This is a genomic window from Streptomyces tubbatahanensis, assembly GCF_022699385.1.
Taxonomy (GTDB): domain Bacteria; phylum Actinomycetota; class Actinomycetes; order Streptomycetales; family Streptomycetaceae; genus Streptomyces; species Streptomyces diacarni.
On sequence record NZ_CP093846.1, the window covers coordinates 3,432,716 to 3,546,536 of the forward strand.

At 73.5% G+C, this 113,821-nt stretch carries 100 protein-coding genes, 2 tRNA genes, 1 pseudogene and 1 riboswitch (2 of these 104 cut by a window edge); of the genes and pseudogenes, 54 read left to right on the plus strand and 49 right to left on the minus strand.

Going from position 1 to position 113,821, the window contains the following annotated elements:
- Together MMF93_RS33355 and MMF93_RS14635 are read left to right on the plus strand one after the other, a co-directional pair.
- Positions 1-81, plus strand: the final stretch of a protein-coding gene (locus tag MMF93_RS33355) for a helix-turn-helix transcriptional regulator (protein WP_274709464.1). It extends 864 nt beyond the left edge of the window; only the last 81 of its 945 coding nucleotides appear in the window; its start codon lies off the left edge, out of view; the stop codon is at positions 79-81.
- A gap of 118 nt (positions 82-199) precedes the next feature.
- Positions 200-859 (plus strand): dioxygenase family protein, encoded by a 660-nt coding sequence (locus MMF93_RS14635; protein WP_423835427.1) that lies wholly within the window; start codon positions 200-202, stop codon positions 857-859.
- 66 nt (positions 860-925) lie between these two features.
- Here MMF93_RS14635 and MMF93_RS14640 read toward each other — a convergent pair whose 3' ends face one another.
- Both MMF93_RS14640 and MMF93_RS14645 read right to left on the minus strand, forming a co-directional pair.
- The gene (locus MMF93_RS14640; protein WP_242751718.1) at positions 926-3,814 is read right to left on the minus strand and encodes an FAD-binding and (Fe-S)-binding domain-containing protein; all 2,889 of its coding nucleotides are present in this window, start codon (positions 3,812-3,814) and stop codon (positions 926-928) included.
- 145 nt (positions 3,815-3,959) lie between these two features.
- The gene (locus MMF93_RS14645) at positions 3,960-4,337 is read right to left on the minus strand and encodes an MmcQ/YjbR family DNA-binding protein (protein ID WP_242751719.1); all 378 of its coding nucleotides are present in this window, start codon (positions 4,335-4,337) and stop codon (positions 3,960-3,962) included.
- 126 nt (positions 4,338-4,463) lie between these two features.
- Here MMF93_RS14645 and serC point away from each other — a divergent pair, with 126 nt between their 5' ends.
- Complete coding sequence (serC, locus tag MMF93_RS14650; RefSeq protein WP_242751720.1) at positions 4,464-5,582, plus strand: phosphoserine transaminase; 1,119 nt, start codon at positions 4,464-4,466, stop codon at positions 5,580-5,582.
- Between the two features lie 99 nt (positions 5,583-5,681).
- On the opposite strand, the gene MMF93_RS14655 is transcribed toward serC, so the two are convergent.
- Complete coding sequence (locus MMF93_RS14655; RefSeq protein WP_242757572.1) at positions 5,682-6,464, minus strand: ABC transporter permease; 783 nt, start codon at positions 6,462-6,464, stop codon at positions 5,682-5,684.
- A gap of 146 nt (positions 6,465-6,610) precedes the next feature.
- On the minus strand, positions 6,611-7,648 hold the full coding sequence (locus tag MMF93_RS14660) for an ATP-binding cassette domain-containing protein (protein WP_242751721.1): 1,038 nt from the start codon (positions 7,646-7,648) through the stop codon (positions 6,611-6,613).
- Positions 7,649-7,816: 168 nt separating this feature from the next.
- On the opposite strand from MMF93_RS14660, the gene MMF93_RS14665 reads away from it, so the two are divergent.
- A complete protein-coding gene (locus MMF93_RS14665) occupies positions 7,817-8,614 on the plus strand; it encodes a TetR/AcrR family transcriptional regulator (protein WP_242751722.1) in 798 nt (265 codons plus the stop codon).
- Between the two features lie 87 nt (positions 8,615-8,701).
- Here the strand turns inward: MMF93_RS14665 and MMF93_RS14670 are convergent, their stop codons facing one another.
- Complete coding sequence (locus MMF93_RS14670) at positions 8,702-9,742, minus strand: esterase-like activity of phytase family protein (protein WP_242751723.1); 1,041 nt, start codon at positions 9,740-9,742, stop codon at positions 8,702-8,704.
- A gap of 58 nt (positions 9,743-9,800) precedes the next feature.
- On the opposite strand from MMF93_RS14670, the gene MMF93_RS14675 reads away from it, so the two are divergent.
- From MMF93_RS14675 to MMF93_RS14690, 4 genes are all read left to right on the plus strand, one after another.
- Complete coding sequence (locus tag MMF93_RS14675) at positions 9,801-10,478, plus strand: GDSL-type esterase/lipase family protein (protein ID WP_242751724.1); 678 nt, start codon at positions 9,801-9,803, stop codon at positions 10,476-10,478.
- Between the two features lie 100 nt (positions 10,479-10,578).
- Positions 10,579-11,619, plus strand: a complete 1,041-nt coding sequence (locus MMF93_RS14680; RefSeq protein WP_242751725.1) for a hypothetical protein — start codon at positions 10,579-10,581, stop codon at positions 11,617-11,619.
- Between the two features lie 336 nt (positions 11,620-11,955).
- Positions 11,956-12,675, plus strand: coding sequence for a TetR-like C-terminal domain-containing protein (locus MMF93_RS14685; protein ID WP_242751726.1), 720 nt, complete (start codon positions 11,956-11,958; stop codon positions 12,673-12,675).
- Between the two features lie 328 nt (positions 12,676-13,003).
- Positions 13,004-14,002: an aldo/keto reductase gene (locus MMF93_RS14690; RefSeq protein ID WP_242751727.1), complete on the plus strand. Its 999-nt coding sequence runs from the start codon at positions 13,004-13,006 to the stop codon at positions 14,000-14,002.
- A gap of 150 nt (positions 14,003-14,152) precedes the next feature.
- Here the strand turns inward: MMF93_RS14690 and thpR are convergent, their stop codons facing one another.
- The 3 genes from thpR to MMF93_RS14705 all read right to left on the minus strand — a co-directional run bounded on the left by thpR (position 14,153) and on the right by MMF93_RS14705 (position 16,918).
- Positions 14,153-14,734, minus strand: coding sequence for an RNA 2',3'-cyclic phosphodiesterase (thpR, locus tag MMF93_RS14695; protein ID WP_242751728.1), 582 nt, complete (start codon positions 14,732-14,734; stop codon positions 14,153-14,155).
- 231 nt (positions 14,735-14,965) lie between these two features.
- Positions 14,966-16,507, minus strand: coding sequence for an MFS transporter (locus tag MMF93_RS14700; RefSeq protein WP_242751729.1), 1,542 nt, complete (start codon positions 16,505-16,507; stop codon positions 14,966-14,968).
- Positions 16,508-16,540: 33 nt separating this feature from the next.
- Positions 16,541-16,918, minus strand: coding sequence for a MarR family winged helix-turn-helix transcriptional regulator (locus MMF93_RS14705; RefSeq protein ID WP_242757573.1), 378 nt, complete (start codon positions 16,916-16,918; stop codon positions 16,541-16,543).
- A 355-nt stretch (positions 16,919-17,273) separates the two neighbouring features.
- Here MMF93_RS14705 and MMF93_RS14710 point away from each other — a divergent pair, with 355 nt between their 5' ends.
- Positions 17,274-17,504 (plus strand): hypothetical protein, encoded by a 231-nt coding sequence (locus tag MMF93_RS14710; RefSeq protein ID WP_114020266.1) that lies wholly within the window; start codon positions 17,274-17,276, stop codon positions 17,502-17,504.
- Positions 17,505-17,642: 138 nt separating this feature from the next.
- On the opposite strand, the gene MMF93_RS14715 is transcribed toward MMF93_RS14710, so the two are convergent.
- A complete protein-coding gene (locus tag MMF93_RS14715; RefSeq protein WP_242751730.1) occupies positions 17,643-19,118 on the minus strand; it encodes an NCS2 family permease in 1,476 nt (491 codons plus the stop codon).
- A 206-nt stretch (positions 19,119-19,324) separates the two neighbouring features.
- On the opposite strand from MMF93_RS14715, the gene MMF93_RS14720 reads away from it, so the two are divergent.
- The 3 genes from MMF93_RS14720 to MMF93_RS14730 all read left to right on the plus strand — a co-directional run bounded on the left by MMF93_RS14720 (position 19,325) and on the right by MMF93_RS14730 (position 22,413).
- Positions 19,325-19,585, plus strand: a complete 261-nt coding sequence (locus MMF93_RS14720; protein WP_242757574.1) for a DUF2530 domain-containing protein — start codon at positions 19,325-19,327, stop codon at positions 19,583-19,585.
- A gap of 57 nt (positions 19,586-19,642) precedes the next feature.
- Complete coding sequence (locus MMF93_RS14725; RefSeq protein WP_242751731.1) at positions 19,643-22,057, plus strand: HAD-IC family P-type ATPase; 2,415 nt, start codon at positions 19,643-19,645, stop codon at positions 22,055-22,057.
- Between the two features lie 119 nt (positions 22,058-22,176).
- Positions 22,177-22,413, plus strand: a complete 237-nt coding sequence (locus MMF93_RS14730; protein WP_242751732.1) for a hypothetical protein — start codon at positions 22,177-22,179, stop codon at positions 22,411-22,413.
- Between the two features lie 33 nt (positions 22,414-22,446).
- Here the strand turns inward: MMF93_RS14730 and MMF93_RS14735 are convergent, their stop codons facing one another.
- Together MMF93_RS14735 and MMF93_RS14740 are read right to left on the minus strand one after the other, a co-directional pair.
- Positions 22,447-25,680, minus strand: a complete 3,234-nt coding sequence (locus MMF93_RS14735; protein WP_242751733.1) for a sacsin N-terminal ATP-binding-like domain-containing protein — start codon at positions 25,678-25,680, stop codon at positions 22,447-22,449.
- 218 nt (positions 25,681-25,898) lie between these two features.
- The gene (locus tag MMF93_RS14740) at positions 25,899-26,798 is read right to left on the minus strand and encodes a DUF3027 domain-containing protein (protein WP_242751734.1); all 900 of its coding nucleotides are present in this window, start codon (positions 26,796-26,798) and stop codon (positions 25,899-25,901) included.
- 274 nt (positions 26,799-27,072) lie between these two features.
- On the opposite strand from MMF93_RS14740, the gene MMF93_RS14745 reads away from it, so the two are divergent.
- The 4 genes from MMF93_RS14745 to MMF93_RS14760 all read left to right on the plus strand — a co-directional run bounded on the left by MMF93_RS14745 (position 27,073) and on the right by MMF93_RS14760 (position 30,639).
- Positions 27,073-28,443 (plus strand): MFS transporter, encoded by a 1,371-nt coding sequence (locus tag MMF93_RS14745; RefSeq protein ID WP_242751735.1) that lies wholly within the window; start codon positions 27,073-27,075, stop codon positions 28,441-28,443.
- A gap of 87 nt (positions 28,444-28,530) precedes the next feature.
- Complete coding sequence (locus MMF93_RS14750; protein WP_114020274.1) at positions 28,531-29,049, plus strand: DUF2771 domain-containing protein; 519 nt, start codon at positions 28,531-28,533, stop codon at positions 29,047-29,049.
- A gap of 32 nt (positions 29,050-29,081) precedes the next feature.
- The gene (locus MMF93_RS14755) at positions 29,082-29,759 is read left to right on the plus strand and encodes a futalosine hydrolase (protein ID WP_242751736.1); all 678 of its coding nucleotides are present in this window, start codon (positions 29,082-29,084) and stop codon (positions 29,757-29,759) included.
- 22 nt (positions 29,760-29,781) lie between these two features.
- Positions 29,782-30,639, plus strand: a complete 858-nt coding sequence (locus MMF93_RS14760; protein WP_242751737.1) for a 1,4-dihydroxy-6-naphtoate synthase — start codon at positions 29,782-29,784, stop codon at positions 30,637-30,639.
- Positions 30,640-30,706: 67 nt separating this feature from the next.
- Here MMF93_RS14760 and MMF93_RS33360 read toward each other — a convergent pair whose 3' ends face one another.
- Complete coding sequence (locus MMF93_RS33360) at positions 30,707-31,090, minus strand: cold-shock protein (RefSeq protein ID WP_114016134.1); 384 nt, start codon at positions 31,088-31,090, stop codon at positions 30,707-30,709.
- Between the two features lie 261 nt (positions 31,091-31,351).
- Between MMF93_RS33360 and MMF93_RS14770 the strand changes: the two genes are divergently transcribed.
- Positions 31,352-31,591 (plus strand): hypothetical protein, encoded by a 240-nt coding sequence (locus tag MMF93_RS14770; protein ID WP_423835428.1) that lies wholly within the window; start codon positions 31,352-31,354, stop codon positions 31,589-31,591.
- Positions 31,592-31,750: 159 nt separating this feature from the next.
- Here the strand turns inward: MMF93_RS14770 and MMF93_RS14775 are convergent, their stop codons facing one another.
- On the minus strand, positions 31,751-32,410 hold the full coding sequence (locus MMF93_RS14775) for an HAD family hydrolase (protein WP_423835429.1): 660 nt from the start codon (positions 32,408-32,410) through the stop codon (positions 31,751-31,753).
- A gap of 105 nt (positions 32,411-32,515) precedes the next feature.
- On the opposite strand from MMF93_RS14775, the gene MMF93_RS14780 reads away from it, so the two are divergent.
- The 4 genes from MMF93_RS14780 to MMF93_RS14795 all read left to right on the plus strand — a co-directional run bounded on the left by MMF93_RS14780 (position 32,516) and on the right by MMF93_RS14795 (position 36,814).
- Entirely contained in the window at positions 32,516-33,709 is a 1,194-nt protein-coding gene (locus MMF93_RS14780) for a FecCD family ABC transporter permease (protein WP_242751740.1), read from the plus strand.
- A complete protein-coding gene (locus MMF93_RS14785; protein WP_242751741.1) occupies positions 33,706-34,842 on the plus strand; it encodes a FecCD family ABC transporter permease in 1,137 nt (378 codons plus the stop codon). Before MMF93_RS14780 ends, MMF93_RS14785 begins: the two co-directional genes overlap by 4 nt.
- Positions 34,839-35,777: an ABC transporter ATP-binding protein gene (locus MMF93_RS14790; RefSeq protein ID WP_242751742.1), complete on the plus strand. Its 939-nt coding sequence runs from the start codon at positions 34,839-34,841 to the stop codon at positions 35,775-35,777. Before MMF93_RS14785 ends, MMF93_RS14790 begins: the two co-directional genes overlap by 4 nt.
- Positions 35,778-35,884: 107 nt before the next feature.
- Complete coding sequence (locus MMF93_RS14795; protein ID WP_423835603.1) at positions 35,885-36,814, plus strand: ABC transporter substrate-binding protein; 930 nt, start codon at positions 35,885-35,887, stop codon at positions 36,812-36,814.
- A gap of 25 nt (positions 36,815-36,839) precedes the next feature.
- Here the strand turns inward: MMF93_RS14795 and MMF93_RS14800 are convergent, their stop codons facing one another.
- Positions 36,840-37,949, minus strand: a complete 1,110-nt coding sequence (locus MMF93_RS14800) for a hypothetical protein (RefSeq protein ID WP_242751743.1) — start codon at positions 37,947-37,949, stop codon at positions 36,840-36,842.
- Positions 37,950-38,100: 151 nt separating this feature from the next.
- On the opposite strand from MMF93_RS14800, the gene MMF93_RS14805 reads away from it, so the two are divergent.
- The 4 genes from MMF93_RS14805 (at position 38,101) to MMF93_RS14825 (ending at position 46,330) form a co-directional block, all read left to right on the plus strand.
- Positions 38,101-40,683 carry a helicase-associated domain-containing protein gene (locus tag MMF93_RS14805; RefSeq protein ID WP_242751744.1) on the plus strand — a complete coding sequence of 861 codons (2,583 nt, stop codon included), beginning with the start codon at positions 38,101-38,103 and terminating at the stop codon, positions 40,681-40,683.
- A gap of 114 nt (positions 40,684-40,797) precedes the next feature.
- Positions 40,798-41,394, plus strand: a complete 597-nt coding sequence (locus MMF93_RS14810) for a Uma2 family endonuclease (RefSeq protein ID WP_242751745.1) — start codon at positions 40,798-40,800, stop codon at positions 41,392-41,394.
- A 2,404-nt stretch (positions 41,395-43,798) separates the two neighbouring features.
- Positions 43,799-44,002, plus strand: coding sequence for a hypothetical protein (locus tag MMF93_RS14820; protein WP_242757893.1), 204 nt, complete (start codon positions 43,799-43,801; stop codon positions 44,000-44,002).
- 615 nt (positions 44,003-44,617) lie between these two features.
- Positions 44,618-46,330, plus strand: a complete 1,713-nt coding sequence (locus MMF93_RS14825) for a DNA repair helicase XPB (RefSeq protein WP_242751746.1) — start codon at positions 44,618-44,620, stop codon at positions 46,328-46,330.
- 95 nt (positions 46,331-46,425) lie between these two features.
- Here MMF93_RS14825 and MMF93_RS14830 read toward each other — a convergent pair whose 3' ends face one another.
- The gene (locus MMF93_RS14830) at positions 46,426-47,760 is read right to left on the minus strand and encodes an AMP-binding protein (RefSeq protein ID WP_242751747.1); all 1,335 of its coding nucleotides are present in this window, start codon (positions 47,758-47,760) and stop codon (positions 46,426-46,428) included.
- A complete protein-coding gene (locus MMF93_RS14835; RefSeq protein WP_423835604.1) occupies positions 47,645-49,237 on the minus strand; it encodes a glycosyltransferase 87 family protein in 1,593 nt (530 codons plus the stop codon). Before MMF93_RS14835 ends, MMF93_RS14830 begins: the two co-directional genes overlap by 116 nt.
- Before the next feature lie 848 nt (positions 49,238-50,085).
- Between MMF93_RS14835 and MMF93_RS14840 the strand changes: the two genes are divergently transcribed.
- Positions 50,086-52,293, plus strand: a complete 2,208-nt coding sequence (locus MMF93_RS14840; RefSeq protein WP_423835605.1) for a HelD family protein — start codon at positions 50,086-50,088, stop codon at positions 52,291-52,293.
- A 46-nt stretch (positions 52,294-52,339) separates the two neighbouring features.
- Positions 52,340-53,440, plus strand: coding sequence for a serine/threonine dehydratase (locus tag MMF93_RS14845; RefSeq protein WP_242751749.1), 1,101 nt, complete (start codon positions 52,340-52,342; stop codon positions 53,438-53,440).
- 16 nt (positions 53,441-53,456) lie between these two features.
- On the opposite strand, the gene MMF93_RS14850 is transcribed toward MMF93_RS14845, so the two are convergent.
- Both MMF93_RS14850 and MMF93_RS14855 read right to left on the minus strand, forming a co-directional pair.
- Positions 53,457-53,612 carry a hypothetical protein gene (locus tag MMF93_RS14850; RefSeq protein WP_242751750.1) on the minus strand — a complete coding sequence of 52 codons (156 nt, stop codon included), beginning with the start codon at positions 53,610-53,612 and terminating at the stop codon, positions 53,457-53,459.
- A gap of 16 nt (positions 53,613-53,628) precedes the next feature.
- Positions 53,629-54,873 carry a helix-turn-helix domain-containing protein gene (locus tag MMF93_RS14855; RefSeq protein ID WP_242751751.1) on the minus strand — a complete coding sequence of 415 codons (1,245 nt, stop codon included), beginning with the start codon at positions 54,871-54,873 and terminating at the stop codon, positions 53,629-53,631.
- A gap of 211 nt (positions 54,874-55,084) precedes the next feature.
- Here MMF93_RS14855 and MMF93_RS14860 point away from each other — a divergent pair, with 211 nt between their 5' ends.
- Complete coding sequence (locus tag MMF93_RS14860) at positions 55,085-55,825, plus strand: FG-GAP-like repeat-containing protein (protein ID WP_242751752.1); 741 nt, start codon at positions 55,085-55,087, stop codon at positions 55,823-55,825.
- A gap of 196 nt (positions 55,826-56,021) precedes the next feature.
- Here MMF93_RS14860 and MMF93_RS14865 read toward each other — a convergent pair whose 3' ends face one another.
- Positions 56,022-56,402: an ArsR/SmtB family transcription factor gene (locus MMF93_RS14865; RefSeq protein ID WP_242751753.1), complete on the minus strand. Its 381-nt coding sequence runs from the start codon at positions 56,400-56,402 to the stop codon at positions 56,022-56,024.
- 312 nt (positions 56,403-56,714) lie between these two features.
- Here MMF93_RS14865 and MMF93_RS14870 point away from each other — a divergent pair, with 312 nt between their 5' ends.
- Positions 56,715-58,085, plus strand: coding sequence for an MFS transporter (locus MMF93_RS14870; protein ID WP_423835606.1), 1,371 nt, complete (start codon positions 56,715-56,717; stop codon positions 58,083-58,085).
- Between the two features lie 112 nt (positions 58,086-58,197).
- On the opposite strand, the gene MMF93_RS14875 is transcribed toward MMF93_RS14870, so the two are convergent.
- Positions 58,198-58,902 carry a copper homeostasis protein CutC gene (locus MMF93_RS14875; RefSeq protein ID WP_242751755.1) on the minus strand — a complete coding sequence of 235 codons (705 nt, stop codon included), beginning with the start codon at positions 58,900-58,902 and terminating at the stop codon, positions 58,198-58,200.
- A 135-nt stretch (positions 58,903-59,037) separates the two neighbouring features.
- Between MMF93_RS14875 and MMF93_RS14880 the strand changes: the two genes are divergently transcribed.
- Positions 59,038-59,811 carry an HD domain-containing protein gene (locus tag MMF93_RS14880; RefSeq protein ID WP_423835607.1) on the plus strand — a complete coding sequence of 258 codons (774 nt, stop codon included), beginning with the start codon at positions 59,038-59,040 and terminating at the stop codon, positions 59,809-59,811.
- An 89-nt stretch (positions 59,812-59,900) separates the two neighbouring features.
- Positions 59,901-61,145: a Cmx/CmrA family chloramphenicol efflux MFS transporter gene (locus tag MMF93_RS14885; RefSeq protein WP_242751757.1), complete on the plus strand. Its 1,245-nt coding sequence runs from the start codon at positions 59,901-59,903 to the stop codon at positions 61,143-61,145.
- Positions 61,146-61,188: 43 nt separating this feature from the next.
- On the opposite strand, the gene MMF93_RS14890 is transcribed toward MMF93_RS14885, so the two are convergent.
- Both MMF93_RS14890 and MMF93_RS14895 read right to left on the minus strand, forming a co-directional pair.
- Positions 61,189-61,446 (minus strand): DUF4031 domain-containing protein, encoded by a 258-nt coding sequence (locus MMF93_RS14890; protein ID WP_242751758.1) that lies wholly within the window; start codon positions 61,444-61,446, stop codon positions 61,189-61,191.
- Positions 61,443-61,871 (minus strand): hypothetical protein, encoded by a 429-nt coding sequence (locus MMF93_RS14895; RefSeq protein WP_242751759.1) that lies wholly within the window; start codon positions 61,869-61,871, stop codon positions 61,443-61,445. The genes MMF93_RS14890 and MMF93_RS14895 overlap by 4 nt, the downstream gene beginning before the upstream one ends.
- 414 nt (positions 61,872-62,285) lie before the next feature.
- Here MMF93_RS14895 and MMF93_RS14900 point away from each other — a divergent pair, with 414 nt between their 5' ends.
- The 3 genes from MMF93_RS14900 to MMF93_RS14910 all read left to right on the plus strand — a co-directional run bounded on the left by MMF93_RS14900 (position 62,286) and on the right by MMF93_RS14910 (position 66,138).
- Positions 62,286-63,131, plus strand: a complete 846-nt coding sequence (locus MMF93_RS14900; RefSeq protein ID WP_242757577.1) for a MurR/RpiR family transcriptional regulator — start codon at positions 62,286-62,288, stop codon at positions 63,129-63,131.
- Between the two features lie 124 nt (positions 63,132-63,255).
- Positions 63,256-64,329, plus strand: coding sequence for an N-acetylmuramic acid 6-phosphate etherase (murQ, locus tag MMF93_RS14905; protein ID WP_242751760.1), 1,074 nt, complete (start codon positions 63,256-63,258; stop codon positions 64,327-64,329).
- Positions 64,330-64,449: 120 nt separating this feature from the next.
- Complete coding sequence (locus MMF93_RS14910) at positions 64,450-66,138, plus strand: PTS transporter subunit EIIC (RefSeq protein WP_242751761.1); 1,689 nt, start codon at positions 64,450-64,452, stop codon at positions 66,136-66,138.
- Here the strand turns inward: MMF93_RS14910 and MMF93_RS14915 are convergent.
- From MMF93_RS14915 to MMF93_RS33495, 7 genes are all read right to left on the minus strand, one after another.
- Positions 66,112-67,356 (minus strand): MFS transporter, encoded by a 1,245-nt coding sequence (locus MMF93_RS14915; protein ID WP_242751762.1) that lies wholly within the window; start codon positions 67,354-67,356, stop codon positions 66,112-66,114. The two genes, MMF93_RS14910 and MMF93_RS14915, sit on opposite strands and share 27 nt — an antisense overlap.
- 158 nt (positions 67,357-67,514) lie before the next feature.
- A complete protein-coding gene (locus MMF93_RS14920) occupies positions 67,515-68,111 on the minus strand; it encodes a TetR/AcrR family transcriptional regulator (RefSeq protein ID WP_242751763.1) in 597 nt (198 codons plus the stop codon).
- 99 nt (positions 68,112-68,210) lie between these two features.
- Positions 68,211-69,008, minus strand: a complete 798-nt coding sequence (locus tag MMF93_RS14925) for a VOC family protein (RefSeq protein ID WP_242751764.1) — start codon at positions 69,006-69,008, stop codon at positions 68,211-68,213.
- Positions 69,009-69,287: 279 nt separating this feature from the next.
- Positions 69,288-69,950 (minus strand): sensor domain-containing protein, encoded by a 663-nt coding sequence (locus tag MMF93_RS14930; protein WP_242751765.1) that lies wholly within the window; start codon positions 69,948-69,950, stop codon positions 69,288-69,290.
- A 188-nt stretch (positions 69,951-70,138) separates the two neighbouring features.
- Positions 70,139-70,609: a hypothetical protein gene (locus MMF93_RS14935; protein WP_242751766.1), complete on the minus strand. Its 471-nt coding sequence runs from the start codon at positions 70,607-70,609 to the stop codon at positions 70,139-70,141.
- Positions 70,610-70,794: 185 nt separating this feature from the next.
- Entirely contained in the window at positions 70,795-71,700 is a 906-nt protein-coding gene (locus tag MMF93_RS14940; RefSeq protein WP_341483264.1) for an FAD-dependent monooxygenase, read from the minus strand.
- Positions 71,649-71,912 (minus strand): FAD-dependent monooxygenase, encoded by a 264-nt coding sequence (locus MMF93_RS33495; protein WP_341483265.1) that lies wholly within the window; start codon positions 71,910-71,912, stop codon positions 71,649-71,651. The genes MMF93_RS14940 and MMF93_RS33495 overlap by 52 nt, the downstream gene beginning before the upstream one ends.
- A 185-nt stretch (positions 71,913-72,097) precedes the next feature.
- Between MMF93_RS33495 and MMF93_RS14945 the strand changes: the two genes are divergently transcribed.
- The 3 genes from MMF93_RS14945 to MMF93_RS14955 all read left to right on the plus strand — a co-directional run bounded on the left by MMF93_RS14945 (position 72,098) and on the right by MMF93_RS14955 (position 74,414).
- Entirely contained in the window at positions 72,098-73,069 is a 972-nt protein-coding gene (locus MMF93_RS14945) for a TetR/AcrR family transcriptional regulator C-terminal domain-containing protein (protein ID WP_242751767.1), read from the plus strand.
- 245 nt (positions 73,070-73,314) lie between these two features.
- Positions 73,315-73,995 carry a GNAT family N-acetyltransferase gene (locus MMF93_RS14950; protein WP_242751768.1) on the plus strand — a complete coding sequence of 227 codons (681 nt, stop codon included), beginning with the start codon at positions 73,315-73,317 and terminating at the stop codon, positions 73,993-73,995.
- A gap of 86 nt (positions 73,996-74,081) precedes the next feature.
- Complete coding sequence (locus MMF93_RS14955; RefSeq protein WP_242751769.1) at positions 74,082-74,414, plus strand: DUF427 domain-containing protein; 333 nt, start codon at positions 74,082-74,084, stop codon at positions 74,412-74,414.
- 108 nt (positions 74,415-74,522) lie between these two features.
- Here the strand turns inward: MMF93_RS14955 and groL are convergent, their stop codons facing one another.
- The 4 genes from groL to thrC all read right to left on the minus strand — a co-directional run bounded on the left by groL (position 74,523) and on the right by thrC (position 78,877).
- On the minus strand, positions 74,523-76,151 hold the full coding sequence (gene groL, locus MMF93_RS14960; protein WP_114019938.1) for a chaperonin GroEL: 1,629 nt from the start codon (positions 76,149-76,151) through the stop codon (positions 74,523-74,525).
- Between the two features lie 413 nt (positions 76,152-76,564).
- Positions 76,565-76,768, minus strand: coding sequence for a cold-shock protein (locus MMF93_RS14965; protein ID WP_016472377.1), 204 nt, complete (start codon positions 76,766-76,768; stop codon positions 76,565-76,567).
- Between the two features lie 466 nt (positions 76,769-77,234).
- Complete coding sequence (locus MMF93_RS14970) at positions 77,235-77,510, minus strand: MoaD/ThiS family protein (RefSeq protein WP_114016164.1); 276 nt, start codon at positions 77,508-77,510, stop codon at positions 77,235-77,237.
- A gap of 59 nt (positions 77,511-77,569) precedes the next feature.
- The gene (thrC, locus tag MMF93_RS14975; protein ID WP_242751770.1) at positions 77,570-78,877 is read right to left on the minus strand and encodes a threonine synthase; all 1,308 of its coding nucleotides are present in this window, start codon (positions 78,875-78,877) and stop codon (positions 77,570-77,572) included.
- Positions 78,878-78,895: 18 nt separating this feature from the next.
- A riboswitch (SAM riboswitch) is annotated at positions 78,896-79,046 on the minus strand.
- A 186-nt stretch (positions 79,047-79,232) separates the two neighbouring features.
- Here thrC and MMF93_RS14980 point away from each other — a divergent pair.
- Entirely contained in the window at positions 79,233-80,255 is a 1,023-nt protein-coding gene (locus tag MMF93_RS14980) for a glucosyl-3-phosphoglycerate synthase (protein WP_242751771.1), read from the plus strand.
- Between the two features lie 158 nt (positions 80,256-80,413).
- Positions 80,414-81,925 (plus strand): alpha,alpha-trehalose-phosphate synthase (UDP-forming), encoded by a 1,512-nt coding sequence (locus MMF93_RS14985; RefSeq protein ID WP_242751772.1) that lies wholly within the window; start codon positions 80,414-80,416, stop codon positions 81,923-81,925.
- On the opposite strand, the gene otsB is transcribed toward MMF93_RS14985, so the two are convergent.
- From otsB to MMF93_RS15000, 3 genes are all read right to left on the minus strand, one after another.
- On the minus strand, positions 81,917-82,777 hold the full coding sequence (otsB, locus tag MMF93_RS14990) for a trehalose-phosphatase (protein ID WP_242751773.1): 861 nt from the start codon (positions 82,775-82,777) through the stop codon (positions 81,917-81,919). The two genes, MMF93_RS14985 and otsB, sit on opposite strands and share 9 nt — an antisense overlap.
- An 83-nt stretch (positions 82,778-82,860) precedes the next feature.
- Positions 82,861-83,175 (minus strand): DUF3263 domain-containing protein, encoded by a 315-nt coding sequence (locus MMF93_RS14995; protein ID WP_242751774.1) that lies wholly within the window; start codon positions 83,173-83,175, stop codon positions 82,861-82,863.
- A gap of 73 nt (positions 83,176-83,248) precedes the next feature.
- Complete coding sequence (locus MMF93_RS15000) at positions 83,249-84,475, minus strand: extracellular solute-binding protein (RefSeq protein ID WP_479685626.1); 1,227 nt, start codon at positions 84,473-84,475, stop codon at positions 83,249-83,251.
- Between the two features lie 536 nt (positions 84,476-85,011).
- On the opposite strand from MMF93_RS15000, the gene MMF93_RS15005 reads away from it, so the two are divergent.
- The 3 genes from MMF93_RS15005 to MMF93_RS15015 all read left to right on the plus strand — a co-directional run bounded on the left by MMF93_RS15005 (position 85,012) and on the right by MMF93_RS15015 (position 88,194).
- Complete coding sequence (locus tag MMF93_RS15005; RefSeq protein WP_274709540.1) at positions 85,012-85,959, plus strand: ROK family protein; 948 nt, start codon at positions 85,012-85,014, stop codon at positions 85,957-85,959.
- Positions 85,956-87,104: an N-acetylglucosamine-6-phosphate deacetylase gene (gene nagA, locus MMF93_RS15010; protein WP_242751776.1), complete on the plus strand. Its 1,149-nt coding sequence runs from the start codon at positions 85,956-85,958 to the stop codon at positions 87,102-87,104. The genes MMF93_RS15005 and nagA overlap by 4 nt, the downstream gene beginning before the upstream one ends.
- A gap of 133 nt (positions 87,105-87,237) precedes the next feature.
- A complete protein-coding gene (locus MMF93_RS15015) occupies positions 87,238-88,194 on the plus strand; it encodes a 1-phosphofructokinase family hexose kinase (protein WP_242751777.1) in 957 nt (318 codons plus the stop codon).
- A gap of 196 nt (positions 88,195-88,390) precedes the next feature.
- Here MMF93_RS15015 and MMF93_RS15020 read toward each other — a convergent pair whose 3' ends face one another.
- Positions 88,391-89,431, minus strand: coding sequence for a carbohydrate-binding protein (locus MMF93_RS15020; RefSeq protein WP_242751778.1), 1,041 nt, complete (start codon positions 89,429-89,431; stop codon positions 88,391-88,393).
- A 93-nt stretch (positions 89,432-89,524) separates the two neighbouring features.
- On the minus strand, positions 89,525-91,396 hold the full coding sequence (locus MMF93_RS15025; RefSeq protein WP_242751779.1) for a GGDEF domain-containing protein: 1,872 nt from the start codon (positions 91,394-91,396) through the stop codon (positions 89,525-89,527).
- 597 nt (positions 91,397-91,993) lie between these two features.
- On the opposite strand from MMF93_RS15025, the gene MMF93_RS15030 reads away from it, so the two are divergent.
- Positions 91,994-92,512: a flavin reductase family protein gene (locus MMF93_RS15030; protein ID WP_242757579.1), complete on the plus strand. Its 519-nt coding sequence runs from the start codon at positions 91,994-91,996 to the stop codon at positions 92,510-92,512.
- 119 nt (positions 92,513-92,631) lie between these two features.
- On the opposite strand, the gene arfB is transcribed toward MMF93_RS15030, so the two are convergent.
- The gene (gene arfB, locus MMF93_RS15035) at positions 92,632-93,063 is read right to left on the minus strand and encodes an alternative ribosome rescue aminoacyl-tRNA hydrolase ArfB (protein WP_114016176.1); all 432 of its coding nucleotides are present in this window, start codon (positions 93,061-93,063) and stop codon (positions 92,632-92,634) included.
- A gap of 206 nt (positions 93,064-93,269) precedes the next feature.
- Here arfB and MMF93_RS15040 point away from each other — a divergent pair, with 206 nt between their 5' ends.
- Together MMF93_RS15040 and MMF93_RS15045 are read left to right on the plus strand one after the other, a co-directional pair.
- On the plus strand, positions 93,270-93,845 hold the full coding sequence (locus MMF93_RS15040; protein WP_114016177.1) for a TerD family protein: 576 nt from the start codon (positions 93,270-93,272) through the stop codon (positions 93,843-93,845).
- 334 nt (positions 93,846-94,179) lie between these two features.
- Entirely contained in the window at positions 94,180-94,713 is a 534-nt protein-coding gene (locus MMF93_RS15045; protein WP_242751781.1) for a hypothetical protein, read from the plus strand.
- Between the two features lie 181 nt (positions 94,714-94,894).
- On the opposite strand, the gene MMF93_RS15050 is transcribed toward MMF93_RS15045, so the two are convergent.
- Positions 94,895-95,557 carry a pentapeptide repeat-containing protein gene (locus MMF93_RS15050; RefSeq protein WP_242751783.1) on the minus strand — a complete coding sequence of 221 codons (663 nt, stop codon included), beginning with the start codon at positions 95,555-95,557 and terminating at the stop codon, positions 94,895-94,897.
- A 220-nt stretch (positions 95,558-95,777) separates the two neighbouring features.
- On the opposite strand from MMF93_RS15050, the gene MMF93_RS15055 reads away from it, so the two are divergent.
- The 4 genes from MMF93_RS15055 to MMF93_RS15070 all read left to right on the plus strand — a co-directional run bounded on the left by MMF93_RS15055 (position 95,778) and on the right by MMF93_RS15070 (position 98,223).
- Positions 95,778-96,863 (plus strand): zinc-binding dehydrogenase, encoded by a 1,086-nt coding sequence (locus MMF93_RS15055; RefSeq protein ID WP_242751785.1) that lies wholly within the window; start codon positions 95,778-95,780, stop codon positions 96,861-96,863.
- Positions 96,864-96,912: 49 nt separating this feature from the next.
- The gene (mltG, locus tag MMF93_RS15060; protein WP_242751787.1) at positions 96,913-97,701 is read left to right on the plus strand and encodes an endolytic transglycosylase MltG; all 789 of its coding nucleotides are present in this window, start codon (positions 96,913-96,915) and stop codon (positions 97,699-97,701) included.
- Positions 97,702-97,825: 124 nt separating this feature from the next.
- Complete coding sequence (locus MMF93_RS15065) at positions 97,826-97,969, plus strand: hypothetical protein (protein ID WP_242751789.1); 144 nt, start codon at positions 97,826-97,828, stop codon at positions 97,967-97,969.
- Positions 97,970-98,016: 47 nt separating this feature from the next.
- Positions 98,017-98,223, plus strand: a complete 207-nt coding sequence (locus MMF93_RS15070) for a hypothetical protein (RefSeq protein WP_242751791.1) — start codon at positions 98,017-98,019, stop codon at positions 98,221-98,223.
- Between the two features lie 165 nt (positions 98,224-98,388).
- Here MMF93_RS15070 and MMF93_RS15075 read toward each other — a convergent pair whose 3' ends face one another.
- Positions 98,389-99,105 (minus strand): DNA alkylation repair protein, encoded by a 717-nt coding sequence (locus MMF93_RS15075; protein ID WP_242751793.1) that lies wholly within the window; start codon positions 99,103-99,105, stop codon positions 98,389-98,391.
- A gap of 401 nt (positions 99,106-99,506) precedes the next feature.
- Positions 99,507-99,606, minus strand: a tRNA-OTHER gene (locus MMF93_RS15080).
- A gap of 1,030 nt (positions 99,607-100,636) precedes the next feature.
- Here MMF93_RS15080 and MMF93_RS15090 point away from each other — a divergent pair.
- Positions 100,637-100,924 (plus strand): annotated as a pseudogene (locus MMF93_RS15090) (site-specific integrase); the annotation flags it as partial.
- Positions 100,925-101,299: 375 nt separating this feature from the next.
- Positions 101,300-101,452 (plus strand): hypothetical protein, encoded by a 153-nt coding sequence (locus tag MMF93_RS15095; RefSeq protein WP_242751797.1) that lies wholly within the window; start codon positions 101,300-101,302, stop codon positions 101,450-101,452.
- A 218-nt stretch (positions 101,453-101,670) separates the two neighbouring features.
- On the opposite strand, the gene MMF93_RS15100 is transcribed toward MMF93_RS15095, so the two are convergent.
- Positions 101,671-101,747 (minus strand) — tRNA-Thr (locus MMF93_RS15100).
- A gap of 171 nt (positions 101,748-101,918) precedes the next feature.
- Between MMF93_RS15100 and MMF93_RS15105 the strand changes: the two genes are divergently transcribed.
- The 3 genes from MMF93_RS15105 to MMF93_RS15115 all read left to right on the plus strand — a co-directional run bounded on the left by MMF93_RS15105 (position 101,919) and on the right by MMF93_RS15115 (position 104,657).
- Positions 101,919-103,052 (plus strand): ABC transporter ATP-binding protein, encoded by a 1,134-nt coding sequence (locus tag MMF93_RS15105; RefSeq protein ID WP_242751800.1) that lies wholly within the window; start codon positions 101,919-101,921, stop codon positions 103,050-103,052.
- Positions 103,053-103,388: 336 nt separating this feature from the next.
- Positions 103,389-103,835, plus strand: coding sequence for a flagellar hook assembly protein FlgD (locus MMF93_RS15110; protein WP_242751802.1), 447 nt, complete (start codon positions 103,389-103,391; stop codon positions 103,833-103,835).
- Between the two features lie 102 nt (positions 103,836-103,937).
- Positions 103,938-104,657 (plus strand): nucleotidyltransferase family protein, encoded by a 720-nt coding sequence (locus MMF93_RS15115; protein WP_114016199.1) that lies wholly within the window; start codon positions 103,938-103,940, stop codon positions 104,655-104,657.
- Between the two features lie 232 nt (positions 104,658-104,889).
- On the opposite strand, the gene MMF93_RS15120 is transcribed toward MMF93_RS15115, so the two are convergent.
- From MMF93_RS15120 to MMF93_RS15145, 6 genes are all read right to left on the minus strand, one after another.
- Positions 104,890-107,055, minus strand: coding sequence for a DoxX family protein (locus tag MMF93_RS15120; RefSeq protein WP_242751804.1), 2,166 nt, complete (start codon positions 107,053-107,055; stop codon positions 104,890-104,892).
- A gap of 144 nt (positions 107,056-107,199) precedes the next feature.
- A complete protein-coding gene (gene rlmB / locus MMF93_RS15125) occupies positions 107,200-108,126 on the minus strand; it encodes a 23S rRNA (guanosine(2251)-2'-O)-methyltransferase RlmB (protein WP_242751806.1) in 927 nt (308 codons plus the stop codon).
- 251 nt (positions 108,127-108,377) lie between these two features.
- Entirely contained in the window at positions 108,378-109,778 is a 1,401-nt protein-coding gene (gene cysS, locus MMF93_RS15130) for a cysteine--tRNA ligase (protein WP_242751808.1), read from the minus strand.
- 78 nt (positions 109,779-109,856) lie between these two features.
- A complete protein-coding gene (locus MMF93_RS15135; RefSeq protein WP_423835433.1) occupies positions 109,857-111,203 on the minus strand; it encodes an MFS transporter in 1,347 nt (448 codons plus the stop codon).
- On the minus strand, positions 111,200-112,978 hold the full coding sequence (locus MMF93_RS15140; RefSeq protein ID WP_423835608.1) for an ABC transporter permease subunit: 1,779 nt from the start codon (positions 112,976-112,978) through the stop codon (positions 111,200-111,202). The genes MMF93_RS15135 and MMF93_RS15140 overlap by 4 nt, the downstream gene beginning before the upstream one ends.
- A 154-nt stretch (positions 112,979-113,132) precedes the next feature.
- On the minus strand, positions 113,133-113,821 hold the 3' portion of the coding sequence (locus tag MMF93_RS15145) for an ABC transporter substrate-binding protein (protein ID WP_242751810.1). Its footprint extends 916 nt past the window's final position; only the last 689 of its 1,605 coding nucleotides appear in the window; its start codon lies off the right edge, out of view — the gene reads right to left on this strand; its stop codon occupies positions 113,133-113,135.

Here is a 113,821-nt window from a genome sequence, read left to right on the forward strand (position 1 = left end):
GGCGCGAGCCCCGGCCAGTTCCGCCGCGAGGCCCACGAGGGGCCGGCGACGGAAAGCACGGAAAGCACCACGCTTTGGTAACTCCGTCCATCGACCCTGCCCCGGCCCCGCCGTAGCGTCGTCCCCACTCGGCCGAACCCGGCCGGACGCGTCCGTCCCCCGCACTTCCCCCACCGTCGAAAGAGCGAGGAACGAACCAGTGGATGACGACAAGCGCCCCCAGGCGAGAAGGCCCCGCGGGATCAGCCGCAAGAGCGTGCTGCGCGCCGCGGTGGCCGCCGCGCCGGCCGCCGTGCTGATCGGCACCGGAGCGGGCGGAGCGGCCCCCGCGCTGGCCCGCGACCAACGCGGCGCCGGCCGGCGTCTGGAACCGACCCCCACCTGCGACGACGGCGACGACCCCACACCGCCGCAGATCGAGGGCCCCTACTTCAAGCCCAACTCCCCCGAGCGCGACGCGATCGTCCCGCCCGGCACCCAGGGAACCGAGCTGACCGTCAGCGGGTTCGTCTTCGGCACCGGATGCGAGCCGCTGGCGGACGTGCTGCTCGACTGGTGGCAGGCCGACCCGAACGGCGCCTACGACAACGCCGGCTACGGCTTCCGCGGCCACCAGTACACCGGCGCCGACGGCTCCTTCCGGCTGGCCACGCTGCACCCGGGCCTGTATCCGGGCCGCACCCGGCACCTGCACGTCAAGGTGCAGGCCCCGCACCAGTCCATCCTGACCACCCAGCTCTACTTCCCGGGCGAACCGCGCAACCAGACCGACCCCCTCTTCGACGCCCGGCTGCTGATGAACGTCCAGCAGAACGGCGACGGGCTGGTGGGCACGTTCGACTTCGTGGTCAACGCGTAGGGCCGTAAGGCCGCCGTCCGCCCCCTCGCCCGGCACCGTCACCGGTCGAGGGGGTGACGCGCGGACTCACGTGCCGGAGCCGGACGCCGCTCGCCGGTGCAGGTGGGCGGCCAGCACCTCCGCCAGGTGCCTGCTGCGGTGGCCGCCCAGTTGGTCCATCTGAGTGCGGCACGAGTAGCCGTCCGCGAGAATCTCCGTGCCCGGCGCGGCCTCCCGCAGGGAGGGCAGGAGCTGGTCCTCGGCGCACGCCGCTGAGACGGCGTAGTGGCCCTTCTCGAAGCCGAAGTTGCCGGCCAGACCGCAGCAGCCGCCCGACAGGTCCCCGGTGAGACCGGCGCGCTCGCGCAGGCGGCGGTCGGCGGCGTCGCCGATGACCGCGTGCTGGTGGCAGTGGGTCTGGCCGGCCACGGGCCGGTCGACGCGCGGCGGTTCCCAGTCGGGGGCCTGCTCCTGAAGGGTCTGCGCGAAGGTGCGCACCGCCCGTGCCAGGCGCGCGGCGCGCGGATCGTCGCTCAGCAGTTCGGGGACGTCCGAGCGCAGGGCGGCCGCGCACGGAGGCTCCAGCACGGCGATGGGCAGGCCCGCGTCCAGGGCGGGCTCGATGTGGTCGAGGGTGCGGCGCATGACCGTGCGGGCGCGGTCGAGCTGGCCCGTGGAGACGTACGTCAGGCCGCAGCACACCTGCTTGGGCGGCACGACGGGGCGCAGTCCCGCGTCCTGGAAGACCCGCACCGCCGCCGTACCCGCCTCGGGCGAGAGATAGTTGGTGAAGGTGTCGGGCCACAGGACCACGGGGGGGCCGCTCGCCCGCTGTCTGCCCGGCTGCTTGCGCCACCAGCGGGTGAAAGAGGTGCGGGGCAGTGCGGGGATGTCCCGCTCGGGGGCGAGACCGCCCAGCCGTTTGGCGAGCGCCGCGAGCGGAGGGACCGCGGCTCCGGCGTTCAGCAGCGGCACCGTGCGCGTGGCGTCGGCCAGGCGCAGCCAGCGCGGCAGCCACCCCATCGAGTAGTGCGCCATGGGGCGCGCCTTGCCCGGGTTGCGCGCGTCGCCCTCGTGGTAGTGGTGCAGGAACTCGGCCTTGTAGGTGGCCATGTCGACGCCGACAGGGCAGTCGCTCTTGCAGCCCTTGCACGACAGGCACAGGTCGAGCGCGTCGTGCACCTCCTCCGACTGCCATCCCTGGGTGACGACCTCGCCCGCGAGCATCTCGTGCAGCATCCTGGCCCGGCCGCGGGTGGAGTGCTTCTCCTCGCCGGTGGCCCTGAAGGACGGGCACATCACGCTCGCGCCCGACGCCGTCTCGTTGCGGCACTTGGCGACGCCCACGCAGCGGCGCACGGCGGCCGAGAAGTCTCCCCCGTCGTGCGGGTAGCCGAACTCGACGTCCACGGGGGTGCGCGGCAGCGGGGCGAAGCGCAGGTTGGCGTCGATCGGCTCGGGCCGCACGAGCATGCCGGGGTTGAGTCCGCCCGCCGGGTCCCACAGGTCCTTGAAGCGGTTGAACAGGCCGATCATCTCGGGCCCGTACATACGGGGCAGCAGTTCGGCGCGCGCCTGCCCGTCGCCGTGCTCGCCGGAGAGGGAGCCGCCGTGCGCGACGACGGTATCGGCCAGCGCGGTGGAGAACTCGCGGAACGTGGCGATGCCCGCGGCGTCCATCAGGTCGAAGTCGATGCGCACGTGGATGCAGCCGTCCCCGAAATGCCCGTAGGGCAGGCCGCGCAGCCCGTACTCGCGCAGCAGTTTGCGGAAGTCGCGCAGGTAGGCGCCCAGCCGCTCGGGGGGCACGGCGCAGTCCTCCCAGCCGGGCCAGGCCTCCGCGTCCTCCGCCATGCCGGGGAGCCGCAGCCGGGTCGCCGTCCCGGAGGCGTCCTCGCGAATCCGCCACAGGGCGCGCTGCCCGGCCGGATCCGTGACGAGGGAGTGGTCGGTGCTGTCCTCGCGGGCCGCGCGGCACAGCGCGTCGGCGTTGGCCCGCGCCTGGGCCGCGTCGTCGCCGCCGACCTCGACGAACAGCCAGGCGCCGCCCCTGGGGAGCGAGGCGCGGGCCGCGTCGCCCACCAGGTCGTTGGCCATGCCCTCGACGGTGAGGGGCCCGTGCGGGAGCAGCCCGGCGGCGGCCTCGGCCGCCGCGCTCTCGTCGGCGTACCCGAGGACGGCCAGCACGCGGGCGCCCGGGGTGGGCACCAGCCCCACGGTGGCGCGGGTCAGCACGCCCAGGGTGCCCTCGCTGCCGGTGAAGGCGCGCGCCCAGTCCTCGCCCTTCTCGGGCAGCAGCTCGTCCAGCGCGTAGCCGGAGATCCGGCGCGGCAGCTCGGGGAACCCCGTGCGCAGCCGGGCGAGTTCCCCCTGGACGAGGGAGCGCGCCGCGGTGCGCAGCCGCTCCGGCACCCCGTCGCCGCCGCGCGCGAGGCGGGCCCGCTCACCGCCGTAGGTGAAGACCTCCAGCTCGCGGACGTTGTCCGCGGTGGTGCCCCAGGCCACCGAGTGGGAGCCGCAGGAGTTGTTGCCGATCATTCCGCCGAGGGTGCAGCGGCTGTGCGTCGAGGGGTCGGGCCCGAAGGTGAGCCCGTACGCGGCGGCGGCACCGCGCAGGTCGTCCAGGATCACGCCGGGGCGCACCACGGCGGTGCGGCTGTCGGGATCCAGGCGCTCGATGGCGCTCAGGTGGCGGGTGAAGTCGAGGACGACGCCTGCCCCGGTGGCCTGCCCCGCGATCGACGTCCCCGCGCCGCGCGCCACCACGGGCACGCCCCGCTCCCGGCAGACCGCCAGCACGGCCGCCACGTCGTCGTCATCCCTGGGCGCCACCACACCGAGCGGAACCCGCCGGTAGTTGGAGGCGTCCATCGTCATCAACGCCCTGTCCTGGACGCCGAACTCCACCTCGCCGCCCCGCACCGCGGCCCGAAGTGCCCGTTCCAGGTCCGTTGCCCGTTCCCGTGCCTCTGCCATGCGCACAGAGTGCACGCTCGGGCCGGGCGAACGCTGCCCCTTCGGTGATCTGAACACCTGTGTCCCCCGTCACGCGCGCGGGCATGGACTTCTTCCGGGCCGTGGCGCCCACCCGGGCGGACCCGGCGGGCGGCGGGTCAGCCCGTCAGCCCGCGTACGGATCCGGTGCCGTGAACATGTCCAGCAGGCGCGGCGGCGCCGCCTGCCGGAAGGAGTCGACCACGATGTCCCGCAGCTCCGCCATGTCCTCCAGGGCCGCCAGCCGGGCCCGCACCCAGGGGGAGCCCGCCTCGTGCGGCGGCACCCAGAACTTCTCCGGCTCGGCCGCGATCAGCTCGCCCCTCTCCAGGCGGGGGCAGCGCACCGCGAACGAGGACTGGTCGTCCGGCATCGTCAGGAACATCTTTCCCGCGACCCGGAAGGTCGGCATCGCCCACGCCTCGACCTCCTTGGCCTCGGGAAGCACCAGCGCGAGACGGCGCACGTCCTCGGGCCCTGGCCGGCCGGCTCTCGGTCCTTTCATGGCCTCAGAGTAGGGGCACCCACCGACAGCGGGCCGCCGCGCGCCCACCGCGGTCCGCGTCCACCCGCCGTCTCAGGCGCTGGACGTCCCGCCGTGCCCGCGCCCCGGCGGCACTAGGCTTGCCCCGTGGCTGATCTCCAGATTCCCGCTGACATCAAGCCCGCCGACGGTCGCTTCGGCTCGGGCCCCAGCAAGGTGCGCGAGGAGGCACTCACCGCCCTGGCCGCGACCGGCACCTCTCTCATGGGCACCTCCCATCGCCAGGCACCCGTCAAGGACCTGGTCGCAAAGGTGCGCGAGGGCGTGCGGAGCCTCTTCTCGCTGCCCGAGGGATACGAGGTGATCCTGGGCAACGGCGGCTCCACCGCCTTCTGGGACATCGCGACCCACGGCCTGATCACCTCCCGCTCCCAGCACCTGTCCTTCGGCGAGTTCTCCTCCAAGTTCGCCAAGGCCGCCCAGCAGGCGCCGTGGCTCGGCGAGCCCAGCATCATCTCCGCCGACCCGGGCACCCACCCCGAGGCGCGCGGTGAGCAGGGCATCGACGTCTACGCGCTCACCCACAACGAGACCTCCACCGGCGTCGCCATGCCGCTCCAGCGCGTACCCGGAGCGGACGACGGCGCGCTCGTCCTGGTGGACGCCACCTCGGGCGCCGGTGGCCTGCCCGTCGACATCACCGAGACCGACGTCTACTACTTCGCACCGCAGAAGTCCTTCGCCGCCGACGGCGGGCTGTGGATCGGGGTGTTCTCCCCCGCCGCCATCGAGCGGGCCGAGCGCATCGCCGCCTCCGACCGGCACATCCCGGCGTTCTTCGACCTGAAGACCGCGATCGACAACTCGCGCAAGAACCAGACGTACAACACCCCGGCGCTGGCCACCCTCTTCCTGCTCAACGACCAGCTGGAGTGGATCAACGGCCGCGGCGGGCTCGACTGGGCCGTCGAGCGCACCGCGGACTCCTCAGGGCGGCTGTACGGCTGGGCGGAGAAGGCCTCCTTCGCCACCCCGTTCGTGTCGGACCCCGCCCAGCGCTCCCAGGTCGTGGGCACCATCGACTTCTCCGACGACGTGGACGCCGCCGCCGTGGCCAAGGTGCTGCGGGCCAACGGCATCGTGGACACCGACCCGTACCGGAAGCTGGGCCGCAACCAGCTGCGGGTCGCCATGTTCCCGGCCGTCGAGCCGGCGGACGTGGAGGCCCTGACCGCCTGCGTCGACTACGTGATCGAGAACCTGTGACCTGTTTCTGAGAGCGTACGGGCGGCCCACCACCGGGTGGGCCGCCCGCGCTCGCCGGGCGGGGCCCCGCGCCGTGTCACCTGCCCAAGTGTCCCCGTGTCACCTGCTCAGGTGCCTGAAGCGGCGCACCGCCAGCGGCAGGAAGACGGCCGTCAGGACGAGCGGCCACACCACCGCCATCAGCCCGGCGTGCTGTTCGATCCAGCTGTCGCCGAGCGGCAGCGGGTTGCCGTACAGGTCGCGGACCGCGTTGGTGGTGGCCGAGACGGGGTTCCACATCGCCACGGTGCCCAGCCAGTCGGGCATCGCGGACGGCGGGGTGAACACGCTGGAGACCATGCCGAAGGGGAACGCGACGGCGAACAGGTTGCCCGCCGACTCCTGGTTCTTGGCGAGCAGCCCGATCAGCACGCCGACCCAGATCAGCGCGAACCGCAGCCAGAGCAGCAGCGCGAAGGCGCCCAGCGTGGCGAGCGGTCCGCCGTCCGAACGCCAGCCGACCACGAGGGCGATGGCGGCGAGTACGGCCAGGTCGAGCGCCGCGTGCAGCACGTCGGAGACGCCGCGCCCGGTGACCACGGCAGAGGACGCCATCGGCATGGAGCGGAACCTGTCGGTGACCCCGCGCTCCTTGTCCACGACGACGGCCACGGCCGTGTTCATGAAGCCGAAGGCCATGGTCATGGCGAACATGCCGGGCATCGCGTAGGCCTTGTAGTCCACCCCCTCGCCGACGTCCATGGCGCTGCCGAAGACGTAGACGAACAGCAGCACGGAGACGATCGGGAAACCGAGCTGCCAGGCGATCAGGGACGGCTGTCTGACCAGGTGCGTCAGGTCGCGCCTGACGATGGTCCAGCAGTCGGCGACCGCCCAGTACATCCGCCGGCCTGCGGTCTCGCCGCCCGCCCCGCTGCCCTTTCCACCGCTTCTTCCGCCGCTTCTTCCGCCGCTCTTTCCACTGAGGGCCCCGCCGGTGGTCCCGGTGGTCCCGGTGGTTCCGTCGGCGGTGGCGGTCTGCGAGGTGCTCATCGGACGGCCTCCCGGGGTGCGTTCGCCCGCTGCGGCGCGGACCTGTTGCCGGTCAGGGCCAGGAAGACCTCGTCCAGCGTGGGGCGGCGCAGCCCCAGATCGGCGACGGTGACGCCGGCGTCCTGGAGGGCGCGCGCCACGTGGGTGAGCGCGGGCACGCCGTCGGTGACCGGCGCGTGGACGCGCAGCCCAGCGGTGTCCGTCCCGACGTCGGCGCCCTCGGCGGCGACCCGGGAGACGGCGGCCTCGAGAACGGGCAGTTCGCGGGCCTCGGCGGCGACGACCTCGATACGGTCGCCGCCGATCGCCCGCTTGAGCCCGGCCGGGGTGTCCTCGGTGACGTTGCGGCCCTGGTCGACGACGGCGATGCGGTCGGAGAGCTTGTCGGCCTCGTCGAGGTAGTGGGTGGTCAGCACGACGGTGGTGCCCTGCTCGGTCAGCCCGCGCACCGCCTCCCACACCTCGCTGCGCCCGCGCGGATCCAGGCCGGTGGTCGGCTCGTCCAGGAAGAGCACCTCGGGGGCCAGGATCATGCTGGAGGCCAGGTCGAGGCGGCGCCGCATGCCTCCGCTGAAGCCCTGCGGCTGCTTGTCGGCGGACTCGGTCAGGCCGAACTGGTCGAGCAGTTCGGCCGCCCGGCGCCGGGCGCGCGCCGCCCCGAGGTGGAAGAGCCGGCCGAACATCTCCAGGTTCTGGCGGGCGGTGATGATCTCGTCCACGGCGGCGTGCTGCCCGGTCAGCCCGATGCTGCGGCGCACGGCCCGCGGGTCGCGGCTCACGTCGTGCCCGCCGACGGTGGCGCGGCCGCCGTCCAGCCGGGCGAGGGTGGACAGGGCGCGGACCGCGGTGGTCTTGCCCGCGCCGTTCGGGCCCAGCAGGCCGAACACCGTGCCGCGCGGCACGGCGAGGTCGAGGCCGTCGAGGGCGTGCTTGTCGCCGTAGCTCTTGCGCAGCCCCTCGGCGAGGACGGAGTACGCGGACGTGGCGGCACCGGCGTGCGGGTGGGCCGGCGGTGCGGAGTCTCGTACGGGCATGTTCTCCCCTCCATGTACTGGGTACGTCGTACCCAGAAAGAAGAGCGTACAGCCTACGCAATTGAGTGCAAGGGGAATTCCACCTGGGAAGATCCCTACGATGGCGGCCACGATGAACACACAGACGACTCAGACGACACAGACGACTCAGACGACGCCACAGACGTCATGACGAGCGAGCCCACCACCGACCGCGACACCGGCCTGGCCCGCCTCGTCCGCAGCCTCGACCTGCTGTGGGGACGCACCACCAGGGACCGGCCCGCCCGCGGGCCCAAGCCGGGGCTGACCCTCGCCGAGATCGTGGCCGCCGCCATCGGCCTCGCCGACCACGAGGGGCTGGCCGCCTTGTCCATGCGCCGGGTCGCCGCCGAACTGGGCGTCGGCACCATGTCGCTCTACCGCTACGTGCCCGGCAAGGACGAACTGCTCGCCCTGATGGTCGACCAGGTCCAGGGCCCCGCGGATGCCTCCGACCAGCGGCCCGGCACCCCGCGGGACGGCACCGGCTGGTGGCGGGAGCGGCTGGAGCTGGTCGCCGAGTCGTCGTGGAAGCTCTACACGGACCACACCTGGCTGATCCAGGTCGACCAGGCCCGCCCCGTCCTCGGCCCGCACAGCATGGCGGGGCTCGACTTCGCACTCGCCGCGCTCGAGGGGCTGCCGCTCAGCGGACAGGAGAAGATGGGCGTCCTGGTCGGCCTCGACAACCTCGTACTGGGAGCGGCGCGGTCACACGTGCTCTACCAGCAGGCCGCGCAGCACTCCGGGGTCAGCGACGAGGAGTTCTGGCGCACCCAGGAGCCCTACATGGTGCGGTTCATGGAGGAGGGCAGGTGCCCGAGGCTCGCCGCGCTCCCCGAGGACTCCTTCTCCGCCGATCCCGCCGACGCCATGCGCTTCGCCGTCCGCGCCCTCCTCGACGGCTTCCAGCAACTCCTGGACCAGCGCGACGCCGACGCCTGAGCGCACGGGACCGCCGAGCACGCGGGACCGCCGAGCACACGTGACCGCCGAGCACGCGTGACCGCCGAGCACGCGGGGCACCGCCCCTCACTCGCGGCGGCGGAAGAGACGGCGCAGGCCCCACCACACCGCCAGGGCGACGGCGAAGGTGGCGGCGCCGAGACCGAGCGTGCGGTCGTCGTCGCCGGACGCGCTGCCCTCGTCACCGCCGCCCTTGCCGTCGTCCCCGGACGAGGACGCCTCACGCACCGAGTCGGGCACGGCCTCACCCTCGAGCTGTACCGGCTCGACGCCGCTGCCCGCCCCCTCGGAGCCGAACATCAGCGTCCGCCCGTCAGGGGTGAAGGTCACCGACTCGCCCTGCCGCTGCAACGGCACCGCCACGGAGCCGATCTTGTCCGGCTTGCCGTCCTTCCACCGGTAGGCGTAACCGCTGAAGTAGCCGCGCAGCACCAGCCGCGTGCCGTCGGGGGAGAACGCCCCGTCGGTGGCCTCAAAGTCGAGGTCGGCGACCCGCGAGAAGGTGTTGGTGCCCGCCGCGTCGAGGCGCCGCGGCCCTGCGTAGACACCGGCCTCGCCCTTCGCGTTCTTGCTGGCGATGTAGACGCGACCGGTCTTGGGGTGCACCATCAGCGACTCGGCGTTGCGGGGGCCGTCGGCGTAGCGGACGGTGTAGCGCGTCGGCGTCACGGTGATGTCGCCGTGCAGCCGCTTGGGTTCGTGGAAGCGGTAGATCCACACCTCGGACCAGGAGCCGTCGAGGTTGTCGCCGATGTCGCCGACGAACACGTCGCCGTCGGGCCCGACGGAGATGGCCTCCACGTCCCGGGGGTCGATGCCGCGCAGGACGACCCTGGCGACGGTCTTACCCGTGCGGCTGTCGACCGCGTACACGTACGGGCCGTCGTCGGAGTCGTTGTGCGTCCAGTAGACGCCCTCGTGGGCGCGGCTGGCGGCCAGGCCGCTGGACTCGGTGATGCGGGAGTCCCGGATCGTGAAGCCCTTGGGTTCGTCCGCCGCCCGGGCGGGAAAGGGGGCGGAGGCGAGCCCCGCGGCCAGGACCGCCGCGGCCAGCGCCGCCTTCTGACGGATCCCGACGACGGACCCACGTGTGCGCTCAGAGGACATGGGCTCAAGTGTCCAGCATCACGGTGCGTGTCGGTTGGTGATCCACCAGGATGAGCGCATGCGCATCCTCTTCGTCGGCGACTCCATGACGATCGGAGCCGCGGGCGACCACACCTGGCGCTACCGGATGTGGCAGCACCTGACCCGCACGCTGCCGGACGGCACCGTCCACGTCGTCGGCCCGCGCAGCGCGCTGCACGAGGACTCGCACCACTACGCCGACCCGGACTTCCCCGCACACGCGCGCGCTCACCTCGCCGGCTGGGGCGAGGGCTGGCTGCACATGGCGCCGCTGATCGGCCGGGCGGTGGCGGAGCACGGCGCCGACACGCTGCTCGTCTCGCTGGGCCTGATCGATCTGGGGTTCTACACGGGGCCCGAGCAGACGCTGGCCAACGTCGAGGCGTTCCTCGCCCGCGCACGGGCCGCGAACCCGACGCTGCGGGCCGTGCTGCTGCCCGTCATACCCAACGTGCGCGCGGCGAGCGACCCTTCGTTCGCCGCCGCGTGCGCGCACTTCAACACGCTGCTGGCCAAGGCGGTGGCCGAACACGCGCAGCCCCGTTCGCCGCTGCTGCTCGCCTCGGTGCCCGAGGACTGGTCACCCGAGCGCGACACCTACGACGGCACGCACCCCTCCGCCCACGGCGAGCACCGGATCGCCGCCGCGTTCGCCGACGCACTCCACCAGGCGTGGGCCGTGGGTGGGCCGTACCGGTTCACACCGGTCTGTTGACCACAAAAACCGCTCAACCGTCGATACGGTCACTTTCCGCACTGCGCGCCGGCAGCCGCACCCGGCCACCGGTCCGGCCCGTGAGGAAAGGACTGCCCGTATGACACCACGTCACCGCACCCTCCCCCGCCGGGCGGTGTGGCTGCTGTACGCGCTGGCCCCCGCGCTGTGCGCGTTCGCCGCCGCACCCGGCACCCCCGCGGCGGCGGCAGCCGGGCGGGAGGGCGCGGGCGTGACGCTCCCCGTGCAGCAGCACTCCTCCCCGCTGCGGACCGTCTCCACCGCCACCTACCGGCTCGACGCCGGGGAGAAACTCGCCCTGGACACCCCCGCCATGACCTTCTCCGTGGACTCGTGGGGCTCCGGCCGGCCCACCAACATCGGCACCACCCTGCTGCTCACCTGCACCGGCCCGGACGGACGCCCCGCGCTGCGCGCGCACGACGGGGCCAACCTGACCCCCGACGAGCGGCACAGGGACCCCGACATCCGCGCCCTGCTCGTCGCCAGGGACAGCGGAACCCACCGCTGCGAGCTGAGCGCCTCCGCCTACAGCACCGCCCGCGCCCCGGGCATGACGGTACGGCTGGCCGGGGAAGAGCCGCTCGACGGCGAACGCGGACTGGTGAGCACCCGCGCGAGCCGCGACGCCGCCACCTGGACGCGCCCCGCCGCGCAGGGCGACCTGCTGCTGTCACCCGGCACGGTGGCCGAGCCGATGACCACGCGCAAGAGCGTGAGAGCCACCGGCCCCCTGCCCCGCACCCGCGTGGACCTCGCGCTCGACGCCGAGGTCACCGCCTGCAACAGGGCCGACGCCTACGGCCTGTGCGCGCAGCGCCCCGCACACGCCTCGGGCGCCACGCTCGCCTCCTGGGTTGAGGTCCAGGGGCTGGACGAGGCGGGCGAGCCGGTGGGCGCACCGCGCAGGTCCCCCACCCGGACGCGGACGGTGAGCGCCGCCAAGCACCACACGATGCTGCACCACACGGTGCGGGTCTCGGTCCCCGGCGAGGTCGAGCAGCTGGACATCGCGCTCAAGACGCAGGTTGTCTCCGGGGATCACATGGTCTTCCACGCGGGCTACGGCTACGCGCGCGGCGTCCTGACCAAACCGCCCTCCGGACTGCCCGAGATCTGAGTCGACCGCGTCGCCCCGGGCCCCTCGGAGCTCCCGGGCGCCCGCGCCGCTCGGCGAGGGCGGCAAACCCGGCGATATCCCGCCGACTGCCGCATCTTTCGCGTCGGAACAGACCGGCGCCCGTCATCCGGCGCGGCCGGTGCGTCAGACTGTCGATCATGCGTGAGCCCGTCGACCGCACCCGCCGCACTTCTCGTGAACGCCCCGTACGCAGCGGCCCGAGACCGTGCGCACAGGGCGCTCACCTCCCCCGACTAATGCGCGCTGACGCGCACTAACTGGTATGACAGTAACCGGAACGCTTCCCTCGACGCAACGCGGAACCACAGCCCGAACATGACCGAGCCACGACCGCACGGATCCGCCCGCCCCGGAGGGCGGACCGCCCGCACCCGCACCGCCGTCCTGGCGGCCGCCCGAGAAGAGCTCCGCACCCAGGACTACGCCTCCCTCACCGTCGACCTGCTCGCCCAGCGCTCCGGAGTGCACGCCGCCACGATCCGGCGCCGCTGGCGCACGGTGGAGGGCGTCATCACCGACCTGCTCGGCGAGCACGGCACCAGCGCCATCCCCATCCCCGACACCGGCGACCTGCGAGGCGACCTGCACGCCATGGCGGGCAACATCGCCGGCTTCCACGCCGACCCCGGCAACCGGCGCCTCGTCGAGGGCATCGTCGCCGCGGCCGCCAAGGAGCCGGGCGCCGAACAGGTGCTGCGCGAGACGTTCGGAGGCCGGCTGCGCCAGGTCTCCGTGCTGCTGGACCGGGCCGTCACGCGCGGTCAGGTGCCGCCCGACACCGACACCGTGGAGGTCATCGCCGCCCTCAGCGCCCCCTTCTACTACCGGCTGCTGATCAGCCGCCGCCCCCTCGACGCCGAGGTCGTCCGCACCAGCGCCGAGTCCGCATACCTGGCCGCGACGCGCGGCGTCTTCCGCCGCCGCGCAACGGATGCGCCGAACGGCACGCCCCCGGACAGCACGCCTTCGGACGGCCCGCCTTCGAACGAGGCACCCCCGGACGGCGCCACGCCGGGCGACACGGCCAGCGGGTGACGCGAGCCACGGGCGGCAGGCCGCCCGTGGCCACAAGACCGCAGGCCGCCGCGGGCCGCGGCCCGCAGGTCCCGGGCGGCGGGCCACAGGCAGCGGGCGGCAGTCCGCAAGCCACAGGCAGCGGGCCGCAGACGGCAGGCCACGGGCGGCAGACGGCAGGCCGCAGGCCGCAGGCCACAGGCAGCAGACGGCAGGCAGCAGGCCGCAGGCCGCAGGCAGCAGGCCGCAGACGGCAGGCAGCGGGCCGAGGGGGGGCTCAGGTCGCGCGCGGGAGGTAATCTGCCGCGCCGCTTGCTTTGAGCGCACTCCAGCCGCCTAGCGTGGCCGTATGAGGTACACGCAGCTCGGACGCACGGGACTCAAGGTCAGCAGGCTCGTTCTCGGCACGATGAACTTCGGGCCGCAGACCGGCGAGGCCGACAGCCACACGATCATGGACGCCGCGCTGGACGCCGGCGTCAACTTCTTCGACACCGCCAACGCCTACGGCTGGGGCGACAACAAGGGCCGCACCGAGGAGATCATCGGCAGCTGGTTCGCCAAGGGCGAGGGGCGGCGCGACAAGACGATCCTGGCGACCAAGGGCTACGCCAACATGGCGGGCGACGGCGTGCCGCCGTGGCCCAACCACGACAAGCTCTCCGCCGTCAACATCCGCAGGTCCGTCGAGGCGAGTCTGCGGCGCCTGGGCACCGACCGCATCGACCTGTACCAGTTCCACCACGTCGACCGGGCCACGCCCTGGGACGAGATCTGGCAGGCGATGGACGTCCTCGTGCAGCAGGGCAAGGTCCTCTACGTCGGCTCCAGCAACCACGCGGGCTGGCATCTCGCCCAGGCCAACGAGACGGCCGCGCGGCGCGGCTCGCTCGGGCTGGTCAGCGAGCAGTGCCTCTACAACCTCGCCGAGCGCCGTGCCGAGATGGAGGTCGTCCCGGCCGCGGAGGCCTACGGGCTCGGGGTCATCCCCTGGTCGCCGCTGCACGGCGGGCTGCTGGGCGGCGCGCTGCGCAAGGCGCGGGAGGGCGGCGGTGGCCGCACCGCGTCGGGGCGCGCCGCCACCGCGCTGGAGGATCCGGCCGTCAGGGACCGGATCGAGGCTTACGAGAACCTGGCCGCCGAGCACGGCCTGGAGCCCGGCGAGGTGGCCCTCGCCTGGCTGCTGTCGCGGCCCGGCGTCACCGGGCCGATCGTCGGTCCGCGCACCGCGGATCAGCTCACCTCGGCACTGCGCGCCGTCGAACTCGACCTCGGCGACGCACTGCTCGCCTCGCTGGATGAGATCTTCCCGGGGCCGGGGCCCTCCCCCGAGGCCTTCGCCTGGTGAGGACCGCGGCTCAGTGACCGCTCAGTGCCGAGGCCAGGACGACCACGACGAAGAGCGCCACGAGCACACCGGTCACGATGCGCATTCTGGTCTTCGCGTTCACGGGCACCACGGTAACCGGCGGGTGCGACAGGCCCCGGCCCGGCCCCGTCACCCGCCCAGTGGCCAGCGCCCCACCGGCTCGTACCGGGGCTGTGCGCCCGAAACGCCGCTGGTGGGCAGCTCGCTGCGGACGAGGAGCAGGTCCCGTGCGCCCCAGCTGGAGCCCGCGAAGGGCTCCAGCTGGGCCACGTAGGGGCGCAGGTCGGTCGTGGGGCGGTTCCTGGCCCGGGCCAGTGTGAGGTGCGCCCTGAACGAGGGGTGCGCGTCGGCGGGGAGTACGCCCGCGCGGCGGCCCGCGGCCGTGGTGGCCGCCGCGAGCCGGGTGAGGGCCGCGCGGTCGGTGTCCTGGTGCACGCCGGCCCACAGGGCGCGGTCGCCGAAGCGGCCGCCCGCCGCCAGGCGCAGCGGGACGGGACCGCGCGCGCGGTGCGCCACGCGGGCCAGGCGGGCGCCGAGCTCGTCCGCCTGCTCCTCGGGCACCTCGCCGTAGAAGCTGAGCGTGAAGTGCCAGCTCTCGGGTGTGGTCCAGCGCAGCTCCCCGGCGCCGGGGAGGCGGGTGAGCGCGCGCGTGAAGCGCGCCAGTTCCGTCACCGCCTCAGCCGGCGGCCACAACGCGGCGAACAGTCTCATGGGGCCGGACTCTGCCACAGCCCACCGGGTGCCGGGTCCCGGACGGGTTTCCCGCGCCGGGGGCCCGGACGCGCCCCGAAGGGGCGCGGGGAACTGCTCCCCCTGGGGGCACCTCCCGGCCGGAGGCTGGGGGACTCCGGCCGGGAGGTGCCCCCACCAGCCGCAACCCACCCGCGGACCGCCCACTGCGAACAGTGGCACCCCTGCCGGTACCAGCCCGCAGGAACATCCCTACGCCGCCTCCGTCACCGCCTCCCGGCGGACGAAGCGGACCGGCGGCTGGCCGCGCCGCAGGCTCACCGCGGGTCGCAGCCCCGCGATCCGCGCCAGCACCAGGGCCACGGCCACCGCCGCGACGGCGGAGATCAGGCCGCCGGCCAGGAAGCCCATGCGGGCGCCGAAGGTGTCGGTGATCCAGCCCATGATGGGCCCGCCGATGGGGGTGCCGCCGACGAAGACCATCATGAACAGGCTCATCACCCGGCCCCGCATCGCCGGGTCGGAGGCGAGCTGGACGCTGGAGTTCGCGGTCACGTTGAAGGTCAGGCCCGCCAGCCCGATCGGCGCCATCAGCGCGGCGAACAGCCAGTAGGAGGGCGAGAGCGCGGCCACCATCTCCAGGACGCCGAAGACCAGCGCGGCGCCGGCCATCAGCCGCATCCGCGACTGGCCGCGCCGGGCCGCCAGCAGCGCGCCCGCGACGGAGCCGACGGCCATCAGGAAGTTCAGGGCGCCGTAGGTGCCCGCGCCCTCGTGGAAGACGTCGCTGGTGAAGGCCGTCAGCCAGATGGGGAAGTTGAAGCCGAACGTCCCGATGAAGCCGACCAGCACGATGGGCCACAGCAGTTCGGGGTGGCCGCGTACGTACCGCAGGCCCTCGCGCAGCTGGCCCTTGCCGCGCTCCACGGGTTTGCTGGTGTACAGCTCGCCCGCGCGCATCATCAGCAGCCCGATGAGGGGGGCGGCGAAGGAGAGGCCGTTGATCAGGAAGGCCCAGCCGCCGCCGACGGCGGAGATCAGCACGCCGGCGACGGCGGGGCCGACCAGCCGGGCGCTCTGGAAGTTCGCGGAGTTGAGCGAGACGGCGTTGCGTATCTGGGTGGGTCCGACCATCTCGGAGACGAAGGTCTGCCGGGTCGGGTTGTCGACGACGGTGATGAGGCCGAGGACGAACGCGAGCGCGTAGACGTGCGCGACCTGCACGTTTCCGCTCAGCGTGAGCGCGGCGAGCACCAGCCCGGTCAGGCCCATGGCGGACTGGGTGGCGAACAGCAGCGTGCGCTTGGAGCAGCGGTCGGCGATGACGCCCCCGTACAGCCCGAACAGGAGCATGGGCAGGAACTGGAGCGCGGTGGTGATGCCGACGGCCGTGGAGGAGCCCGTGAGGCTGTGCACGAGCCAGTCCTGGGCGATGCGCTGCATCCAGGTGCCGGTGTTGGAGACGACCTGACCGAGGGCGAAGAGGCGGTAGTTGCGGATGCGCAGCGAGGCGAACATCGAGGTCTTCGCACCGGCTTCCGGCGCGGCGCCGCGCTTGTGCGGCGCTCCTCGCGACGCGTCGTGTGCGGCGGCGGGCGGGGTCCCCTGCCCGGCGGCGCTGTGCGGTGCTCCTCGCGGCGCGTTGGGGGGTGTGCTCTGCGGCGCGTTGGGGGGTGGGCTCTGCGGCGCGTCGTGCGGTGCGCCCTGTGACGCGTCCTGCGGCGCCTCGTGCGGGTGGGTTTCGTCGGCTGCGGATGGTGCGGGTGCGGAGTCTGCTCCGTGGCCCGTACTCAAGCGGCTTCGCCTCCTGTTCTCGGTCGTATCTCCTTACAAGTGCGCCAGCTTCTCCAGCACCGGCGCGGCGGCGCGCAGCGTCGCCCACTCGTCCTCGTCCAGTTCCTGGACCAGTTCGGCCAGCCAGGCGTTCCGCTTGGTGCGGGCCGCGGCGAGCATCGACACGGCCTGCCCGGTCTGGGTGACCACCTTCTGCCTGCGGTCCTCGGGGTGCGGCTCGAGCCGCACGAGCCCCTTGGACTCCAGCATGGCGACGATCCGCGTCATCGACGGCGGCTGCACGTGTTCCTTGCGGGCCAGCTCGCTGGGGGTGGCCGAGCCGCAGCGGGCGAGGGTGCCGAGGACCGACATCTCGGTGGGGCTGAGGGATTCGTCGACGCGCTGGTGTTTCAGCCGCCTGGACAGGCGCATCACTCCGGCGCGGAGCGCGTTGACGGCGTCCTCGGCCTCCTGGCCGGCCGCGGGCGCCTCCGCGGCTCCGACGGCTTCCGCCGTCCCGGTGGCCTCCGTGACCTCCGTGGGGTCCGTGGGGTCCGCGGCCTCCACGGCCTCGGCGAGGTGAGCGGCCTCGCGGAGCATGTCCGGCACGCCCGGTGGGGGCCCGTCCGCGAGTCGCGGAGCAGGGAGCTGTTCCGACATAATTCTTAGCTTACCTCATTACTCCGTCTAAAGAACACGGGTTGCGGCCTGCATGGGCTCACACGTACGAGTGAGTCGGGACACATTCTCCGGACAGCGGCCGGGGTGGGTTCGCGACCGTTGTCGTATGACCAGCCTGACTCCTCCGTGTGACAACGACCACCACGGGCAGCCCGACTCCCAGGTGCTCAGCCTCCGTATAGAGGCCGCCCTGTTGGAGCGGTTGACCGACCACGCGGCCAAGCGCGGGATGAGCGTGCAGGACTACGTGGTCCGCACGCTCGTGCGCGACGACTTCGACGAACGCTTCAAGGCGTCCGTCGAGGAGACCGAACGCTTCTACGGCCGCTCCGCATGAGCCACCCGGCCACTGCGCGCACCGCCCGCTCCCCGCACCGCCCGCTCCGCGCGCCGCCGAGGTCCTGGCCCGCACACACCTGTGCCCCTCCCGCGGCGGAGAGGGGCACGACGGCGCGCCGGGCAGGCGGCGGCGGAGCTACTGCACCCCGAGCAGCTGTTCGATCGGGTTGAGGAGGAAGTAGACGAGGAAGCAGAGGCCGACGACGTTGAGCAGCCACGGGATCTCGCGGATCCGCCCCGCGGCGGCCCGCAGGACGATGAAGGCGATGACGCCCATGCCGATGCCGTTGGTGATGCTGTAGGTGAACGGCATCGAGACGATCGTCAGGAACGCGGGGATGGCGACGGTCGCGTCGCCCCAGTCGATGTCCCGCACGTTGGCGGCCATGATCAGGAAGCCGACGACGAGCAGCGCGGGCGTCGCCGCCTGCGAGGGCACCACCTTGGCGAGGGGGGTGAAGACCAGCGCGAGGAGGAAGAGCCCGCCGGTCACCACGTTGGCCAGCCCGGTGCGCGCGCCCTCACCGACGCCCGCCGTGGACTCCACGAAGCAGGTGTTGGCCGAGCAGGAGCCGACTCCGCCCGCGGCGACGCCGACGCCGTCCATGAACAGGATGCGGCCCATGCGCGGCAGCTGCCCCTGTTCGTCGGCGAGCCCCGACTCCTCGCCGACGCCGATGATGGTGCCCATCGCGTCGAAGAAGCCGGACAGCAGCACCGTGAAGACAAACAGGCAGCCGGTCAGCCATCCGACCTCGTGGAAGCCGCCGAGCAGGCTGATGTCGCCGACCAGGGAGAAGTCGGGCGTGCCGACGACGGAGTCCGGCACCGTGGGCACCGACAGGCCCCAGGCCGCGTCCGGGATCTTGGCGACGGCGTTGATGACGATGGCGACGACGGCCATGACGACGATGCCGATGAGGATGGCGCCCTTCGCCTTCCGCACGGTCAGCACGAACATCAGGACGAGGCCGAGCACGAACACCAGCACGGGCCAGCCCTGGAGCTGCCCGCCGATCCCGAGCCCGAGGGGGACGGTGGTCTTGGCGGCGTCCGGGTTGCGGGTCACGAAGCCGGAGTCCACGAGGCCGATGAGCGAGATGAACAGGCCGATGCCGATGGCGATGGCCCGGCGCAGCCCGTTCGGAATGGCGTCCATGACGCGCTGCCGCAGCCCGGAGGCCACCAGGATCATCAGCACGATGCCGGCCAGCACCACCATGCCCATGGCGTCGGGCCAGGTCATCTTGGGCGCCAGCTGGAGCGCCACCACGGCGTTGATGCCCAGCCCGGTGGCCAGGGCGATGGGGACGTTGCCGATGACGCCCATCAGCACGGTGGTGAGCCCGGCCATCAGCGCGGTGGCGGTGACCAGCTGCCCGTTGTCGAGCTGGTGGCCGTACTTGTCGGTGCCCGCGCCGAGGATGATCGGGTTCAGCACGATGATGTACGCCATCGCGAAGAAGGTGGCGAGCCCGCCGCGCAGCTCCCGGCCGACGGTCGAGCCGCGGTCCGAGATGCCGAAGAAGCGGTCCAGTGCGGAGCGGGGAGCGGGGGGCGGGGTGTCTCGCGGGGAGCCGGGGGAATCGACCGGGCTGGCCGAAGCGGGCATGGGTGACCTCGGGTACGTGCTGACGAAGCGGAACGGAGGGGTCCGACTGGATCAGCTTGGACAATCGCACGAAAGAATCCAGCCATCTCCAGTTGGTTTCAGTATGAACAAACGAACGGCCTGATCGCCAACTCCGCCCCCTGACCCTCCGGCGCCCCTCGCTAGGCTGGGGTCCTGACAGGACCGGAAACGAGGGAGCCGTGGCGATGGGTCTGATGGACAAGTGGACCAACGGCGAGCGCGAGGCCCCGGAGCCGCTGGAGGGCAACGTCGTCGGCACGGTCGTGACCGGCACCCTGATCTGGCTCGTCCTCTTCCTCGGCCAACTCCCCTTCTACGGCTGGTTCGCCGACAAGGGCCACTCCTGGTGGGTGTGGACCTGCGCCGCCGGAGCGGGCCTGGGCTGCGTCGGCATCTGGTACGTGCGCGCCCGGGACAAGGCGATCAGGCGGGCCCGGCAGGACTGAGGCGGCGCGAGGCGCCACCGTCCTCCTCGCACCCCGAGTGCCCCGTACCGTCGAAACATGACACTTGCGGGCGAAGGTCTCACCGAGGCGGAAGTCGCCGAGCGCGTCGAGCGCGGGGAGGTCAACGACGTCCCCCCGCGCAACAGCAGGTCGGCCGCCGACATCGTCCGCGCCAACGTCCTCACCCGCTTCAACGCGCTCATCGGTGTCCTCTTCCTGATCATCCTGGTCGTCGGCCCGCTCCAGGACGGCCTCTTCGGCTTCGTCATCGTGGCCAACACGGGCATCGGCATCATCCAGGAGCTGCGCGCCAAGCGGACGCTCGACAACCTCGCCGTCATCGGGGAGGCCCGCCCCCGGGTACGGCGTGAAGGGCGCACCACCGAGCTGCCCACCGACCGGATCGTGCTGGGCGACCTGATCGCGCTGCGCCCCGGCGAGAAGTGCGTCGTCGACGGCGAGGTGACCGAGGCTGACGGCCTGGAGGTCGACGAGTCCCTGCTGACCGGCGAGTCCGACCCGGTCGTCAAGCGGCCGGGGGACGCCGTGCTGTCCGGCAGCTTCGTGGTGGCGGGCACCGGCGCCTTCACCGCGACGCGAGTGGGCCGCCAGGCCTACGCGGCGCAGCTCGCCGAGGAGGCCAGCCGCTTCACGCTCGTCCGCTCCGAACTGCGCGGCGGCATCAGCCGACTGCTGAAGTACATCACCTGGATGATGGTCCCGGCCGCGCTCGGCCTGATCCTCAGCCAGCTCGTCGTCGAGCACAACGACGTGCACGAGGCCGTACGCCGCATGGTCGCCGGCATCGTGCCGATGGTGCCCGAGGGGCTGGTGCTGCTGACCTCGGTGGCCTTCGCCATCGGCGTCATCCGGCTGGGCCGCAGGCAGTGCCTCGTCCAGGAGCTGCCCGCCATCGAGGGCCTGGCACGGGTCGACGTCGTCTGCCTCGACAAGACGGGCACCCTGACGGAGGGCGGCATGGACGTCGCCGAGGTGCGCCCCCTCGACGGGGCCGACGAGGCGTACCTGGCCCGAGTGCTGGCGGCGTTCGGCGCCTCCGATCCGCACCCCAACGCCAGCCTCCGGGCGATCGGCGCGGCCTACCCGGCGCCCGGGGACGGCCCCGACGCCTGGCGCCTGACCGCAACCCTGCCCTTCTCCTCCGCCCGCAAGTACAGCGGTGCCGCCTTCGCCGAACCGGACGGCACCCCCAGCGCCTGGCTGCTGGGCGCCCCCGACGTGCTCCTGACGGCGGGTCACCCGGTCCTGGCCGAGGTGGACCGGCTGGACCGGGAGGGCCTGCGGGTACTGCTGCTGGCGCACGCGGCGGACGGGCTGCCGCCCGGCGGCGACGGCAGGCCGGACCCGGGCCCGCGCGCCGACGCCGACGACGGCCGGGCAGACCCGGAGCCCGCGACGCGTCCCGCGGCGCTCGTCGTCCTCGAACAGCGGCTGCGGCCCGACGCCGGGGACACCCTCGCCTACTTCGCCGAGCAGGACGTCGACACCAAGGTGATCTCGGGCGACAACGCGGTCTCCGTCGGCGCGGTCGCGGCGAAACTCCGGCTGCCCGGCGCCCAGCACCCCGTCGACGCGCGCGAGATGCCCGCCGACCGCACCTGCCTGGCCCGCGCGGTGGAGGGCGGAACGGTCTTCGGGCGGGTCACACCGCAGCAGAAGCGGCAGCTGGTGGGCGCCCTCCAGGCGGAGGGGCACACGGTGGCGATGACCGGCGACGGCGTCAACGACGTCCTCGCGCTCAAGGACGCCGACATCGGGGTCTGCATGGGCTCGGGCTCCGAGGCGACCAAGGCGGTGGCCCAGATCGTGCTGCTGAACGACAGTTTCGCGACGCTGCCGTCGGTCGTCGGCGAGGGCCGCCGGGTCATCGGCAACATCGAACGGGTCGCCCACCTGTTCCTGACCAAGACGGTCTACTCCGTGCTGCTGGCCGTGCTCGTCATCTGCTGGCAGGTCCCCTACCCGTTCCTCCCCCGCCACCTGACGCTGCTGTCCTCGCTGACCATCGGCATCCCCGCCTTCTTCCTCGCCCTGGCACCCAACAGGGAACGGGCCAGGCCGCACTTCGTGCGGCGCGTACTGCGCTACGCGGTGCCCTGCGGGCTGATCGCCGGGGTGGCCACGTTCGCCACCTACCTGCTGGCGCGGCACCACTACAGCGGCGCCGGGGCGCTGGCCGCCGAGACCAGCGCCGCGACGCTGACCCTCTTCCTGATCGCCATGTGGGTGCTGGCCATCGTGGCGCGGCCCTACACGTGGTGGCGGGTGGGGCTGGTGGCGGCGATGGGGGCCGCCTTCCTGGTGGTGCTGGCGACCCCGTGGCTCCAGCGCTTCTTCGCGCTCAAGCTGGTCGGCGCCGTCGTGCCGTGGACCGCGGTGGGGGTGGCCGCGGTGGCGGGCGTCCTGCTGGAGGCCGCGTGGCGCCTGGTGGCCAGGCGGCTGCCCGCCTGACCGCTCCAACGGGTGCGCACCGGGTGGCGGAAGGAAGGGTCGCGGGGGCGGGCCCGCGGGGTAACGATGTGCTCGCCCAGCACACCGGAGCCCCACCTGAGCACCGAAGGAGAGCGGCCATGCCCGTCTGCGAGGTCTGCGACAACGACTACCCCCACACCTTCGAGGTCCGCGCCGCCGGGCAGGTGCACGTGTTCGACTGTCTGGAGTGCGCGGCCCACAAGATGGCGCCCGTGTGCGAGAACTGCGGGTGCCGCATCCTGGGCCACGGCATGGAGGCGAACGGCCAGTACTTCTGCTGCGCCCACTGCGCCCGCACCCAGGGCCGCACCCAGCTGGCCGACAGCGCGCCCTGATCCAGCCAGACCCGGGCGGAAGACCCTGAGCCCTCAGTCGAACCAGCGGGCCCGCGACAGCTCCACCGCCCGGCCCTGATCCTCCAGCAGGGCCGTCAGCTCGAAGCGGCGGGGCCAGGCACCGCAGGCCCAGGCCAGGGCCGAGGCAAGACCCTCCAGGGTGGCGGCGTGGAGGGTGCCGTCCGGGGTGCGGCGCCAGTCCAGGTCCACGCCGCCGAGCACCAGCTCCTCGTGCTCGCGGTAGTGGGAGGGCGCGTGAGGCAGCAGCTCCCGCACGGCGGCGGGTACCTCCCGCTCGGTGCCCGGTTCCCGCGGCACGAGCTCCGCGGCCGCCTCGCTCGCCCGCCGCACCTCCAGCAGGCCTGCCAGCTCGGCCGCGTGGCGCGGTGCCACAGGCAGCAGTGCGCGGTCCGCGAGGAGGGGGAGCACGTCGGGCGCGTCGGCCACCAGGGCCTCGGCGGCGTCCACGACGACCGTCTCGCCGCCGCGCACCGCGCGCAGCTCGTCCGGCAGCGTCACCGTCTCCGGGTCGAGACCTGCCGAGGCCAGCAGCGTGTAGAGGCCGTGCAGCTGGGCGGCGTCCGGCTCGTGGGCCGGGTGCGCCGGGGAGGGCAGGCCGGGGTCGGCGAGGCGGGTGAGGAGTTCGGCGGCTCCGCCGGGCTCGGCCAGCAGCGCCGCGGCGGTGGTACGGACGCCGAGTGCCCGCAGGACGCGGTCGTCGGTGACCTCTCCCGGGTCGGCCTCCTCGTAGAGCCCGCGCAGCAGCGGGTCGGCCCCGGCGGCGCGCAGCCCGGCGGGGCGGCGGCCGTCCAGCACGGGATGGCCGCGCAGCCACCAGGCGGTGTAGGGGCGGACGTCGGTGACGGTGCCGTCGGCGAGGCGCACCCGCACCGGGGCCGTCAGCGCGTCCCGCAGCGGCGGCCTCGCCAGCATGGCCAGCGCCTCGGGCCAGCACGCGTCGTCGACCAGGTCGAGATCGCGCACGGCCACCAGTTCGAGAGCCACCGGCGGGACGGCATAGTCGGTGCCGGCGCCGGTGTCGGCGTCGTCCGTGTGGCCGTCGGCCGCCAGCTGGTCGAGCACGTCCTCGCACCACACGTCGACGGCGTCCAGCAGCCCCGGGTCGTCCGCTTCGGGATAGTCGCTCTCGCGCGGCTCGAAGCCGTCCGGATCGAGCACGACGTCCTCGGCCCGCACCAGCGCGAAGGCCGCCTGCACCCCGACGGCCGTCAGCGGGCCCTCGCCCCAGCGCTCGGCCAGCTCCGCGTCGCAGGCGGCCAGCTCGCCCTCGCGCAGCACGCGCGCGAACGGGGAGCCCGGGTAGACCAGTTCGGCCGCCGGCATCGGCTCGCCGTCCTCGTCGGGCAGTGCGAGAGCGCCCAGCCACGGCTCGTCGCCCGGCGTAAGGTGCGCGTCGCGGACGAGGCCCAGCACCGTCTCCACCAGCTCCTCGGGCGCCAGGGAGCCGTCGTCCTCGTCCCAGGCCTCCTCCGCCTCCAGCGAGGCGGCCACCGCGGCGCGCACCTGCGGGGTCGTCAGCACGGCGTGCGGCGTGCCCGTGGTCGCGCCCAGCTTCTCCAGCAGCGGGTGTACGGCCTCGGCGTGCGCGGCCTTCAGCCCCAGGCGGGCCAGCCTGGCGGCCGTAACGGCGCCGTCCGCCAGCGGCAGCAGCACATGGCGGGGCCCCACCGCGCGGCGCCCGTCGGCCAGCGGCACGGGCAGCCCCGTCAACCGCTCGGGATCGACCCCGGCGAGGGAGTCGTACAGCCGCCACCACCAGCCGGGCTCCCGCTCCACACCGGTGAGCCGGTCGACGGCCTCGCCCAGCGGCACCCGGGCCACCTCCAGGGCCCGCAGCTCCGGCCTGCGCTCCAGCCCCGCGGGCAGCAGGTTGCCGAACACCTCCGCGAGGACGGCGACCGTGGCCGCCCCCGCGCCCTCGATGATCTCGGCGTCGCGGGGGCGCAGCGCGTACCGTTCGCCCGGCTCCTCCGGTTGTTCCCCGTACCCGCGGACCGCCGCGCTCGCCAGGAACGGCACCTCGGGCAGCCGCTCCAGCACCAGCGCACGCAACCGGCCGTCCAGCTCGCCCAGTCCGAGCGGCCCCGGCACCAGGTCCAGGGTGTCCGACGCCACCGGGCGCCACGCGCGCAGCAGTTCGGCGTAGGCGTCGGCGGCCCGCTCCAGCAGGAACCCGGTCAGCGGCCCCGGCGCGACGTGGCGGCGGGTCGGCTCCAGCGGGAAGGAGGCCAGCAGCAGCGCGGGGAACCCCAGCGGCTCGTCCGTGGGCGTGGGCGCGTGCACACACGCCGCCGTACCGGGCTTGACCGGAGACCCCTCGCCGTCGACCGGCACCGCCCAGGTCACCGACCAGCCAGGGCGCGTGCGCTCCTCCACGGGGCGGTCCGCGAGCAGTTCGGCGTCCGCGACCCCGTGCGCGGCCGCGAGGCGCCACCGGGTCGACCCGGTGGCCGAATCCTCGATCCGGACGTGGGCGCCCTCGTCGTGGCGTGTCAGGGTGCGCGCAGGGCCTTCGGGTTCGCTGACGACGACGACCTCGCTCAGCCCCGGCAGCGCCAGCAGCAGCGCGTCGTCCACCGCGCCCAGCAGCCGCCGGACCAGGTCGCGCGCGGCCTCGTCCCGCAGCGGGAGCAGCACGGCCGTGTCGTATCCGGCAGGCACCACCGCCGCCTCGTACGAGGCGGCCAGCGGCAGCCGCAGCAGCGGCACGTGCCCCTCGCGGCGGTCCAGCTCAGCGGCCAGATCCGGGCTGTCGGCGGCGGCCCGCCGCGTCAGCTCCCCGGCCTCGGCCAGCGACCAGCGCACCCCCTGGCCCGACCTGTCCACGACGGCCGGCGCGTCGGTGACGGCCAGCACGGCGGAGAAGCCGACACCGAACCTGCCGACGGCACCCAGATCGGGCTCGTCGCGCTTGGCCGAGGCCCGCAGGGTCGCCAGCGACTCGACACCCGCCGCGTCCAGCGGCTGCCCGGTGTTGGCGGCGCTCAGCGTGCCGTCCGCGCCCAGGCAGAGCCGCAGCCGTCCCGCGACGCCCGCGCGGGCCGCGGCGTCCGAGGCGTTCTGTGCCAGCTCCACCACCAGCCGGTCGCGGTAGCCGCCCAGCGCGAGATCCTGCTCCGCGTTGGCGTCCTCACGGAAGCGGGCCGCGGACGAGCGCCACGCCTCCAGCACCCCGTGCCGCAGCCGTCCGGTCCCGAACGTGTCCGCGGACGCGTCCTTCGGCCTCGCCCCGAAGCTGTCCCTCACGCCACCGGCCTCCTCGGCACTCGCATCCCGCCCCGTCGTCCCGCACGGCCACTTCCGCGGCCGGGCGAGAGGGAAGAGTACGGCACGCCGCGCAGGGCCCGCCCGTTCAGCCGCCCGTGCCCGTGCTCCTCGCGCCCCGCAGGGGCGGCCGGTCGTGCGGTGCCGCGGCCGGGGCTGCCAGGTGCCGGTTGCCGGGTGCCGGATGCGAAGGGCCGCGGTCAGCCGGAGGTGTCAGGGGCGTTCAGGTCGGAGGCCGACGTGGGGTTTCCGGGCCGCTCGCGCGCCTCGTCCGTGAGGCCGAAGGGGTCGGCCACCGTCTCGTCGACGACCGGGGGCGGCGGCTGCGGAGTGCGGGGCATGACCGCCGCCTCGGAGTGGCCGCCGCAGCCGAAGGCGAGGGAGACGACGTGGCCGTCGGCCGGGCTGTACTCGTTAGCACAGATCCCGAACGCCTGCCGCAGCGAGCCCGCGACCGGGACGAGGAAGCCGCAGCTCATGCAGGCGGCCGGGGCCGCCTGCGCCATCGGCGTCTTCGGCCCGTACGACTCCTCCCAGCGGTCGGCCGCGGTGTGCAGCCCGTAGCGGGAGAGCACGCGGGGCCTGCCCATGCCGGGCTCGGCGGCGACGCCGCCGATGGCCGCGCGCAGCGGCCCCGCCTCCTCGGTGCCCTCGTCGGCGACGGGCGAGTCGGGCAGCGGCTCGTCCTCGCCGGAGAAACCGGGCTCCAGACGCAGGTCGTCCGCGTCGGTGGGCAGCAGATCGCCGGGCCCCAGGTCGCCGGGGCGCAGCCGCTCGCTCCAGGGCACCCACTCGGGGGCGAGCAGCGCGTCGGAGCCGGGGAGCAGCACCGACTCGTCGACCGTGACGTTCTTGGCCCGCGAGGCGCGGGCGACCGTCACCGCCCAGCGCCACCCGCGGTAGCCGGGCTGGTGGGCCTCGAAGAAGTGCGTGACCACGCGTTCGGCGTCGGCGACGGCCTCGATCCAGGCGCCGACCACTCCGGGCGCCGCCGCCTCCTCGGCCGCGGCCCTCGCCAGCTCCACGGCCTCGGCACACAGCTTGTCGGGGGCGCGCCGGCTCCGCGCTCCACGGCTCGTACTCCGGGTCGCGGCAGTCATGCAGCACTCACAAGAATCGTCTCTCCTACGCCGTAGCGCCGTTGTCGGCGTGCACTGCCCGGACGGCCACGAGTGGAGGGGCCGGGTCGGGGACGGAGCGGGACCGGGTGGCCGCTGCGACGTCCGCGCCCGCGCTCAAAGGCCATACGGTGCGCACCGTTCACCCACGCTACCCCACGGGGTCACGGAAGAAATCCGCAGCCAGCCCTCGGACGGCTCGTGCTGTCCCCTCGGGGGAGAAACGAACGCCCCGTTCTGGTGCACACTGAACGGCGTGCCGCTCGACAAGCTCGGCAAACCCAGCAGAGGCAGCAGGGCGCGCCGCCTCGCACGCGGCCTGCGGCGGCCGCCTGCCGCCCTGGCCCGCCGCGTGCGGCGCGCCACCCACGCGGGTGGCGCGGGGGAGTCAGGACTCGGCAGGCTCATCGAGCTGCACGCCGTCAACTCGGCGGGCGACATGCTCATCACGGTGGCGCTCGCCTCCACCGTCTTCTTCTCCGTCCCCACCGGCGAGGCCCGTGGGCGCGTCGCGCTCTACCTCGCCGTGACGATGGCGCCCTTCGCGCTGCTCGCCCCCGTCATCGGTCCGCTCCTCGACCGCGTCCCGCACGGGCGGCGCGCCGCGATGGCCGCCGCGATGCTGGCCCGCGCGCTGCTGGCGCTGACCATGGCGGGCGCCGTGGCCACCGGGGGCCTGGAGCTGTATCCGGCGGCTCTGGGCGTGCTCGTCTCGTCGAAGGCGTACGGGGTGGTGCGCTCGGCCGTGGTGCCCAGGCTGCTGCCGCCCCGGGTGTGGCTGGTCAAGGCGAACTCGCGGGTGACGCTCGCGGGGCTGCTGGCCACGGGCGCCGCCGCGCCCGCCGGTGCGGCCCTGCACGCGCTGGGTGCCAGGTGGCCGCTGTACGGGGCGTGCGCGCTCTTCCTGCTGGGCACCTTTCTCTCCTTCTCGCTCGACCCGAAGGTCGACTCGGCGAAGGGGGAACGCCCGGCCAGGCTGGCGCGCACCGCCCCCACCGACGGGGCGGGCGAGGAGCGCAGAGCCGAGCGGCCCGGTCTGCGCACGGTCGGCGTCTCGGTGGTCAGCGCCCTGTGCGCCAACTCCGCGCTGCGCGCCCTGTCCGGGTTCCTCACCTTCTTCCTGGCCTTCCTGCTGCGCGAGCACCCTTTCGACGGGCTGTCGGCCGCCGTCTCGCTGGGCCTGGCGGGTGTCGCGGCCGGGGGCGGCAACGCCCTGGGCACCGCGCTCGGCGCCTGGCTGCGCGCCCGCGCCCCCGAAGTGATCATCACCGCCGCGCTGCTGGGCGCGCTGGCCGTGGCGCTCGCCGCCGCCGTGCTGTACGGAACGGCCGCCGTCACCGCCCTGGCCGCCACCGCCGGCATCGTGCAGGCCCTGGGGAAGCTGTCGCTCGACGCGCTCATCCAGCGCGACGTCCCCGAGCAGGTCCGCACCTCCGCCTTCGCCCGCTCCGAGACCCTGATGCAGATGTCGTGGGTGGCCGGCGGCGCGCTCGCCATGGCGCTGCCGCTGGCGGGGCGGCTCGGCATGGGGGTGGCCGCGGGACTGGTCGCGGTCGGTGTGGGCACCGCCGTACGGCGGCTGCTGGGCGCCGCGCGCCGCGGTACGCCGCATCCGCGGGTGACATGAGCCGCGCGCGGGGTGGCACCGGTGCTCGCGGCGCGGCACGCCGCACCCCCGCGCGGTGGAACCGGGAGCGCCCGATAGCCTGCCCGCATGAGCAAGCTCGCGCGGCAGGGCCGCATGTCGTCACAGTCGCGGCGGGGCGTGCGCACCGCCTCCGCCCTCGGTGCCGCCTCGCTCGGCCTCGTCGCCCTCTCGGCGTGCGAGCAGCCGAGCCCCATGGTCACCGCGACGGTCGGCGGGGACTCCGTCTCCACCGAGGCCGCCTGCTACGACGACGGCAAGGCGATCCCGCAGGACGAGGTGCGCAAGTGCCTCGGCAAGAAGGCCGACGAGACGATCTCCGTCAGCACCGGTGACAAGCTGCGCATCGGCGTCGACCCGAAGACCGCTGACGACGGGTGGCTCGTCCTGGTCGACGGGAAGCCTGCGCTGTCCGAGCCGCTGAACAAGACCTACTACTCCTTCCAGGGCGAGGTCTTCTTCCAGCAGGCCTCCGCCTCGGGGCAGCCCTCGGCGCCGAAGAAGAGCGTCCAGGTCACCGTCGTGCAGACCTCGGGCGGCGACTTCAACGGCATCTGGCACCTGAACCTGAAGAACAGCAAGAAGTAGGGGGCGGAAGCCACCGGCGAGGGGACGGCGAGGTGCTGCGACGGTTTCGGCGGGTGCTGGTCGTGGCGGCCGTGTCCGCGGAGCGGGAAGCGGTGGCGGCGGCCACCGCGGGGACCGCGCCGCACTGGGACGTCCTCGTCGGCGGCGTCGGCCCGGCCGCCGTGGCGGCCCGCACGACCACAGCGCTGATGACGGCCGCGCACGAGGGCCGCCCCTACGACCTGGTCGTCTGCGCGGGCATCGGCGGCGGCTTCGCCGCCAACGGCGTGCACGTCGGCGACACGGTGATCGCCGACCGCCTCGTCGCCGCGGACCTGGGCTCCGAACTGCCCGCGGGCCCCGGGGAGCCGCCCGGCTTCGCCTCCGTCGCGGACCTGGGCTTCGGCAGGAGCGAGCACCGCCCCGCCGCCGCGCTGGTGGAGGCCGTCGCCGAGGCCACCGGCGGCAGGCAGGGCACCGTGCTCAGCGTCTCGACGACCACCGGCACCCGGCGCCACGCCGACCTGCTCCTGACGCGGTATCCGACGGCGGCCGCCGAGGCGATGGAGGGGTTCGGCGTCGCCGAGGCCGCGACGGCACACGCCGACGGTGTGGACTTCCTGGAGATCCGTGCCGTCTCCAACGCCGTCGGCCCCCGGGACCGTGCCGCATGGCGGATTCCGCAGGCGCTCGCCGCGCTCACGGCCGCCTTCGGCAAGCTGGTCCCTTAGCACGACACAGAAGGAGTCCGTCATGGCCACAGCAGCGCCGCTCTCGATCGCCTACTCGCCCTGCCCCAACGACACGTTCGTCTTCGACGCGTGGGCGCACGGCCGGGTACCGGACGCCGCCGCGCCCACGGTGACGTTCGCGGACATCGACCTCACCAACGGCATGGCCGAGCGCGGCGAGTTGGACGTGCTGAAGGTCTCCTACGCGGTGCTGCCGTGGGTGCTCGACCAGTACGCGCTGCTGCCGTGCGGCGGGGCGCTGGGCCGCGGCTGCGGTCCCTTGGTGCTCACCGGTCAAGCAGGGGACGCGGCGGCACTCAGCGGGAAGACCGTGGCCGTCCCCAGCGAACGCTCCACCGCGTACCTGCTCTTCCGGCTGTGGGCCGCCGCCGAGGTGCCCGGCGGGGTGGGCGAGATCGTGGTGATGCCGTTCAACGAGATCATGCCCGCGGTGCGCGACGGCAAGGTCGAGGCCGGTCTCGTCATCCACGAGGCCCGCTTCACCTACCAGAACTACGGCCTGCACAAGCTGGCCGACATGGGCGAGCACTGGGAGGCCACGACCGGGCTGCCCATCCCGCTCGGCGCCATCATCGCCAAGCGCTCGCTCGGCGCCGAGACGCTGAACGAGCTGGCCCGCGCCATCCGCACCTCGGTACGGATGGCCTGGCAGGACCCGGAGGCCTCCAGGCCGTACGTGCTGGAGCACGCGCAGGAGATGGACCCGGCCGTGGCCGAACAGCACATCGGGCTGTACGTGAACGAGTTCACCGAGAACCTGGGCGAGGACGGCTACGCGGCGGTCCGCGGACTGCTGGAGCGTGCCGCCGCCGAGGGACTCGTGCCGGCCCTCGGCCCTGACGCGCTGGCCTTTCCGTAGCATCGGTGGCACACCGTGCCCGCGCCCCCGGCGGGGCACGGGCACGGGAACGGGCGCGGAAGCGGAATCAGACGTCGAGCTGGTCGGCGACCGCGCGGAGCATGCCGGCGATCTTGCGGCCGTGCTGCTTGTCGGGGTAGCGGCCGCGCTCCAGGGACTGGGAGACGCCGTCCAGCAGCGTCGTCAGGTCCTGCACGATGGAGGCCAGCTCGTCCGGCTTGCGGCGCTGCGCCGCCGCCACGGACGGGGCCGGGTCCAACAGCGACAGGGAGAGCGCCTGGTCACCCCGCTGTCCGGCGACGACGCCGAACTCCACCCGCTGTCCGGGCTTGAGCGCGTCCACCCCGTCCGGGAGGACGGACGAGTGCACGAAGACGTCACCGCCGTCATCGCGGGAGAGAAAGCCGAAGCCCTTCTCGCTGTTGAACCACTTGACCTTGCCGGTAGGCACGTCTGTCCTCGTCCTCGTACTCGTCCGGATGCACCGGGCTGCGGCTGGCTGGAAACTGGTTGCTGGGGCGGGTCAGGCCCCGGGACCACCGCTGGCGCCCCCGACCCCCGATCCCCCGGAATAGCAGTCGGGCGGGCCGCATGACCCGCCACCACCAAGGTTAATGGCCCGGGGCTCCGTGGCAAGGTGCCACAGAGCGCAGGGTTCTTCCCACGGTGCCGAGCGCCCCGCTGCCGGAGCACTCGCCCCCGGATCTACCCTGTGTGGGTGAACACTGAAACTCCGTCCGCCGGTGATCTTCTCGTACGCCTCGGCGGGATCGTCTTCCTGATCGGCGCCGTGGCCACGGTCGTCACGGTGGCCCCGCTGTTCCTGGGCACCACGCCCTTCCCGTCGCCCGCCTACCTGGTCTGCATGCTGATGGGCCTCGGCTTCGCCCTGGCCGCCGCCGGCGTCGTGCGCACGGCCCTGGCACAACGGCGCACGGCCCACAACACCTGACACGCCCGGAGGGGCGCTCCGAAGGGGCGCGGGGAACGGCGCGACCAGCCACAACCAACCGGCAGACCGCACACCACGAACAGTGGCACTTTCTTGCCGGAGCACAGTGGCACTTTCTTGCCGGGGCAAGGTCCGCAGGACGAGCCCGGGTCAACACCCCTACGCGGCCGTACGGCCATCCCCGGCGAAGGCGTCCAGCCACGAGGGGAAACCCGCCAGATCGGGCAGCACCACGTCAGCGCCCTCAGCGGTCAGCTCGGCCACACCGCACGGCCCCGTGGCGACAGCCACGGAGACCGCACCCGCCATCCGCGCACCCCGCACGTCCCCCACGTGGTCGCCCACGTACGCGGAGGCGCCGTGCGCGGTCAGCGCCTCCGCCTTGCCCTCCGCCCACAGGTCGCCGACCAGCACGTCGGGGCACAGGCCCAGGTGTTCCAGGTGCAGCGCCGCGCTCGGCCGGTACTTGGCCGTGACGACGAGGGTGCGCCCACCCGCGGCGTGGACGGCCTCCAGCGCGGCGCGGGCACCGGGCATGGCGGTGGTCGGCTCGATGGCGTGATCCGGGTAGAGCCGGCGGTAGCGCTCGGCCATGGCCGGGATCTCCTCCGCGGGGAACCAGTGCGCCATCTCCTGCACCAGCGGCGGACCGAGCCGGGTGACCACCAGGTCCGCGTCGATGTCCACGCCCGTCTCCTCCGCCAGCCTGCGCCAGGTGGCGTGGATGCCGGGGCGGGAGTCGATCAGCGTCATGTCGAGATCGAACCCGACCGTGGGGCCCGTGCCCGAGGACGAAGCATGCGCAACCATGCCGGACATTCTGCCTTGCCCTTCGGCGCGCGCTGAGGCAGCCTACTGACACTTAGGTCGGCCTTACCCACCTGCTCCCCGGCGCCGGGGAGCGGACGAGGAGAGAGCGGCGCCATGCCATCCCCACCCCGACCGTCCGGCCACCCCACCGCGGCAGCGAACGGCGGGAGAAACCCGGACGACGCGGTCGGCGGAGAGGCCGCACAGGCCGAGGCGGCCGCACAGGCCAGGGATGCAGTGGCAGCCGGGGCGGCCGGCGCAGCCAGGGCAGCCGGGGAGAAGCCGGGCGCAGCCCCCCGCGGCCGGCACCACGGCGTCCTGGCCCGCCGCGTCGGCTGGCTCCTCGCCGCAGCCGCGGCCCTCGCACTCGCCGCCCTCCTCAGCCTGGCCCTGGGCAGCCGCGCCCTCGCCCCCTGGACCGTCTGGGACGCGCTGCTGCACGGCGGCCACGGCAACGCCGCCGAGGTCGTGCGGGGCATGCGCGTACCGCGGACCCTGGTGGGCGCCATGGTCGGCGCCGCGCTGGGGCTCGCGGGCGCCGTCATGCAGGGGCTCACCCGCAACCCCATCGCCGAGCCCGGCATCCTCGGCGTCAGCCAGGGCGCGGCGGCCGGTGTCGTGTGCGCCCTCGCCTTCGCCGGCGTCCACACCCTCGCCGGATACGTGTGGTTCGGCTTCGCGGGCGCCTCGGCGGCGGCGGTCGCCGTCTGGGCCGTCGCGGTGCGCGGGCGCGGCGGGGCGACCCCCGTGAAGCTGGCGCTGTCCGGGGCCGCCGTCAACGCGCTGCTCGTCGCGCTCGTCTCGGGCATCCTGACGACCCGCGCCGCGGCCCTGGACGAGTTCCGGTTCTGGCAGGTCGGATCCCTCGCCGGCCGTGACGCCACCCTCGCGGGGCAGGTCTGGCCCTTCCTGCTGGCCGGCGCCGTCCTGGTGTTCTCCGTCGCCCGCGGGCTCGACGCGCTCGCCCTGGGCGAGGAGGTGGCGCGCGGCCTGGGGCAACGCGTGGGCGCCGTACGGATCGTGGGAGGGCTCGGCGCGACCGTGCTGACCGGTGCCGGGGTGGCGGCGGCCGGGCCGCTGGCCTTCGTGGGCCTCGCCGTTCCGCATCTGGCGCGCGCCCTGGTCGGCGGCTCGCACCGCTGGCTGCTGCCGATGGCGGCCCTCCTGGGGCCCGTCGTGCTGCTGGTCTCCGATGTCCTCGGCCGCCTGGTGATGCGGCCAGGAGAGGTGCCGGCCGGGGTGATGACGGCGCTGGTGGGCGTGCCCTTCCTGGTGACGCTGGTCCGCAGAAGGGCGCTCGCCGCATGACCGGTTCCCCCACCGCAGGCCACCGCGCCGAACGGACCCGTTTCCTCCCCCAGCGGGCCGGTCCGCTCTCCTCGCGGGCCCGCCCGACCGGGTACGCGCTCGTGCGGGGCCGTGGCACCTCGTGGCTGGTGCACCGCCGGGCCACCGCCGTCGCGTGCGCCCTGGCGGTGGCGCTCTCGGCCGCCGTAGTGGCCGACCTGACGTTCGGCGAGACGACGATCGCCCCGACGCAGGTGGTGAGGGTGCTGCTGGGCCTGCCCTCCCCCGACGCGCTCGTCGTCGGCACCCTGCGCCTGCCGCGCATGACGGTGGGTCTGCTGGCGGGCGCCGCGCTGGGTGTGGCGGGCGCGCTGATCCAGACGGTGGCCAGGAACCCGCTGGCGAGCCCGGAGATCATCGGCGTGACGCACGGCGCGTCGGCGCTGACGGTGGGCGCGATGACGTTCGGCGTCACCTCCGCCGCCGCGCTCCCCTACGTCTCCGTGACGGGCGGGCTGCTGGCGGCCTTCCTCGTCTACGTGTGCGCGTGGCGCGGCGGGCTGCACGCCACACGCTTCGTCCTGGTCGGCATCGGCATCTCGGTCGCGCTGCGGTCGCTGACGCAGCTGTTCCTCACCAAGGGCGACCGGCTGGTCGCCCAGCAGGCGCAGGTGTGGATGACCGGGTCGCTCAACGGACGCGGCTGGGACCAGGCCGGGCCGCTGGCCCTCGCTCTGCTCCTGCTGCTGCCGTGCGCCCTGTGGTCGGCGCGCGCGATGCGCGACGTCACGCTGGACGACGACACGGCCACCGCGCTCGGCGTCAGGCTGGGCCGGGTGCGGCTCGGGCTCGTCGTCACGGGCGTCCTGCTGGCGTCCGTGGCCACGGGCGCCGCGGGGCCCGTCGACTTCGTCGCGCTGCTGGCCCCGCAGATCGCCCGCCGGCTGACCCGCACGGCACAGCTCCCGTTGCTGACCTCGGCGCTGCTGGGCGCCTTCGTGGTGACGGTCGCAGACCTGCTCGCGCGGCGGCTGTTCGCGCCGGTCGAGCTGCCGGTCGGTGTGCTGACGGCCGCGGTGGGAGCGCCGTACCTGATCTGGCTGATCGCCCGCACCGGTACCCGGAGGAAGAGCGCGAAGGGAGCCGTCCGATGAGCGACCGCCCCGCCCGTCCGCCCGTCCCGCACCCGGCCGCCGCCCGGCTCGCGGCGCGCGGGCTGACGCTCGCCTACGAGGAGCGGACGGTCGTCGAGGGGCTGGACCTGGAGATCCCCGACGGCGAGGTCACCGTCGTCGTCGGCCCGAACGCGTGCGGCAAGTCGACGACACTGCGCGCGCTCGGCCGGCTCCTGCGGCCCCGCGGGGGCGCCGTGCTGCTCGACGGCGAGGAGCTGGCGCGGATACCGACGCGGAAGATCGCGCGGTCGGTGGGGCTGCTGCCGCAGTCCCCGGTGGCGCCCGAGGCGATCACCGTCTCCGACCTGGTGGCCCGGGGGCGCCAGCCGCACCAGCGGTGGTGGCAGCAGTGGTCGGAGCAGGACGAGCGGGCGGTCGCGGACGCGATGGAGCGCACGCACGTCACCGAGCTCGGGGACCGGCCCGTGGACGCGCTCTCCGGCGGGCAGCGGCAGCGCGTGTGGCTGGCGATGGTGCTCGCGCAGGAGACGGACCTGCTGCTGCTGGACGAGCCGACGACCTATCTGGACATCGCCCACCAGGTGGAGGTACTGGACCTGGTGAGGGAGTTGAACCGCGAGCGCGGGCGGACGGTGGTGATGGTGCTGCACGACCTCAACCAGGCGGCCCGGTACGCCGACCACCTCGTCGCGATGAAGGAGGGGCGCGTCGTGGCGCGGGGGCGCCCGGAGCGGATCGTCGACGCGGCGCTCGTCCGCGAGGTGTTCGGGCTGGAGGCGGTCGTGGTGCCGTGCCCGGTCACCGGCGCCCCTCTCGTCGTCCCCGGCGTCCCGGGCGTCCCCGGACCGTCCAGCGCTCCCTCACCCTCCGAGGCCCCCGCTCCGTCGGACGCCCCCTCGCCGTCCGGCAGCCCCGCGCCGTCACTCCGCAACCCGCGAAAGGCCACCCCGTGAAGGACACCAGCCTCCGTCGTACCTCCCGCGCCGCCGCCACCGACGGCACCGCCCGCACCGACGGCACCGGCCGCACCGCCCGCGCCGCAGCGGGCACGGCTCTCCTCCTGGCCTCCGCCCTCGCACTGACCGCCTGCGGTCCCGGCTCCGGTACCTCCCGCAGTGACAACGCCCAGGGCGGCACGCACACCGTCAAGACCGCGGCAGGTCCCGTCGACGTACCCGACCACCCGAAACGGGTCGTCGTGCTGGACACCGCCGAACTGGACTCGGCCGTCACGCTGGGCGTCAAGCCTGTCGGCGCGACGACCGCCCAGCCCGGCAAGCCCTTCCTCGACTACCTGCCGAAGGACGAGCTGAAAGGCGTCGAGAACGTCGGAGTGATCGCCCAGCCCAGCCTGGAGAAGATCCTCGCGCTCGAACCCGACCTCATCCTCACCAACAAGGAGCGCGACGGCAGCCGCTACGACGAGCTGTCGAAGATCGCGCCGACCGTGATGACCCGGAGCACCGGCTACCCCTGGAAGGAGAACTTCCAGGTGCACGCGGCCGCGCTCGGCAAGAAGGCCGAGGCCGAGAAGGTGCTGGCCGACTACGCGGAGCACACCGCGCGGGTCACCGAGGCGCTCGGGGGCAAGAAGAAGGCCGCCGGGATCGAGGCCGGCGTCCTCCGCTTCCAGGAGGGCGCCGACACCCGCGTCTACGGCGAGAAGGCCTACATCGCCACGATCCTCAAGGACGTCGGGCTCTCCCGCCCGCCCGCCGCGCGGCAGGCCGAGGACTTCGGCGGCCTCGCCATGGAGGTCAGCCCCGAACAGATCGACAAGGGCGACGCGGACGTCCTCTTCTACACCTCCTACGGCGACCCGGCCAAGTCCGGCGAGAAGAAGGCCGTCGCGAGCCCCCTGTGGAAGAACATGCGCGCGGTCGAGAACGACCGCACCTTCCACGTCGAGGACGAACTGTGGATCCAGGGCATCGGCTACACCGCCGCGGACCGGATCCTGGACGAACTGGAGGCCGACCTCACGCAGTGACGGCACCCGCCTCGGCGGGCGGCTCCTACCCGGCCGCCGGGCGGCGGGCGCGCCACACCAGGTAGAGCGCCGTGGCCACCGCCGCCACGCGCAGCGAGACGGGGAAGACGTCCCCCATCGCCTCGCGCAGGGCGTCACCGCCCTGGGCCAGCGGCTCGCCCCACCGGCCCTCGGTACGGCCCCACAGCCACACACCGGCTCCCACCACGACGAGCCCCGGCATGCCCAGGGCCGCCCACTTCGCCTCGGTACGGCTCAACTTGGGCGACCACCAGGCGGCCAGCCACCCCGCGGCCAGCGGGATCAGCGAGCCGATGACGGCCCCCGCCACCAGCAGGACGGCGGCCGCCAGCTCGACGAAACCGCCGCGACGGGCGACGGCCTCCCCCTGGGTGCGCCGGCGCCGCCGCCACAGCAGGAGCGCGCCCAGCCCGGGCGCCACAGCGGAGCCACCGGGGGCGGGCGCGGCGGCCTGCTCGGCCCCCGGAGCGCCGGGCGCGGCCGTCCCCGCGGGGACGGCCCGCGCGTGGGGGGCCTGCGGGGTGGCCGGCTCGTCGTCCCCGGGAGGCGGCTTGAGCAGCTCGGGCAGCTCGATGCCGCCGACGAACCCGGGCACCGGCTCCCCCGCCGCGACCGCGTTGCTGCCCCCAGGACCGCTGCCGAAGGGGCTGGGGTCGACACGCCACCAGTCGGGGTCGCTGTCCTGGTCGCCCAGCTCGTCGAGGCTCGCCAGGTGCGGGGAGGACGCCCCGAAGGCGGCGCTGGGGGCAGCCGAGCGCTGCCCGGGTACGGAGGGGCCTCCGGTGACGGGCACCTCGGGCGCGGCAGGGGCCGCCGGGGCGGCCTCCGCGGGGGCGGAGGGCGCGGGAGCGGAGGGCGTCGGCGCCGACGTGCCCGTGACCTGCCCGCCGCCTGCGGAGGCCACCACGTCCTCGGGGCGGCCGAGGCGGTCGAGGATCTTCTGGACGGCGGCCTTGGTCACCGCGCCGCCGTCCGCGGCGCGCGCCCTGTCGATCTCGCCGCGCAGACCGCCGACGAGCTTGGCCCGTTCGGCAGCGGTCATGCGTGTGCTGTGAGCCAGGTCCCCGACCCGGCTCAGATAGTCGAACACGAGATGGTCGCTCTCGATCCCCACCAAGTCTCCACAACCCGCTAGCCCTTACCGACCTTGACCCGACGGTACCGCGCGCCGCGGCCGTGAGGGAGCGCCCGCACGGCGCTCGCGAGGCGCCGTCCGCGCGACGGACCACCCGGATGTGCGGCCGCGGGCCGCTACCGTGGGTGGGATGAGCAGCGAGCAGACCGGGGCGTCTCCCTCCCGGCCGGACGCCTCCCAGCCGTCCGGCCCCCGCACCCTGGCTGAGGACCTGCGGTCCCGGGACGACGCCGCGCTGTCGGCCCTCCTGCGGGCGCGCCCCGACCTCCTCTCCCCCGTCCCCGGCGACCTCACCCAGCTCGCCACCCGTGCCGGTACCCGCGCGTCGGTCGTACGGGCCCTGGAGCGGCTCGACCGGTTCGCTCTCCAGACGGCCGAGGCCCTGGCCGTCGCCCCGGAGGGGCCCGGGAGCACCGCGACGACAGAGGAACTCCTTGCCGCGCTCCTCCCCGGCGACGAGGCGGCGGCGCGGCTGCCGCACGCGCTCGCCGAGTTGCGGGCGCGCGCCCTGGTGTGGGGGCCGCCGGACCGGCCGCGGCTGGTGCGCACGGCACGGGAGCTGCTGACCTCGCCCTCTCCGACCGGGCTGGGCCCCACGCTGGCCGAGGCGGTGGCGGCGGCGGGCTCCGCGAAGCCGTCGCCGTCCCGCCTCCAGGAGGCGCTGGCGCACGCCGGGCTGCCCGCGACGCACGATCCGGTGAGCGCGCTGAGCGCCCTCTCGGCGCTGTTCGGCGACCCCGAGCGGATGTCCGCGCTGCTGGCGCGGGCGCCGGAGGGGGCCGAATCCGTGCTGCGAAAGCTGGAGTGGGGGCCGCCGTACGGCGCCGTCGACCTGACGGCGCCACCACCGCAGGTCGGCTGGCTGCTGGAGCGGGCGCTGCTGATCCCCACCGGCGCCGACCAGCCAGGCGGCACCGGAACCGCCGCCGGCAGCGTCGTCCTGCCGCGTGAGGTGGCGCTGCACCTGCGCGGGGGCCGGGCGCACCGGGAGCTGGAGCCGGTGGCCCCGCCGGTCGCGGTCGCGCGCTCGCACCCGACGGGCACGGTCGACGGGACGGCGGCGGGTCAGGCGATGACGGCGCTGACGACCGTCGAGGAGCTGCTGTCCTCGTGGGAGACCGAACCGCCGCCGGTGCTACGCGCCGGCGGCCTCGGCGTCCGCGACCTCAAACGGACCGCCCTCGCCCTCGACGTGCCGGAACCGGCCGCCGCCTTCTGGATCGAACTCGCCTACGCGGCCGGCCTGGTGGCCTCCGACGGAGAGGTCGACGAGGCCTACGCGCCCACCCCCGCCTACGACGAGTGGCTCCGCGCCGCGCCCGCCGAGCGCTGGGCACGGCTGGTGACGGCCTGGTACCGGGCGACGCGGGTGGCGGGCCTGGTCGGCGAGCGCGACGCGCGGGACGCCCGCAAGCGCGCGCTCACCCCGCTGGGCCCCGGCCTCGACCGCAGCCCGGCACCGGAGGTACGGCACCGCACCCTCGCCCTCCTCGCCGCGCTCGACGCCGGCTCGGTACCCGACCGCGCGGCGCTGCGCGAACGGCTGCGCTGGGAACGGCCGCTCCAGGGCGTACGGGCGGGCCGCGCCGGCGCCGACGGGCCCGACGAGGAGAGCGCAGGACCCGACCTGCCCACCCGCCTGCTGGACTGGACCCTCGACGAGGCCGAGTCGCTGGGCGTGACCGGCCGAGGCGCGCTCGCCTCGTTCGTGCGCCCCCTGGTGGAGGCCGCCGCCCGGGGTGAGGCCGCACCGGGCGAGCCGCCCGCCGAGGCCACCCTCGCCGCGGTCGCCGGCGCGCTGACCCCCCACCTTCCCGAACCGCTGAGCGAGGTACTGCTCCAAGCCGACCTGACGGCCGTCGCGCCAGGACCGCTGGAGCGCGAACTGGGCGCCTTCCTCGGCGTCCTGGCCGACGTCGAGTCCAAGGGCGGCGCCACGGTCTACCGCTTCACCCCCGACTCGGTACGCCGCGCCCTCGACGCCGGCCGCACCGCCGCCGACCTCCACGCCTTCCTCGCCGCCCACTCCAGCACCCCGGTGCCGCAACCGCTGACGTACCTGATCGACGACGTGGCCCGCAGGCACGGCCAGGTGCGGGTCGGCGCCGCCTCCTCGTACGTGCGCTGCGACGACGACACACTGCTCGCCGAGATCCTCGCCGACCGCCGCGCGGCACCGCTGCGGCTGCGCCTGCTGGCCCCCACGGTGCTCGCCTCCCAGGCCCCGCCCGACCAGCTCCTCGCCCGGCTGCGCGAGATGGGCCACGCGCCCGCCGCCGAGTCGGCGGAGGGCGACGTCCTGCTGTCCCGCGCCGACGCGCGCCGCACACCGCCGCGCACGCCACCCGAGCCGGTCTTGGACGGTCCGCCCGCGCCGGACGCCACCCTGCTCGCCGCCGCCGTGCGCGCCATCCGCGCCGGCGACCACGCCGCCACCCTCCCCCACAAGCCCGCCGCCCCGGCCACCCCGCCGCCCGGCGGCGGCCTCCCCCGCACCGTCATGGCCGAGACGCTGGCCACCATGCAGTCCGCGACCCTCACGGGCACCCCGGTGTGGATCGGCTACGTCAACGCGGACGGCGCCGCCTCCCAGCGCGTCATCGCCCCCGTCAAGGTCGAGGGCGGCTTCGTGACGGCCTACGACCACACCGCCGACGAGGTCCGCACCTACCCGCTGCACCGGATCACGGGGGTGGCGGAGGTGGAGGGCTGAGCCGCCCCTTGTGCGGCCACACGTTCGATGGCACCCCGATTCGCGTGACCGTACTGTCGTACATGGGACGACGGACCGCGCCCGCCTCCAGACTCAACGTCCATGGGAGCAGTAATGGCCGCTGAAGCACCGGCTCGCGCCACCGACTGGGAGTTCATGTCCGAAGAGGGCTGGACGTTCGACCAGGCTCAGGAGCTGGACCTGCCCTTCGACTGGGAACTCGTGGACGGGATGATCGTGGTTCGTGGGCGGGCGATGCTGTGGCACAACCAAGTGCGGGACGAGCTCCGCGACGCTTTGAAGCAGGCTCGGACAATGCCGCTCAAGGTGGTCACGGAGTCCTGCGTAATGCTGGACAAGGAGAACGTGCGGCAACCCGACGTGATCGTCTACGACCCCACCGGCCTGAACCTCTTCGAGACCGAGTGCGTGCCCATCAGCAACGTCACACTCGCCATCGAGGTCGTCTCCCCCGGCTCCCGCAGCCAGGACCGCGTCCTCAAGCCCGCCCAGTACGCCGCCGCCAAGGTCCCCTACTACTGGCGCGTGGAACTGGAGCGTGACAACCAGCTCGCCGTGCACGAGTACTGGCTGAACGCCGACACCCGCTCCTACATCCCCCGCCCCGAACGCCCGGTACACCGCCGCGAACTGACCACGGACCTCCCCTTCCCCCTCAAGATCGACCTGGCCGAATTCCTCGGTTTCTGACGCCGTCCGGCGGGCGAGGACGGTGACCAGTGTTGCGGGGCCCAGCTCGGCTGTGGAGTAGGCGCGTTTCTCACTGAACGCCGCTGACGAGCAGCGACGTACGCGAAAGGGCTCGCTGCCGCCCCGTAGGTCTGGGCGGCAGCGAGCGGGAAGGGCTCAGCCCGCGGGCGGGCCAGGCGCGGGGGCGGGGGCCGGTGGGGGCTCGGGGGCGGGGGCCGGTGCGGGGTCGGGCTCCGGTTCCGGCGCGGGCTCCGGCTCCGGGGCCGGTTCCGGCTCCGGGGCTGGTTCCGGCGCGGGCTCGGGCTCCGGTGCGGGCTCCGGCTCCGGGGCCGGTTCCGGCGCGGGCTCGGGCTCCGGTGCGGGCTCCGGCTCCGGGGCCGGTTCCGGCGCGGGCTCGGGGGCAGGCGCGGGCTCCGGTGCGGGCTCCGGCTCCGGCGCGGGCTCGGGTTCCGGCGCGGGCTCCGGGGCCGGTTCCGGCTCCGGGGCTGGTTCCGGCTCCGGGGCTGGTTCCGGCGCGGGCTCGGGCTCCGGTGCGGGCTCCGGCTCCGGGGCCGGTTCCGGCGCGGGCTCGGGGGCAGGCGCAGGCTCCGGTGCGGGCTCGGGTTCGGGGGCAGGCGCGGGTTCGGGCTCAGGGGGCGTTTCCGCTGCCGGCAGGGGCTCAGGTGCCGGTTCGGGCGCGGGCACCGGCTCCGGGGCTGGTGCGGGTGCCGATTCCGGCGGGGGCGCGGGCGCAGGCGCGAGTTCCGGGACCGGTTCCGGTGCGGAAGCAGGCGCGGGCTCAGGGGCCGGGGCTGGTGCGGGCTCCGGGGCGGGTGCGGGGCCCGGGGCCGCTTCTGCCGCCGCCGAGGGCTCAGGTGCCGGAGCGGGCTCAGGTGCCGGAGCGGGCGCCGGAGCCGGAGCGGGCGCCGGGGCCGGAGCGGGTAGCGGTTCCGCAGTGGGTGCGGGCGCGGGGGGCGGTTCCGGCATGGGAGCGGGCTCGGGTCCAGGAGCCGGTGTGGGGGCCGGCGCACCTGCGATCGCCCCCGCGTCCGCGCCCGTACCTACACCCCAGTTCCCCGGCGGGGCCGCGCGCTCGGCGTCCGGAGCAGGGGCGGGGGCCGGAGCAGGGACGGGGTATGGCTGGATCCCGAGGCCGGGAGCGGGCAGAGGAGGAGCCGGTGGGTTTTCGAGGCCGGGTGCCGGGGCCGGGCCCGGGGCGGGAGCCGGAGCCGGCGCCGGCGCCGGTGGGGTTCCGGGGTCGGGTGCCGGGGCGGGCACAGGAGCCGGCGGGACTCCGGGGTCGGGGGCTGGGGCCGGGTCCGGGGCAGGGCTCGCGTGCCCCGGCACCACAGTCGGAGGGCGGCTGTTCGCCCACACACCCAGGCCTCCAGCGAGACCTCCGCCCCGAGTCAGCAGCTTGAGCCACGGCTTCTTGCCCGTGTACCAAAGGCCGAACTGGGTCCCGACGCCGGCGTTCGTGGTGAAGTCGTTGAGGGGTGTTCCGGCTTCGCCGAGATACAGGTGCGATACGTCCTTGGTCTTGTCGTCCGGTGGTTTGGCGACGCCCGCGGAGACCTCGCCTCGCGTGGGTTGGAACGCCGGGTTTTCGGGGTCCTTCGATGGATCCGGCTTCGCCCTGGGGCCCGGCTCCGCCGCCCCTTGCAGCAGCAGTTTCGCCTCGGGGGTATGGGAGCGCTCGTGCAGGTACAGGACGGTGTTCCACAGGCCGCCTGCCATACCAGCGGCCACGCCAGCCCGGGGGCCTCCCACCCCACCCAGACTGCCGGCGGTCCTTGCGCCGTCGACGAAGTGCCCGCCCAGCTCGTTCCAGCTCCATGCGGGGCCGCGGGGGGCGGGCTCGTTCGCGCGGTGGTTGACCTTCGGCCCCTCGGGCGGGGCTTCGCCCTTGGCGGGCTGTGCCGCGCCCGCAGGGACTTCCCGGTCCGCACCGGGCTCCGGCTTCGGTTTGGGTTCCGGCACCGAAACCGGCTCCGGCTCGCCCTCCGTTCCGGCGGGCGTAGCCGACTGCCGCGCCGTCGTCCGGCTCGTGTGCTGCTGCGCCTGCTGGTCCAGGGCCTGAGCCTGGGCCGGCTGCATGAACAGCGAGAACAGCCAGGCGCCGATCCCCAAAGTGCCTGCGGTGCGTACCAGTTGGCTGCCCCACAGAGATGTCGTGTGCCGGCCCGGCTGTCGCAGCGAGTCCATCGAGCGCACACCGTCCGGCAGCGCACCGCGCCCACCGACCGCGGCACCGGCACCGGCGCCCGCACCGGCGTCGGCCAGGCGCGAGCCGACGACGTCGATCAGTTCGCCGATCGTCGCCGCCGGGATCTCGATCACCCGACCGCGCGCTGGTGGGCGTCCGCGCCTGGGCCCCGGCGGTACCGCCACGTACGCGGCCCTGCCGAGACCGGTCAGTTCCCCGTTGTCGACACCGACGGCCAGTAACGTGGCGGCGGGCAGCTCCACACCGGTGCCCTGCCCGTCCCACCAGGTACGCAGCCGCCAGGCGGCCCCGGGCGCGGCGTACTCGTTCCCGTACATCGGCGCCAGCAGCACGGGCACGTCGCTGCCCGTCTCGGCCAGCCGCGACCGCATCCCCGCGGCGACGGAGTGGGCGAGCTGGTAGTCCTTGACCATCACCAGACAGGCCTGTGCCGCACCTTCCGCAGGCGGGCCGGAGCGCTCCGGCGCGTGCGGGGGTTCACCGGGGGAGCCGGAATCCGGAACTTTCCGCAGATACATCGGGGCGCCTCCTCAGGCTGGGGAGGTGCGCGCCATCCCGTCGCCACGGGTCATGGGCGCAGCACCGTCCTCGTGTCGTGGGGGCGCGGTGACGCCGGGGGACGTCGCCGGGACATGCCCCGGCCCGCCCGTGACCGTCGCGCCTCCGCGCTCGGCGACCTGCTCGCCGGCCGCATCACTGAGTCGAGGACAGCACCGCCGGAGTTGTTCAGCCGCCCCCTTGCGCCTCTGAACAAGGCCCGCCCGGACCCGGACAGGGCGGGCCGTCCCGGACAGGGCGGACCGTCCCGGGGTCGGGTGCGTGCGGTGCCCGTGACCGGAGTTCCGCAGGAGTTCGCACGCGGCACGCTCGACCGCGAGGGAGTACCCACCGTGCCGAGCGGCCGTGCCCCGTTGGGGTAAGCGGCGTGGGTCACACCCGCGCCCTCATCCGCGCCGGTGCGGCACACTGGAGGTTTGGTCCCTGTCGGGAACTCATCCGAACGTCGGAAGGTGACGCGTGAACGGCGGCCCCCTGATCGTCCAGTCGGACAAGACCCTCCTCCTCGAAGTCGATCACGAGCAGGCCGACGCCTGCCGGCGGGCCATCGCGCCGTTCGCGGAGCTGGAGCGGGCGCCTGAGCACATCCACACCTACCGGGTGACGCCGCTGGGCCTGTGGAACGCGCGGGCCGCCGGGCACGACGCGGAGCAGGTCGTGGACGCGCTGGTGGAGTACGCGCGGTATCCGGTGCCGCACGCGCTGCTCGTGGACATCGCCGAGACGATGGCCCGCTACGGGCGGCTCTCCCTCAACAAGCACCCCACGCACGGGCTGGTGCTGGTGACCAGCGACCGTCCCGTGCTGGAGGAGGTGCTGCGCTCGAAGAAGATCCAGCCGCTGGTGGGGGAGCGGGTCGATCCGGACACCGTGGTCGTGCACCCCTCCGAGCGCGGCCAGATCAAGCAGGTGCTGCTGAAGCTGGGCTGGCCGGCCGAGGACCTGGCCGGGTACGTGGACGGCGAGGCGCACCGGATCGACCTGGACGAGGGCGCGGGCCCCGAGGGCGGGGGCTGGTCGCTGCGGCCCTACCAGCAGCAGGCCGTCGAGGGGTTCTGGCACGGCGGCTCGGGTGTCGTCGTGCTGCCGTGCGGGGCGGGCAAGACGCTGGTCGGCGCCGGTGCGATGGCCAAGGCGCAGGCGACGACGCTGATCCTGGTCACCAACACCGTCTCGGCCCGCCAGTGGAAGTCCGAGCTGGTGCGCCGCACCTCGCTGACGGAGGAGGAGATCGGCGAGTACAGCGGGACGAGGAAGGAGATCCGCCCCGTCACCATCGCCACCTACCAGGTGATCACCACCAAGCGGAAGGGCGTCTACCCGCACCTGGAGCTGTTCGACTCCCGCGACTGGGGCCTGATCGTCTACGACGAGGTGCACCTGCTGCCCGCGCCGGTCTTCAAGTTCACCGCCGACCTCCAGGCTCGCCGCCGCCTCGGGCTGACCGCCACGCTGGTGCGGGAGGACGGGCGCGAGTCGGACGTGTTCTCCCTGATCGGCCCCAAGCGGTTCGACGCCCCGTGGAAGGAGATCGAGAACCAGGGCTACATCGCCCCCGCCGACTGCGTGGAGGTCCGTGTCTCGCTCACCGACTCCGAGCGGCTGGCGTACGCCACGGCCGAGCAGGAGGAGAAGTACCGCTTCTGCGCCACCACCGACAGCAAGCGGAAGGTCACCGAGGCGCTGGTGCGCCGCCACGCGGGCGAGCAGACGCTGGTGATCGGCCAGTACATCGACCAGCTCGACGAACTGGGCGAGCACCTGGACGCGCCCGTCATCAAGGGCGACACCAGCAACGCGCAGCGCGAGAAGCTGTTCGACGCCTTCCGCACCGGCGAGCTGACCTGCCTGGTCGTCTCCAAGGTCGCCAACTTCTCCGTCGACCTGCCCGAGGCCACCGTCGCCATCCAGGTCTCCGGCACGTTCGGCTCCCGCCAGGAGGAGGCCCAGCGGCTGGGCCGCGTGCTGCGCCCCAAGGCGGACGGGCACGAGGCGCGCTTCTACTCCGTCGTCGCGCGCGACACCATCGACCAGGACTTCGCAGCGCACCGCCAGCGCTTCCTGGCCGAGCAGGGCTACGCCTACCGGATCGTGGACTCCGTCGACCTGCTGAGCGAGTCGCCGCGGCAGCAGGGCGGCAGCCCCAGGAACCCCGACCCCGACGAGGTCTGATCCTCAACTCCATCGGGGGCCCGCCGGCCGCGGCCGCCCCGCACCGCCCGGGCCCGGGCGGGCACCGGCCGCCCCGTGCCGCCCGTCCCGGAGGGCTACCGTCCCTCCGGTGACGCCTCTTTCGGGGGTTGCATGGCGACCCGGCCGTCCGGGCTGATCGTCGCCGTCTCCCCGGTGCGCAGCCAGCCCTCGTGCAGCGGCGCCGGACGCCCGGTGTCCTCGACGTACGAAGCGGTGATCCACGGGCCGCGCAGCAGCAGCTCGCCCTGGGACTCGCCGTCCCAGGGCAGCGGCGCCTGGTCGGGGCCCAGGACGCCGTACTCGACGGAGGCGGGAAAGCGGTAGCGGCCCGCCTCGTCGGCCCCGCCGCCCTCGGTCCGCGCCACGCACGCCGGGGACAGCGTCTCGGGCGCGCCCCAGGCCGCCGCGGTGCTGATGCCGTGCCGCCAGCCCAGCTCCTGGGCCAGCAGCGGCCCGCCTGGGTCCTCTCCCGGACCGCCCACGACCACGGCCTCCCGCAGCGAGGACAGGTCGCGGGGGCGCGTCGCGAGCTCCTCCAGCAGACCGTCCCAGGTGGCGGGGTCGGCGACGGCCAGCGTGGGCCGCTCCCGCTCGGACATCTCCGCCAGCGGCGCCGGCTGGTCGTAGAGGCCGGGCAGCAGCAGTGAGGCGCCGCCCGCGAAGGCCGCGTAGGGCAGGCCCCAGGCGAGCATGCGCGACATCGGCACGACGGGCAGGACGAGGTCGCTCACCCCGATGCCGTACGCCTGCGGGGTCTGCGCCTGGAGGGCGTGCAGGTAGAGCGCGCGGTGGCTGTAGGCGACGCCGCGGGGGGCGGCATCCGCCGAGGTGGTGTGGCACAGGACCGCGGCGTCGCGTTCGTCGATCTCGGGCCAGTCGTAGCGCTTGCGGCGGTCGTCGATCAGCAGCTCGTAGTCGTGGACCTCGGCGCTGTAGGCGGTGCCGGGGACGACGGCGGCGCTCTCGCTGCCGCCCGCGACGATCACGTGCCGCAGGTGCGTGAGGCGGGGCAGCACGGAGGCGAGCGGGGCGAGCCCCGCCGGATCGGTGAGCAGCACCCGCGCCCCGCCGAGCCGGGCCGCCGCCACCAGCTGGTCGGCCGGCAGCCACGGGTCGAGAGTGTGGAGGACCGCGCCCATGGAGGGCACCGCGAGGTAGGCCTCCATGTGGTCGGCCGTGTTGGCCATGAGGGTGGCCACCGGGTCGCCGGGCTCGACGCCGAACTCGTCGTGCAGCGCCCCGGCCAGCTGTATGGCGCGGACGCCCGCCTCCAGGAACGTACGGCGGTCCGGTTCAGCTCCGCCCGCCGTCCCCGCCCACGTGGTGATCCGGGACGTCCCGTGCGCGAGCGCCCCGTGCACCAGGAGCCGGGTCACGGTCAGCGGAATGTCCTGCATCGTGCTTCGCACACCGGCCTCCTCGGGCCTCTTCGCACTCTGGTCGTCGGCCGCCCTTCCGCCCGTCGGCGGCGGGAGGGGCCGTCCGGTCGTCCCTCGCGTGCCCGTCCCCGTCGATTCTTGCCGGGGGAACGCGCGGTGTCAGCGCCGCCGGGCGGTGCTCCGCCGACACGTACCCGGCCGCCACGCCCAGCAGCGCCAGCGCCAGCAGCGGGTACGGCGAGGCGAGCGGCTGCTGCCACCAGTCGAGCCGCAGGTCCAGGTCGCCTTCCCTGGGGACGAGCCACAGGGTGCGGGCCGTGAAGACGACGGCCACGCACCCGAGGGCCACCCGCGGCCACGGGACGCCGAGCCCGGAGGAGCCACCGGGCTCGGCGGAGCCGACCCGTTCGGCAGAACCGACCCGCTCGGCTGGGCCGACCCGTTCGGCTGGGCGGCCCCGCTCGGCGAGGGGGGCGGCGCCGCTTCCCGTGGTGGCCAGCGCCGCCAGCAGCGGCACGCACCACACCCAGTGGTGGGACCAGCTGATGGGCGAGACGAGCAGCGCGACCAGCGCGGTCACCACGATCCCCCACAACTCCCCCCGCTCCCCGGCCGCACCGGGTCGGCTGGACCCCGGCGGCCTACCGGGCTCCGGCGGCTCACCGCCGGCTCCCGTTCCGCGCCGCACGGTCACCCGTCGCGCCAGCCACATGCCTGCGACGGCCAGCACCAGCGTGGGCGCCAGCCACAGCCCTCCCGGCTCGGTTTCGTGCAGCAGGCGGGCGGCCAGCCCCTGGAGGGACTGGTTGTCGACGATCCACGCCTTCCCGACCCGCGCCGTCTCGAACATCCTGCGCGTCCAGAACTCCACGCTCGCGCCCGGCAGCGCGCACGCTCCCACGCCGACGCTCGCCGCGAATCCGGCGGCGGCCCAGCACGCCGCCCTGCGCCGGCCGGTCAGCAGCAGGTGGACGGCGAAGAGCGCGGGCGTCAGTTTGACGCCCGCGGCGAGGCCGAGGGCGAAGCCCTTGGCGCGTGCCCCGTCGGGCCGCCCCAAGTCCCACAGCACGACGCAGGCCAGCAGCAGGTTGATCTGCCCGAAGGCCACCGTCTGGAAGACGGGTTCGAGCCACAGCGCTGCCGCGGTGAAGCAGACGACGGCGGGCAGGGGCGCGGCCACCGGCGCCGCCCCGACCGCGGTCCCGGCCGCCGTCCCGGCCGCGGTCCCGGACGAGCCCGAGACCCCGTCCGGACGGGCGGCCCGGCACCCGTCCGGACAGGCGGCGCGGAGCGAGAGGGTGATCAGCCAGGCGAGCAGTGCCACGTTGCCCGCCACGAACGCGCCCTTCGCGACGGACAGCGGGACGAGCGCCACCGGGACGAACAGCAGTGCGGCGAAGGGCGGGTAGGTCGCGGGCAGATCCCACTCGGTGACGGTGAAGCCGTACAGGTCGGTGCCGTGCCAGACGGCGGCGCCCTCCGCCCGGTAGACGCGGATGTCGTCCATGGGCAGGCCCTGGACCGCGGCGAGCGCGGCGAACACGCCGAGCGAGGCGGCCAGCAGGAGGAGCGCGGTGGTCAGGGACGGGTACGGCAGTCGCGGGGGACGGGAGCGGGAACGGGGACGGGGACGGGGTCTCACGGCGCCGCTGCCAGTCACCCGTGCCGACTCCTCGTCACTCGTGCGTGCTCGTGCCCGGCAGCCGGCCCGTGGGGCCCACCCGGATCACCGTCTGGCACGGATCACCCGTCCCGCACGGATCACCCGTCCCGCACGGAAGACCCGTTCCACGCGGTCACCCGTCCGCACGGAACACCGCCCGCACAGAACACCGTCCGTGCGGCGTGGGGCGTGCGGCGACGGGATCCGGTGCCGTCGGTTGCCGCCGGGCCGACCCTAATCGAGTCCCCGGCGGGAGACGGAAGCGGCACCGTACGGGCAACGCCCGCGCGCCCTCCCCCGCGCCCTCTCCACGCCGTCTCCGCCCCGCACCCCCCGGGGCGAAAAGCGTTCGCCGTACCCGTTCGGCGTGGCTACAATCGCGCACTTGCCCCCCTCGCGCCGGTTCTCGGCTCTGAGGCGCCCGCCGCACGGAAACCGGCCGGGCTCGACCACAGACCTGTACGTCCGCACGCTGTGACGCCGTACGGCCGCGCGCCCGCACACCGGTAAGCCGCTCCGCTGCGGCCGCGGCCTGTCCGCACGCGTGCCCGTGTCCGCCCGGAGGCAACCCGGTGACCGTCCCGCCCGTTCCCGAACCGTTCCACGTTGAACCCGGCGCACCCGGTGCCGAGGGTGATCCCCTCGCCCGCGAACGTGCCCACCTGTCCGACTCCCGGGCCGCCCTGCGCGCCATGCGGACGGACGCGGAGGCGCTCGACATCCGGGACGTGGCCGCGAACTGGGTCAACGCCGAGGTGCTCGCCTCCGGTATCGAGGCCCGCATCGCCTCCCTCGCCGACCTGGCCCACGCACCGCTGTTCTTCGGCCGCCTCGACTACCGCACAGCGGAGCCGTCGGGCACAGCGGAGCCGTCAGGCACAGCGGAGCCGACGGACACAGCGGAGCCGTCCGAGCCGTCGGACACCTCGGGGCACTCGTTCTACATCGGCCGTCGGCACGTCCACGACGCCGACGGAGACCCCATGGTCGTCGACTGGCGCGCCCCCGTCTCGCAGCCGTTCTACCGCGCTTCCAAGAAGGCCCCGCACGGCGTGGCGCTGCGCCGCCGGTTCGGCTACACGGGCGGCGAGCTGACCGCCTACGAGGACGAGCACCTGAGCGATCAGGGCGAGGCGGAACGCCCCAGCGCGCTCCTCCAGGCGGAGATCGAACGGCCCCGCGTCGGGCCGATGCGCGACATCGTCGCCACGATCCAGCCGGAGCAGGACGAGATCGTGCGCGCAGGGCTGGAGGGCACCGTCTGCGTCCAGGGGGCGCCGGGAACGGGCAAGACGGCTGTCGGTCTGCACCGTGTGGCCTACCTGCTGTACGCGCACCGCGAGCGGCTGACCCGTACGGGCACGCTCGTCATCGGCCCCAACGACTCCTTCCTGAGGTACATCGAACAGGTGCTGCCCGCGCTGGGCGAGGTCCAGGCGCGGCAAACGACCGTCGAGGACCTGGTGGCACGCCCCGCCACGCCGGTGCGCGGCGTGGACAGTGCCGAGGCGGCCCGCCTCAAGGGCGACGCGCGCATGGCCGAGGTGCTGCGCCGGGCCGTGCGGTGCGGGGTACGTCCGCTGCCGGGCGAGCCGTGCGTGGTGGTGCGCGGCTCGCGGAGGTGGCGGGTGCCGGCCCACGAGATCGCGGAGGTGGTGCGCGAACTGCTGGCCAGGGACATGCGGTACGGCGCGGCGCGCGACGCGCTGCCGCAGCGGATCGCGCACGCGGTGCTGCTGCGCATGGAGCAGGCCGGGGAGGCACCCGACGACCGGGTCCAGGACGCGGTGGCGCGGAACGCGGCGGTCAAGGCGGTCGTCAAGGAGGTGTGGCCCGCCGTCGACCCGGCGAAGCTGGTGCTGCGGCTGCTGTCGGACCCGGACTTCCTCGCGGAGCAGGCCGAGGGCGTGCTGAGCGAGGACGAACAGCGCGCCATCCTGTGGAAGAAGCCGGCGCGGGGCGTCAAGAGCGCCATGTGGTCCGCGGCGGACGTCGTCCTGGTCGACGAGGCCGCCGACCTGGTGCAGCGCACCCCGTCCCTCGGCCACGTCGTGCTGGACGAGGCCCAGGACCTCTCCGCGATGCAGTACCGGGCGGTGGGGCGGCGCTGTTCGACCGGTTCGGCGACCGTCCTGGGGGACCTGGCGCAGGGCACCACCCCGTGGGCGACCGAGAGCTGGGAGACCGCGCTGGAGCACCTGGGCAAGCCCGGTGCCGTCGTTCAGGAGCTGACCGAGGGCTTCCGGGTGCCGCGGGACGTCATCGCCTACGCCTCGCGCCTGCTGCCCTCGATCGCCCCCGCGCTGACGCCCGCCACCTCCGTGCGGGAGTCCCCTGGCGACTTCTCGGTGCGTCGCGCGCCCGCGGCGGGCGACGGCGGGGACGCGCTCGCCCCGATGGTGGTGGACGCCTGCCGGGCCGCGCTGGAGCGCGAGGGTTCGGTCGGGCTGATCGCGGCCGCGTCGCGGCTGCCCGCCGTGACCGGCGCCCTGAAGACCGCCGGGCTCGACTTCCTGGCCCCCGGTCAGGAGACCAGCGCCGACGCCCGGCTGACCCTCGTTCCGGCGACGCTGGCCAAGGGCCTGGAGTACGACTACGTCGTGCTGGACGAGCCGGCCGCGATCGTCGCGGACGAGCCCGACGTGCGTACCGGGCTGCGGCGGCTGTACGTGTCACTGACCCGGGCGGTCTCCGGGCTCGCCGTCGTGCACGCCGAACCGCTGCCCGCGGCCCTCGCGGCGGGACCGGTCGAGGGCGAGGCGCCCGCGAGAGCGGCGACCGGAACAGGGGAGTCCGCGGGTGCGGTGTCCGCGGACGCGGCCTCCACTCCCGCTCCGTCCGGGGCTGACGCGTCCACAGCCGTCCACAGCGTTGACGGGGCAGTCGGCGTGAGGCCGTAACGTAGACGTTTGTCCGCTCACGTCCGAGCACGCCAGGAGTCGCGCCGTGCACCACCTTTCCTACGGGGATGTCAAAACCGCCGCTGATCGGGTTGCCGACCGCGTGCGCCCAGTCGCGGTCGCGCGTGCGGACGCGGGCTCCCCGGGCGCCGGGCCCGACACGGGCGGCGCCGAGCTGTACTTCGCGCTGGAGTTCATGCAGCACACCGGCAGCTTCAAGGCGCGCGGCGCGCTCAACTTCCTGCTGGCGCACCGCGAGCAGGGCGAGCTGCCCGACGCGGGCGTCACCCTGGCCTCCGGCGGCAACGCGGGGCTCGCCTGCGCCTGGGCGGCACGCGGCCTGGGCGTGCCCGCCACCGTCTTCCTTCCGGAGACCGCGCCGCGAGCGAAGGTCGAACGCCTGCGCGCGTACGGCGCCGACGTCCGCCTCGCGGGCGCCGAGTACGCGGAAGCGGCCGCGGCGTGCGAGGCGTTCGCCGCCGACACCGGCGCGCTGCCCTCCCACGCCTACGACCATCCGCTGATCGCGGCGGGCGCGGGCACGATGGTCGAGGAGATCCGCGCCCAGGTCCCGCTGATCGACACGGTGGTGGTCGCCGTGGGCGGCGGCGGCCTGTTCGCCGGGGTCGCCGCCGCGGCCCAGCACCACGGAATCAGGGTCGTGGCCGTCGAGCCGGAGCGCTGCCGCGCCCTGAACGCCGCACTGGAGGCGGGCCGCGTCGTCGACGTGGAGGTCGACTCCGTCGCCGCCGACTCCCTCGGCGCCCGCCGCGCCACCCCCATGGCGCTGGCCGCCGCGGGCCACCGCTACGTGCGGTCCGTCCTCGTCGGTGACGACGCGGTCGTCGCCGCGCGCCACGGGCTGTGGGAGCACTACAGGCTCGCGGTGGAGAACGCCGCGGGCACCGCCGTCGCGGGGGTCGCCGGCGTCGCGGGATGCGGCAACGCGCACGCGCCGTACGTGCCCGCGGCCGGGGAGCGGGTCGCCGTCGTGCTGTGCGGGTCCAACGCGGACCCGGCCGAACTGACCCGGGACGCCGGGCCGTCCCGGGAGACCGAGCTGCCCCGCGACGGCGAGCCCTCGCAGGAAGCGGAGCCGTCACCCGACGCCGAACCCTCGCGTGACGGGGCCGACTCCCAGCGCTGAGCCCGCCACTCGCCCCTCAGCCCGCCCGCCGCACCCGGCTCTCCGCGACGCGGAGCACCTCTGTGAGGGCCTGGGCCGCGGCCTCCAGAGCCAGCCGCAACGCGAGGGACCCGGCGGCGGGCTCGTCCAACGTGCCGCGGGCCTCCTCCAAAGCGGCCACAGGAACGGACACAGTTTGTGTCCGCTCGTCACGACGACATGACGCCGATCCTGGTGGCCAGCCGGGCGGCGCGTCGGCGGCGTTCGGGGCTCCTGTGAGCCGACTCCTCCAGGAGGATGCGGCGGGCGTGGCCGTTGTAGCGGATCGTCTCCGGCGCGGTCTCGTAGGCCTGTGCCAAGGCGGTGACGGACTCCTCCGGGCGGCCGTCGAGCTGATAGGCGCGGGCACGTTCGATGTGGTGCCGGGCCCGGCGCGGCCGGGACGGCAACGCGGCGGTGTCGGCGGCCGCCGCCTGGCGGGAGCCTTCCGCGCCCGCGTGCAGCTCGACGGCGACGGTCACCGCGTGGGCGCCCATGACGGCGCGGGAGAACGACGTCACCGGGTGGAAGTATCCGGTCGGCAACCGCTGCGCGGTGGCGCGTGCGGCGTCCCAGTGGCGCCAGGCGCTGCCCGTCTCACCGCGCCGGGCCGCCGTGTACCCGGCCTCGAAGCGCAGGGCGCCCGCGATGGCGCGCACATCGGCATCGGCGTCGGGCAGCAACGGCTCCAGATGGCGGAGGGTGGCCTCGGTGACGGCGTCGGCGGCGTCGAAGTGCGAGTGCCCGCTGTCCCGGTGGGCCTGGGCTGCGAGCCAGGCGGCGACGCCGATGGCGTGCGGATCCTCCGACTCCTGCGCCGCCACCAGACCGCGTTCGACGGTCCGCCACAGCAGGGCGGAGTCGGGCTGGTACGCCAGGAAGAACTGGCTGAGGGCGTACGTCTCGGCCAGCACGGCGTGGGCCTCCCGGCGCCGTGGCGCCGTGAGGGCCTGATGCACGGCCAGTTGGGCGTCCTCGACGAGCGCCGGCAGCAGCGCGCCCAGCACATCGCGGTGGTGGGCCGCCGCATGCCGCGCGGCCCACGCCTCGGTGAGCCGGGCTCGCACCTGCGTGACCGCCGGCGCCTCACGGCTGCGGGCGTCGAAGGGGAACGCGTCGATCGCTGCGCGCACCTGCGGCAGCCGACGGTGTCCAGGACCGGTGAACAGGGCCACCGGCATGGTGTGTTCGCCCGTCAGCTCCGCCAGGTCGCCCACCCGGAGCACTTCAGCGAGCCGCAGCACCATGGGCAGCTTCGGCATCTGCAAACGTCCGCCCTCGATCTGCTTCACCCAGCTCGCGGACCGGCCCACCAGTCCTGCCAGCACCTCGCGGCTCATCCCCCGGCGCACTCGCAGCACCCGGACGCGCTGTCCGAACGCCACGGTCTCCGCGCTGTCCCCACCCTGGTCCATCGCGCCACCTCTTCCGGCCGGCTTCTCCGCTCAGCATAGAGAGCGGCGCGCGCCACACACCCCTGTGAAGGGCAACTGGCCGCGCCCTGCGGCGAGTAGGGGCGGCCCCGCACGCGAATGTCACCGTCTCGTCACACGGCGAACCGGCCGTGAACTCGCGCACGCCGTCCGGCATCACATCTTGCGGTAACGACAGATTGGGAGCTGGAAAATGCGTCGTACACGCTCACGTTGGATCGCTCTGCCGCTGGCGGCCGCCGCCCTGACGCTGGCCGGGGCCGGTTACGCCAGCGCCGTCAACCCCGTGGCCCAGGGCGCTGGGGAGGATTCCGCCCGCACCACGGCTTCGGCCGCGTGCCTGGCCGACTCGACCACGCTGGTGGGCGACCTGGACGGCGACGGCCGCGCGGACCGGATCACCAACCCGGGCCACACCGGCACCGAGATGACCGTCGAGTGGGGCAACAAGGACGGCTCGTTCGGTGAGAAACACACCGTGCGGGACCTGGTCGGTGCGGGGCGGGCGGAGGACGCGGCCGCCGCAATCGCCGACTTCGACAACGACGGCAAGCTCGACATGGTGCTCAACATCGTCGAGCCCTCCGGCGGTGACGACCCGTCCACGGCCGCCCTCGCCGAGTACCGCCCGGGTCCGCTCAACCGCATCGACCTCACCTCGCCCGACGCCGTGCACTCCGACATCGGCGACCACGGCGAGGTCCGGGAGCTGAGCGTCGCGCGCTACAACGACGACGACACCCCCGACCTCGCGGTGCTCAACAACATCGGTGACGGCATGATGGACCGCGAGGCGCGCCTCTCGCAGCCGGGCGGCGGTCTCGGCGACTACGACGGCGTGGCCAACGGGAAGTACGGCGAGTCCGGCACCTGGGCCGAGCCGCCGGCCATGCCCGCCGACGGCTGGTCGCAGTTCTTCCCGTCCTGCGCGTAGTCACGACGTCATCGACGTCATCGACGTCGCAGACTTCACCGGCTCCACCGAGTCACCGGCACCGAACGGGTCACCGGCTCCACTGAGATAGCGGATTCACCGGGCTCGTGGCGGGCCTTCCGGGGCGGCACCCTCGCGACAGCGGGGTGCCGCCCCTTGGCGTGTCCCCCTGCCCCGCCGGGGCGAAGGCACCGGCTCACTCCGCCGGGGTCCAGTCCGCGACCAGGGCGAGGAGGCCGGGGAAGCGGGCTTCCAGGTCCTCGACGCGGACGCGGTTGCGGCGGGACGGCCCGTACTGGCGCTGCCGGATGAGGCCCGCCTCGCGGAGGGTGCGGAAGTGGTGGGTCAGCGAGGACTTGGGGCGGTCCAGCCCGAACCAGGTGCAGGTGTGGTCGTGGTCGACGGACTCCAGCAGAAGCTTGCGGACAATGCCGAGGCGGAGCGGGTCGCTGAGCGCGGCCATCACGGCTTCCAGCCGGATCTCGCCGCGCGAGGGTTCGGGCAGGGGCTCGGGGAGTTCGGCCTCGGGCGGGGCCGGTGGGAGGGGGAAGTCCCTGGCGCGGGCCTGGGCGCTCACGGGGGCCTCCTTCGGTGGCGGAGCGAGTGGCGGGACGGGCCGGGGGGCGGGAGCCACGACCTCTCCCCTTGTACGAGTTGCATCGTACTACTCACCACTGGTACGACTTCTCTCGTACTACTTGTACGAGTCTTCTCGTACCCCTGTCGTGCCCCGTCGCCCCTCGCGCTCTGCTCCGTTCCGCCCTGCTCTGCTCTGCCCCTCCTCTGCCCTGCTCTGCCGTGTCTCGCCTCGCGCTGCCCTGGAGCCCTCGTGTCCCCTTCCGCCCCGGCCTCCCTGTCGGCCGCCCCGGCCAGCCCCTCCCGACACTGGATGTGGCTGGCCGCCTGGCCCGTCGTCGCCGTCCTCGCGCTGTCCAACGAGCCCGCACCGCTGTACGTCCTGTGGCAGGACGACATCGGCTTCTCCTCCGCCACGGTGACGGCGGTCTACGCCTTCTACATCGCGGGCCTGCTCGCCACCGTCACGGTCGCGGGCACCCTCTCCGACCGCTTCGGACGCAAACCGGTACTGCTGCCGGGTCTGGCGCTGGCCCTGCTCGCGTCCGTACTGTTCGCCGTCGCGCATTCCGTACCGGCGCTCGCCGTCGCACGACTGTTGAGCGGCGTGGCGGTCGGGGCGTTCCTGTCCGCAGGCATGGCGGCCGTCTCCGACCTGTCCGACAGTACCCAGAAGCGAACCGCGGGACTGGTGGCCTCCTCCGCCATGGTGGGCGGGGCCGCGGTGGGGCCCCTCCTCGCCGGGCTGCTCTCCGAACTGGTACCCGGGCCGTCCGTGACCGTCTTCCTGGTACAGATCGCCCTGCTGGCGCTCGCGCTGCCGGTGGTGCTCCGGATGCCGCTGCCCCACCGTGCCACCGCTCCGGCCACCGCTCCGGCCACCGACGGGACGGTGACGGGCCGCCGCCTGATACGCATCCCCTCCGCGCCCCGCGCCAACCGACGCCAACTCCTGCTGTGCCTCGCCGTGTTCGCACCCGCGATCGCCGCGACCGGCTTCGTACTGTCGCTCGGCCCCACGCTGCTGGCCGACCTGCTGCACACCAGCAGCCGGATACTCTCCGGGTCGACCATCTTTATCCTGTTCGCAGCCGCGACGGGCGTGCAGTTCGCCGCGCGCCGCCTGCGCACGCGCACGGACCTGCTGTCGGGCGCGGCGCTGACGGTCTCGTCCATGGTGGCGCTCGCCCTCGCCGTCGCCACGACCTCGGTGACCGCCCTCGTCGCCTCCGCCGTGCTCGCGGGGCTCGGCCAGGGCCTGACCCAGCTCGGCGCCCTGACGATGCTCAGCGCGAACGTTCCCGCCCGTCGGCTCGCCGAGGCCAACGCAGCGCTCACCGCCGGTGGGTACGTGCTGGCGGGCGCCCTCCCCCTCGCCGCGGGCGCCCTCAGCGACGCCACGTCCCTCACGACCGGCACCGCCGTCTTCAGCGCCACCGTCGCCGCGCTGTCCCTGGCGGGCGCGGTGACGGTACGGGCGGGCATCGAAGACAAGGCCGTCGGGCCGTCCCCCTCCCGAGCCGGCACAGCCCCAGTCACCTCGCGAGCCCGCACAGCTCTGGCAGTCGCAGCGGCGGCCACCGCCCGGCCACCGCAGGACCGTCGGCCGCCCGCTCCTTCGGCCTCTGCGAGGCCTGACACCCCGGCGGCGGGACGACGTGCGGCGGCGCGGTCCACCGAGTAGGGGCCGCTTCCGGGTCACTTGCCCGGCCGGGCGCTGCCCGGCCTCATCCGCCGGGCCGGCGGGTGAGGCCGGGGCCCCAGGCCCCGCGCCCCGGAGGCTTCGCGCTCGGCGCTCACGCGCCGTCCAGCGCCTCCCGCCACGCGCGGACGGCTGCCGGGTCGACGGGGGCGTCCCAGCCCTGGGGGCGGGCGGCGCCGCCGATGTGGAAGGCGGTGATGCCGCCTCGGCTCAGGCCGGGGACGTGGGAGAGGGCGAGGCCGCCGCCCACCATCAGCCGGGGCCCGTAGCCGGGGTCGCCGGCCGCTGTGCGGGCGGCTTCGGCCAGCAGGACGTCGTAGCCGTCGGTGACGCCGTCCGGGGAGCCGGCCGTGAGGTAGGTGTCGAGTCCTGGTGCTTCGGCGAGCTGTTTGCGCAGGGCGTCGCGGTCGGCGGCGCGGTCGATGGCGCGGTGGAACGTCCACGGGCAGCCCGCGACGGCGTCCGTCACCGTCTCCAGGGCCGGCAGGTCGGCCTGTCCCGAGTCGTCGAGGAAGCCGAGGACGAACTCGTCGGCGCCTTCGGCGCGCAGGGCGCGGGCCCGCTCGCACAGCGCTGCGACGCCGGCGTCGCCCCCGGTTCGGAAGCCGTCGGCGAGCCGCAGCATCACCCGAAGGGGGATGGCGACGGCCGCCCGGATGGCGGTGAAGGTCTCCAGCGCAGGGGTCAGCCCGTCGGCGGCCATGTCGGCGACAACCTCAAGGCGGTCGGCCCCTCCGGCCTCCGCGGCGGCCGCGTCTTCCGCACTGAGCGCGATCACCTCAAGAATTGGTCTAGACATATCGCACAGACTGCCATACGGCGGCGAGCGCCGGAAGACACCGAGCCCTCCGTCCGGCCGTCCGGCCCCCGCGGTGCACCGCATGTGCACGGGGGGGGTGCACCACAGGTGCACCACAATGGGGGGATGGCGACGATGGACCCGCACAGCAACGAACCCGCCGATTCCGCCCGTTCCGGCGACTCCGCCTCGTCCAGCGGCCCCGGTTCCGGGTCCGCGGCGCACGCCGCCCTCCTCCTGCGCTGGGACGCCCTGCTGCGCGGCGCCCGGGGCGGCGCCGGAGGGCCCGACCCGGCCCCGTACGGCGAGGACCTGCTGCGCCGCTGGGCCGAACCCCACCGCCGCTACCACGCGACCGCCCACCTGAGCGCCGTCCTCGACCGCGTCGAGGAACTGGCCGCCCACCAGGACGAGCCCGTCCCGTCCGGGGCCGCCGGGGGCGGGCCCGCCGCGCACCAGTGCGACCCGGACGCCGTCCGTCTCGCCGCCTGGTTCCACGACGCCGTCTACCGTCCCGACCGCAGCGAGAACGAGGAGCGCAGCGCCCGCCTCGCCGAGCGGGCCCTCCCCGAGGCGGGCGTGTCCGCCGCCCGCACCGCCGAGGTCGCCCGCCTGGTCCGCCTCACCGTCACCCACGATCCGGCTCCGGGCGACGTCAACGGTGCTCTCCTGTGCGACGCGGACCTGGCGGTCCTGGCGGGCTCACCCGAGGAGTACGCGCACTACGCCGCCGAAGTGCGCCAGGAATACGCCTTCGTCCCCGACGCCGCCTTCCGTGAGGGCCGGGCCGCCGTCCTCCAGCAACTCCTCTCCCTGCCCCACCTCTTCCGCACCTCCTACGGCCGCGCCCACTGGGAGCAGCCCGCCCGCCACAACCTGACGACGGAGCTGCGGCTGCTCGCCGCCTGAGCCGGAGCGGGGACTCGTGGAGAGCGCACCTGGCCAACAGGGCGCCGGGCGGCGGGAATGCCGCCGGTCACGGCCGGGTTGAGCACGGCATGCCCTCCACACCCGTGGCCGACAAGCCGTCGGCCGTCCGTATCCCGCTTTCTGTCTACATACTGGGACTGTCCGTCTTCGCGCTGGGGACCTCCGAGTTCATGCTGTCGGGCATCCTCCAACCCCTCGCCAGGGACCTGGGGGTGTCGATCCCGAAGGCGGGGCTGCTGGTCTCGGCGTTCGCGGTGGGCATGGTGGTGGGGGCGCCCGTGCTGGCCGCCGCCACCCTGCGGCTGCCGCGGCGTACGACGCTGGTCGGGCTGCTGGCCGTCTTCATGCTGGGGCAGGTCGCCGGGGCGCTGGCACCCACGTACGAGGTGCTGTTCGTCTCGCGCGTCCTCAGCGCGCTGGCCTGCGCCGGGTTCTGGGCGGTGGGGGCGGCCGTGGCCGTCTCGCTGGTGCCGGGGAACGCGCGGGCGCGGGCCATGGCGATCATGGTGGGCGGGCTGAGCGTCGCCAACATCGCCGGTGTGCCCGCCGGTTCGTTCCTGGGGCAGCAGGCCGGATGGCGGTCGGCGTTCTGGGCGGTGGCAGCCCTGGCGGCTGTCGGGCTCGTCGGCGTCCTGACGCTGGTGCCCCGTACCGCCGTACCGACGGGGGACGACGCGCCCAACCTCCGCCGCGAGCTGCGCATCTACCGCGACAAGCAGGTGTGGCTTGCGCTGGTGACCATCGCGTTGAACGCCGGCGCCGTCTTCGCTCTCTTCTCCTACCTGGCGCCGCTGCTCACCGACGTCGCGGGGCTGCCGGAGAGCTGGGTGCCGAGCGTGCTCGCGCTGTTCGGCATCGGCGGTCTGCTCGGCACGGTGCTCGGCGGGCGCATCGCGGACGCGCACCTGTTCGGCACGATGTACGGCGGTATCGCCGCGTCCACAGCCGTCCTGGCGCTGCTCGCCCTGCTGGCCGAGTACCGTTTCGCGGCGATCGCCCTCGCCCTCATGCTCGGCGTGACCGCCTTCACCACGGCACCCGCCCTCAACGCCCGGATATTCAACGCCGCCGACGCGGCCCCCACCCTGGCCGGGGCCACCGCGACGGCCTCGTTCAACATCGGCAACACGGTGGGCCCCTGGCTGGGCGGTCTGGCCATCTCCGCCGGGTGGGGGTACGCGGCGGTCGCGTGGGTCGGTGCGGTGATGGCGGCGGCAGGGGTGGCCACGACGGCCGTCTCCTCCCGCGTCCACGCCCGCTCCCGCGTGGTGGCGGCCTCCCCCGCCCCGAAGAGGGAGTACGCCGAGGTCTGATCCCCTGGTGGCCGCGCCCCGGGGGGCTCGGCGGGCGCGAAGGTCAGCGTTTGCGGCGGCGGAGCCCGGCGGCCTTCAGGTGGTGGAGCAGTTCCTTCGAGCCGACCTCGACCGCCCCGGCCCGCACCGCGACGTCGTACTGCGTGGACGGTATGTCGTAGTGGTCGCGGTCGAAGGCGCGGGGCGGGCAGCCGATGCGGGCCGCGAACGCGTGGAGTTCCTCGTACGACGCGTCGCTCACCAGGTGGGACCACATGCGCCCGTGCCCCGGCCAGATCGGTGGGTCGATGTAGACGGTCACAGCCTGGTGCCCAGCCGTCCCACCCGGGCGACCACCGTCGAGGTCTTCCCGCAGATCCAGTGCGGGTCCTCTCCCAGCTCCGGCTCGACCTGGAGCGCGTGCAGGTCCGAGCCGACGCACACGGGGCAGACGGGCCACCGCCCGTACCGTTCGAGCAGGGCGTCCTGGACGTCCTGGGCGACCAGGCCGTCCACGAAGGCGACCCCTTCGGGCCACTGCCCGACCCACCAGCGGCGGTGGGTGACCGACTCCTCGACCATCGAGACGATGTCGGCGCGTGCCACGTCGCTCGCCTCCAGGTCCGCGAGGATCAGCGCGCGGGCGGCGTGCAGAGCGCGTTCCAGCGGGTCCTGCCGCCCGGAGGCGGCGGGGTCGCGGCCCTCGCCCGGCGGGTCCGAGCCTGGTGCGGATTCCATCGGTGCCATACCTCCATTGCACCACTGCTGCCCCGTACGGCTCACGGCTCGCTGACCACTCGCTGACCGCCAAGTGCCGCAACAGCCATTGACGGGCGGTCGAATCGAAAATATCTTCCACCCGTGAGCAGTAATCTGAAGGAAAATTTCACCTTCCGATCAGAGCACCGGCGGGCTGCCGAGCCGACGTCGCCTCCGGCGGGGACGACCGCGCCTCCGGCGGGGACGTCGGAGGCGCAGTCGGCGACCGGAGCGCCGGCCACGACGGGCGCCAGGGAGCAGGCGGCGCCGGCGGGACCTGCGACGCCTGGCGGGGCCGGGAAGCGGCCGGGGCCCGGTGGGCCCAGGCCGCCGGCGCCGCGGGCGGCCGGGAACCAGGCCGTGCGCCCGGGGCCGACCGCGCTCGCGGCGAAGGTGCGCACGATGGCGCCGTCGATGACGCGCTCGATGCAGCGGGTCGCCGAGGCGGTCGCCGGCGATCCCGCCGGGTGCGCGCAGCTCACCGTCACGGGTCTGGCCGAGCGCACCGGCACGAGCGAGGCCACCGTGGTGCGCACCTCGCGTCTCCTCGGGTATCCCGGGTACCGGGACCTGCGGCTGGCCCTCGCGGGGCTGGCCGCGCAGCAGGAGTCGGGCGCGGCCCCCGCCGTGACCGCCGACATCGCCGTGGACGACCCGATGCCCGACGTCGTCGCCAAGCTGGCGCTGGACGAGCGCCAGACGCTGGCCGACACGGCCGCCGCGCTCGACGTGGCGCAGGTCGAGGCGGCCGTCGCCGCGATGGTTTCGGCCCGGCGCATCGACGTGTACGGCGTCGGCGCCTCCGGGCTGGTCAGCCAGGACCTGGCACAGAAGCTGCTGCGCATCGGCATGGTGGCCCACAGCCACGCCGACCCCCATCTCGCTGTCACCAACGCGGTGCAGATGCAGGCGGGCGACGTCGCGGTCGCCATCACCCATTCGGGGCGGACCGTGGATGTCATCGAGCCGCTGCGCGTGGCCTTCGACCAGGGCGCGACGACCATCGCGATCACGGGCCGCCCGGACGGGGAGGTCGCCCAGTACGCCGACCACGTGCTGACGACGTCCACGGCGCGGGAGAGCGAGCTGCGCCCGGCGGCGATGTCCAGCAGAACGAGCCAGCTGCTCGTCGTCGACTGCCTGTTCATAGGCGTGGCCCAGCGGACGTACGAGACGGCGGCGCACGCGCTCTCCGCCTCGTACGAAGCGCTGGCGCACCGCCACTCGCCGCGGCCCCGGGGCCGCTGAGGCCCGCTGCCCGACGAGCGAGGCCGCGCCCGCCCCGGAAAGCCAGGCAAACCCGGGACGCGCGGCACGCCGCGGACGCCCAGGATCCAGACCGCCCCCCAGAGCCACAGAAAGCCGCTCCCGCATGACCACCTCACAGCCCGCCACTCCCCTCGATTCCTCCGGCTCACAACCCGGCACCGCGCGGGCGGGTTCCGCCGTCCCGTCCGGGGCCGCGCCCGAGCAGGACGCCGCGGCGTCCCGGCCGGACGCCGCGCCCTACGACGTACTCCGCCATCAGTTGGACACACTCACGACCGAAGCGTTTCGCAGCGAGCTGGCCCAGATCGACCAGCTGCCCACGCTGGAGATCGCCGAGATCATGAACGGCGAGGACAGCACCGTTCCGACCGCCGTGGCCGCCCGGCTGCCGCAGATCGCCGCCGCGATCGACGCCATCGCCGCGCGGATGGCGCGCGGCGGGCGCCTCCTCTACGCGGGCGCGGGGACGGCCGGGCGCATGGGCGTGCTCGACGCCAGCGAGTGCCCGCCCACCTTCAACACCGCTCCGGGCCAGGTCACCGGCGTGATCGCGGGTGGCCCCGGCGCGATGGTGAATTCGGTCGAGGGCGCGGAGGACAGCCCCGAGATGGCCGCGGCCGACCTGGACGCGCTGTCTTTGACCGCCGAGGACACCGTGGTGGGGATCTCCGCGTCGGGGCGTACGCCCTTCGCCATCGGCGCCGTCGAACACGCGCGCGCCCGCGGTGCGCTCACGGTGGGCCTGTCCTGCAACGAGGGCTCGGCGCTCGCGGCGGCCGCCGAGCACGGCATCGAGGTCGTCGTGGGCCCCGAGCTGCTGACCGGCTCCACCCGGCTGAAGGCCGGCACCGCGCAGAAGCTCGTCCTCAACATGCTCTCCACCATCACGATGATCCGGCTGGGCAAGACCTACGGGAACCTGATGGTGGACCTGCGCGCCTCCAACGAGAAGCTGCGCGCACGCTCCCGGCGGATCGTCGCGCTGGCGACCGGCGCGCCCGACGACGCGATCGAGTCGGCGCTCGCCGCCACGGACGGCGAGGTCAAGGCCGCCATCCTCACCATTCTGGGTGACGTCGAAGGGCCGCAGGCCCAGCGGCTGCTGGCCGCTTCCCACGGACACCTGCGCGCGGCCCTCACCGCGGCAGCCGCCGACAGGTCCGAGGGCGACGCCTGACCTTGCTCTCCCACCACGCCCTCACCGCACCGACCACCCCCACCGGACCGACCACCCGAACCGGACCGAACGCCCGTACCGCCTGCACCATGGCACCACTCAAAGAAGAGCGACCGCACCATGAGCACAGACAGCAGCAAAGACCGCGCTGAAGGCAGCGGCAACCCCCACCGGCGTATCGCGGAAGCGATCCTTCCCCTGGTCGGAGGGGCGGCGAACGTCACCTCCGTCACCCACTGCATGACCCGCATGCGGCTGGCCCTGGCCGACCGCTCCCTCGTCCAGGACAAGGCCCTCAAGGCCCTCCCCGACGTGATGGGCGTGGTCGAGGACGACACCTACCAGATCGTGCTCGGGCCCGGGAAGGTCGCCCGGGTGACGCCCGAGTTCGAGGCGCTGACCCGGCAGGCCGACCCGGGCACGGCAGCGCAGCCGGCGACCGCGAACGTGAGCGCGGCGACACCGGGATCGACGGCAGCCGACGCGCCGGCATCCGACGCGCCGGCGCCGGACGGGTCGGCGGCCACAGCGGCCAAGACGGCCGACGACCTCGCCGCCGAGGGCGCAGCCCTGCGCGCGGCCCGCAAGGAGAAGAACGCGACACCGGTGAAGCTGATGCTGCGCCGTATCGCCAACATCTTCGTCCCGCTCATCCCCGCGCTGATCGGCTGCGGCATCGTCGCGGGCCTCAACGGCCTGTTCACGAACGCGGGCTGGCTGCCCTCCCTCACCCCGGCACTGGCGGCGATCGCCAGCGGCTTCATGTCGCTGATCGCGGTCTTCGTCGGCATCAACACCGCACGGGAGTTCGGCGGTACACCGGTGCTGGGCGGTGCCGCGGCCGCGGTCATCGTCTTCCCCGGGGTCGCCGACGTCTCCGCGTTCGGCGAGAAGCTGGCGCCGGGCCAGGGCGGCGTCCTGGGCGCGCTGTTCGCCGCGCTGCTGGCGGTGTACGTGGAGAAGGGGTGCCGTCGCGTCGTCCCGTCCGCCGTGGACGTGCTCGTCACACCGACGCTGACGGTGCTGGTGTCGGGCCTGGTCACGCTGTTCGGGCTGATGTTCGTGTGCGGCGAGATCGCCACCGGCATCGGACACCTCGCCGACTGGCTGCTCGACCACGGCGGCGCCGCCGCAGGATTCGTCCTCGGCGGGCTCTTCCTGCCCCTGGTGATGCTCGGCCTGCACCAAGCGCTCATCCCCATCCACACCACGCTGATCGACCAGAGCGGCTACACCGTGCTGCTGCCGATCCTCGCCATGGCCGGCGCGGGCCAGGTCGGCGCCGCGGTCGCCATCTACCTGCGGCTGCACCGCAACACCTCGATCCGCAAGACCATCCGCTCCGCGCTTCCCGCCGGCTTCCTCGGCGTGGGCGAGCCGCTGATCTACGGCGTCTCGCTGCCCCTGGGCCGCCCGTTCATCACCGCGTGCGTGGGCGGCGCGTTCGGCGGCGGCGTCGTCGGCCTCTTCTACCAGCTGGGCACCTCGGTCGGCTCCACCGCCATCGGCCCCTCGGGCTGGGCCCTCTTCCCCCTGCTCAAGGGCAACCACGGGCTGGGCGCCATCGCCGCGATCTACGGCCTGGGGCTGGCGGCCGGATACCTCGCCGGGTTCGTGGCGACGTACTTCTTCGGGTTCAGCAAGCAGATGCTCGCCGACCTGAACGCGCCGTCCGAGAGCGAGGCCGCCGAGCCCGAGACCGCCTCGGGCCCCTCGCCCGAGCCCCCGGCGGGCGGCACCGCCCCGGACCCCGCTCCCGCCCCGGCACCGGCGGGCGGCGGCTCACTCGGCGGCGGCTCCCTCGTGTGACGGGAGCACCGGACGGGACCCGGTGCTCCCGGGGCCCAGCGCGGCCCGGGCCCGGTGAGGGCTCGGGCCGGGCCGGCGGCGCAGGTCGGGCAGCAGGGTGAGCACTCCGAGGGCGGCCAGGCCCACGCCGATCCACGCCGGGGAGACGAGCCCGAAGTGCGGGATGGCGGCGCCGCCGAGAGCCGAGCCGAGGAGGACGCCGAGGGTGATGAAGGAGGAGTGCACCGTGTTGAGCAGCGGGCCCGTGTTGCCGGCCCGCTGGACGCGGGTGGCCATCGCCGGGTTCATCGTGACGCCGACCAGGCCGATGGCCAGCAGGAAGACGACCGCGCCCGCCCGTACGCCGGCCAGCAGCGCGAAGGCGGCGAGGAAGACGCCGTTGCTCAGCAGCCCGGTCAGCAGGACGGCGAACGCGTACCGGTCGGCGAGACGGCCGACCACGGCGTTGCCGAGCAGGTTGGCGGCGCCGTAGGCGATCAGCAGGAGAGGGACGCTGCCCGTGGAGAAGCCGGAGACCTCGGTCAGGATCGGGTTGACGTAGCTGAACACCGAGAAGGTCGCGCCGATGGTCAGGGTGCTGGTCGTCAGCACCAGCCAGAGCCTCCGCCGGCGGAAGACCGACAGTTCCCGGCGTATCCCGCCCCCCGCGCCGCTCCCGCCGGCGCCCTGCCCCTCCATCCGCGGCACGCGCGCCACCGTCAGCACCGCAGCGGCCACCGTCATCGCGGTGACGACCCAGAAGGCGCTGCGCCACCCGTACAGGCCGCCGACGAACGTGGACAGCGGCAGCCCCAGCAGCGTGCCCAGCATCAGCCCGCTGAGCGCCACCGAGACGGCGCGCCCGGCCTGTTCGGGCCGCACCAGGCGCACGCTCAGGGAGATGGCCGCGCCGAGGAAGGCGGCGGAGGCGGTGCCGGTGATCAGGCGCGCGACGAGCATGACGGCGTAGCCGGGTGCGAGCGCGGCCAGCACGTTGCCCGCGAGGAAGACGGCGAACAGCACCGTCAGCGCCCGCTTCGGGCGCAGCTTGAGCACCGCAGCGGCGAGGAAGGGGCCGCCGAGCGTCATCGCGGCGGCGAACGCGGTGACGAGGTAGCCCACCTGGGAGAGGGAGACGTCCAGCCCTTCGGCGATCTGCGGCATGAGCCCCGCGACGAGGAACTCGCTGGTGACCATGGCGAAGATCCCCGCCGCCATGAGGTGGACGGTCAGTGGCATCAGTGTCTCCCCGACATCGGTGTGTCCACGGGACGGTCCGGGTACGACGCCGGCACGCCCGCAGTTATGGATGGATCAGTACAGAACTTGCCCGCACGACGCGGCCACTCCACGTGCGGCGCAGGCGGAAGACCGCCATGCACCGGGAGGCCCGTGAGTCAGGCCCTCAGCGCCGCGACCGCCGTCGCGGCGATGCCCTCCAGGGCGGCGCGGTCCGCACCGCCCTGCGCGGAGACCCGCATTCCGGCGATGACGGCGTTGACGAAGCGGGCGAGCTCGGCGGGCGCCTGCGCTGACGGGATCTCACCGGCCCGCTGCCCCGCCTCGACGGCGGCCCGCAGCGCGGCCAGCCGCAGCCCGACATCCCTGGCGAGCACGTCCGCGACGTCCGGGTCGCGCGCCGCGAGCTCCACGGTGGTGTTGACCGACAGGCAGCCGATACTCCTGCCGTCCCGCCGCTGGGCGAACTCCTGCTCGACGATGCACGCGAACAGCGCCTCGAACCGCTCCAGCGCGGGCCGCTCGGCGTCCTCGACGATCTCCAGCTGGAGCGCGGTCATCGTCTCGACGTACCGCGCCAGCGACCGCCGGAAGAGGGCGTGCTTGCTGGTGAACGTGTTGTAGATGCTGCTGCGCCCCAGCCCCGTGGCCTCGCACAGGTCCTGGGTGGAAGTGGCTTCGTACCCCTTCTCCCAGAACGCCCGCATGGCCGCGTCCAGGGCCCGCTCCTCGTCGAACAGTCTCGGTCGGGCCATGTGCGTACGCTAGCACAGTTGTGTACCGAGCGATTCAAAATGGGTGGGGCGCTCTCACGCACCGGTGCGGGCCGGTGCGGTGCGGGTCGGTGCGGGCCCTCAGCCCTGGTCCGGGTCCCCCTTGATGAGGGCGAACGTGGCGCCGGCCGGGTCCCTGAGCAGGGCGAGGCGCCCGACCCCGGGGGCGTCCGTCGGCGGCATCAGCGTGCTCGCCCCCGCTCCTGTCGCCCTGGTGAACGTGGCATCGCAGTCCTCCGTGGCGAAGTACGGGTGCCACTCGGAGGCGGAACCGGCCTCCCGGTGCTCTTGCGTCAGCTGCATCAGGCCGCCCTGGCCCGTGTCCTCGGGCGTGCCACCGCCGGGCGCGGAGAAGACGGAGTAGACGAGACCGTCACCCATCGGCATGTCCTCGTAGCTCCAGGAGAACACGGACGTGTAGAAGTCCCGCACCGCCGCGGCGTCCGTCGTGTGCAGCTCCGTCCAGCACAGCGTCTCCGGCTCCATGACGACGTCGAGACCGACCGTCTCGCGCGGCTGCCAGACGGCGAAGTCCGCACCGGCCGGGTCGGTGAACTGCGCCATCCGGCCCGCGGTGAACACGTCCATCGGTGCGGCCCGCACGGTCCCGCCCGCCCGCTGAACGGCAGCACGGGTGGCGTCCGCGTCACGCGTGTGGAAGTACACCGTCCAGCTGGGATCGCCCTCTGCCCCCAGCGGGCCGACGGCCGCCACCACCTCACCGTTCCGCCGGAAGAAGCCGTAGCCCCCCGCTTCGGGCCCTGCGGACTGGAACTCCCAGTCGAAGACACTCGTGTAGAAGGCGACGGCGGCCTCGACGTCGGGCGCGGCGAGGTCGAGCCAGTTCGGGGTGCCGGGAACGAAGGCGGTCGTCAGCATGCGGATCCTCCGGCGGGCGGGGAGCGGGGCTGTCACGGGCGGGCGGGCGTGTGGAACGGGAACTGCGGGCGGTCCGGGAGCTGTCACCGGGACCGCACCGCCTGTTCCAGCCAGCATGGCAGCAGTTTCGGCCGTCCGCCGCTCAGACGCCGTCCGAAGCCACCCGGAGTCGGCCGGAGCCACTCGGAGTCGGCCGGTGTCGGCCGGAGCCGGCCGGAGCCGGCCGACGGCCCGTGCGCGCCTGCCGGGCCACCACCCGGCACGGACCGGCGCCGTGTCTCACACGTCGCCGCGCCGCAGCAGCACCCGGCCCAGGCTCGCCTGCGCCGTCGCCAGTCCGCGCACCACCGGGACCGTCGTCGCCAGGAGGAAGACGCCGAGCACCAGGTTGCCGACGATGTCGGGCACCCGCCCCGACATCCCGAACGCCAGATTGACCCAGCCGTCGCTGTCGTCACGGGGGATCGGCCAGGACCACAGCCCGTACGTCACCCCGCCCACACCGCCCGCCAACCACGCCAGCGTGAGGCAGAAGGTCACCACGCGGGCCGGGAAGGCGATGACGGCGTGCACCAGGTCCCGCCAGGCCTGCGGATCGCGGACACCGCTCCACCGGCCTGCCCGGCCCGGGCCTGGCCCTGGCGCCACCGCCCTGGCGGGGAGCGGGCGGCCGGTCACGGTGGCGATGTGGTCGGCCTCCACCCGGGCCAGGTACCGCGCCATGGCCAGCGTTCCGGCCAGCACGGGGACACCGACGAAGAGGATGAGCGTGGAGACGCCGAGGGCGAAGCCCGTGATCATCAAGATGAACGAGGCGATGCCCAGGGGCAGCCCCGACAGCAGGTAGCCCACCTCGCGGCCGAAACGCCCACCGCGACCGCCCCGGTCGGCAGGGAGCGCGGATACCGGCGTCCTCATCTGCGCGTGCGTCGTCGTTGTCATACCTCCACTCTCGCCGCGCGACCGCGCGTCCCCCAGACGGTTGGGGCCCGTATCTCCGGTGTACCTAGCACTACCCCGCCGCGGGGTGGAGGCCCACGGCGGGGCGAGCGGCCGGGCCGGACCGCCCGTCCCGGCGGCCCGGCCCCCCGGCTTTCCGGCGGCCCGGCTTTCCGGCGGCCCGGAGAATCTCAGTGGACGGTCACCGCCACGGCGTTGGAGGGCTGCCCCGCCACCACCGTGCGGACGTGGTTCAGCCCCTTGATGCCCAGCTTGACGCGCATCGAGTAGTCCAGGGAACGGTTGACGACCGAGGTCCCCGGCAGCGTCTTCCACGTGCCGTGCTGCTTCTGCTGGAGGTGGACGGTCGCGCCCGCCTTGATCCCGGTCACCTTCCCGCGCAGCCGGAACTGCTCCCACTGCCGCACGTCGTGGCGGTCGGCCTGCACGGTGTTGGTCTTCGCCGCCTCCTCGGCCCAGGCGGCCGGAGAGGACGGGCCGCTCCCGGTGGTGGCTGCGGTGACTGCGGTGGCTGCGCTGGTGGTCGAGGTGGTGGCCGTGGTGGCCGCGGGTGAGGCGGCCGCGCCGACGGTGGCCGCGCCGACCAGCCCGACGGCGACGGCGGCCGCAACGGCGTGAGGGAGACGGAAGGTTGAGGTCACGTTGCACTTCCCGTTCTCTTGAGGGACGCAGACGTACATACGCCCGCAAGCGGTGCGATCGCCTGCGCACCAGACATGCCCCCGCGAACGCCCATGTATCCATGGAGGGCTCATGGAGAGGGGAGTTGGGTGCGCGGGGGCGGAGGCCGCGCGCGGGCACCCCGGCCCCTCACGCCCCTTCCGCGTCACGCCCCTTCCGCGTCCAGCTCCAGGGCGTTCTTCGCCCGCTCCAGCGACTCCTCGGACGCGCCCTGGCCCGGATTCTCGGTCGCCAGGGCCTGGTTGAGAGCGACGAAGGGGCGTATGCGCCGCTCGTAGCGGGCGAAGGCGGCTGCGAAGTCGCCGGCGGCCCGGCCCAGTTCGTCGGCCAGGACGTACGCGCCGGCCAGTGCGAGGCTGGTGCCCTGGCCCGAGAGCGGCGAGGAGCAGTATCCGGCGTCTCCGACCAGCGCGACGCGTCCGCGCGTCCAGTGGTCCATACGGACCTGCGCCATGGCGTCGAAGTAGAAGTCCGGCGCGGTCCTCATGGCCTCCAGCAGCTTCGGAGTGTCACCGCCGAGGGCGGACAGGCGCGCGGCGAGGAGTGCCTGCTGCTGCCCGGTGTCGCGGTGGTCGTAGTCGAGCGGGCCCGACATGAAGCCCAGGGTGGCGCGCAGTTCGGTGTTGTCCCGTACCGGGTAGAGGCAGTAGCTGGCGTCCTGCCCCTGCGACCAGACCTGCCAGTTGTCGAGGCCTGCGAAGTTGTCGGTGGTGAAGACGGCCACGTGGGCGCCGAGGTGGTGGAGGTGGTCGGACTCGGGGCCGAAGACGAGACGGCGGACGCCCGAGTGCAGGCCGTCCGCGCCGACGACGTGGTCGAAGGTGCGGCGGGTGCCGTCGGCGAAGACGGCCGCCACTCCGTCGGGCCGCTGGTCGAGCGCGGTGAGCGAGGTGCCGAAGAGGAACGCGGCCCGCCCTTTCACGCTCCGGTGGAGCATGGCGGTCAGATCCTCGCGGAGCAGTTCGATGTCGCCGCTGTCCAGGCGCCCGCCGCTGTACGTCATCTCCGTCGAACGCCACAGCTCGTTGCCGTCACCGTCGTGCATCGACATTCCGCGCTCCGCGTGCGGGCCGCGCGCGCCTCGCCGAGGAGGCCCATCCTCTCCAGTACGTCGAGTGCCACGCCGCGTACGTCGATGGCCTGGCCGCCCGGGCGGGGCGCGGGGGCGCGCTCGACGACGGTCGGCTCCAAGCCGCGCTCGCGCAGCCAGTAAGCGAGGGTGAGGCCGGCGACGCTCGCGCCGGAGATGAGGACGGTGCTCATGGGAGACTCCTTCGTACGGTGTACGCGCCGACGGGGGCACGACACTGAATGTACGGCGTACACGCACTGTTGCCCATGCGCGCGATCCCGCCCTGACCTAGGACAGCGCACGCGCCGCAGCAGAGGTCGCGGGCTCTCGGTGCCGGTGGCCGCTGTACTAGGACAGACAACGGAGGGAGGCCACTGTGGCGCACACCACACCGCCGCCGTACGCCCGAATCGCCGCGGAGCTGCGGCGCCGCATCACCGACGGCGAACTGGCCCCCGGAGAACGGGTGCCCTCCACCCGCCGGCTCGCCCAGGAGTGGAACGTCGCACTGGCCACCGCGACCAGGGCACTGACCGTGCTGCGCCAGGAGGGACTCGTACAGGCCAGGCCCCGGATCGGCACCGTCGTCGCGACACAGCGGCGCCACCCGGCGCCCCCGCCAGGAGACCGCACCACCGGCCACCCCTCCCGGGAGACGGAGGTGACCCGTGAGCGCGTCGTCCGGGCGGCCGTCGGCATCGCCGACGCGGAGGGCATGTCCGCGCTGTCCATGCGGAGCGTGGCGGCCCGCCTCGGCACCGCCACGATGACCGCCTACCGGTACGTGGGCGGCAAGGACGACCTGGTGCTGCTGATGGCGGACACCGTCCTCGCCGACCTGCCGCTGCCGCACCGCCCGCCGGGCGCCCCCGCCGACTGGCGGGACCGCCTGGAAGCCGGGGCCAGGGCCCTGTGGCAGGTGCACCGCGCCCACCCCTGGCTGGCCCAGATCGGCCCCCTCACCCGCCCGTTGCTGCTGCCCAACCTGATGACGTACTCCGAGTGGATGCTCTCCGCGCTGGACGGCCACGGCCTGTCCCCGGCGGCCATGCTGAACGTCAACGTCCTCCTCTACAGCCACGTGCAGGGCCTCGCCGTCCAGTGGGAGCGCGAGACCGCGGCCCGGAGCACCACGGGGCTGACCGACGAGGAGTGGCTGGCGGACCAGTCCGCCACAATGAACGCGCTGACCACCTCCGGCGCCTACCCGACGTTCACCCGCGTCGTCGACGCACTGGGCCGCGACGGCTACGACCTGCGCCTGGACGAACTGTTCGAACTGGGGCTCACCGCCCTCCTCGACGGCGTCGCCCAACTACTCGGCGGCCAGGCGGCCGACGAAGCGTGACGCCGTACCCCGGCGGGGTTGTGAGGCCCCCACCCCGCGGAGCGGAAAGCCGCCCACCCCGCGAGGCGGAAAGCCGGGCGTCCCCGCGAGGCGCGCAGGGACGGGCGTCCCCGCGAGGCGCGCAGGGACGGGCGTCCCCGCGAGGCGCGAAAGGGACGGGCGCCCGGCGAGGCGGGGGGGGCGGTGCGGCGGCGGGCGGCGGTTATTCGTTCGACGCCCCGCCCCCGCTTCGGCAGGCTCCCGCCATGGAAGCCACCATCTGGCCCCTCTACGGGTTGCGCCTGACCACTCCCCGGCTCGAACTCCGCCTCCCCGACGTCCACACGCTCACCGCGATGGCCGAGTTGGCCGCGGGCAAGGTGCATGACGAGAGCGAGATGCCCTTCAGCGTCCCCTGGACCGCGGCGAGCCCCGAGGGCCGCAGGCGCGGCTGCTTCCAGCATGTGCTCGGCACCCTCGCCGACTGGCGCGAGGACGCGTGGACGCTGAGCACGGCCGTGGTGCACGACGGAACAGTGATCGGCCGCTGCGATCTGTCGGCCGACGCGTTCGCCGTCGTACGGGAGGCGCGCACGGGATCCTGGCTCGGCATGGCCCACCAGGGCCAGGGGTTCGGCACGGAGATGCGGGCCGCGCTGCTGTACCTGGCCTTCGCGGGGCTTGGCGCCCACAGCGCGACCTCGGCCGCTATGGCGGACAACGCGCGCTCGCGCAGGGTCTCGGAGAAACTCGGCTACCGGCCCGACGGGCTGACGGTGGAGGCCGTCCAGGGCAGGCGCAGGCCCCTGCACCGCTTCCGTCTCGACCGCGCCGACTGGGACAAGCACAGGACCGTGCCGGTGGAGATGACCGGGCTGGACGCGGCCTCGCTGGCCCTCTTCGGGCTCGGGGGCCCGGGGCGCCCTCCGACGGACGCCCCGCGGTGAGAGGCTGGGCGCCCAGACGGTTCGCCGGCAGTCCCGGGTCCGCGACCGCACACACGGTCGCCGCCGCAGCGAAGAAAGGACCGCACATGTCCGCCGCAGGCCACACGATCACCATCGAAGAAGGCACCGAACACGTACGGGCGACGCACGCGGGGCAGGTGCTGGCGGACAGCGACCGCCCCCTGCTGCTGAGCGAGACCGGCTATCCGGTGCGCTACTACCTGCCGCCCGAGGACGTCCGCACGGACCTGCTGATCCCGTCCGAGACCCGCACCCGCTGCCCCTTCAAGGGCACCGCCTCCTACTGGTCACTGGCCGACGGCAGCGCGCAGGACGTCGCCTGGTCCTACCCCGAACCGCACGCCCAGGTCTCCGAGATCGAGGGCCACCTGTGTTTCGCGGACGTGGAGGTCGGCTGAGGCGCGCTCGCGCACACGCCCGAGGGCGGGCACCCGCGCGGGTGCCCGCCCTCGGGGTGGACGGATCCGGTGGGACGCCCCCGTGGGGGCTCCCGTGGGAGGCCGGACTCAGAAGTCCATGCCGCCCATGCCACCGGCGGCAGCCGCGTCGGCGCCGGCGGCGGCCTTCTCCGGCTTGTCGGCGATGACGGCCTCGGTGGTGAGGAACAGCGCCGCGATGGAGGCGGCGTTCTGCAGCGCGGAGCGCGTCACCTTGGCCGGGTCGAGAATGCCCTCGGCGATCATGTCGACGTACTCGCCGGTGGCCGCGTTCAGGCCGTGGCCCGGGGTCAGGTTGCGCACCTTCTCGGTGATGACGCCGCCCTCGAGACCGGCGTTGACCGCGATCTGCTTGAGCGGGGCCTCCAGAGCCAGCTTGACGGCGGCGGCACCGGTGGCCTCGTCGCCCTCCAGCTCCAGCTTCTCGAAGACCGAGGAGGCCTGCAGCAGGGCCACGCCACCGCCGGCGACGATGCCCTCCTCGACGGCCGCCTTCGCGTTGCGAACGGCGTCCTCGATGCGGTGCTTGCGCTCCTTGAGCTCGACCTCGGTGGCGGCACCGGCCTTGATGACGGCCACGCCGCCGGCCAGCTTCGCCAGGCGCTCCTGGAGCTTCTCGCGGTCGTAGTCCGAGTCGCTGTTCTCGATCTCGGCGCGGATCTGGTTGACCCGGCCCCCGACCTGCTCGCTGTCGCCCGCACCGTCGACGATGGTGGTCTCGTCCTTGGTGATCTGGACCTTGCGGGCGCGGCCCAGCAGGTCCAGGGAGGCGTTCTCCAGCTTGAGGCCGACCTCCTCGGAGATGACCTGGCCACCGGTGAGGATGGCGATGTCACCGAGCATGGCCTTGCGGCGGTCGCCGAAGCCCGGGGCCTTGACGGCGACGGACTTGAAGGTGCCGCGGATCTTGTTCACGACCAGCGTGGACAGGGCCTCGCCCTCGACGTCCTCCGCGATGATCAGCAGCGGCTTGCCCGACTGCATGACCTTCTCCAGCAGCGGAAGGAGGTCCTTCACGTTGCTGATCTTGGAGTTGACGATGAGGATGTAGGGGTCCTCGAGCTCCGCCTCCATGCGCTCCATGTCGGTGGCGAAGTAGGCGGAGATGTAGCCCTTGTCGAAGCGCATGCCCTCGGTGAGCTCCAGCTCGAGCCCGAAGGTCTGCGACTCCTCGACGGTGATGACGCCTTCCTTGCCGACCTTGTCCATGGCCTCGGCGATCAGCTCGCCGATCTGGGTGTCAGCGGCGGAGATGGAGGCGGTGGAGGCGATCTGCTCCTTGGTCTCCACGTCCTTGGCCTGCTCCAGCAGGGCGGCGGAGACGGCCTCGGTGGCCTTCTCGATGCCGCGCTTGAGCGCCATCGGGTTGGCACCCGCGGCGACGTTGCGCAGCCCCTCGCGGACCAGCGCCTGAGCCAGGACGGTCGCGGTCGTCGTGCCGTCACCGGCCACGTCGTCCGTCTTCTTGGCGACCTCCTTGACCAGCTCGGCGCCGATCTTCTCGTAGGAGTCCTCGAGCTCGATCTCCTTGGCGATGGAGACGCCGTCGTTGGTGATGGTGGGGGCGCCCCACTTCTTCTCCAGAACGACGTTGCGGCCCTTCGGGCCGAGCGTGACCTTGACGGCGTCGGCAAGCTGGTTCATGCCACGCTCAAGACCGCGCCGCGCCTCCTCGTCAAAGGCGATGATCTTGGCCATGTGGGTTGGTCCTCCCTGGATTCCCCCATGCCCGACGCAAGGGGAGGGTTGGATTGCTCCGGACCGCGTGGCGCCCGCGACGGACGGCCTGCGGCCCGGCGGTCCCTTCCCCGCCCAGCCCGCGGACCTCACCGACCCGGTCCTTGTCTGTCACTCTCACTCGTAGAGTGCTAACCCAATGATTAGCACTCGGGCATGCTGAGTGCAAGCGGCTCCGAAGGAGTCTCCATGAGGGGTGGGGGTCGGTGGGGGCACCTCCCGGCCGGAGGCTGGGGGAGGGTGGGGGCAAGCGGCTCCGAGGAGTCTCCGTGCGCCGCGTCCCGAGTGGATTCGGGCATCAGTAAGGGGCCGCACCCCGCAGGGTGCGGCCCCTTACTGTTCGAGGTCTGCGCCTCCGCGCAGTCCGGCGACACTCAGCCGGTCACGCGGACCATGTCCGCCTGCGGCCCCTTCTGACCCTGCGAGATCTCGAACTCGACCCGCTGTCCTTCGTCGAGAGTGCGGTACCCGTCCATCTGGATCGCGCTGTAGTGGACGAACACGTCCGCACCACCGTCGACCGCGATGAAGCCGTACCCCTTCTCCGCGTTGAACCACTTGACGGTGCCCTGAGCCATTCCTAACTCCCCTATTACTGGCCCTTGCACGAGCCCGCACTTCGCGAACCCGGGTCAGACCTCACCCCCACGAGCGAGCGGGGGCGTGCGCCGGAACGCGTCGACCGCCGCTGAATGTATCTGCACGGACGCCCTGTGCAACAGGTCAATCGGACGAGAATTCTGGGCACGGTTGATCGGAAAAACCGCCTCAACTGCGGTGCCACCGGGGCAAGTCGGGCCAGGCATACGGGGTCAACCCGACAATTGCCACAGCGTTTTCGGCGCCAACTTGTCGCACCGCCGTTCACGCGCTCATATGCGTCCGGCAAGCGGCGGTGCGGCACCTCGGGAAACTGCCGCCACTCTACCGCCTTCCGAAACGCGGAATCGCCCCCTCCGCATTTGATCCGGAGGGGGCGATTCCGTGGTCGGTCGGATCCCAGAAGCCGAACGTCCGGCCACCGGACGATCGACCGCCGGACGATCAGCCGCCGGCCACCGCCGGGATGATGGAGACGCCCGCGCCGTCCGGCGTGGGCGTCTGGAGGCCCTGTTCGAACCTGACGTCGTCGTCGTTGACGTAGACGTTCACGAAACGGCGCAGCTTGCCCGTGTCGTCGAGGACGCGGGCGCTGATCCCCGTGTGGTTCTGCTCCAGGTCCGACAGCACCTCGGCGAGGGTGCCGCCCTCGGCGGTGACCTCCGCCTGGCCGCCGGTGTAGGTGCGCAGGATGGTCGGGATCCGGACGTTCACGCTCATGTTTCGCATCTTCCTTACGTGTGAGGGGGTTGCCGCGGGCCGGCGCGTGAAGCGGCTGGTCAGGCCAGGCCGGCGGCGCGGAACGCGTCGAGGTTGGGCCGGATGACGGCGGTGGGCCGGGAAGAGGGCGCCACGGCGTCCAGCGTCTTGAGGCCGTCGCCGGTGTTGAGGACCACCGTCGTCAGGGTGGGGTCGATCGCGCCCGACTCGATCAGCTTGCGCGTCACGCCCAGCGTGACGCCGCCCGCCGTCTCCGCGAACACGCCCTCCGTCCGTGCGAGCAGTTTCATGGCGTCCACGATCTGCTCGTCATCGACGTCGTCGACGGCTCCGCCGGTCCGCTTGCAGATGTCGATGACGTACGGACCGTCGGCGGGGTCGCCGATGGCGAGGGACTTGGCGACGGTGTCGGGCTGCTTGACGGGGCGCACGGCGTTCGTCCCGTCCTTGTAGGCGCGGGAGACCGGCGAGCAGCCCTCGGCCTGCGCGGCGAAGATCCGGAACGGCTTGTCCTCGACGAGCCCGAGGCTGATCAGCTCGCGCAGCCCCTTGTCGATCTTCACGAGCTGGCATCCCGAGGCGACGGGGATGACGATCTGGTCGGGCAGCCGCCAGCCGAGCTGCTCGCAGATCTCGTACGCCAGCGACTTGGAGCCCTCGGCGTAGAAGGGCCGCAGGTTGACGTTGGTGAAGCCCCAGCCCTCGCCGAGCGGGTCGCCGATCAGCTCGGAGCAGAAGCGGTTCACGTCGTCGTACGTGCCGTCGATCGCCACCAGGTCGCCGCCGTAGACCGCGGCCATCACGACCTTGGACTGTTCGAGCCCGTCGGGGATGAACACGCAGCTGCGCAGCCCCGCACGGGAGGCGGCCGCCCCCACGGCGCCGGCCAGGTTGCCGGTCGAGGAGCAGGACAGCGTGGTGAAGCCGAAGGCGCGGGCGGCCTCCAGGGCGATGGCGACCGGGCGGTCCTTGAAGGAGTGGGTGGGGTTGCCCGAGTCGTCCTTGACGTAGAGCCCGCCGGTCACGCCCAGCTCGGCGGCGAGCCGGTCGGCCCGCACCAGCTGCGTGAAGCCGGGGTTGAGGTTCGGCTTGGCGGCGACGTCGGCGGGCACCGGCAGCAGCGGTGCGTAGCGCCACATCGAGGCGGGCCCTGACTCGATGCGCCTGCGCAGCCCCTCCGGGTCACCGGTCGGCAGCTCGTAGGCGACCTCCAGCGGGCCGAAACACTCCAGGCACACGAAGCTGGGGCCCAGCGGGGTGCGGGTGCCGCACTCGCGGCAGGAGAGGGCGACGGCCGCGCCCAGGTCGTAGGGCGCCGAGGCGTCGGAGGCGGTGGTGCTGTTCGCTGCAACGGTTTGCACAGCCATGTGAGGCGAGGCCCTTTCTCCTCATCTTCCCCGTGTCGTATCTCGCCACGGGCCGGAATTGGCACCGTCCCCACGAGGCGGTCTCGCCACAGCTGTCCGCGTACGCGCGGATCGCGGGATGGTTGCCGGGGCTTCAACGGGCCGTTCCCTCTGCCCCTCTGGATGAGCTGCACTATGGCGCCGCGCGGTCGGGCCGCTCGGGCGTTTGTTCGCGGGCCCCCGAGATGCGGAGGTCACCTGCGTTGTTCAAGACTGTAACCGACGGCGGTCACGCTTGAGAGGGACGTCCGAACCGCGAGATGGATCACCGCTGACCGTCCGTAGCCCCCCAGTCGGACCACAGGAAGGCGCGCTCGTGCTCGATGAAGTGGGCCAATGGCTGCGGCGCCGCTCCTGGCGCGCCGCCGACCGGCCGCTTGAGGCGCTCCTGGCGGCCAAGCGACGCGCCGGCACCACGGTCAGCGTGGTGCTGCCCGCGCTCAACGAGGAAGCCACCGTCGGCGACATCGTCTCGATCATCCGCCGCGAGCTGGCCACCCCCCACCCGGCCACCGGAACATCCCTGGTGGACGAGGTGATCGTGATGAACTCGGGCTCCACCGACGCCACCGGCGCGGTCGCGGCGGCGGCCGGGGCCCGGGTCGTGCACCGTGACGAGGTGCTGCCCCGGGTAGCGGCCAGGCCCGGCAAGGGCGAGGTGCTGTGGCGCTCACTGATGGTGACGCGCGGTGACATCGTCTGCTTCGTCGACGCCGACCTGCGCGAGTTCTCGCCCGACTTCGTCACCGGCATCGTCGGCCCGCTGCTGACGGAACCCGACGTGCAGCTGGTCAAGGCGATGTACGACCGTCCGCTGCGGGACAGCCCGGCGGGCGGCGGGCGGGTGACCGAGCTGGTGGCGCGGCCCCTGCTCAACCTGCACTGGCCGCGCCTGGCCGGCCTCGTGCAGCCGCTGGGCGGCGAGTACGCGGCACGCAGGTCGCTGCTGGAGCAGCTGCCGTTCCCGGTCGGGTACGGGGTGGAGCTGGGGCTGCTCGTCGACGCGCTGGAGCTGGTCGGCCTCGACGCGCTGGCCCAGGTCGACGTGGGGGTGCGCCTGCACCGCAACCAGGACGGGCTGGCGCTGGGCCGGATGGCCACCGCCATCTACGCCACGGCGCAGCGCCGCATCGAACGCGGGGTCGGTCTCGACGGCGGACCGGGCGGTCACCGCGACGGTCCGAGCGTGCTGGGCGGACGGTCGGGGGTGACGCCGCTGACCCAGTTCGAGCGGGGTGAGGGGGGCAGCTTCGAGCCGCGCGGCCACCTGGTGGACGCGGAGGAGCGCCCGCCGATGTGCACGGTGCCCGAATACGGGCAACGGCGGGTGGCGGCGTGACGGCGCCGCACGCGGAGCGGGTCCGGGTACGCCACGCGCGGGCGGAGCGTGTCCGGGTTCGCCACGCGCGGGCGGAGCGTGTCCGGGTTCGCCACGCGCGGGTGGTTCGGCGGCCACGCGTACGTTTGAGCGGATTCGGGGACGGCTAGGCTCCGCGCATGGTCGCTGGAGCAACATCACCGAAGGCCTCGTCCTCCGCTTCTTCCGCGTCGTCCCCCGTGTCGTCGCAGGTACTCGTCGCGTCCAACCGCGGGCCCGTGTCTTACACGCGCGCGGAGGACGGCACGCTCACCGCCAAGCGCGGCGGCGGCGGCCTCGTCTCCGGACTGTCGGCCATCGGGCCCGGGACGGACGCGGTGTGGGTGTGCGCGGCGCTCGGCGAGGGCGACCGCGAGGCGGCCCGGCGCACGGGCGGCCGCCTGGACCGCGCGGAGACCGGGGGCCAGACCGTGCGGATGCTCGACATCCCGGCGGAGACGTTCGAGGCGGCCTACCACGGCGTAGCCAACTCGGTGCTGTGGTTCACCCACCACATGCTGTACCAGACGTCACTCGAACCCGCGTTCGATGACGGCTTCACCGACCAGTGGGCGCGGTACGAGACGTACAACGCCGCCTTCGCCGACGCCCTCGCGCAGGAGGCCGAGCAGGGCGCCACCGTGCTGGTGCAGGACTACCACCTCACCCTCGTCCCCCTGCTCCTGCGTGAGCGCCGCCCCGACCTGCGGATCGGCCACTTCTCGCACACCCCCTGGGCGCCCGCCGACTACTACGGGATGCTGCCCGACGACGTGGCGGCGCGCGTCCTGCGCGGCATGCTCGGCGCCGACCGCACCGCGTTCCTGACCACCCGCTGGGCGCGTCTGTTCACCGAGTGCTGCGAGCGGGTTCTCGGCGCGGACGTCACCGGGGAGGGCGGCACCCTGGCGGTGACGTACGAGGGCCGCACCACCCGGATCGGGGTGCACCCGCTGGGCGCCGACGGCGACTTCCTGCGCGAGCGGGCGCACCGTGACGACGTCGCGGAACGGATGGCCCAGCTGCGGGACCAGGTGGGCACCGGACCCGACGGGCTGCCGCGCCGGACCCTGGTGCGGGTCGACCGCACCGAGCTGTCCAAGAACATCGTGCGCGGCCTGCACGCCTACCGGCGGTTGCTCACCGACCGCCCCGAGTGGCGCGAGCACGTCGTCCACCTCGCCTTCGCCTACCCCTCGCGCCAGGACCTCGCCGTCTACCGCGACTACACCGCCGAGGTCGGCCGGGTCGCCGAAGAGATCAACTCCGCCTTCGGCACCCCCGGGTGGACGCCCGTCGTGCTGCACGTCAAGGACGACTTCGCGCGGTCGCTCGCGGCCTACCGGATGGCGGACGTCGCGCTCGTGAACCCCATCCGCGACGGGATGAACCTCGTCGCCAAGGAGATCCCCGTCGTCTCGGACGAGGGCTGCGCGCTGGTGCTCTCGCGGGAGGCGGGCGCGCACGAGGAGATGGCGGCCGACGCGTTCTGCGTCAATCCGTTCGACGTGCGTCAGACGGCGGACGCCGTGCACGCGGCGCTCCGGCTCGACGCGCCCACCAGGGCTTCGCACTCCCGCCGTCTGGCCGAGACGGCCACCGCGCACCCGCCCACCCGCTGGCTCCTCGACCAGCTGCGGGAGCTAGCGTGACGCGGTGAGCCCCGCCGCGAGGCCGCTCAGCCAGCGCACCAGGCCAGCCGGGCCCCGTACCGTCATATCCGCGCGCTCGGCGAGCCCGGGGACGGTCTCGTTCCCGGCCTGCGGAGCGCTGTAGAGCAGCAGGCCCGGTACTCCCTCACCCCTCAAGGCGGTGACGGTCTCGTAAGCGGGCAGGTCGCCCAGGTCGTCACCCGCGTAGGCGACGACGCCCGCGCGCTTCTCGCGTACGTAGTCCGCCAGCGCGGCGCCCTTGTCCGCGCCGGGGGGCCGCAGTTCGAGGACCATGCGGCCCGGCTCGACCATCAGCCCGTGCCGCTCGGCGAGGGCGTGCAGGGGGGCGCGCAGGAGGTCGAGGGCCTCGTCGGGGGAGGCCGTGCGCCGGGTGTGCACCGCGAGCGCCCTGCCCTTGTCCTCCGTCCAGGTACCGTCCGGCGCGCCCGCCCGGCGCAGCAGCGCGGGGAGTTCGGTCCGGACGGCGGCCACCCCGGGCGGGGGCTCGGGCGCGCGGACGGAGCCGTCGGCCGCCTCCCACCGTTCCGCACCGTAGGCGCCCAGGACGGTCAGTCCTTCGAGCCCGGCCGCGCCCTCGAAGCCGCCGAAGCGCACGGCGTCGGCCGCGGGGCGCCCCGTGATCACCGCGATGCCCGCCAGGCGCGGGGCCAGCCGGGCGAGCGCCGGCACCGCGTCGGGGTGGGCGCGCGCCGCTCGCGGGTCGGCGACGATGGGCGCCAGGGTCCCGTCGAAATCGAAGGCCAGTACGGCGCGTTCGGGCTCGGCGCGGAGCGCGGCGAGCCCCGCGCGCCCCTCCTGCGTCCGCGGCTCGGGCAGGGATTCAGGCGACATGACCGCACCCTAACCAGGCCGGCGCCGCCGCGGCCCGCAGCGGGTGCGGTCGCGTCAACGGGTACGTCGCGTCAACGGATACGTCAGCGGGTACGGTCGCGGTTCGCCTGCCGCAGCCGCCGCAGCCTGTTGACCGTCACGGGGTCGTACTCCGCTGCCCGCGCGTCGTCGAGCAGGGCGTTCACGTACTGGTAGTAGCGGACCGGAGACATGCCGAGCCGTTCCCTGACGGCCCGCTCCTTGGCACCGGGCGAGGGCCAGCCGCGCGCGGCGAAGGCCAGCACGGCCCTGTCCTCGTCCGAGAGACCCGCCGCGGCACCGTCGCCCGCGGGCTCCGCGCCGCGGTCTCCCGTGCGGGCGTCCTCCTCCTCGCCGGTGTCCCCGTTCGGTGCGCTCATCCCTCCACGGTACGGCGCCCCTGCGACTCCGCCTTCACGACTGCGTCCCCACGCCCCGCCTTCACGACTGCCGCTACGACTCCGCCTTCTCGGCCGCTTCCGCCTTGCGCTGGAGCGCGGTCAGCACGGCCTTGGGGTCGCCGCCCTTCATCGCGGCCTTGCCGACGGACTTCTTGAGGGCGGCGTTGGTGCCGGTCCACGAGACCTTGCCCACCGGGTAGAACTCGGCGCCGGCGAGCTGGTCGAGGAAGGGCCACAGCTTCTTGTGCTTCTTGTCCTTGCGCATCCGCTCCGAGGCGCTGGTGGTCACGGGCAGCAGCCCGTACCGGGAGGCGAAGGCGTAGTGGTTCTTCTCCTCGTAGACGAAGGAGAGGAACTTGCCGCACGCCTCGCGGTGGTCGTTCTTCTTGAAGGCCATCATCCAGTCGCCGACGCCCAGGGTGCCGTCCGCGGGCCCGTCCCGGCCCGGCAGCTTGCCGGTGCCGTAGGCGAGGCCCTTCTTGTCGGCCTGCTGCACCAGGGTGGGGTGTCCGTTCAGGACGCCGACCTTGCCGGCGCTGAACGCCTCGAAGAGCTGCTGGCGGTCGACGCGCTGCGGGTCGGGCTCCGTGTAGCCGGGCACGACGAGGTTGTCGCGCAGCCACTCCATCGTCTCGATGTTCTCGGGAGAGTTGAGGGTGTAGTTGCCGACGCTGTCGACGTAGGAGCCGCCGTTGCCCAGGCACCACATCAGGGCCTCGCCCTGGGCCTCCTCCGGGCCGAGCGGCAGTCCGTAGGGGATCTCGACCCCGGCCTGCTTGAGTTTGCGGGCGGCCGACTTGAGCGCCTCCCAGCTCTCCGGCGGCTTGTCCGGGTCGAGCCCCGCCTTGGCGAAGAGGTCCTTGTTGTACATCAGGACCCGGGTGCTGGTGACGAACGGCAGGCCGTACTGGACGCGCTGCACCTCGCCGGCCTCGGCGAGCGAGACGAGGAATTCGGCCTGGTCGGGTATCGGGAGCAGCTCACTGACCTTGTAGAGCTTTCCCTCGGCGGCCCAGCTGGCGTACGAGTCGACCTGGGCGATGTCGGGCGGGTTGCCGGAGTCGACCATGTCGCCGAGCTTCTTGCCGATGTCGTTCCAGCTGTACACGGTGACGTCGACGGAGATCTCGGGGTGTTTACGGGTGAAGGCGTCGGCGAGTTTCCGCCAGTAGATCTTCGAGCTGTTGTTCGCCCCCGGGTTGCCGTAGTCGGCCGCGACGAGCTTCAACGTGACATCGCCGGATCCAGGGCCACTGCCGCAGCCGCTCAGAGCGGTCATTCCCGCCGCTGAGGCCACCCCGGTCGCGGCCATACCCAGAAATCGACGCCGATCCATCTGCTTCCCTGCCCCTTTAGAGCCTGCGAACCCTCAGAACGTGCTCCGTGCCGCGGACCCTCTGGCACCACCCATCCCCCTGGCACCACCAACCCCGGTCCGTTGAGCGGGAGTCTCCCTCCGTGACCCCCGCACCGTCTACAGATGATCGGTACCGGTAAGGAATCAGCTTGGCTTCCGTTCGATTCCCGTAAAAGAATTCCGTGCTCGGATGATTTAGCCTCCCCCCTTCGCCCGCGGAGGCCTGCCGAATGTCCCCCGCACGGGCTCGTATCCGACGGACGGGAACAGGCCCGCACCCGCCGCGGGGGAACGGGGGCCGCGCCTCCGGGCGGGAGCGCGCGAGAAGAAGATCCCCGGAGTGGACTAGACCTTTACGGTGCTCACGCGGGAGACTGTCCCGCGTGAGCACCCCTGACGAGGCCCCCACCGCACCCCCCACGCGGCCCCCGCACCCGACGCCGGCCGCGCGGTACGTCATCGCCCTCGACGTCGGCGGCACCGGCATGAAGGCCGCCCTCATCGGCACAGGCAACGAGCTGCTGCACGAGGCGCGGCGGGCGACAGGCCGCGAACGCGGCCCAGAGGCGGTGGTCGAGGGCGTGCTCGACTTCGCCGCCGAGCTGCGGTCCGTGGGCCTGGAGCGGTACGGCACCGAGCCGTCCGCCGCCGGGGTGGCGGTACCCGGCATCGTCGACGACGAGCGGGGTGTCGCCGTCTTCTCCGCCAACCTCGGCTGGCGCGACGTCCCCTTCCGCGCGCTGCTGAGCGAACGCCTCGGCCGGGGCAGGGCCGAAGAACTGCCGCCGCTGCCCGTGGCGCTCGGCCACGACGTGCGCACCGGCGGGCTCGCGGAGGGCCGCATCGGTGCGGGCGAGGGCGTGGACCGGTACCTCTTCGTACCGCTGGGCACCGGCATCGCGGGCGCCATCGGCATCGGCACGACCGTCGAGCCGGGGGCGCACGGCAGCGCCGGGGAGATCGGACACATCGTCGTACGCCCCGACGGGCCCCCGTGCGGCTGCGGGCAGCGCGGCTGCCTGGAGCGGCTCGCGTCGGCCTCTGCGGTTGGCGCGGCGTGGGCCGAGGCCTGCGGGGATCCCCAGGCGACGGCGGCGGACGCCGCCAAGGCCGTCGCGTCGGGCGACCCGCGCGCGGCGCAGGTGTGGGCCGAGGCGATCGACGCGCTCGCCACCGGCCTGGTCACGGGCCTCACCCTGCTCGACCCGCGCACACTGATCATCGGCGGTGGCCTCGCCGAGGCGGGCGACACCCTCTTCGTTCCGCTCCGGGAGGCGGTCCGCGAGAGGGTCACCTTCCAGCCACTCCCGGCCATCGTGCCCGCGGCGCTCGGTGACGCCGCCGGCTGCCTGGGTGCGGGCCTCCTCGCCTGGGACCTACTGACCGCGGAGGTTGCGAGCCGATGAGCAAGCGAACGGTGCTGACCGGCGCCCGTGTGGTGCTGCCGGGCGGGGTGCGCGAAGACGCCACGGTGACCGTCGAGGACCGCCACCTGGTGGACGGCGCGGGACCGGGCGAGGCCGAGGAACTCGACCTGAGCGGTCACTGGATCGTGCCCGGCTTCGTCGACTGCCACGTCCACGGCGGCGGCGGCGCGTCCTTCTCGGCGGGCACCCACGAGGAGTCGCTGACCGTCATCGACACCCACCGCAGACACGGCACCACCACCATGGCCGCCTCCACCGTCACCGGCGACCTGGACGACCTGTCCCGGCAGGCGGGATCCCTCAGCGAACTGGTCGAGCAGGGCGAGTTGGCCGGCATCCACTTCGAGGGGCCCTTCATCGCCTGCAACCGGCGCGGCGCCCACGAGGAGTCGCTGCTGCGCGACCCCGACCCCGGTGACGTGCGCAAGCTGCTGGACGCCGCGCGCGGCCACGCGGTGATGATGACGCTCGCCCCCGAGCGCCCCGGCGGCCTGGACTCGGTGCGGCTGCTGGCCGACAGCGGCGTCATCGCCGCCGTCGGACACACCGACGGCACCTACGAGTCCACCAGGGAGGCCATCGACGCCGGCGCGACGGTGGCCACCCACCTGTTCAACGCCATGCCGCCGCTCGGCCACCGCGCCCCCGGCCCGGTGACCGCGCTGCTGGAGGACCCCCGTGTCACCGTCGAACTGATCAACGACGGCATCCACCTGCACCCCGCGGCGCTCCAGTTGGCGTTCCGCGCCGCAGGCGCCGACCGGGTCGCCTTCATCACCGACGCCATGGGCGCGGCCGGCATGGGTGACGGCCGCTACCCGCTGGGCAATCTGGAGGTCGAGGTCCGCGAGGGTGTGGCCCGGCTGGTCGAGGGCGACTCGATCGCGGGCTCCACCCTGACCCTGGACCGCGCCTTCAAGCGGGCGGTCACCGTCGACGGGCTGCCGGTCACCGACGCGGTCGCCGCACTGTCCGCCAACCCGGCGCGGCTGCTGGGCGTGGCCGACCGTGTGGGCTCGCTGGAGCCCGGCAAGCTGGCCGACCTGGTGGTGCTTGATCAACAGTTCGAGCCGGCCGGCGTCATGCGCCACGGCGCCTGGGTGGTGCCCCCGCACACCCCCTGAGCTGGCACGGGGGGTCGCCGGGCCGCCGTTCCAATGGCATGATCGCTCGCGCGGTCGCTCCGGCCGCGGTGTCGTTTCGTCGTGGGTTTGGTGTCATGAGCCGTTGTCCGACGGGTGAGGGTGGTGCGAGCGGATGATCCTGACCGTCACGCTCAACGCCGCCCTCGACCTGACCTATCGCGTGCCCCACCTCGTCCCGCACGCCTCCCACCGGGTGCGGGAGGTCAGCGAGCGCCCCGGCGGCAAGGGCCTCAACGTCGCACGGGTGCTCGCGGCGCTCGGCTTCGAGACCGCCGTCACCGGCTTCGCCGGGGGCGAGACGGGCCGCGTCCTGCGCAGCCTCCTGGCGGCCGACGCCGCCCCCGGGCGGCGGAACGGCCCGGCGCGGGTCACCGACGCGCTGGTGCCCGTCTCGGGACGCACCCGGCGCACCGTCGGCGTCGTCGACGAGGGCAGCGGGGACACCACCCAGCTCAACGAGCCGGGCCCGCACGTGACCCCCGAGGAGTGGGAGACCTTCCTCACCGCCTACCGCGAGCTGCTCGGCGGCGACGTCCGCGCGGTCGCGCTGTGCGGCAGCCTGCCGCCGGGCGTCCCCGTGGGCGCGTACGCGACGCTGGTACGCGAGGCCCGCACGGCGCGGACCCCCGTGCTGCTCGACACCAGCGGCGAACCGCTGCGCCGCGGGCTCGCGGCGCGCCCCGACATCGTCAAACCCAACGCGGAGGAGCTGGCCGGGATCACCGGCACGGCGGAACCACTGCGCGCGGCCCGCGCGGCGCAGCGGCGCGGCGCCCACGCGGTCGCGGCCTCGCTCGGCGCGGACGGGATGCTGCTGGTCACCCAGGACGGCGCCTGGAGCGCGGCGGTGCCCGAGCGGCTGGCGGGCAACCCGACGGGGGCGGGCGACTCGGCGGTCGCCGGGCTGCTCTCGGGCCTCGCCGAAGGCCTGCCCTGGCCGGACCGGCTGGCCCGCGCCGTCGCGCTGTCCGCCGCCACGGTCCGCTCCCCCGTGGCGGGCGAGTTCGACGAGCCGACGTACGCGACGATGCTGCCGTCGGTACGCGTACGCCGCTCCGAGGCGCCGTGAACCGGCGGGGCCCTTCCGAGGCGCCGTGAACCGGTAGAGCCCTTTTACTGGGCGCGGGACACGAGACGCCGGACACGGGACGCGGGGCACGCGGCTCCGTGCCCCGCGGGGCCCGCGGCTCCGTGCCCCGGTGGGGCCCCGTGACGGCGGCAGAGGCTCTGCCGGCTATTGGCTCACGGCCCCGCCGCCGACGGGGTCAGCCCTGGTTCCAGCCCTTCTCCAGCCAGACCTGGTCGAGGTTGGCGTCACACTTGTTGCCCTCCTCGCACGAGATCTTGATGCTGTTCTGGCCCTTCTTGAGCTGGATGTTCGACCAGGTGTTCTGCCAGCCGTGCTCCCAGTCGCCCTTCTTCGCCCCGGAGAAGTTCTTCATCCGCAGCGGACGGCTCTCCGGCTCACCGTTGATGGTGAGGGTGGCGTTCGCGTCCTTGCCGGGCACGCCGTAGCGGACGTGGAGGGTGTACTTGCCCGCCGCCGGCACGTCCTTCAGCTCCCAGGTCGCCGAGGCACCCGGCTGGTTCATGCCCCCCACATACGTGCCGCCGCGGCCCTTGGCGCCCTCCACGTCCTTGGCGGCGGTGGCGCTGCCGTCGAGCGTGAGACTGGCCGCGTCCTCCTTGGGCAGCGCCTTGGGCGACGGCTTGTCGTTCTTCTCGCCGTCCGCGCTGCCGTCGTTGCCCTGCTTCGGATCGTCCTGCTGCGCACTCTGCTGGTCCTTGGCCTGCGGATCGTCCGCGTCGTCCTCGTTGAAGACGATCGCGGCGCCGATACCGATCACCACGGCGGCGACCACGGCTATCGCCCCCACCAGCAGACCCGTGCGGTTGCGCCTGCCACGCCCGGGACCGCCGGGACCGCCCTGCTGCCGCGCCGCCGCCCGGCCACCCGGCATCGTCTCGGGCGCCGCGTAGTGCGGGCTGGGCTGGTGCCCCGGAGGCGGGGGCTGCTGCGGGTAGCCGTACCCGGACTGCTGCTGGGGAGCGCCGGAGGGCTGGTAGGAAGCCGACTGCTGCTGCGGATAGCCGTAGCCCGAACGCTGCTGTTGCTGCGGGTAGCCGTAGCCGTACTGCCGCTCACCGACCGCACGGACCTGGTTGAAGGAGCGGCGGGGGACGCCGGGCTGCTGGCCGGACGCGGCGGGCTGCTGCGCGCCGCCCTCCTGCCGGTACAGATAGGCGAACGGGTCCTCGTCTCCCCCTTCCGACGGGGCACCCGTGCCGTGGTTCTCGGCGGTCATCCCTTCACTCCCTACTGCGTCAGGTATCCGGGCGAGCCTACCTCTCTTGGGCGAACCGCTTGGCACGGTCGTGGCCGATCGGCCCCGTGTGTGCTATCCCGCCCTGCGCTGCCCCTTGGAGCGGGACCGCTTCTCCACGTACATCCGCTGGTCAGCGGATTGCAGGACCTCTTCGGTCGTCATCCCGCAGCCCGCCCAGCCGATGCCGAAACTGGCACCTACCCGGACCGAACGGCCGTCGACCTGCATCGGCGGGATGATCGCGTTCCGCAGCCGGACCGCGAGGTCCTGGGCCTCCGTGGGACCCAGCCCGTCGGCCAGCACCACGAACTCGTCGCCGCCCAGCCGGGCGACCGTGTCGTCGTCCCGCACGGCGTCCGACAGGCGGCGGGCGACCTCGATGAGCACGGCGTCGCCGCAGTGGTGCCCGTGGCGGTCGTTGATGGACTTGAAACCGTCCAGATCACAGAAGAGGACGGCGAGCCCCTTCTCACCGGGCCCGTCGCCCTTCGGCGGCACCGTGTGCACATGGTGGGGGTCCGGTGGGGCGGCACCCGATCCCCTTCCGGGCCCGAACCCGTTCCCTGGCCCGAATCCGCTCCCGGACCCGAATCCGTTCCCGGGCCCGAATCCGTTCCCGAATCCGTTCCCTGAGCCGAATATCCCGTTCTGGGCATCGGGGGCGTGCGGAACGTGCGGACCCCCCGGCCCGCCGCCCAGGCCCTCCAGATCCCAGAACCCGTCGCCGCTCTCGTAACCGTGTTCGGAACCGGGACCCGCCGCGTACCCGTGCCCCGCGAAACCGTTCCCGTGCCCGTACCCGTCGTCCGGGCGGCCTCCCGTCGGTACGGCGGTCGGGCCGTGGCCGTGCCCCCCTGCCGTCCGCTCGCCCAGCGAGCAGAGCCTGTTGCTGAGCCGGGCACGCAGCTCGGCACCGTTGGGCAGGCCGGTCAGCGCATCGTGGCTGGCGCGGTGCGCGAGCTGCAACTCGTGCCGCTTGCGCTCCTCGATGTCCTCGACGTGGGTGAGCAGATAGCGCGGCCCGTCGGCGGCGTCGGCGACGACCGAGTTGCGCAGCGAGACCCACACGTACGAGCCGTCACGCCGCGCCAGCCGCAGCTCCGCCCTGCCCCCCTCCGCGAAGGTGTTCAACAGCGTGCCGATGTCCTCGGGGTGGACGAGGTCGGAGAAGGAGTAGCGGCGCATCGCGGACGCCGGACGGCCCAGCAGCCGGCACAGCGCGTCGTTGATCCGCAGCAGCCGCCCGTGCTCGTCCCCGCCCATCTCCGCGACGGCCATGCCGCTCGGCGCGTACTCGAAGGCCTGCCGGAAGCTCTCCTCGCTGGAGCGCAGCGCCTGCTGCTCACGCTCCAGCCGCACCAGGGCCCGCTGCATGTTCGAGCGCAGCCGGGCGTTGCTGATGGCGATGGCGGCCTGCGACGCGTACATCTGGAGCGCCTCGCACCCCCAGGCTCCCGGACGGCGGCCGTTGCGCGGCCTGTCGACGGACAGGACGCCGAGCAGCTCGCCGTCCGAGGCGCGCAGCGGGGCGAAGAGCCGGTCCATGGGGTGCCAGGCGTCGGGCGTCTGGCGCACCGGGGAGGGCGAGTGCCACTGCGGGACGTCGTCGTCGTCCAGCACCCAGCCCTCGGTGTAGGGAACGAACCGGAGCGCTCCCCACTGCTCGCCCATCGCCAGCCGGCGCTCCCAGGAGGCGCGGGGGCCGACACGGCCCGCCATCATCGCCTCCGCCGCCGGACTGCCCGCCACAGCGGCGACGACCAGATCGCCCTCGGCACGCACCAGGTTCACCGCGGCGATCTCGAAGCCGAGCCCCTCGACCACGCCGTCGGCGACCGTCTGGAGCGTGTCGGCGAGGCTCCGCGCCGTGCTGAGCCGCGCCACGACGTGATGCAGCTGACGCAGGCTGGCAAGGCGGACATAGGGCTCCGACTCGGTTTCCATAGCCCTCCCCCTGAGCCGTGTACGTCAACTCCAGGTGCTCTTGGCGCCGCGTGCGGGCCTCGGCTGACCGCGCTGGGTCCCCGCGCGCCCTCCGGTCCGTCTTCCTCGCCCTTCGGCCACCCTTCCGCCGCTCCCCCGAAACCCTTCGGCCGGACTTCGGCCGGACGTCGGCTGAGCTGCGGCCGGGCCTCGGTCGGGCCTCGGTCGAGTCCACGGTCGTTCTGCGGTGCGCACAGGCGTTCCTCGGCTGTCACGGCCACTGAATCACAGCGAGCTGTTCACCCGGTACACAGGGTCAACAATTAATGCCCTCTGTGACTCAAGTCACAACAGTCAGCAATTGGCTGACTGCGCAACGTGCACCGACCGCCGGCCCGGACGTGTACCCGGGCCACCGGCCCGTGCACCTGGCCACCGGCCCGCCGGCGCCGCGGACCCGTGCGCCCCAGACCCACCCCACCGCCTGCCCCGGGACAGCGGTCCTAGACCCCGTCTGGTCCCCCAGCCCGATGCGGACCCCGAAAACCGCTGGTTAGCGTAGCGACTGTGTCCCACGCAGTGCAGCAGCAGACGACCCACGTGCCCCCGCCCCACCCCATGCCCCATGCTGAGGGGGTGAGCGACGAGGAGTTCCGCGCGGCCATGGCGCGCCTGGCAGCCGGCGTAGCCCTGGTCACCGCGCACGACCCGGAAGAGGGACCACGCGGCGAGGACGTCGGCATGACAGCCACCGCCTTCCTGTCCGTCTCCCTCGACCCGCCCCTGGTGCTGATCAGCCTCCGCGAAGAGTCCCGGATGGACGAACTGCTCTCCCGACAGGACCACTGGGCGGTCAGCCTCCTCACCGACGCCCAGACCAAGACCGCCGGTCGCTTCGCCATGAAGGCGCGGCTCAGCGACCGGCTCCTCTTCCAGGAGCTCCCGCACACCCGGGGCTCCGTCAGCGGCGCCCCCCTCGTCGACGGCGCACTCGCCGCGGTCGAGTGCCGCACCGAACAGCGCGTGACCGCCGGCGACCACACCCTCGTCATCGGCCGCGTCCTGGCCACCCGGCTCACCCACGGCGAGAGCGGGCCGCTGTTGTACTACAGCGGCCGCTACCGTTCTCTGCGCTGAGCCCAGCGTTTGGGGCTGAGCCCCGCGCTTCGGGCTGAGCCCCGCTCTCGGGGGCTGGGCGCCGCTCTCGGGGGCTGAGCGCCACGCTTGAGGGCTGAGCGCCGGCCGCCGGGGGGGCGCTACTGCCAACCGCGCCCAGAGCGTCCGCGCTTGACCTCGCTGCGCTGCTTCTTCTGCCGCAGCCTGCGCTCGTTGATGCCGCGCGGGATCTTCTTCTGCCGGCGCGGCGGCGGAGGCGGGGCCGTCGCCTCCGCGAGCAGGGAGGCCATCCGCACGGCGGCCGTCTCCCTGTTCCGCCACTGCGAACGGTGCTCGCTCGCCCGTACGACCAGCACGCCGCCGTCGACCAGGCGGCCGGACAGCCGCTCCAGCGCGCGGCGCTTCCACACCTCGGGAAGCGCCTGCGTACGCGCCAGGTCGAAGCGGAGCTCCACCTGGGTGTCGCTGGTGTTCACATGCTGCCCGCCCGGCCCCGACGAGCGCGTGAAGCGCCACGTCAGCTCGGCCTCGGGCAGCGAGACCGTACCGCGTATGCAATAGGGACCGGACATGCCTCCATGGTCCGCCTTCCGCGCGCACGCGTCATCCGCATTTCCCGTGGAGGGCAAAGAAGGCAAAGAAAGCTGGAACCCGTGCACGGCCCGGCTGCGTTGTGGAGGGTGAGATGCGGGACGGCGGACCCCGGTGAGGTCCCGGTCCCGCACCGGTGATTCCCTCGGGGGTCACCACCGAGCCATCACGACAGAAGGGCACCCCCATGGCTGTAAGCCTGTCCAAGGGCGGCAACGTCTCGCTCACCAAGGAGGCACCGGGCCTGAGCGCCGTCACGGTCGGCCTCGGCTGGGACGTGCGCACCACCACCGGTACGGACTTCGACCTCGACGCGAGCGCCATCGCGGTGAACCCGGAGGGCAAGGTCTACTCCGACCAGCACTTCGTCTTCTTCAACAACAAGGCCACCCCGGACCAGGCCATCGTCCACACCGGCGACAACGTCACCGGCGAGGGCGCCGGTGACGACGAGCAGATCAACGTCAACCTGGCCGGCCTCCCGGCCGAGGTCGACAAGATCGTCTTCCCGGTCTCGATCTACGACGCCGAGAGCCGCAGCCAGAACTTCGGCCAGGTGCGGAACGCCTTCATCCGCATCGTCAACCAGGCGGACGGCAACGAGATCGCCCGCTACGACCTCAGCGAGGACGCCGCCACGGAGACCGCCATGGTCTTCGGCGAGCTGTACCGCAGCGGCGCCGAGTGGAAGTTCCGCGCCGTCGGCCAGGGCTACGCCTCCGGCCTCGTGGGCATCGCCCAGGACTTCGGCGTCAACGTCTGACGACGGCCTGACGACCCACGCGGTCCGATCCGACCGCCGAGGGCCACGCGCCGACACGGCGTGCTCCGGGTGGCGCTTCCCGCACGGGAAGCGCCACCCGGAACGTGTACGCGCGAGCCCGCGCCGGATCTGCCGATGGGCCCGTGTCCCGCGACGCGAGGCCGGAGAGGACGTCGGGCTCCACGTCGCGCGTCGACGTACACGCGTCAGCCCGGCAGCGCACACGCTGGGAGCGCACGTGGGAGTACCCGTCGACGCGGCAGCGTCCACGCGGGAGCGCGTCAGCGTCGGCGTCCACGCGGGAGCGCTCCGCGCGGCGTGACACCATCGCGGCGTGCTCGACATCGGCTACGCCCTCTCCCACCGCTTTCCCGATCCGCCCCAGACGGACTACCGCAGCGCTGACGTCCGCGCGCTGCGGCACGACCTGTTCTGCGGTGACGTCTACCTCGCCGACACCGACTCCGACCGCGAACTGTCCACAGCCTGGGGATGGGTGCCGGTGCTCGACTTCGCCTGGGCGCTGTGCGACATCGCCGAGCAACTCGACCGCGCTCCCTCTCCGGCGCCCGGACAGAAGGCGGCCGCCCCCGGCAGCCGGTCCCCCGGCCCCTACCGTGCCGAGCTGGATTTCACCGAGTCCACCGACATGCTGCGCTTCACCCGGCGCTTCGGCTGGGTGGAGATCACCGCCGACTGGTCACCCGACGACGACCGCGAGCCGCTCACCTTCGCCCACACCGAGCTGCGCCGCGAGGCCCGCGACTTCCTGCACGACCTGGTCGCGGACCTCACCGACATGCATGACGGCCTGGCGGACAACCCGACGGTATGGGACCTGACGTCCCGCTATCCCCGAACGCCGTGAGGCATGAGCCCGAGCCCCGAGCCCCGAGCCCCGAGCCCCGAGGGTGCGTACGGTCCTGTGAGGGCCCGTAAGGCCGACCGCGCCCCTCATCTTCGTCCTCTCAGCCGTCTCAGCCCTTTCAGCCCTCTCAGCCGTCTCAGCCCTCTCGGCCGTTTCGGTCCTCCCCGCCGTCTTCGTCCTCTCAGTCCTCCACCCGCACGCCGAGCTGGGCCGCGAATGCCGGGGCCAGCTCCATCAGTTGGCCCGAGCTGACGACCGCGCCCGCCAGACTGCCCACCCCCGTGGCGATGTCCAGCTCCGTCGCACCGCGCAGGTCCACGTTCTTGAACCGCGCCTGGTGGAACTCGACCCGGCGCAGCACGCAGTCGCGGAACGCGACCCGTTCGAGTGAGGCACCCCCGAAGTCGGGCTCGGTGAGCACACACCCCTCGAACGTGACGTCCGTCAGCCGGGCTTGGCGCAGGTTCAGGTAGTCGATCTTCCCGCCCCTTACCAGCACCCGGTTCAGCCGCGCCCCGTGCAGCTGGACGCCGCCCAGCCTGGCATCCCGCAACTCGACGTCGCGCAGCTCGCCACCCGCGAGGTCCGTACCGACCCCCCACACCCCTTCGAGCACCGAATCGATCACCCTGAGCCGCGCGAGGCGCGCCTCGTCCAGCGCGCAGCGGTACATGCCCACGTCCAGCAGCGTCGCCCCGCCGCCGTCCGTCCCGCTCAGGTCGAGCCCCTCGAACCGCACTCCGTCGTAATCCCCGTCCGGCTCCAGCCCCGCCCCGTCGAAGGGCCGCAGCTCGGGCAGAGTGACCTGGGGAAGCCGCGCTTCCCGTACCGCTGATGTCGCCATCCCCCCATGCTGCCCCCGCCCACTGACAACGCCGGCCGACGCGGGCCCCCCGTACGACGCGGGCCCGCGGACACAGGGCGGCTACGACGCGGGCCCGCGGGCACAGGGCGGCAGTTGACCTGAACCTCACTTCAACTTGCAGCATCAACGGGTATCGACGGGTCGGCCTCGCCGCCACGGCCGGCGCCGACCGCAGCCGCCCACGGGAGGAGCACCCACCATGTACGCCGCACGCCTGCACGCCTTCGGTCCGCCCGAGAACCTGACGTACGAGGAGGTCCCCGACCCGCTCCCCGGTCCGGGCCAGGTACGCATCCGCGTGCAGGCCTCGGGCGTACACCTGCTCGACGCCACGCTGCGCGCCGGCCGCCGTCTCGGCCCCCTGCCCCTGCCCGAACTGCCCACCGTCCCCGGCCGCGAGGTCGCCGGAACCGTCACGTCACTGGGCGAGGGCACCGACGCGGGCTGGCTCGGACGCCGCGTCACCGTCCACCTGGGCGCGGCACCCGGCGGCTACGCGGAGCTGGCCGTCGCCGACGCCGCCGCCCTCCAGGCGATACCCGAAACGCTCACCCCCGCCCAGGCCGTCGCCATGATCGGCACCGGGCGCACCGTGATGGGCGTCCTGCGCGGTACCGATCTCGGCCCGGACGACACCGTCCTGGTCCTCAGCGCGATCGGCGGGATGGGCGCGCTCCTGACCCAGTACGCCAAGCACCGCGGCGCCCACGTCATCGGCGCGGCCGGCGGCCAGGACAAGACAGCCGCCGTCAGCCGCCTCGGCGCGGACCTCGCCGTCGACTACACCCGCGCCGACTGGAGCGAGCGCATCCGCGCGGCGTACGGCGAACGCCCCGTACGCCACCTGTTCGACGGCCCGGGCGGAGTGCTCGCCCGCACCGCACTCGACCTCCTCGCCCCGGGCGGCACGCACCACGCGTACGGCGGCTCGTCCACGCTGCTGTCCGTCGTGAACGGCCCGTCCACGACGGACGCCCCGCCCGCGACGGACGCCCCGACCACGGCGGGCCGCCCGTCCACGCACACGCCGGGCGACGACACGGACGGCTCCTCCACGCAGACGCCCGGCGCCGAGGAGGCCGCGGCGCGGGACCTCACCGTCCGCCCGCTCGATCCGGCGTTCATCCAGACACACAAGCGCGAACTGGAGAACGAGTCGCTGACCCTCGCGGCCGACGGCGTCCTGACCCCCCTCGTGCACCCCTTCCCCCTCGCCCAGGCCGCGGCCGCCCACCGGGCGCTGGAGACGCGGGGAACGACGGGCAAGGTGGTACTCGTCCCATAACTGGCGGTCGGCCTCCCGCGGGGCGCGCCGCTGGCTTAGCGTTCCTCGTATGACCACCAGGACCGCGAAGCGACGACGCCGGCTCGCCGGGGTGGCCGCCCTGTGCGCGCTCGCCGTGGCCGCGGCCGTCGTACTGTTCCGGCAATACCAGCAGGAATGGGCCACGACGCCCCTCGTCGTCTCCGAAGGGCATCGCGCCGCGCAGGTGTACGAGGCGGCCGACGAGGCGCTCTCCGTATCGGCAGGGACGACGAAGAAGGCCGCGGAGCGCGCCGCCCGCGCCGGGAAACTCAAGCTGCCCGCGGCGGCGAAGGGCAACCCGGAGGGCTACCTCTACCCCGGCACGTACACCGTGCGGTCCGAGACGACCCCCACGTCGCTGGTGGCCTCCATGACGAAGACCGCGCGCAAGCGGCACGCGGCGGCACACGTCGACGACTACCCCACCCTCGTCGTCGCCAGCATCGCCCAGGCAGAGGCCGACAACTACACGGACATGACGAAGGTCGTCCGCGTGATCAAGAACCGCATGGCGCGCGACATGCCCCTCCAGATGGACTCCACCATCAACTACGCCCTCGGCCGCTCCACCCTCAACACCTCACTCGCCGACACCCGCATCGAATCCCCCTACAACACCTACCGCCACAAAGGTCTGCCTCCGTCCCCGATCAACAACCCCGGCCGCGAAGCCCTCAAAGCCGCCACCTCCCCCGCCGACGGCGACTGGCTCTACTTCGTCACCGTCAAACCCGGCGACACCCGCTTCACCGACGACTACGAACAGCACCTGAAGTGGGTGGAAGAGTTCAACGCGGAACAGCGCAACGGCACGTAACCCCGGCAGACGCCACCATGGCTGAATGACAACGCCCTACCGAACGGGTTCTGTACGGGGCGGCGAAGATACCGCTACAGTAAGGGCTCTCACTTTCTCCGACGGAGAAGGAAAGGAGGAAACCGTGCCGATCAACCAGATCAACTGGAGCAGCCCGAGCGTCAAGAGCCTCGTAAGGGGTGACGCGCTCCACAAGTGGCGAGAAGCTGCCGGAATGGCCGGATCCCTCACCTTCTCCACCCCAGGAATTCCCTTCCTGACCGTGTGAACCACGCAGTGCGCGCCCGGCCCGTGCACACACGGGAGGCGAGCACGATGTTCCTTCAAATCCTTGAAGCCCTCGGCACCTTCTTCGGCGGCCTGGGCGCCCTCACCGCCGCCACCACCCAACTCCTGACCTTCCTGAAGAAGAAGGAAGACGAGCGGGGCGGCGCGTGCGCCTGCGCCGACGCCTGCGCCGACGAGTCGAACGACTGGATGATCCCCCTGGGCCCCGTCCCCCACTTCGCCCCGGCGGCGTGACGGCACATGCTGATTTCCGGCCCTACGGAAAGCTACCGCAGGGCCGGAAAGGATTGACACGCAGGGCACCACATCCGTATTACATGTAATTACACGCGATTACACAGGATTACACGCGGAACTTTCCACGTCGCCCGTCAGAAAACGCGACTCCCCATCCCCTCCCTACCGCGTCTTCACGAACCGGGCACGCGCGTCCGGCGGCAACCGCTCAACCGCGTACCGCACAGTGATCCGCGGCAGCTCGGTCACATTTCTGTCCAGGAAATGCACCAGCACTTGCTCATCCCTGCGGCCGATCTCCCTCAACATCCACCCCGACGCCTTGTGGATCAACGGCTCCGGGTCCCGGCGCAACCGGTGAACGAGCCGCAAGGTGGGCTCGAAGCGGCCGGCCCGGATCAGCGCCAACGTGGCCACCACGGCGATTCTGCGGTCCCACAGCCACGCCGACCCGGCCAGTCCGTCCAACACCTCCAGCCCGTCCCCCGAGTCGTCCGCCGGGCCATCCAGCAGCCAGGGCCCCAGCACGACGTACGCGGAGCCATCCACCAGGTCCCAGTTGTCCACGCAGTCGGTACGCGCCAGATAGAAATCGACCAGCGCCCTCCGCTCTCCACCGCGCGCAGTGCGCACCTGCTCGGCCAGCACGAGCAGACCGGCGAACCGCTCCTCGTGCACGCGACTGCGCAGCAGGACATCCACGTCCTGCTGCGCCAACTCCCGATACCCGTGCGCCAGCTTGCGCATCACCGGAACGCGCACACCGAGCAACTCGTCATCGGTCGGCGGCCGCAGCACCCGCACCAACTGCGCCCGAATATCCGGCTCCGCCAGCCCCCTCAACTCGGACCGCAGCTTCTCCAGGGCACCAGTCGTCATACGGCCGGACGCTACCGCGTGACGCCGACGCCCCGGCGCAGCGGACAGGCCACGGTCCGACGCGACCGGGCCTTACGGCCCGCGTCCCGCTGCCCAGCCCGCCCCGCGCATGCCAGTTGAGACGCGGAGGACAGCGCCGCGCTCGACGGGTTCGCCGACGACGGCGCAGGCCGCACGTGCTTCTTCTGCGGCCTGCGCCGTCGGCGGCGGGTGAGAGCGAGGATCGAGCCGACCCCACAGCGCCGCCCCCTGCCCTCGGTGGCCCAGCTACAGATGAAGAACAACCGGGGGAGGACCCTAGCCGGAAGCGATCGCTTCCGTTGCCGTACGTCGCTGCCGTGAGGCAACCGCGGAGGCCCACCCGAATCACCGGGGTCGACATCTGACCTGCATAAACAAGCTGGGGCCGCCTGTCGGATTCGAACCGACGGCCTTTTGTTTACAGGCTGTGGAGAGGTCGGTCAGAGGCGGTCATGGGAGACGCTTCCGGGTGCGGGCGGCGGGCGGCGGGCGGCGGGCGGCGGGCGGCGGGCGGCGGGCGGCGGGCGGCGGGCGGCGGGCGGCGGGCGGCGGGCGGCGGGCTGAACGCCATCGGCGGTTACTGGGGTTGCTGTACCACGCTGCTGTACAGCCAATCCGGCAGTACCGCGTGTTGGCCCGTGCTCCCTGTTGTGCACCATCCGCGCCCTTGGTGCGCTCTCCCACGGCACCACGCCCCATCGCACGGTTTCAGTTGGGGGTTGGCCGACGCAGCTAGGAGGGGGACAACGCATGGGTTCTGTGAGCCAGTGGGCGAACGACACCTTTGGTGAACTCGCATGCGAACTCGCTGACATCATCCCAGCCTGCCTCGTACGTACCCATGACCGTGCCCGAGACTGCCATGAGGCGGTCCGCACCCAAACCCTTGAGGCATACGGCAATGGCTTGTACGCCGCGCAGTTTGAGGAGTTGGCTCAAGGACTCGCCCCCTACGGAGAACAGCTGCGCCTCCGCGGTCGCACCGTCATGCTGGTGAAGGGCCGGTTGCTCTATCCGCTGTGCTACGACAAGCGGGACGTACCAGTGACGACCGCCCGACTACGCAACTCTTATGGACTCCGAGCTGAGTTGATCCGGGAGTACGGTCCCACACCCATGCAGCCAGAACTCGATCTGGGATTGGATGAGCCGCGGGAGTCCAGGACCATCCCGGAGCTACTGAGGCGTGCCGACGTGGAGGGTCTCGTGCTCCTGCCCTACGCCTGCTCGATGGAACGAGGGGTGATGCGCGCAGAGTGGGGCACAGCCGAACTCCCCCATGGGAGCCGTGACCTCATCTGGCATCGGCACGACCCCCTGTTGCCGAACCACTCGTAGCCCAGGCCGTGATCAGGCCGCAGGGGCTAGTTGCGCAGTTGGGCTGAGTGAATATGGGGACCGCTGACAGACGGCAGGATGTTGTGGTGTCCTTTGGTGACCACTCATTACCGGTCGCGGAGCTTTCACGCGAGACGCCACGTACTTGCAGAGAGACTGCTCGACCGCTCAACTCACCACCCGCTACGGGACACCGATCGAGCCCGGGAACCTCACCCGTGCCTCCGCCGTCCGCATCCGCCAGGCCGGCGTCCGCGCGATCCCGCTCCAGAACACCCGGCACACCACCGGTTTGCTCCTCGTCGCAATGAAGGTGCACCCCAAGGTGGCGCAGCGGATCTTGCGCCACTCCAAGTTCACGATGACCTTCGACGTGTGCTCGGAGGCCAGTGAAGAGGAGATCCGCGCAGCGCTGCAACGGCTCTCCCGCGGCTTCGGCCAGAGTCCCGGAGAGTCGTAGAGGTCTGTGGCGGCCCTGACGGTTGCCGTAGGCACCGCATCGTGTGTGGGCCGCGTTCCTCGCATGGGAAACGGGACTCCCGCGAGCGAGGGTCCACACAGGAATAGCCCGCCACGCCACCCTGCGGAGCCTCTCGCTAGCGAAATGACGACTGTCCACCACATTTGGCCACCCGCCCCCCGGCACCTCCGCCTTGCCGTCCCTCAAGCGTTTCAACGACCGGCCTCGAGCTGTCACTTCGAGGGAGTTGCGCGGCTAACCCTCCGCTGTCACATCCTCAGCACGTCCATCGGGGCCCCTGCGCAAATCCGCAGGATTCACCCCACGAATACGTGCGTGGCGTCGTCTCACGCACTCGACATAGGAGGAAACCGGATGGGCGAACGCTCGGACGTACACGAGGCCATGACCGCCGCGACAGCGGCAGGTCTCGCGCTGGTTGTCACCGTGCCCAACCCCGGGCTCGCCGCACCGCTCACGCTCGCAGCCACCGTGGCGATGCTGGTGATCACCACTCTGCGGAGGTGACGCCTCAGCCCTTCCCCGGCTGCGCCGGCGACTGTCACCTGTGAGGGGTTGCCTCGCCCGCAAGCGGACGGGGCGGCCCCGTAGACAGCGAAGTGAGCAGCCCGACAAGCCGTAGCGGCCCGTAGCGATCATCCCGGTTGCCATACTCCGCTGCTGTACGGCACCACAGAGGCCCCGTACCGAACCTGGTACGGGGCCTCTGACCTGCATAAACAAGCTGGAGCCGCCTGTCGGATTCGAACCGACGACCTTCTGTTTACAAGACAGATGCTCTAACCAGCTGAGCTAAGGCGGCAGGGGTGTGCTCTCGCTCGTGCAGTGTACCCGGCGGTGGTTCGGGCTGGTCGGACTACTGACAAAAGACGGATCAGAGGCTAGCGTCCTGGCCAGGTCCACGCAGTGGACTACACCTCCCCCTTTACGACGGATCGTCCGGCACGTACCTGCCGGTGAAGGAGAAGAGAACATGGCCACGGTCACGTACGACAAGGCGACCCGGGTGTACCCCGGGGCGGAGACGCCCGCCGTCGATCAGCTCGAGATCGAGATCGAGGACGGCGAGTTCCTCGTCCTCGTCGGACCCTCAGGATGCGGAAAGTCCACGTCACTGCGGATGCTCGCAGGGCTGGAGGACGTCAACGAGGGCAACATACGCATCGGTGACCGGGACGTGACCCACCTTCCGCCGAAGGACCGGGACATCGCGATGGTCTTCCAGAACTACGCGCTGTACCCGCACATGTCCGTGGCCGACAACATGGGCTTCGCCCTGAAGATCGCCGGTGTGCCGAAGGCCGACATCCGCAAGAAGGTGGAGGACGCGGCCAAGATCCTCGACCTCACCCAGTACCTGGACCGCAAGCCCAAGGCGCTCTCCGGCGGTCAGCGGCAGCGTGTCGCGATGGGCCGGGCCATCGTCCGCGAGCCGCAGGTCTTCCTCATGGACGAGCCGCTGTCCAACCTGGACGCGAAGCTGCGTGTCCAGACCCGTACGCAGATCGCGGGTCTCCAGCGCCGGCTCGGCATCACGACGGTGTACGTCACGCACGACCAGGTCGAGGCCATGACGATGGGCGACCGGGTCGCCGTCCTCAAGGACGGGCTGCTCCAGCAGGTCGACAGCCCGCGTCACATGTACGACCGTCCCGCCAACCTCTTCGTCGCGGGCTTCATCGGCTCCCCCGCCATGAACCTGGTGGAGGTCCCGATCACCGACGGCGGCGTCAAGTTCGGCAACAGCGTGGTGCCGGTGGAGCGCGACGCCGTGAAGGCCGCAGCGGACAAGGGTGACAAGACGGTCACGGTCGGCGTCCGGCCCGAGCACTTCGACCTCGTCGACGGCGAGAGCGGCGGCGACGGCGACAAGAAGCTCTCCAAGGGCGAGCACGCGGGTGTCCCGGTGACGGTGAACGTCGTCGAGGAGCTCGGCGCCGACGGGTACGTCTACGGCACCGCCGACATCGGTGGCGAGAAGAGCGATCTGGTGGTCCGCGTCTCGGGCCGCAGCGTTCCGGAGAAGGGGACCACGATCCACGTCGTGCCGCGCGCCGGCGAGTCCCACGTCTTCGCCACCTCCTCCGGCGAGCGTCTCAGCGACTGAGCGCAGTGCAGTAGTTGAGAGGCTCAACGCCTCGCGCCTCAGCATCGCCGCTGTTCGCGGTGGATCGACGAAGGGCCGCGACGGGTTCACCACACCCGTCGCGGCCCTTCGCCGTCGCCGCCCCGCCACCACGCCCGTCACCACGCCCGTCACCACGTCCGTCGCCGCCCCCGGACACCGCCCCGTCGCCCCCGCCGTCGGCCCGCCTCAGCGCCGTCAACGTGCGGCCCGCGCCTCACCCTTACGTACGGCGACACTCGAACAACTCATGCATGTCGTCCCCCGAAGTGGTGACACAATGTCGCCAAATCACTACCTGTCGCTACCATCGCGGACGTGAACCACGCAGCCCGCCGTATCGGCCGATCCCTCGCCCTTGTTCTCCCGGTCGTGCTCGTTCTGTCCGGGACACTCGCCGTCACCCGCGTCCCATGGGCCGCCTCGCCCTCGGACACGCAACTGCTCACCGCCTCCTCGCACGAGGCGTCGTCGCGGGACGCCTCGACGCCCGCCTCGCCTCCCGCGTCCTCGACCGGGCGAGAGCCCCAGGACGCGCTCCGCGACCGGCTCATCGCCGAGTTGCAGGAGCAGGATCCCGGGGTGGCGCTCAGCAGTCTGCAGCGCGCGATGACGCGCAAGCCGTCGCTCGCCCGGCACTGCACTTCGCTCGCGCGGGCGCTGGGCAAGGCAGCCGTCCACAAGTACGGCGCCCAGCGGGCGCAGCGCTTCTCCCGTCCGGTCTGCGACACGTCGTTCGCGTACGGGGTCGCCCAGATGGGCTGAGGCCCCCGTAGAACCCAGCAGAACCCGGCAGAACCCAGCAGAATTCGGCAGAGCCCGGCTGCGCCCAGCAGCGCCCTGCGCCGCGCGCATAGGGTGCGGCACATGACCCAGCATCCGACCCAGGCCGTGATCCTCGCCGGTGGGCAGGGATCACGGCTTCGGCCGTACACCGACGACCGTCCGAAGCCGATGGTGGAGATCCCCGGCACGGGAGTGCCGATCATCGGCCACCAGTTGGCGTGGCTCGCGGACGAGGGCGTCACCGATGTCGTCGTCTCCTCGGGTCACCTCGCCGAGGTGCTCGAGGAGTGGCTCGGCAAGGCCGAACTCCCCTGCCGTGTGACGACGGTGACCGAGCCCGAGCCGCTCGGGCGTGGCGGCGGGCTGAAGTTCGCGGCGCGCTCCCTGCCGCGGCCGGACGAGCCGTGGTACGCCACGAACGGTGACATCTGGACGCGCTTCTCGTTGCGCGAGATGGCCGCGTTCCACGCCGAGCGCGATGCCACGGCCACGCTGGCGCTGGCCCGGCCGCGTATTCCGTGGGGCGCCGTGGAGACGGACCAGTTCGGTCACGTCCTGGACTTCATCGAGGCGCCGCCCTCCCCGTATCTGATCAACGCGGGTGTCTACGTCTTCGCGCGACGCTTCGCCGGGCTGCTGCCCGAGCGCGGTGACCACGAGCGGACCACTTTTCCCCGGCTCGCCCGCGAGCGGGCCCTGGCCGGTTACCCGCTCCCCCAGCGTTCGTACTGGCGGGCCATCGACACCGCGAAGGACCTGACGGAGGCGGCCAAGGAGCTCGCCGGCGAGCACGGCGGCTGACACGCGGCGACGGCGCGGCGGGCGCGCCACCGGGCGCAGGCCACAGACCACGGACTGCGGAGCACAGACCGCAGACCGCAGAGCTCAGGCCGCAGAGCACAGACCGCACATGTGGGAGGCCGCCGGCTCCTCCTCGGGATCTCGCGATACCCGCGGTGGAGCCGGCGGCCTCCCACATGTGCGGAGCAGACCGCGGCCCCCCACATGTGCGGAGCAGGCCGCGGCCTGCGCGTCAGTGGCCGCCCAGCAGGCCGCCCAACGCGCCGCGTCCGCCACCGCTGCCGCTGCCCCCGCCGGAGGCGGAGGTGCCGCCGCCCGAGCCGGACGACGAGGTGCCGCCGGAGGGGGAGGACTGGCGGGAGAGGCCGTTGCCGGTGCTCCCGCTGCCCGTCGTCGCCTGGGGCTGCTGCGGCTGCTGTTGCTGCTGCGGCGGTGCGGTGGTGCCTTCCTGGGCGCCGGGGGCCGTGGTGCCCTGCTGGGCGCCCTGGGACGTCCCCTGGGTCCTGCCCTGGCTCGGGGTGGACTCCGGGCCGCTGGTGGCCCGGCCCTCGCCCGGCCGGGTCTCGTCCCGGGATCGGTCGCGGTCCTTGCCCTGGGTGTCCGCGTCCCCGCGCCGGCCGTTCGCGCCGCCGTCCGGCCCCTGCGTGGCCTGGCCCGTGCCGGCGCCCTCGCCCGGGGTCCGCGGCATCGGCGAGCCGGGCAGCCGGTTGGTGGGCGCCTCGTCGCGGCCCGGGAGCGTGGTCGTCTGGGAGGAGCGTACGGCGCTGCCCAGCAGCGAGCCGACGAGCAGGGCGAGGCCGACGATCACCGAGGCGACGAGGGTGCCCCGGCGCAGCACGCGGCGGCGCAGGTCCCACAGGGAGACGCGGGGGCCGAGCTTGCGCCAGGCCTCGCTCGCGAGCCTGCCGTCGACGGAGAAGACCGGGGCGCCCGCGATGATCAGCGGGCTCCAGGCGGCGAGGTAGATGATGTCGGGCGCCTCGTACGCGGGGACCGAGCTCCAGCTGACCGTCATCAGGAGGGCTGCCGACAGGAGCGCGCCGAGGCCGGCGGCGACCCGCTGCCACAGTCCGAAGATCGTCAGTACGCCGACGATCACCTGGAGGAACGCCACGGTGAGTCCCGCGCCGACCGGGTGCGCCAGGGCGAAGTCACGCAGCGGGGAGGCGATCGTCCACGGTTCGAGGGAGCGCAGCCAGGTGACCATGGAGCCGCGTTCGCCGCCGTCGAAGTAGACGGGGTCGCACAGCTTGCCCATCCCGGCATAGACGGTGATGAAGCCGAGGAAGACGCGCAGCGGGAGGAGGACGACGCCGAGGTTCATGCGGCGCCCGGGGTAGTAGGCGTGCCGCACGCCGTCGCGGCGCCGTCGTCCTTCGGTGTCCTGGCCGCGGTCCTCGGCGGCCTCGTCGTACGGCCCGGGGTAGCCGATCGTGGCCAGGGGGCCCGTGTCGGCGCCGTCGTGGGGCCCGTGCGGGCCGGCGGGCGGACCGACGGTGCCGATCCGGCCGGTGTGCCCGGCGGAGCCGCCCTGCCGGCCCTGCTCGCCGTACGCGCCGTACGTGTCGTACGCGTCGGAGTCGCCGGATGCGCCGTGCTCGCCGTCGAAGGCGCCGCGCGCCGGGCGTACGCCCTTGAGCAGCGGTTCGCCCTGGGGTGGCAGCGGCGCGCCGCCGGGTGGGACGGTCCTGCCGCTCTCGGACGGCTGGGGGCCGCGGGGCGGGCCGACGACGGTGGCGGGTCCGCCGCCCGCGCCACCGCGCGGGGGCGCGCCGTCGACGCGGGGGAGCGTCTGCGTGGACGAGGGGTCGGTCTCGGTGCCCGCGGGCCCCGCGAAGCCGACGAGCCCGGCGGTGCGGGCGGCCTGGATCACCTTCGTGGCGCCGGTGTCGTCCGGCTCGGCGCCGCCGCTCCAGACCACGGGCGTGCGGCGACGCCCCGCCCGTGCGCCGGCGGGTCCCGCGACGCCGGAGCGGCGGGAGCCGGCGGCGACCGGCAGCGGCTCGGTGTCCTCGAACGCGGCGCCGTGCCCGAGGCCGCTTCCCGCACCGGGCGCACCGGCCGCTCCCGCACCGGCCATTCCCGCGCGGGCCGCCGGGGAAGCGGCGCCGACGGGGACGGCGGTGGCGGGCGTGAGCGACGCGGCGGAGGCCGCGGACGCCAGGGCGGCGCGCGCGGCTACGGAGGAGGAGTACGCGGCCGGCGCCGTCGAGGACGCGCCGAGCCGTACGCGGAAACTCGCGTGATTGACGACCACCTCAGCGGGGTCGGACGGGACCTTGACCGTGCTCAGCACCGGCTCGTCGTCGAAGAAACCGCGGGGGCTTCCCCCTGGGCCGTGCCCAGAGCCGCGGCCCGAAGCGCCGGGTGCGCGGGGTGTTCTGGTGTCCACACTCATCTAACCGAGTGACGGACGGTTAGGACACTGCCTTGACCGCGCCGATCTGTCGGAGGCCCGTCAAGTGATCATCGGCCCCGGCGGCCGCCGGGGCCCGCGCCCCGCGCCGGCGACGCCCGGCGCCGGTGGTGCCGCGCGCCCGGATCAGGCGCGCCGCCGTGCCGCCTCGTAGAGGACGACGCCCGCCGCGACACCCGCGTTCAGCGACTCGGCGCCACCCGGCATCGGGATGCGCACGCGCAGGTCGCACGTCTCCCCCACCAGCCGGGACAGCCCCTTGCCCTCGCTGCCGACGACGACCACGAGCGGACCGTCGAGCGCGGCGACGTCCCCCAGTTCGACGTCACCGTCCGCGGCAAGACCGATCACCGTCAGGCCCGCCTTCTGGTACGACTCCAGCGCACGGGTGAGGTTGGTGGCGCGCGCGACCGGCGTACGCGCCGCGGTGCCGGCCGACGTCTTCCACGCCCCCGCCGTCATCCCCGCCGCACGGCGCTCGGGAACGACCACGCCGTGCCCGCCGAACGCGGAGGCGGAGCGGACGACGGCGCCCAGGTTGCGCGGGTCGGTCACCCCGTCGAGCGCGACGATCAGCGGGTCCTCGCCGAGGTCGAACGCGGCGGCAGCCAGGTCCTCGGGGTGCGCGTACTCGTACGGCGGCACCTGGAGGACCAGGCCCTGGTGGTTGAGGCCGTTCGTCATCCGGTCCAGCTCCGGCCTGGGGGCCTCGACCAGCCGGATGCCGCCCCGGTCACCGGCGAAGCGGACCGCCTCGCGGACCCGGTCGTCGTTGTCGATGAACTGCTGGACGTACAGGGCGTTCGCCGGGACGCCCTCGCTGAGGGCCTCCACCACGGAGTTGCGGCCCACGACCAGTTCGGAGGTGCCCTTGCCGCCCCGCGGGCCGCCGCGCTGCGGACGGCCCTGGGCACGGCGCGCCTTCGCCTGCGCGGCGCGCTGCTTGGCGTGGCCCTTGCGCATCTCGGCGGGCGGCGTCGGGCCCTTGCCCTCCAGGCCTCGGCGGCGCTGTCCACCGCTGCCGACCTGCGGGCCCTTCTTCTTCCCGGGCATGGGTACCTACCTTGCTCACGTTGGCTCACGTTGACGGTGCGGGCCGCGGCCACGAGGCGGCGCGCGGTGCGGAGCGCGCCGCGGGTTCGCGGGCGCGCAAGTGGTGGGGTTCGGATGTACGTACGGCCTGTCAACGGTACCGGTAGTCGGGCCCGGGTCCCGCCTCGCTCACGTTCCCCGCTCACGCGGAGTCCGCGCGCGGAGCGGGCCCGGCCGGGCGCTGCCATCCGGGACCGCCGCCGCGGGTCCCCTCAGTCCCCGGTCAGTTCCCAGCGGGGGCCCGAGGGGGTGTCCTCGATCGTCAGGCCGGCGCGCTGGAGGTCGTCGCGCAGAGCGTCGGCCGCGGCGTAGTCCTTGCGCTGCCTGGCGGCCTGCCGCTGCTGGAGCACGAGGCCGACCAGCGAGTCCACCACGGAGTGCAGGCCGGCGCCCTCCTGCTGCCCACCGCCGGACCACGCCGGGTCGAGCGGGTCCATCCCCAGGACGCCGAGCATGGCCCGCACCTCGGCGACCGCCGTGGCGACGGCGGCCTTGTCGCCCTCGCCCAGCGCGGCGTTCCCCTGCCGGACGGTGGTGTGGACGACGGCCAGTGCCTGCGGTACGGCGAAGTCGTCGTCCATGGCCTCGGCGAACGCGTCGGGGACGGGTACGTCCTGTGCCACGTCGCCGATGAGCTCGGCCCCGCGCTGGAGGAAACCCTCGATGCGGGCGAACGCCGCGTCGGCCTCGCGCAGGGACTCCGGGCTGTACTCGATGGTGGAGCGGTAGTGCGGGCCTGCGAGGTAGTACCGCAGGACGAGGGGGCGCCACTGCTTGACCATCTCGCTGACCAGGACCGAGTTGCCCAGCGACTTGCTCATCTTCTCGCCGCTCATGGTGACCCAGGCGTTGTGCGCCCAGTAGCGGGCGAACTCGTCGCCGAAGGCGCGGGACTGGGCGATCTCGTTCTCGTGGTGCGGGAAGACGAGATCGACACCGCCGCCGTGGATGTCGAAGGCGCGGCCGAGGTACTTGTGCGCCATCGCGGAGCACTCCAGGTGCCAGCCGGGGCGTCCGGGGCCGAAGGGCGTCTCCCAGAACGGTTCACCGGGCTTGGCGGCCTTCCACATGGCGAAGTCGCGGGGGTCGCGCTTGCCCGTCTCGCCCTCGCCCGCCGGCTGGCGGAGGTTGTCGAGGTCCTGGTTGGACAGGCCCAGGTAGGCGGGGAAGGAGCGGACGTCGAAGTAGACGTTGCCGTCTGCGGTGTAGGCGTGGCCGCGGTCGATGAGGACGCGCATCATCTCGACCATCTCGGGGATGTGTCCGGTGGCGCGCGGCTCTCCCGTGGGCGGCAGGCAGCCGAGGGCGTCGTAGGCGGCGTTGAAGGCGCGTTCGTTGGCGTAGCCGATCGCCCACCAGGGGCGTCCCTGTTCGGCGGCCTTCACGATGATCTTGTCGTCGATGTCGGTGACGTTGCGCACGAACGTCACCGCGTAGCCGCGGTAGGCGAACCAGCGGCGCATGATGTCGAAGTTCAGGCCCGAACGGATGTGCCCGATGTGCGGGGCGGCCTGCACGGTGGCGCCACACAGGTAGATCGAGACACAGCCGGGCTCGAGCGGGCTGAAGTCGCGGATCTGCCGGGCGCTGGTGTCGTACAGGCGAAGAGTCACGGGGTCAAGGGTAGTAGCCCGCCGCGGGCCTCCGTGCCCCTCCCGGGAAGGCGCCCGTCCACCGGCTCCCTCGCCCGCTCAGCACGCTCGGCCGGCGGCGTCGCGCACCCGCACCGCGCGCCCCGCGGCGACGCCCAGCACCGGGACGCACACCAGCGCCGACCAGACGGCGGCCGGGCCGAGACCCGCACCGATCAGGGCCCCCGTCGCGGCGCTGCCTCCCAGCACGACAGCGCCCGCGGCCGACGAGAGGGCGCCCATGCTGAAGCCGAGCCGCTCCTCGGCCACCAGTTCGGTCACCAGGGCGCGGGCCGCGGGGACGGCCAGCATCTGGCCGAACGTGAGCGCCAGCACGTAGACCGCGGCCGGTACCAGACCGGCCGCCCCCGTCAGGCCGAACGGCGCGAGGGCCGCCACCGTCAGGAAACCGGCCGCCACGACGGCCAGCCCCGCGCACAGTGCCGCACGGTGGCTCATCCTCTCCCCCACCGCCCGGGTGACGGGCAACTGCGCGCACACGACGAGGAGCGAGGAGAGCGCGAACAGCCACCCGAGGGCACCCTGCGATCCCGTCGCCCGTACGACCTCCTCTGGCAGGGCGAGATAGAGCTGGTTGTAGGCGAGGAGGTAGGTGCTGTAGGCGAGGCAGAGAAGGAGGAAGGGACCGTTGCGGACGGTGGCCCGCAGCGCGCCGTCGCTCCGCCGGGGTGGCGCCGCGGAACGGTGCGCGCTTGTCGCGGCGCCCCGCACGTCTCCCGCCGCCGGCTCGGGCCGGCCGCGCGGCATCCAGTGCCAGTGGCCGGCCAGGACGGCGACGAAGACGAGCGCGCCCGCGAAGGTGGCGGTGCGGAAGTCGGCCAGCAGCAGGAGGGAGCCCAGCAGCGGGCCGAGGAAGGCGCCGGCCTGCCCCGAGGCGGAGAAGACCGCGAGCGTGCGGGCCCGCGGATGCCCGGTGGCCTGCTCGTGGCGTACGGCCTGGCGCGCGGTCTCCGACTCGACGGCGGGCGAGAAGAGCGCGGCCGCGAACCCGACGCACAGCACCGCCGCGATCACGGAGGCGGTCTGCTGCGCGTACCCCAGCCACAGGAACCCGGCGATGCGCAGGACGCACCCGGCCAGCACCACCGGGCGCGGCCCGTACCGGTCGGTGAGCGCGCCCCCGACGACGAACAGCCCCTGCTGGCTGAACGTCCGCAGCCCCAGCACGAGGCCGACCAGCCAGCCCCCCATGCCCAGCGCCCCGCCCAGGTGCTCGGCCAGGTAGGGCAGGACGGCGAAGAACCCGATGTTGAACGCCAGCTGCGTGGCGGCGAGCAGCCGTACGAAGGGCGGCAGTGCGCGGATGTCGGCCAGCGAGCCCAGGGAGGTGCGGGGACGGCCGGCGCCGCGCCGCGCGGACCGGGTGCGGCGGCGCACCCGCGTCACGGGACGTCACCCTCGCGGGGCGCGCGCGGTGCTCGGGGCGCCCTGGTTCCGCGCGCCGTGGAGGTCAGCGCCCCTGCCGCCACCGCCAGCACGCCGACCACGGCGAGGCCCGCGGCGGGCGCGAGGACGGCCCAGGGGGCGCGCTCGGCGTACGGCATGTTCTCCGAGAGCATGCGGCCCCACTCGGGGGCGGGCGGCTCCGCGCCGAGACCCAGGAAGCCGAGGGAGGCGAGGGCGAGGGCCAGCGCGGGGACACGGAGGAGGGCGTGACGCACGACGGGGGGCAGCACGCCGGGCAGTACGTGGCGGCGCAGCAGGTGCCACCGTCCCGCGCCGAGCGCGACGGCGCCCTCGACGTGGGCGGCGGCGCGCTCCTGCTCGTACAGCGCGGCGGTGTGGGCGGCCAGCGGCGCCCAGGCGACGACGGCGACGGCCGCGGCCGCACCGAGGGCGCCAGGTCCTGCGATGCCCGCGACGACCAGCCCGGCGATGACCGGCGGGAGGGCGTTGACGACCTCCCGCAGGCCCTCCGTCCAGCGCGTCAGCACCCCGAGCGCCGCCCCGGCGACGAGGGTGACGGCAGCGACCGCGACGGCCGTCAGCGCGGTACGGGCGGCGCCGTGCCCGATCCTGGCGAGGACGTCGCGGCCGAGCGCGTCGGTGCCCAGCGGGTGCGCCGCGCCGGGGGCGGCGAGCCGGGCGGCGGTGTCGACGTGCAGCGGGTCGCGGGTCATGCCGTAGCCGACGGTGGCCACCAGCAGGGCGGTCAGGACACCGGCCGACCAGGCCAGGGCGCGGGAGGGAGGCAGGTGGGGGCGGCGGAGCGCGGGCAGCGCCCCGGCGTCCAGCGCGGGGCCGAGCGCGGCGCGCCGCACGCCCCGCACCCCTGCGCCGACGGCAAGGCCCAGCGCGAGGAGCAGCAGGACACAGGCCTGGAGGACGGGCAGATCCTGGGCGAGGGCGGCCTTGAGCGCCGTCCCGCCGAGCCCCGGGATGGCGAAGAGGGTCTCGACGGCGACGGCACCGCCGGTGAGGCCGACGACGACGAACCCGAACTGCGGCAGCAGCGGCGGCAGTACGCGGCGCAGCGCGTGCCGGGCGAGGCGCACGGGCGGGACGCCGTAGGCGACGTTCGTGCGGACCCACTCCTCGGCGAAGGCGCCGGGCAGCGCGTCGTCGAGCAGCCGTCCCAGCAGGGCGCCCGCGGGGATGCCCATGGCGAGCGCGGGCAGCACGGCGGTGGCCACCGGGTCGTCGCCACCCCAGCCCAGGGGCGGGAACCAGCCGAGCCGCACCGCGAAGAGCGTCGCGAGGACGGCAGCGAGCAGGAACTCGGGCAGCGCGGCCAGCACCGCGCCGAGCGCCCCGGCGCGTGCGGTGGGGCGCCTGCGGCCGGTTCCGCGCGCCCCCGCCGCCAGGGTGCGGAAGCCGAGCGCCGCCGCCAGCAGCACGGCGACGGCGAGGGAGACGCCCATGAGCGTCAGGGAGACACCGAGTGCCGCGAGCACGTCGGGGCCCACCGGCTGCCCCGACACCCACGAGGTGCCGAAGTCGCCGTGCGCCACCCCCGCGGCCCAGTCGGCGAGCAGCCGCAGCGGCCCCGCGTCCAGTCCGGTCTCCGCGCGGATGGCGGCCAGCGCGTCGGGCGTCGGCGCGCGGTCGGCGTAGCGCGCGTGCAGGATCGTGCGGGCCGGATCCGTGCGCGTCAGCCAGGGCAGCAGCCCGATGACGAGGAGCACCCCGAGCGCGGCGAGGACCCGCCCCGCCCAGACCAGCAGCCCCCGTACGGGCCGGACGGGGAGCCGTCGTCCCACCGGAGCCCGCCGACCGCGCGCGGCCCCGGAGGGCGTACGGCCGTTCCCCGGAACGCCCGTTCCCGTGCTGCCCTCGGCCACCGAGGGGTCCGTGCCCACGCGTCTCACGCGCGGCTCACCCGCGGTGGGTGTCGGCGGTGACCAACGTGCGCTCCATCGGATCGAGGGAGACCCCCTCGACCTCGTCGGCGACGCCCTGGATGAAGCGCTCGTGCAGCAGCGGCACCACAGCGTCCGTCCGCAGGATCTTCGCCTCGGCCGCCACCTCCGCACGCTGCCGGGCGGCCGTGTCCTCGGTACCCGCCGCCTTGCTGACGGCCTCGTCGACGTCCTCGTCGCACAGCTGCGACATGTTGAACGAGCCCTTGCAGGTGAAGTCGGACTCCATGTACGAGACCGGGTCACCGGTGTCGAGCAGCGTGTTGCGGGCCTGCACGAAGACGTCGTACTTGCCCGCGAGCGCGTCCGCCTCCATCCGCGCGTAGTCGCGCACCACCTGCTTGACCTCGAACCCCGCCCTCTCGAACTGCTGCTGGAGCGCGGTGACGACCTCCGGCAGCTCGGGGCGGTTGGTGTAGGTGGCGAGCGTGATCTCCGGCGCCTTCTTCACCTCCGCCCTGGAGGCGGCCTTCGCCCGGCCCTCGACCGGCACCCGCTTGTCCCGCGCCCACTTCACACCGGGTCCCAGCAGCCCCTCGGGCTCGTCCGCGTACCCCTCGTAGACGCTCTTGATCAGGGCCTTGCTGTCGATGGCGGCACGGGCGGCGGCGCGCAGGCGCGGATCCTTCAAAGGCCCGCGCTCGG

Coding starts and splice junctions, on each gene's coding strand:
- MMF93_RS14640 (WP_242751718.1), bottom strand. CDS start 3,814: ATGGCAGAGGCACGGGAACGGGCAACGGACCTGGAACGGGCACTTCGG.
- MMF93_RS14645 (WP_242751719.1), bottom strand. CDS start 4,337: ATGAAAGGACCGAGAGCCGGCCGGCCAGGGCCCGAGGACGTGCGCCGT.
- MMF93_RS14655 (WP_242757572.1), bottom strand. CDS start 6,464: ATGTACTGGGCGGTCGCCGACTGCTGGACCATCGTCAGGCGCGACCTG.
- MMF93_RS14660 (WP_242751721.1), bottom strand. CDS start 7,648: ATGCCCGTACGAGACTCCGCACCGCCGGCCCACCCGCACGCCGGTGCC.
- MMF93_RS14665 (WP_242751722.1), top strand. CDS start 7,817: ATGACGAGCGAGCCCACCACCGACCGCGACACCGGCCTGGCCCGCCTC.
- MMF93_RS14670 (WP_242751723.1), bottom strand. CDS start 9,742: ATGTCCTCTGAGCGCACACGTGGGTCCGTCGTCGGGATCCGTCAGAAG.
- MMF93_RS14675 (WP_242751724.1), top strand. CDS start 9,801: ATGCGCATCCTCTTCGTCGGCGACTCCATGACGATCGGAGCCGCGGGC.
- MMF93_RS14680 (WP_242751725.1), top strand. CDS start 10,579: ATGACACCACGTCACCGCACCCTCCCCCGCCGGGCGGTGTGGCTGCTG.
- MMF93_RS14685 (WP_242751726.1), top strand. CDS start 11,956: ATGACCGAGCCACGACCGCACGGATCCGCCCGCCCCGGAGGGCGGACC.
- MMF93_RS14690 (WP_242751727.1), top strand. CDS start 13,004: ATGAGGTACACGCAGCTCGGACGCACGGGACTCAAGGTCAGCAGGCTC.
- thpR (WP_242751728.1), bottom strand. CDS start 14,734: ATGAGACTGTTCGCCGCGTTGTGGCCGCCGGCTGAGGCGGTGACGGAA.
- MMF93_RS14705 (WP_242757573.1), bottom strand. CDS start 16,918: ATGCGCCTGTCCAGGCGGCTGAAACACCAGCGCGTCGACGAATCCCTC.
- MMF93_RS14710 (WP_114020266.1), top strand. CDS start 17,274: ATGACCAGCCTGACTCCTCCGTGTGACAACGACCACCACGGGCAGCCC.
- MMF93_RS14715 (WP_242751730.1), bottom strand. CDS start 19,118: ATGCCCGCTTCGGCCAGCCCGGTCGATTCCCCCGGCTCCCCGCGAGAC.
- MMF93_RS14720 (WP_242757574.1), top strand. CDS start 19,325: ATGGGTCTGATGGACAAGTGGACCAACGGCGAGCGCGAGGCCCCGGAG.
- MMF93_RS14725 (WP_242751731.1), top strand. CDS start 19,643: ATGACACTTGCGGGCGAAGGTCTCACCGAGGCGGAAGTCGCCGAGCGC.
- MMF93_RS14730 (WP_242751732.1), top strand. CDS start 22,177: ATGCCCGTCTGCGAGGTCTGCGACAACGACTACCCCCACACCTTCGAG.
- MMF93_RS14740 (WP_242751734.1), bottom strand. CDS start 26,798: ATGACTGCCGCGACCCGGAGTACGAGCCGTGGAGCGCGGAGCCGGCGC.
- MMF93_RS14750 (WP_114020274.1), top strand. CDS start 28,531: ATGAGCAAGCTCGCGCGGCAGGGCCGCATGTCGTCACAGTCGCGGCGG.
- MMF93_RS14760 (WP_242751737.1), top strand. CDS start 29,782: ATGGCCACAGCAGCGCCGCTCTCGATCGCCTACTCGCCCTGCCCCAAC.
- MMF93_RS14775 (WP_423835429.1), bottom strand. CDS start 32,410: ATGTCCGGCATGGTTGCGCATGCTTCGTCCTCGGGCACGGGCCCCACG.
- MMF93_RS14780 (WP_242751740.1), top strand. CDS start 32,516: ATGCCATCCCCACCCCGACCGTCCGGCCACCCCACCGCGGCAGCGAAC.
- MMF93_RS14785 (WP_242751741.1), top strand. CDS start 33,706: ATGACCGGTTCCCCCACCGCAGGCCACCGCGCCGAACGGACCCGTTTC.
- MMF93_RS14790 (WP_242751742.1), top strand. CDS start 34,839: ATGAGCGACCGCCCCGCCCGTCCGCCCGTCCCGCACCCGGCCGCCGCC.
- MMF93_RS14805 (WP_242751744.1), top strand. CDS start 38,101: ATGAGCAGCGAGCAGACCGGGGCGTCTCCCTCCCGGCCGGACGCCTCC.
- MMF93_RS14810 (WP_242751745.1), top strand. CDS start 40,798: ATGGCCGCTGAAGCACCGGCTCGCGCCACCGACTGGGAGTTCATGTCC.
- MMF93_RS14835 (WP_423835604.1), bottom strand. CDS start 49,237: ATGGACGACATCCGCGTCTACCGGGCGGAGGGCGCCGCCGTCTGGCAC.
- MMF93_RS14840 (WP_423835605.1), top strand. CDS start 50,086: ATGCGGACGGACGCGGAGGCGCTCGACATCCGGGACGTGGCCGCGAAC.
- MMF93_RS14855 (WP_242751751.1), bottom strand. CDS start 54,873: ATGGACCAGGGTGGGGACAGCGCGGAGACCGTGGCGTTCGGACAGCGC.
- MMF93_RS14860 (WP_242751752.1), top strand. CDS start 55,085: ATGCGTCGTACACGCTCACGTTGGATCGCTCTGCCGCTGGCGGCCGCC.
- MMF93_RS14870 (WP_423835606.1), top strand. CDS start 56,715: ATGTGGCTGGCCGCCTGGCCCGTCGTCGCCGTCCTCGCGCTGTCCAAC.
- MMF93_RS14875 (WP_242751755.1), bottom strand. CDS start 58,902: ATGTCTAGACCAATTCTTGAGGTGATCGCGCTCAGTGCGGAAGACGCG.
- MMF93_RS14880 (WP_423835607.1), top strand. CDS start 59,038: ATGGACCCGCACAGCAACGAACCCGCCGATTCCGCCCGTTCCGGCGAC.
- MMF93_RS14885 (WP_242751757.1), top strand. CDS start 59,901: ATGCCCTCCACACCCGTGGCCGACAAGCCGTCGGCCGTCCGTATCCCG.
- MMF93_RS14895 (WP_242751759.1), bottom strand. CDS start 61,871: ATGGCACCGATGGAATCCGCACCAGGCTCGGACCCGCCGGGCGAGGGC.
- MMF93_RS14900 (WP_242757577.1), top strand. CDS start 62,286: ATGGCGCCGTCGATGACGCGCTCGATGCAGCGGGTCGCCGAGGCGGTC.
- murQ (WP_242751760.1), top strand. CDS start 63,256: ATGACCACCTCACAGCCCGCCACTCCCCTCGATTCCTCCGGCTCACAA.
- MMF93_RS14910 (WP_242751761.1), top strand. CDS start 64,450: ATGAGCACAGACAGCAGCAAAGACCGCGCTGAAGGCAGCGGCAACCCC.
- MMF93_RS14915 (WP_242751762.1), bottom strand. CDS start 67,356: ATGCCACTGACCGTCCACCTCATGGCGGCGGGGATCTTCGCCATGGTC.
- MMF93_RS14920 (WP_242751763.1), bottom strand. CDS start 68,111: ATGGCCCGACCGAGACTGTTCGACGAGGAGCGGGCCCTGGACGCGGCC.
- MMF93_RS14925 (WP_242751764.1), bottom strand. CDS start 69,008: ATGCTGACGACCGCCTTCGTTCCCGGCACCCCGAACTGGCTCGACCTC.
- MMF93_RS14930 (WP_242751765.1), bottom strand. CDS start 69,950: ATGACAACGACGACGCACGCGCAGATGAGGACGCCGGTATCCGCGCTC.
- MMF93_RS14940 (WP_341483264.1), bottom strand. CDS start 71,700: ATGTCGATGCACGACGGTGACGGCAACGAGCTGTGGCGTTCGACGGAG.
- MMF93_RS33495 (WP_341483265.1), bottom strand. CDS start 71,912: ATGAGCACCGTCCTCATCTCCGGCGCGAGCGTCGCCGGCCTCACCCTC.
- MMF93_RS14950 (WP_242751768.1), top strand. CDS start 73,315: ATGGAAGCCACCATCTGGCCCCTCTACGGGTTGCGCCTGACCACTCCC.
- MMF93_RS14955 (WP_242751769.1), top strand. CDS start 74,082: ATGTCCGCCGCAGGCCACACGATCACCATCGAAGAAGGCACCGAACAC.
- groL (WP_114019938.1), bottom strand. CDS start 76,151: ATGGCCAAGATCATCGCCTTTGACGAGGAGGCGCGGCGCGGTCTTGAG.
- MMF93_RS14965 (WP_016472377.1), bottom strand. CDS start 76,768: ATGGCTCAGGGCACCGTCAAGTGGTTCAACGCGGAGAAGGGGTACGGC.
- MMF93_RS14970 (WP_114016164.1), bottom strand. CDS start 77,510: ATGAGCGTGAACGTCCGGATCCCGACCATCCTGCGCACCTACACCGGC.
- thrC (WP_242751770.1), bottom strand. CDS start 78,877: ATGGCTGTGCAAACCGTTGCAGCGAACAGCACCACCGCCTCCGACGCC.
- MMF93_RS14985 (WP_242751772.1), top strand. CDS start 80,414: ATGGTCGCTGGAGCAACATCACCGAAGGCCTCGTCCTCCGCTTCTTCC.
- otsB (WP_242751773.1), bottom strand. CDS start 82,777: ATGTCGCCTGAATCCCTGCCCGAGCCGCGGACGCAGGAGGGGCGCGCG.
- MMF93_RS14995 (WP_242751774.1), bottom strand. CDS start 83,175: ATGAGCGCACCGAACGGGGACACCGGCGAGGAGGAGGACGCCCGCACG.
- MMF93_RS15000 (WP_479685626.1), bottom strand. CDS start 84,475: ATGACCGCTCTGAGCGGCTGCGGCAGTGGCCCTGGATCCGGCGATGTC.
- nagA (WP_242751776.1), top strand. CDS start 85,956: ATGAGCAAGCGAACGGTGCTGACCGGCGCCCGTGTGGTGCTGCCGGGC.
- MMF93_RS15015 (WP_242751777.1), top strand. CDS start 87,238: ATGATCCTGACCGTCACGCTCAACGCCGCCCTCGACCTGACCTATCGC.
- MMF93_RS15020 (WP_242751778.1), bottom strand. CDS start 89,431: ATGACCGCCGAGAACCACGGCACGGGTGCCCCGTCGGAAGGGGGAGAC.
- MMF93_RS15025 (WP_242751779.1), bottom strand. CDS start 91,396: ATGGAAACCGAGTCGGAGCCCTATGTCCGCCTTGCCAGCCTGCGTCAG.
- MMF93_RS15030 (WP_242757579.1), top strand. CDS start 91,994: ATGCCCCATGCTGAGGGGGTGAGCGACGAGGAGTTCCGCGCGGCCATG.
- arfB (WP_114016176.1), bottom strand. CDS start 93,063: ATGTCCGGTCCCTATTGCATACGCGGTACGGTCTCGCTGCCCGAGGCC.
- MMF93_RS15040 (WP_114016177.1), top strand. CDS start 93,270: ATGGCTGTAAGCCTGTCCAAGGGCGGCAACGTCTCGCTCACCAAGGAG.
- MMF93_RS15050 (WP_242751783.1), bottom strand. CDS start 95,557: ATGGCGACATCAGCGGTACGGGAAGCGCGGCTTCCCCAGGTCACTCTG.
- MMF93_RS15055 (WP_242751785.1), top strand. CDS start 95,778: ATGTACGCCGCACGCCTGCACGCCTTCGGTCCGCCCGAGAACCTGACG.
- mltG (WP_242751787.1), top strand. CDS start 96,913: ATGACCACCAGGACCGCGAAGCGACGACGCCGGCTCGCCGGGGTGGCC.
- MMF93_RS15070 (WP_242751791.1), top strand. CDS start 98,017: ATGTTCCTTCAAATCCTTGAAGCCCTCGGCACCTTCTTCGGCGGCCTG.
- MMF93_RS15075 (WP_242751793.1), bottom strand. CDS start 99,105: ATGACGACTGGTGCCCTGGAGAAGCTGCGGTCCGAGTTGAGGGGGCTG.
- MMF93_RS15095 (WP_242751797.1), top strand. CDS start 101,300: ATGGGCGAACGCTCGGACGTACACGAGGCCATGACCGCCGCGACAGCG.
- MMF93_RS15105 (WP_242751800.1), top strand. CDS start 101,919: ATGGCCACGGTCACGTACGACAAGGCGACCCGGGTGTACCCCGGGGCG.
- MMF93_RS15115 (WP_114016199.1), top strand. CDS start 103,938: ATGACCCAGCATCCGACCCAGGCCGTGATCCTCGCCGGTGGGCAGGGA.
- MMF93_RS15120 (WP_242751804.1), bottom strand. CDS start 107,055: ATGAGTGTGGACACCAGAACACCCCGCGCACCCGGCGCTTCGGGCCGC.
- rlmB (WP_242751806.1), bottom strand. CDS start 108,126: ATGCCCGGGAAGAAGAAGGGCCCGCAGGTCGGCAGCGGTGGACAGCGC.